General features: G+C 61.0%; 94 protein-coding genes, 4 pseudogenes and 1 riboswitch (2 of these 99 cut by a window edge). Of the genes and pseudogenes, 35 read left to right on the forward strand and 63 right to left on the reverse strand.

All coding sequences use genetic code 11. The features are described 5' to 3' along the window. The 4 genes in view from nadE to NKJ55_RS09525 are tightly spaced (at most 56 nt apart) and all read left to right on the forward strand, a layout consistent with a single transcriptional unit that may run on beyond the window. On the forward strand, window positions 1–396 hold the 3' end of the coding sequence (gene nadE, locus NKJ55_RS09510) for an NAD(+) synthase (RefSeq protein ID WP_352449782.1). Its footprint begins 588 nt before the window's first position; only the last 396 of its 984 coding nucleotides appear in the window; its start codon lies off the left edge, out of view; its stop codon occupies window positions 394–396. A gap of 3 nt (window positions 397–399) precedes the next feature. Next, a complete protein-coding gene (asnB, locus tag NKJ55_RS09515) occupies window positions 400–2,421 on the forward strand; it encodes an asparagine synthase (glutamine-hydrolyzing) (RefSeq protein WP_352449672.1) in 2,022 nt (673 codons plus the stop codon). Further along, window positions 2,418–3,974: a class I adenylate-forming enzyme family protein gene (locus tag NKJ55_RS09520; protein WP_352449673.1), complete on the forward strand. Its 1,557-nt coding sequence runs from the start codon at window positions 2,418–2,420 to the stop codon at window positions 3,972–3,974. Before asnB (NKJ55_RS09515) ends, NKJ55_RS09520 begins: the two co-directional genes overlap by 4 nt. A 56-nt stretch (window positions 3,975–4,030) precedes the next feature. Next, a complete protein-coding gene (locus NKJ55_RS09525; RefSeq protein WP_023675628.1) occupies window positions 4,031–4,297 on the forward strand; it encodes an acyl carrier protein in 267 nt (88 codons plus the stop codon). Between the two features lie 100 nt (window positions 4,298–4,397). On the opposite strand, the gene NKJ55_RS09530 is transcribed toward NKJ55_RS09525, so the two are convergent. Then, a complete protein-coding gene (locus tag NKJ55_RS09530; protein ID WP_352449674.1) occupies window positions 4,398–5,090 on the reverse strand; it encodes a N5-glutamine methyltransferase family protein in 693 nt (230 codons plus the stop codon). Window positions 5,091–5,497: 407 nt separating this feature from the next. Between NKJ55_RS09530 and NKJ55_RS09535 the strand changes: the two genes are divergently transcribed. After that, complete coding sequence (locus NKJ55_RS09535; RefSeq protein WP_352449675.1) at window positions 5,498–7,249, forward strand: type I secretion system permease/ATPase; 1,752 nt, start codon at window positions 5,498–5,500, stop codon at window positions 7,247–7,249. A 242-nt stretch (window positions 7,250–7,491) separates the two neighbouring features. Beyond that, entirely contained in the window at window positions 7,492–8,790 is a 1,299-nt protein-coding gene (locus NKJ55_RS09540; RefSeq protein ID WP_352449676.1) for an HlyD family type I secretion periplasmic adaptor subunit, read from the forward strand. A gap of 24 nt (window positions 8,791–8,814) precedes the next feature. On the opposite strand, the gene NKJ55_RS09545 is transcribed toward NKJ55_RS09540, so the two are convergent. From NKJ55_RS09545 to NKJ55_RS09565, 5 genes are all read right to left on the reverse strand, one after another. Next, window positions 8,815–10,077 carry a polysaccharide biosynthesis/export family protein gene (locus tag NKJ55_RS09545; protein ID WP_352449677.1) on the reverse strand — a complete coding sequence of 421 codons (1,263 nt, stop codon included), beginning with the start codon at window positions 10,075–10,077 and terminating at the stop codon, window positions 8,815–8,817. Between the two features lie 81 nt (window positions 10,078–10,158). Further along, window positions 10,159–11,163, reverse strand: a complete 1,005-nt coding sequence (locus tag NKJ55_RS09550; RefSeq protein WP_023675622.1) for an SDR family NAD(P)-dependent oxidoreductase — start codon at window positions 11,161–11,163, stop codon at window positions 10,159–10,161. Window positions 11,164–11,237: 74 nt separating this feature from the next. Continuing rightward, window positions 11,238–11,912 (reverse strand): sugar transferase, encoded by a 675-nt coding sequence (locus NKJ55_RS09555; RefSeq protein WP_023675621.1) that lies wholly within the window; start codon window positions 11,910–11,912, stop codon window positions 11,238–11,240. Further along, window positions 11,909–13,045, reverse strand: a complete 1,137-nt coding sequence (locus NKJ55_RS09560; RefSeq protein ID WP_254819382.1) for a DegT/DnrJ/EryC1/StrS family aminotransferase — start codon at window positions 13,043–13,045, stop codon at window positions 11,909–11,911. The genes NKJ55_RS09555 and NKJ55_RS09560 overlap by 4 nt, the downstream gene beginning before the upstream one ends. A gap of 47 nt (window positions 13,046–13,092) precedes the next feature. Next, window positions 13,093–13,815: a nucleotidyltransferase family protein gene (locus tag NKJ55_RS09565; protein ID WP_023675619.1), complete on the reverse strand. Its 723-nt coding sequence runs from the start codon at window positions 13,813–13,815 to the stop codon at window positions 13,093–13,095. A gap of 511 nt (window positions 13,816–14,326) precedes the next feature. Here NKJ55_RS09565 and NKJ55_RS09570 point away from each other — a divergent pair. Continuing rightward, a complete protein-coding gene (locus NKJ55_RS09570) occupies window positions 14,327–15,004 on the forward strand; it encodes a LuxR C-terminal-related transcriptional regulator (RefSeq protein ID WP_023675618.1) in 678 nt (225 codons plus the stop codon). A 183-nt stretch (window positions 15,005–15,187) separates the two neighbouring features. Here NKJ55_RS09570 and NKJ55_RS09575 read toward each other — a convergent pair whose 3' ends face one another. Beyond that, the gene (locus tag NKJ55_RS09575) at window positions 15,188–16,927 is read right to left on the reverse strand and encodes a sensor histidine kinase (RefSeq protein ID WP_352449678.1); all 1,740 of its coding nucleotides are present in this window, start codon (window positions 16,925–16,927) and stop codon (window positions 15,188–15,190) included. Between the two features lie 286 nt (window positions 16,928–17,213). On the opposite strand from NKJ55_RS09575, the gene NKJ55_RS09580 reads away from it, so the two are divergent. After that, entirely contained in the window at window positions 17,214–17,921 is a 708-nt protein-coding gene (locus NKJ55_RS09580; RefSeq protein ID WP_352449679.1) for a helix-turn-helix transcriptional regulator, read from the forward strand. Window positions 17,922–18,165: 244 nt separating this feature from the next. After that, window positions 18,166–19,278 carry an NAD-dependent epimerase gene (locus tag NKJ55_RS09585; RefSeq protein ID WP_352449680.1) on the forward strand — a complete coding sequence of 371 codons (1,113 nt, stop codon included), beginning with the start codon at window positions 18,166–18,168 and terminating at the stop codon, window positions 19,276–19,278. A 149-nt stretch (window positions 19,279–19,427) separates the two neighbouring features. Here the strand turns inward: NKJ55_RS09585 and NKJ55_RS09590 are convergent, their stop codons facing one another. The 8 genes from NKJ55_RS09590 to NKJ55_RS09625 form a co-directional block, all read right to left on the reverse strand. Next, window positions 19,428–21,005: a lipopolysaccharide biosynthesis protein gene (locus NKJ55_RS09590; protein ID WP_023675614.1), complete on the reverse strand. Its 1,578-nt coding sequence runs from the start codon at window positions 21,003–21,005 to the stop codon at window positions 19,428–19,430. Beyond that, window positions 21,002–23,218: a GumC family protein gene (locus tag NKJ55_RS09595; protein ID WP_352449681.1), complete on the reverse strand. Its 2,217-nt coding sequence runs from the start codon at window positions 23,216–23,218 to the stop codon at window positions 21,002–21,004. The genes NKJ55_RS09590 and NKJ55_RS09595 overlap by 4 nt, the downstream gene beginning before the upstream one ends. 1 nt (window position 23,219) lies before the next feature. Next, window positions 23,220–25,217 carry an asparagine synthase (glutamine-hydrolyzing) gene (gene asnB / locus NKJ55_RS09600; RefSeq protein ID WP_352449682.1) on the reverse strand — a complete coding sequence of 666 codons (1,998 nt, stop codon included), beginning with the start codon at window positions 25,215–25,217 and terminating at the stop codon, window positions 23,220–23,222. Between the two features lie 4 nt (window positions 25,218–25,221). Next, on the reverse strand, window positions 25,222–26,478 hold the full coding sequence (locus NKJ55_RS09605) for an O-antigen ligase family protein (RefSeq protein ID WP_352449683.1): 1,257 nt from the start codon (window positions 26,476–26,478) through the stop codon (window positions 25,222–25,224). Next, window positions 26,475–27,698: a glycosyltransferase family 4 protein gene (locus NKJ55_RS09610; RefSeq protein WP_352449684.1), complete on the reverse strand. Its 1,224-nt coding sequence runs from the start codon at window positions 27,696–27,698 to the stop codon at window positions 26,475–26,477. The genes NKJ55_RS09605 and NKJ55_RS09610 overlap by 4 nt, the downstream gene beginning before the upstream one ends. 338 nt (window positions 27,699–28,036) lie before the next feature. Next, window positions 28,037–28,270 (reverse strand): Trm112 family protein, encoded by a 234-nt coding sequence (locus NKJ55_RS09615; protein ID WP_023675609.1) that lies wholly within the window; start codon window positions 28,268–28,270, stop codon window positions 28,037–28,039. Window positions 28,271–28,562: 292 nt separating this feature from the next. Beyond that, the gene (locus NKJ55_RS09620; RefSeq protein ID WP_352449685.1) at window positions 28,563–29,846 is read right to left on the reverse strand and encodes a hypothetical protein; all 1,284 of its coding nucleotides are present in this window, start codon (window positions 29,844–29,846) and stop codon (window positions 28,563–28,565) included. 88 nt (window positions 29,847–29,934) lie between these two features. Next, entirely contained in the window at window positions 29,935–30,645 is a 711-nt protein-coding gene (locus tag NKJ55_RS09625) for an AAA family ATPase (protein WP_352449686.1), read from the reverse strand. 425 nt (window positions 30,646–31,070) lie between these two features. Here NKJ55_RS09625 and NKJ55_RS09630 point away from each other — a divergent pair, with 425 nt between their 5' ends. The 3 genes from NKJ55_RS09630 to NKJ55_RS09640 all read left to right on the forward strand — a co-directional run bounded on the left by NKJ55_RS09630 (window position 31,071) and on the right by NKJ55_RS09640 (window position 35,716). Next, window positions 31,071–31,892 carry a class I SAM-dependent methyltransferase gene (locus NKJ55_RS09630; protein ID WP_352449687.1) on the forward strand — a complete coding sequence of 274 codons (822 nt, stop codon included), beginning with the start codon at window positions 31,071–31,073 and terminating at the stop codon, window positions 31,890–31,892. A 94-nt stretch (window positions 31,893–31,986) separates the two neighbouring features. Beyond that, the gene (locus NKJ55_RS09635) at window positions 31,987–33,096 is read left to right on the forward strand and encodes an acyltransferase family protein (protein WP_352449688.1); all 1,110 of its coding nucleotides are present in this window, start codon (window positions 31,987–31,989) and stop codon (window positions 33,094–33,096) included. Between the two features lie 664 nt (window positions 33,097–33,760). Then, window positions 33,761–35,716: a calcium-binding protein gene (locus tag NKJ55_RS09640; RefSeq protein WP_352449689.1), complete on the forward strand. Its 1,956-nt coding sequence runs from the start codon at window positions 33,761–33,763 to the stop codon at window positions 35,714–35,716. A gap of 204 nt (window positions 35,717–35,920) precedes the next feature. Here NKJ55_RS09640 and NKJ55_RS09645 read toward each other — a convergent pair whose 3' ends face one another. After that, on the reverse strand, window positions 35,921–36,859 hold the full coding sequence (locus NKJ55_RS09645; RefSeq protein WP_352449690.1) for an aldo/keto reductase: 939 nt from the start codon (window positions 36,857–36,859) through the stop codon (window positions 35,921–35,923). Window positions 36,860–36,869: 10 nt separating this feature from the next. After that, the gene (locus NKJ55_RS09650) at window positions 36,870–37,025 is read right to left on the reverse strand and encodes a YjiS-like domain-containing protein (RefSeq protein ID WP_156937304.1); all 156 of its coding nucleotides are present in this window, start codon (window positions 37,023–37,025) and stop codon (window positions 36,870–36,872) included. Window positions 37,026–37,260: 235 nt separating this feature from the next. On the opposite strand from NKJ55_RS09650, the gene NKJ55_RS09655 reads away from it, so the two are divergent. Continuing rightward, a complete protein-coding gene (locus NKJ55_RS09655) occupies window positions 37,261–38,130 on the forward strand; it encodes a LysR family transcriptional regulator (protein WP_352449691.1) in 870 nt (289 codons plus the stop codon). Window positions 38,131–38,459: 329 nt separating this feature from the next. Here the strand turns inward: NKJ55_RS09655 and NKJ55_RS09660 are convergent, their stop codons facing one another. The 7 genes from NKJ55_RS09660 to NKJ55_RS09690 all read right to left on the reverse strand — a co-directional run bounded on the left by NKJ55_RS09660 (window position 38,460) and on the right by NKJ55_RS09690 (window position 43,807). Then, window positions 38,460–39,101: an MBL fold metallo-hydrolase gene (locus NKJ55_RS09660; protein ID WP_352449692.1), complete on the reverse strand. Its 642-nt coding sequence runs from the start codon at window positions 39,099–39,101 to the stop codon at window positions 38,460–38,462. Window positions 39,102–39,286: 185 nt separating this feature from the next. Further along, on the reverse strand, window positions 39,287–39,478 hold the full coding sequence (locus tag NKJ55_RS09665; RefSeq protein WP_352449783.1) for a YdeI/OmpD-associated family protein: 192 nt from the start codon (window positions 39,476–39,478) through the stop codon (window positions 39,287–39,289). Window positions 39,479–39,541: 63 nt separating this feature from the next. After that, window positions 39,542–40,336, reverse strand: coding sequence for a helix-turn-helix domain-containing protein (locus NKJ55_RS09670; RefSeq protein ID WP_352449693.1), 795 nt, complete (start codon window positions 40,334–40,336; stop codon window positions 39,542–39,544). Between the two features lie 75 nt (window positions 40,337–40,411). After that, the gene (locus tag NKJ55_RS09675) at window positions 40,412–40,756 is read right to left on the reverse strand and encodes a hypothetical protein (protein ID WP_352449694.1); all 345 of its coding nucleotides are present in this window, start codon (window positions 40,754–40,756) and stop codon (window positions 40,412–40,414) included. Window positions 40,757–40,902: 146 nt separating this feature from the next. After that, complete coding sequence (locus NKJ55_RS09680) at window positions 40,903–41,673, reverse strand: type 1 glutamine amidotransferase domain-containing protein (RefSeq protein ID WP_352449695.1); 771 nt, start codon at window positions 41,671–41,673, stop codon at window positions 40,903–40,905. Continuing rightward, the gene (locus NKJ55_RS09685) at window positions 41,670–43,169 is read right to left on the reverse strand and encodes an aldehyde dehydrogenase family protein (RefSeq protein WP_352449696.1); all 1,500 of its coding nucleotides are present in this window, start codon (window positions 43,167–43,169) and stop codon (window positions 41,670–41,672) included. Before NKJ55_RS09685 ends, NKJ55_RS09680 begins: the two co-directional genes overlap by 4 nt. Continuing rightward, window positions 43,166–43,807 (reverse strand): NADPH-dependent F420 reductase, encoded by a 642-nt coding sequence (locus tag NKJ55_RS09690; protein WP_352449697.1) that lies wholly within the window; start codon window positions 43,805–43,807, stop codon window positions 43,166–43,168. Before NKJ55_RS09690 ends, NKJ55_RS09685 begins: the two co-directional genes overlap by 4 nt. 381 nt (window positions 43,808–44,188) lie before the next feature. After that, window positions 44,189–44,304: riboswitch (guanidine-I (ykkC/yxkD leader) on the forward strand. Between the two features lie 102 nt (window positions 44,305–44,406). Here NKJ55_RS09690 and NKJ55_RS09695 point away from each other — a divergent pair. From NKJ55_RS09695 to NKJ55_RS09725, 7 genes are all read left to right on the forward strand, one after another. Then, complete coding sequence (locus NKJ55_RS09695) at window positions 44,407–45,471, forward strand: putative urea ABC transporter substrate-binding protein (protein WP_352449698.1); 1,065 nt, start codon at window positions 44,407–44,409, stop codon at window positions 45,469–45,471. Window positions 45,472–45,509: 38 nt separating this feature from the next. Beyond that, a complete protein-coding gene (locus tag NKJ55_RS09700) occupies window positions 45,510–46,388 on the forward strand; it encodes an ABC transporter permease (protein WP_352449784.1) in 879 nt (292 codons plus the stop codon). Next, window positions 46,385–47,194, forward strand: coding sequence for an ATP-binding cassette domain-containing protein (locus NKJ55_RS09705; protein WP_352449699.1), 810 nt, complete (start codon window positions 46,385–46,387; stop codon window positions 47,192–47,194). Before NKJ55_RS09700 ends, NKJ55_RS09705 begins: the two co-directional genes overlap by 4 nt. A gap of 10 nt (window positions 47,195–47,204) precedes the next feature. After that, complete coding sequence (locus NKJ55_RS09710; RefSeq protein WP_352449700.1) at window positions 47,205–48,413, forward strand: agmatinase family protein; 1,209 nt, start codon at window positions 47,205–47,207, stop codon at window positions 48,411–48,413. Window positions 48,414–48,415: 2 nt separating this feature from the next. Then, window positions 48,416–48,955, forward strand: coding sequence for a hypothetical protein (locus NKJ55_RS09715; protein WP_352449701.1), 540 nt, complete (start codon window positions 48,416–48,418; stop codon window positions 48,953–48,955). 47 nt (window positions 48,956–49,002) lie between these two features. Further along, window positions 49,003–49,596: a HupE/UreJ family protein gene (locus NKJ55_RS09720; protein WP_352449702.1), complete on the forward strand. Its 594-nt coding sequence runs from the start codon at window positions 49,003–49,005 to the stop codon at window positions 49,594–49,596. A 338-nt stretch (window positions 49,597–49,934) separates the two neighbouring features. Then, on the forward strand, window positions 49,935–50,057 hold the full coding sequence (locus NKJ55_RS09725) for a hypothetical protein (protein ID WP_352449789.1): 123 nt from the start codon (window positions 49,935–49,937) through the stop codon (window positions 50,055–50,057). Between the two features lie 412 nt (window positions 50,058–50,469). Here the strand turns inward: NKJ55_RS09725 and msuE are convergent, their stop codons facing one another. From msuE to NKJ55_RS09755, 6 genes are all read right to left on the reverse strand, one after another. Further along, window positions 50,470–51,060 (reverse strand): FMN reductase, encoded by a 591-nt coding sequence (gene msuE, locus NKJ55_RS09730; RefSeq protein ID WP_352449703.1) that lies wholly within the window; start codon window positions 51,058–51,060, stop codon window positions 50,470–50,472. 72 nt (window positions 51,061–51,132) lie between these two features. Continuing rightward, entirely contained in the window at window positions 51,133–52,188 is a 1,056-nt protein-coding gene (locus NKJ55_RS09735) for an aldo/keto reductase (protein WP_352449704.1), read from the reverse strand. Window positions 52,189–52,208: 20 nt separating this feature from the next. After that, window positions 52,209–53,156, reverse strand: coding sequence for an ABC transporter ATP-binding protein (locus tag NKJ55_RS09740; protein ID WP_352449705.1), 948 nt, complete (start codon window positions 53,154–53,156; stop codon window positions 52,209–52,211). Continuing rightward, entirely contained in the window at window positions 53,134–54,132 is a 999-nt protein-coding gene (locus tag NKJ55_RS09745) for an ABC transporter ATP-binding protein (RefSeq protein WP_352449706.1), read from the reverse strand. Before NKJ55_RS09745 ends, NKJ55_RS09740 begins: the two co-directional genes overlap by 23 nt. A 2-nt stretch (window positions 54,133–54,134) precedes the next feature. Next, window positions 54,135–55,133: an ABC transporter permease gene (locus NKJ55_RS09750; protein ID WP_352449707.1), complete on the reverse strand. Its 999-nt coding sequence runs from the start codon at window positions 55,131–55,133 to the stop codon at window positions 54,135–54,137. Then, on the reverse strand, window positions 55,133–56,119 hold the full coding sequence (locus NKJ55_RS09755; RefSeq protein WP_352449708.1) for an ABC transporter permease: 987 nt from the start codon (window positions 56,117–56,119) through the stop codon (window positions 55,133–55,135). The genes NKJ55_RS09750 and NKJ55_RS09755 overlap by 1 nt, the downstream gene beginning before the upstream one ends. Before the next feature lie 314 nt (window positions 56,120–56,433). Between NKJ55_RS09755 and NKJ55_RS09760 the strand changes: the two genes are divergently transcribed. Genes NKJ55_RS09760 through NKJ55_RS09780 form a run of 5 tightly spaced genes read left to right on the forward strand, consistent with a single transcriptional unit; the run spans window position 56,434 to window position 62,840 of the window. After that, complete coding sequence (locus NKJ55_RS09760) at window positions 56,434–58,044, forward strand: ABC transporter substrate-binding protein (RefSeq protein WP_352449709.1); 1,611 nt, start codon at window positions 56,434–56,436, stop codon at window positions 58,042–58,044. A gap of 60 nt (window positions 58,045–58,104) precedes the next feature. Further along, the gene (locus tag NKJ55_RS09765; RefSeq protein ID WP_352449710.1) at window positions 58,105–59,289 is read left to right on the forward strand and encodes an LLM class flavin-dependent oxidoreductase; all 1,185 of its coding nucleotides are present in this window, start codon (window positions 58,105–58,107) and stop codon (window positions 59,287–59,289) included. A gap of 9 nt (window positions 59,290–59,298) precedes the next feature. Further along, window positions 59,299–60,336, forward strand: coding sequence for an ABC transporter substrate-binding protein (locus tag NKJ55_RS09770; protein WP_352449711.1), 1,038 nt, complete (start codon window positions 59,299–59,301; stop codon window positions 60,334–60,336). A gap of 18 nt (window positions 60,337–60,354) precedes the next feature. Continuing rightward, window positions 60,355–61,572, forward strand: coding sequence for an acyl-CoA dehydrogenase family protein (locus NKJ55_RS09775; protein WP_352449785.1), 1,218 nt, complete (start codon window positions 60,355–60,357; stop codon window positions 61,570–61,572). A gap of 5 nt (window positions 61,573–61,577) precedes the next feature. Beyond that, window positions 61,578–62,840, forward strand: coding sequence for an FAD-dependent oxidoreductase (locus NKJ55_RS09780; RefSeq protein WP_352449712.1), 1,263 nt, complete (start codon window positions 61,578–61,580; stop codon window positions 62,838–62,840). A 36-nt stretch (window positions 62,841–62,876) separates the two neighbouring features. Here the strand turns inward: NKJ55_RS09780 and NKJ55_RS09785 are convergent, their stop codons facing one another. Continuing rightward, window positions 62,877–63,968: a rhodanese-like domain-containing protein gene (locus tag NKJ55_RS09785; protein ID WP_352449713.1), complete on the reverse strand. Its 1,092-nt coding sequence runs from the start codon at window positions 63,966–63,968 to the stop codon at window positions 62,877–62,879. Further along, on the reverse strand, window positions 63,965–65,326 hold the full coding sequence (locus tag NKJ55_RS09790) for an LLM class flavin-dependent oxidoreductase (RefSeq protein WP_502901474.1): 1,362 nt from the start codon (window positions 65,324–65,326) through the stop codon (window positions 63,965–63,967). The genes NKJ55_RS09785 and NKJ55_RS09790 overlap by 4 nt, the downstream gene beginning before the upstream one ends. Before the next feature lie 181 nt (window positions 65,327–65,507). Here NKJ55_RS09790 and NKJ55_RS09795 point away from each other — a divergent pair, with 181 nt between their 5' ends. Next, the gene (locus NKJ55_RS09795; protein ID WP_352449715.1) at window positions 65,508–66,947 is read left to right on the forward strand and encodes an FAD/NAD(P)-binding protein; all 1,440 of its coding nucleotides are present in this window, start codon (window positions 65,508–65,510) and stop codon (window positions 66,945–66,947) included. Between the two features lie 80 nt (window positions 66,948–67,027). On the opposite strand, the gene NKJ55_RS09800 is transcribed toward NKJ55_RS09795, so the two are convergent. Both NKJ55_RS09800 and NKJ55_RS09805 read right to left on the reverse strand, forming a co-directional pair. After that, complete coding sequence (locus tag NKJ55_RS09800; RefSeq protein WP_352449716.1) at window positions 67,028–68,623, reverse strand: ABC transporter substrate-binding protein; 1,596 nt, start codon at window positions 68,621–68,623, stop codon at window positions 67,028–67,030. A 97-nt stretch (window positions 68,624–68,720) separates the two neighbouring features. Beyond that, window positions 68,721–70,316, reverse strand: a complete 1,596-nt coding sequence (locus tag NKJ55_RS09805; RefSeq protein WP_352449717.1) for an ABC transporter substrate-binding protein — start codon at window positions 70,314–70,316, stop codon at window positions 68,721–68,723. Between the two features lie 352 nt (window positions 70,317–70,668). On the opposite strand from NKJ55_RS09805, the gene gcvA reads away from it, so the two are divergent. Further along, a complete protein-coding gene (gene gcvA, locus NKJ55_RS09810) occupies window positions 70,669–71,679 on the forward strand; it encodes a transcriptional regulator GcvA (RefSeq protein WP_352449718.1) in 1,011 nt (336 codons plus the stop codon). 31 nt (window positions 71,680–71,710) lie between these two features. Here the strand turns inward: gcvA and NKJ55_RS09815 are convergent, their stop codons facing one another. From NKJ55_RS09815 to NKJ55_RS09875, 13 genes and pseudogenes are all read right to left on the reverse strand, one after another. Next, window positions 71,711–72,571 carry an NADPH-dependent oxidoreductase gene (locus NKJ55_RS09815; RefSeq protein WP_352449719.1) on the reverse strand — a complete coding sequence of 287 codons (861 nt, stop codon included), beginning with the start codon at window positions 72,569–72,571 and terminating at the stop codon, window positions 71,711–71,713. A 50-nt stretch (window positions 72,572–72,621) separates the two neighbouring features. Further along, entirely contained in the window at window positions 72,622–73,716 is a 1,095-nt protein-coding gene (locus NKJ55_RS09820) for an LLM class flavin-dependent oxidoreductase (protein ID WP_352449720.1), read from the reverse strand. A gap of 74 nt (window positions 73,717–73,790) precedes the next feature. After that, complete coding sequence (locus tag NKJ55_RS09825) at window positions 73,791–75,146, reverse strand: LLM class flavin-dependent oxidoreductase (protein WP_352449721.1); 1,356 nt, start codon at window positions 75,144–75,146, stop codon at window positions 73,791–73,793. Continuing rightward, a complete protein-coding gene (locus tag NKJ55_RS09830) occupies window positions 75,143–76,324 on the reverse strand; it encodes an acyl-CoA dehydrogenase family protein (protein ID WP_352449722.1) in 1,182 nt (393 codons plus the stop codon). The genes NKJ55_RS09825 and NKJ55_RS09830 overlap by 4 nt, the downstream gene beginning before the upstream one ends. A gap of 4 nt (window positions 76,325–76,328) precedes the next feature. Then, window positions 76,329–76,669: pseudogene (locus NKJ55_RS09835) on the reverse strand (DUF3088 domain-containing protein). 7 nt (window positions 76,670–76,676) lie between these two features. Further along, entirely contained in the window at window positions 76,677–78,032 is a 1,356-nt protein-coding gene (locus tag NKJ55_RS09840) for an LLM class flavin-dependent oxidoreductase (RefSeq protein ID WP_352449723.1), read from the reverse strand. A gap of 15 nt (window positions 78,033–78,047) precedes the next feature. Continuing rightward, the gene (locus NKJ55_RS09845; RefSeq protein ID WP_352449724.1) at window positions 78,048–79,223 is read right to left on the reverse strand and encodes an acyl-CoA dehydrogenase family protein; all 1,176 of its coding nucleotides are present in this window, start codon (window positions 79,221–79,223) and stop codon (window positions 78,048–78,050) included. A 24-nt stretch (window positions 79,224–79,247) separates the two neighbouring features. Continuing rightward, window positions 79,248–80,687, reverse strand: coding sequence for an NAD(P)-binding domain-containing protein (locus NKJ55_RS09850; RefSeq protein WP_352449725.1), 1,440 nt, complete (start codon window positions 80,685–80,687; stop codon window positions 79,248–79,250). Between the two features lie 1,161 nt (window positions 80,688–81,848). Further along, window positions 81,849–84,050, reverse strand: a complete 2,202-nt coding sequence (locus NKJ55_RS09855; protein ID WP_352449726.1) for a xanthine dehydrogenase family protein molybdopterin-binding subunit — start codon at window positions 84,048–84,050, stop codon at window positions 81,849–81,851. Between the two features lie 3 nt (window positions 84,051–84,053). Further along, window positions 84,054–84,512, reverse strand: a complete 459-nt coding sequence (locus NKJ55_RS09860) for a (2Fe-2S)-binding protein (protein ID WP_352449727.1) — start codon at window positions 84,510–84,512, stop codon at window positions 84,054–84,056. Window positions 84,513–84,749: 237 nt separating this feature from the next. After that, window positions 84,750–85,076: pseudogene (locus NKJ55_RS09865) on the reverse strand (DUF4917 family protein); the annotation flags it as partial. Window positions 85,077–85,712: 636 nt separating this feature from the next. Next, on the reverse strand, window positions 85,713–87,128 hold the full coding sequence (locus NKJ55_RS09870; protein ID WP_352449728.1) for a mannose-1-phosphate guanylyltransferase/mannose-6-phosphate isomerase: 1,416 nt from the start codon (window positions 87,126–87,128) through the stop codon (window positions 85,713–85,715). Between the two features lie 242 nt (window positions 87,129–87,370). Continuing rightward, window positions 87,371–88,360: a nodulation protein NodZ gene (locus NKJ55_RS09875; RefSeq protein WP_352449729.1), complete on the reverse strand. Its 990-nt coding sequence runs from the start codon at window positions 88,358–88,360 to the stop codon at window positions 87,371–87,373. 795 nt (window positions 88,361–89,155) lie between these two features. Here NKJ55_RS09875 and NKJ55_RS09880 point away from each other — a divergent pair. The 3 genes and pseudogenes from NKJ55_RS09880 (at window position 89,156) to gmd (ending at window position 91,515) form a co-directional block, all read left to right on the forward strand. After that, window positions 89,156–89,284, forward strand: coding sequence for a hypothetical protein (locus NKJ55_RS09880; protein ID WP_352449730.1), 129 nt, complete (start codon window positions 89,156–89,158; stop codon window positions 89,282–89,284). A gap of 712 nt (window positions 89,285–89,996) precedes the next feature. Further along, window positions 89,997–90,313, forward strand: a pseudogene (locus tag NKJ55_RS09885) (nodulation factor ABC transporter ATP-binding protein NodI); the annotation flags it as partial. A 131-nt stretch (window positions 90,314–90,444) separates the two neighbouring features. Then, window positions 90,445–91,515, forward strand: a complete 1,071-nt coding sequence (gene gmd / locus NKJ55_RS09890; protein ID WP_023718702.1) for a GDP-mannose 4,6-dehydratase — start codon at window positions 90,445–90,447, stop codon at window positions 91,513–91,515. Window positions 91,516–91,639: 124 nt separating this feature from the next. On the opposite strand, the pseudogene NKJ55_RS09895 reads toward gmd, so the two are convergent. Beyond that, a pseudogene (locus NKJ55_RS09895) lies at window positions 91,640–91,918 on the reverse strand (integrase core domain-containing protein); the annotation flags it as partial. Between the two features lie 924 nt (window positions 91,919–92,842). Between NKJ55_RS09895 and NKJ55_RS09900 the strand changes: the two are divergent. From NKJ55_RS09900 to NKJ55_RS09920, 5 genes are all read left to right on the forward strand, one after another. Continuing rightward, window positions 92,843–93,115, forward strand: a complete 273-nt coding sequence (locus NKJ55_RS09900; protein WP_023680062.1) for a hypothetical protein — start codon at window positions 92,843–92,845, stop codon at window positions 93,113–93,115. Window positions 93,116–93,238: 123 nt separating this feature from the next. After that, complete coding sequence (locus NKJ55_RS09905) at window positions 93,239–93,937, forward strand: thermonuclease family protein (protein ID WP_352449731.1); 699 nt, start codon at window positions 93,239–93,241, stop codon at window positions 93,935–93,937. 930 nt (window positions 93,938–94,867) lie between these two features. After that, on the forward strand, window positions 94,868–95,983 hold the full coding sequence (locus NKJ55_RS09910) for an ABC-three component system protein (RefSeq protein WP_352449732.1): 1,116 nt from the start codon (window positions 94,868–94,870) through the stop codon (window positions 95,981–95,983). Between the two features lies 1 nt (window position 95,984). Continuing rightward, window positions 95,985–96,470 (forward strand): three component ABC system middle component, encoded by a 486-nt coding sequence (locus tag NKJ55_RS09915; protein ID WP_352449733.1) that lies wholly within the window; start codon window positions 95,985–95,987, stop codon window positions 96,468–96,470. After that, complete coding sequence (locus NKJ55_RS09920) at window positions 96,470–98,407, forward strand: DUF3732 domain-containing protein (protein WP_352449734.1); 1,938 nt, start codon at window positions 96,470–96,472, stop codon at window positions 98,405–98,407. Before NKJ55_RS09915 ends, NKJ55_RS09920 begins: the two co-directional genes overlap by 1 nt. A 426-nt stretch (window positions 98,408–98,833) precedes the next feature. On the opposite strand, the gene NKJ55_RS09925 is transcribed toward NKJ55_RS09920, so the two are convergent. The 15 genes from NKJ55_RS09925 to NKJ55_RS09995 form a co-directional block, all read right to left on the reverse strand. Then, on the reverse strand, window positions 98,834–100,540 hold the full coding sequence (locus NKJ55_RS09925; protein WP_352449735.1) for a patatin-like phospholipase domain-containing protein: 1,707 nt from the start codon (window positions 100,538–100,540) through the stop codon (window positions 98,834–98,836). Between the two features lie 12 nt (window positions 100,541–100,552). Then, window positions 100,553–101,524: an HNH endonuclease family protein gene (locus NKJ55_RS09930; protein WP_352449736.1), complete on the reverse strand. Its 972-nt coding sequence runs from the start codon at window positions 101,522–101,524 to the stop codon at window positions 100,553–100,555. Further along, complete coding sequence (locus NKJ55_RS09935) at window positions 101,524–103,554, reverse strand: AAA family ATPase (protein WP_352449737.1); 2,031 nt, start codon at window positions 103,552–103,554, stop codon at window positions 101,524–101,526. The genes NKJ55_RS09930 and NKJ55_RS09935 overlap by 1 nt, the downstream gene beginning before the upstream one ends. A 798-nt stretch (window positions 103,555–104,352) precedes the next feature. Next, a complete protein-coding gene (locus NKJ55_RS09940) occupies window positions 104,353–104,625 on the reverse strand; it encodes a DUF2274 domain-containing protein (protein ID WP_352449738.1) in 273 nt (90 codons plus the stop codon). Window positions 104,626–104,636: 11 nt separating this feature from the next. After that, window positions 104,637–105,854, reverse strand: a complete 1,218-nt coding sequence (locus NKJ55_RS09945; protein ID WP_352449739.1) for a TraB/TrbI/VirB10 family type IV secretion system protein — start codon at window positions 105,852–105,854, stop codon at window positions 104,637–104,639. Between the two features lie 11 nt (window positions 105,855–105,865). After that, entirely contained in the window at window positions 105,866–106,894 is a 1,029-nt protein-coding gene (gene trbG / locus NKJ55_RS09950) for a P-type conjugative transfer protein TrbG (protein ID WP_352449740.1), read from the reverse strand. Then, the gene (trbF, locus tag NKJ55_RS09955) at window positions 106,884–107,615 is read right to left on the reverse strand and encodes a conjugal transfer protein TrbF (RefSeq protein WP_352449741.1); all 732 of its coding nucleotides are present in this window, start codon (window positions 107,613–107,615) and stop codon (window positions 106,884–106,886) included. The genes trbG and trbF overlap by 11 nt, the downstream gene beginning before the upstream one ends. After that, complete coding sequence (gene trbL / locus NKJ55_RS09960; protein ID WP_352449742.1) at window positions 107,616–108,938, reverse strand: P-type conjugative transfer protein TrbL; 1,323 nt, start codon at window positions 108,936–108,938, stop codon at window positions 107,616–107,618. Window positions 108,939–108,974: 36 nt separating this feature from the next. Continuing rightward, window positions 108,975–109,700, reverse strand: a complete 726-nt coding sequence (gene trbJ, locus NKJ55_RS09965) for a P-type conjugative transfer protein TrbJ (RefSeq protein WP_023718720.1) — start codon at window positions 109,698–109,700, stop codon at window positions 108,975–108,977. Next, a complete protein-coding gene (trbE, locus tag NKJ55_RS09970; RefSeq protein ID WP_352449743.1) occupies window positions 109,697–112,147 on the reverse strand; it encodes a conjugal transfer protein TrbE in 2,451 nt (816 codons plus the stop codon). Before trbE ends, trbJ begins: the two co-directional genes overlap by 4 nt. Next, window positions 112,141–112,413, reverse strand: a complete 273-nt coding sequence (locus tag NKJ55_RS09975; RefSeq protein ID WP_023718722.1) for a VirB3 family type IV secretion system protein — start codon at window positions 112,411–112,413, stop codon at window positions 112,141–112,143. The genes trbE and NKJ55_RS09975 overlap by 7 nt, the downstream gene beginning before the upstream one ends. After that, window positions 112,413–112,721 carry a TrbC/VirB2 family type IV secretion system protein gene (locus tag NKJ55_RS09980; RefSeq protein ID WP_023680310.1) on the reverse strand — a complete coding sequence of 103 codons (309 nt, stop codon included), beginning with the start codon at window positions 112,719–112,721 and terminating at the stop codon, window positions 112,413–112,415. The genes NKJ55_RS09975 and NKJ55_RS09980 overlap by 1 nt, the downstream gene beginning before the upstream one ends. A gap of 11 nt (window positions 112,722–112,732) precedes the next feature. Further along, entirely contained in the window at window positions 112,733–113,701 is a 969-nt protein-coding gene (gene trbB, locus NKJ55_RS09985; RefSeq protein WP_352449744.1) for a P-type conjugative transfer ATPase TrbB, read from the reverse strand. After that, window positions 113,698–114,111: a CopG family transcriptional regulator gene (locus tag NKJ55_RS09990; protein ID WP_352449745.1), complete on the reverse strand. Its 414-nt coding sequence runs from the start codon at window positions 114,109–114,111 to the stop codon at window positions 113,698–113,700. The genes trbB and NKJ55_RS09990 overlap by 4 nt, the downstream gene beginning before the upstream one ends. A gap of 120 nt (window positions 114,112–114,231) precedes the next feature. Next, on the reverse strand, window positions 114,232–115,343 hold the 3' portion of the coding sequence (locus NKJ55_RS09995; protein WP_352449746.1) for a conjugal transfer protein TraG. The gene runs 916 nt beyond the window's last position; only the last 1,112 of its 2,028 coding nucleotides appear in the window; its start codon lies off the right edge, out of view; the stop codon is at window positions 114,232–114,234.

Consider the following 115,343-nt stretch of genomic DNA (forward strand, 5'->3'; position numbering starts at 1 on the left):
ACGCCGAACCGCCTGGAGTACGACCAGGGCTTCTTCGTCAAGCAGGGCGACGGAATTGCCGACCTGATGCCAATCGTCCACCTCTACAAGACCCAGGTCTACCAGTTGGCCGAATATCTTGGGGTGGAGGAAGAGGTCCGGCGCAGACCGCCCACCACAGACACCTTCTCGATGGCGCAGAGTCAGGAGGAGTTCTACTTCGCGCTTCCTTATTATCTGATGGATCTGTGCCTCTACGGCTTGAACCATGGGATCGCCGACGAAGACGTCGCTGAGGCAACCGGCCTCACCGTGATGCAGGTCCAGAAGGTTTTCAAGGATATCGACAGCAAGCGGCGCGCCGCACGTTATCTTCACGCGCGGCCGTTGGTGTCCTCTTCAATGGGCGAGGGCTAGGCGATGTGCGGCATCGCCGGAATTGTGTCGCTGAGCGCCGCAGCGGCGCCCCCTTCCCGGGATGCGCTGATACGCATGGCGGGCGCGCTGGCGCATCGCGGCCCGGACGAGCGCGGCCTTTACCGGGACAGACGTGCAGGATTGGCGCATGCCCGCCTGTCCGTCATCGATCTCGCAAGCGGCCAGCAGCCACTCGCCGGCGCGGGCGACACAATGTGGATCGTCTTCAACGGCGAAATCTTCAATTACGTCGAGCTGCGACAAGATCTGGTCGCGCTCGGTTATCGCTTCCGCACACGCAGCGACACCGAGGTCATCGTCCATGCCTATCATGCCTGGGGCGAGGCCGCCTTCGAGCGAATGAATGGGCAGTGGGCCGCCGCCATCTGGGACTCCGTGGCAGGTCGTCTCGTCTTGTCTCGGGATCGGTTCGGCATCTGCCCGCTGCACTTTTGCGAGCATGGCGGGCGGCTTTACTTCGCCAGCGAGGTGAAGGCCATTTTCGCGGCCGATGCGGATATACCCCGCGCCTTCGATCCAGCCGGCATCGATCAGACTTTCACACTCTGGACTGTCGCGCCGCCACAAGGCGTGTTTGGAGGAGTAAGCGAACTCACGCCGGGGCATGTCCGCATTTATGACAGCGGCGTCGTCCGGGAGCGGGCTTTTTGGAAGCCTGACTATCCAGAGGTTGACGGACCCGGCGATGATGAATTCACCGGCTCGCTTGATGACGCGGTGGAGGAAGTGCGCAGCGCCCTGGAAGCCGCGACGGCGCTCAGGATAGTACGCGCCGACGTGCCGGTCGGCTGCTATTTGTCCGGCGGGCTCGACAGCTCGCTGGTCGCCACGCTGGGGAGACGCTTCGCGGGCGAGCGCTTCCAGACTTTCTCGCTGCGTTTTGCCGACGCCGAGTATGATGAGACGCATTTCCAGCGCCTGGTTGCCGGCGTGGCCGGCAGTGACCATCATGAGGTGGTTGTTTCGCGCAGCGATATCGCTGGCATCTTCCCTGAGGTGACCTACCACACCGAGCGGCCAATCCTCAGGACCGCGCCGGCGCCGCTGTTCCTGCTCTCGAGACTGGTGCGCCAGCACGGCATCAAGGTCGTGCTGACCGGCGAAGGGGCCGACGAAATGTTCGCCGGCTACGATTTGTTCCGCGAGGGCAAGGTCCGCCGCTTCTGGGGACGCCAGCCCGCCTCGACGCGACGCTCGCGGCTGCTGGAGCGCCTCTATCCCTATCTCAGCCGCTCGCCGGTGCAGCAGCAGGCGATGGCACGCCAGTTCTTCGGTCGCGACATCCACGCCTGTGACGCGCCTGGTTTTGCGCATGGCACGCGCTGGCGTACCACAAGCGCCATCAAGCGGCTGTTTTCGGCAGACATGCGCGCTCAAACGGAGCGCCGCAACGCCGTGTCCGAGCTGCTTGCCCGCCTGCCGCCGGAGTTTTCGCGATGGGGCTCTCTTGCGCAGGACCAGTACATAGAGATTCAGACGCTGATGTCGGGATACCTGCTTTCCTCACAAGGGGACAGGATGCTGATGGCTCATTCCGTCGAGGGGCGCTTCCCGTTCCTCGATCATGAACTCGTGAGACTCGCGAATTCGCTTCCGGCCGCCTACAAGCTGCGCGTGCTCGATGAAAAGCATGTGCTGAAGCGCGTGGCGCAGCCGATCGTGCCGTCGGAAATCGTCACCCGCAAGAAGCAGCCTTACCGGGCCCCCAACGCGCTCTGCTTTGTCGCAGATGGCGCTCCGGCCTACATTCGCGAAGCACTTTCGGAGGCGGCGCTGCGCGAAGCGAACGTCTTCGATCCCAAGTCGGTTACCCGGCTCCTGAGCAAGTGCCAGGCCAGCGCCGGCGACGGCGACCTGTCCAACTCCGACAATATGGCGCTGGTCGGGGTGCTGTCGACGCAGCTTCTTCATCGGCAATTTATCGCGAGCCGTCCAAGTGGGGCTCGCACGCTCAAGCTCAGCATCGATATCGACCGCGAACACCGCGCAGAGGTGCTCGCATGATGCATGGCGCCGTACCGCTCCTGCACGACTTTCTCACCCACTCTGCCAGCCGGCTCGGCGAGAAGGTGGCCCTGGTGTGCGGCAATCAACGTGTCACCTATGGCGATCTCGATATGCGTTCGAACGCCATAGCGCACCATTTGACCGATGCCGGAATTGCGCGTGGCGATCGCGTGGTGGTCTTCGCCGACAACACTGTCGAGGCCGTCGTTGCGTTCTGGGCGGTGCTCAAGGCCAACGCCGTGGTGTGCATCGTCAATCCGCTCACCAAAAGCGACAAGCTTGATTATCTGCTCAACGATTGCCGCCCGACGGCACTGATCACCGACAAACACCTGCACTCGATTTTCAGGGAGCCGGCGCGGAATTGCCCATCGTTGCGCCGCATGATCGTCTCCGGGCCGATCGAACCCAGCGACCTGCAAGAATTGCCGCATGCTGTGCGCTGGGACGCCGCGGTCGCGGCAGCCCGCAGCATGCCGCCCGCGCGCCGCTGCATCGACATCGATCTCGCTGCGATCATTTATACGTCCGGCTCGACGGGCGAGCCCAAGGGCGTGATGCTGACGCATCGAAACATGATCGCCGCGTGCGCCTCGATTTCCTCATACCTGGCGCTTGCCGAAGACGAGGTGATCCTCAATGTCCTGCCGCTCGCCTTCGACTACGGTCTTTACCAGATGATCATGGCATTCGGCGCGGGCGCCCGGCTGGTGCTTGAGCGCTCGTTCGCCTTCCCGGCGCAGATCCTTGGGCTGATCAAGCAAGAAAGGGTGACGGGTTTTCCCGGCGTACCGACCATCTTCGCCGCACTCGGGGAGCTCAGGTCTCTCAGGGATCAGGATTTTTCGAGTATTCGCTACGTCACGAACACTGCGGCCGCCCTGCCGCTCAAGCACATTCTCCTGCTGCAGGAGCTGTTTTCTGGCGCCCGCATCTATTCGATGTACGGCCTTACCGAATGCAAGCGCTGTACCTACCTGCCGCCGGAGGATCTGGAGCGAAAGCCGTCGAGCGTCGGGATCGCCATCCCCAATACGGAAATGTGGATTGTCGACGAGCATGACAGGCGGGTCGGCCCCGGCGTCGTTGGTCAGCTCGTCATCCGCGGAGCGACGGTGATGAAGGGCTATTGGGGCAAGCCGGAGGCGACAGCCAGGAAGCTCAAGCCCGGCCCGCTGCCGGGTGAGCAGGTCCTATACACCGGCGACTACTGCCGGATGGACGCCGAGGGCTACCTCTACTTCGTCGGTCGCGGCGACGAGATCATAAAATCGCGCGGAGAGAAGATAGCGCCGAAGGAAGTGGAAAACGTGTTGATGAACATTGCGGGCGTGCGGGAAGCCGCGGTCATCGGCGTTCCGGACGAGCTGCTCGGGCAAGCAGTGAAGGCATTTGTCGTAATGGAGCAGGGAAGCATGATCGGTGAAAAACAGTTGCAGAAAGAGTGCCAGAGACGGCTGGAAAACTTCATGGTTCCGAAGTCCATCGTCATCGTACCCAGTCTGCCGATGACCGACACGGGCAAGCTCAAAAAAACGGCCCTGTCATGAGTCGGTACCAGGGCGAAGTTGATCAGCATTCATCTTTTGTACCGGAGGCGAAATCAATGTTATCTACCAAGGATAGAACCGATACCTGCAGCGAACAAATTCGCGCTTTCCTGGCTTCGAATTTCTATATAGCCGATCCCGAGAGCCTGGAGAGCGACACCTCGCTCCTCGACCAGGGCATCGTGGACTCGACGGGTGTGCTCGAGGTTATCGGCTTCATCGAGGAGACCTTCGGCATCACGGTCGAAGACAGCGAGCTGCTGCCGGAGAATCTCGATTCCATCGAGGGAATTGCGCAATACGTCATGCGCAAGAGAAACTGACGCAAGAGAAACTGATTCCCGAAATCTCGCGCAACTCTGTTTTCAACTTCCCGGCCGTTTCTAGCCGCGACAGCGCGTCTACCTGCCGCGGCTGCGATGCTTACGCCTGCGCCCTCGTATGTCCCACAACCACCCTGCCCTCACCGGCCTGGTTGGTGACTGCCCGGATACTCTCATAGGCCTTGGAACGCTCGAGCAAACTCATGACCTGCCGGTCCTGGCCAAGCCCCACCTCGAAAAGCAGGATGCCTCCGCGCCGCAAATAGCGCGGCGCCTCCTTGAGCACCCGCATGTGGATGCTCAGGCCGTAGGGGCCGGCTGCGAATGCTTCACGCGGCTCGAGCTCGACCAGATGCGAACGGTCGCCCTCGAGCCGTTTTTCCGAAATGTAGGGCGGGTTGCAAACGATCACGTCGATCGTGCCGTCGAGCTCCAACCCTGAGAAGGCGCTGAACAAGTCGCCCTGAAGCACCGTTACCCGGTCCTCGATTTCAAGATGGGTGACGTTGCGGCGCGCGACCTCCACGCATCCGTCGGTAAGATCGCTTGCCCACACGCGCGCGGTGGGAGCGTGGTGCGCGATGGCGCACGCCAGATTGCCCGCCCCACAGCACATGTCGACAACGCGAGGCACCGGCAGGTTCAGTTGGCTCAGGACATCGAGAGCGGCCTTGCCAAGCAGTTCCGTTTCCGGCCGAGGAACAAGCGCACCGGGCGAGACCAGCAACTGCAATCCCATGAAGGTGCTGCGCCCCCTGCCGTAGGCATCGGCAACATTGATCTCTTCGCTCACGACACTCGCCTCCCCGATTTAGCCGGCGTTGGTGGCCGACAATTGCGTACCGATGAAGTGTATCTCAAAACCGTTTAACTCTCGATCGACAAAATCAAAACCGATCCCTCCCCAGACGCTTTGAAGCCTTGATGCTACAAAGATGACCATAAGCTTCTGCGCCGTGTCATGATTAGGAATATCTCCTTACTCGACCCGGTTATCCCCAGCCTAGCGAGCCGGTTGCCGAATTCTCAGCCTGGCGTCACGATTTTGCTACATTTTAATCAAAGAAGGCACGTATGTAAGCAATTCGTAATGTTTCCAGCAGCGGGGCGGGGCTGCTGCTTCCCGGAAGGTTAAAGTTTGTCCCTCATCGAAAGAATCGACGAGATTGCGCGGCAATTTCGCGTCAACGAGCGCACATCATGAAGTCGACCAAAGGGCGCTCGCTCGATCTCCGCTCCGCAATGTTCGGCTGTGTGCACGGCCTCGTCGGCGTAGGCGTTTTCTCGGCATTGATAAATATCCTCGCCTTGACCGGCTCCGTCTACATGCTCCAGGTCTATGACCGCGTGCTGCCTTCGCAGAGCGTGCCGACTCTTGTCGGATTTACAGTCGGGATGCTGGGACTTTACGCGGCCTATGGGCTCCTCGATTTTGTGAGGCTTCGCCTGTTGGTCCGCATCGGCAGCCGCCTGCATAGAAATCTGCAGCAAAAAGCGTTCGCAGCCTCGCTTTCCCTGCCCCTCGTCGCCGGGCCGGATGCGAACCGGGTACACCCGCTTCGTGATCTGGACCAGCTACGTGGCTTTCTTTCCGGGCTCGGGCCGACAGTCTTATTCGACGCTCCCTGGATACCATTTTATATGGTGGTCATCTATCTGCTGCACCCCGCGCTTGGCGTGCTGGCAACGCTCGGCGCATGTGCCGTTGTGTTTTTGACGGTGGTTGCCGAGATCATCGGCCGCAAACCTGCGGCTCGTGCATCTGAGACACTCGTAGCGCAGCGGCTTCTGGCCGACTCCGGCCGCCGCAACGCAGAGGTTGTTCAGGCGATGGGCCTTTCCGCCCCGCTTAGCCGGCGCTGGAACGAGGTCAGTCATCTTTATCTGAAGAACCAGGAACGGCTCTCCGACGTCGTCGGCGCAGCAAGCTCACTGTCGAAGACGCTCCGAATGGCCCTGCAATCATGTGTGCTAGGGCTTGGTGCCTACCTTGTGATCGGCGGCGAGGCCTCGCCTGGCGTGATCATTGCATCGTCCATATTGCTGGGCCGCTCGCTGGCGCCGGTCGATGTGGCGATCGCAAACTGGAGAGGGTTTCTGGCAACCCGCAAAAGCTATACCGAGCTGTCGGCAGCCCTGGATGCTTTTGATAGCCAGCAAGAGCCAATGGAACTGCCCGGCCCGAAGGCTGAGCTTGCGGTCGAGGAATTGACCGTCGCGCCACCAAGCCTGCAGAAGCCCACCATCTTCAATGTAAGCTTCCACTTGGCGAGAGGCGCAGGGTTGGCGGTCGTCGGCCCGAGCGGCTCCGGCAAGACCACGCTCGTGCGCGCTTTGGTCGGGGCATGGAAGCCGCTTCGTGGCACGGTAAGACTGGACGGCGCCTCGCTCGATCAGTGGAATTCAGAACTGCTCGGCATTCATATTGGCTACCTTCCGCAGGACGTTGAGCTGTTCGACGGGACGATCGCCGACAACATTTCGAGGTTCGGCGGCAAGCGCGACGCAAAAGGCGTGCTGGCAGCTGCCAAGGCTGCGGGCGTGGACAAGATGATCATGCGTCTTCCGCAGGGTTTTCAAACACGCATCGGAGAAGGCGGCGCGGCCCTTTCGGCTGGGCAGAGGCAGCTCGTCGGGCTTGCCAGGGCACTTTACGGCGATCCATTCCTCGTCGTTCTTGACGAACCAAATTCCAATCTGGATGCAGACGGTGATGCTGCTTTGGCCGGCGCAATCCTGGCAGTGCGTCAGCGCGGCGGTATCGTGATCGTCGTTGCGCATCGCCCCTCCGCTCTCGTCAACATCGATCAGGTACTCGTCCTGTCGAACGGGATGCTCCATTCGTTCGGCTCGCGCGAAGACGTTCTGGCAAATGTGATCCGGCCCTTCCCGCGCCCGGACAAGACAAACATTGTCGTTCCGCTGCAGCACGGTGCAAGCGGGCATGCGTGAGGTATTGCTTAGTGTCTAACGTGACCATGTCGTCATATGCTGCGGTTGGCGGCGAAGGCCAGCCGACCGGGGAGAAGCCGGAGCCGGATGGGATTCGAGCCAATCTACCCTGGGATACTCTGGTCCGGAGCCTAGCAGCACATTGTCGTTCCGCCGCACAAAGGTGCAGCCGGGCATATGCGAGGTATCGCTCTGCTGTTGCCGTGTCGTCATACGTCGCAGCCGATGGCGAAAGCCGTTCGTTGGAGACGAAGCCAGAGCCGGATGGCATCCGGGCCAATCTGCTCTTGGGCCTGGCAACCAGCTTGCTGTTGATCTTTGGCGGAGGGCTCTGGTTGGGATTGACCAAGATTGCCGGCGCGGTGATTGCGCCCGCAACCGTGGTGGTCGAAAGCAACATTAAAAAGGTCCAGCATCAAACCGGCGGCACCATCGGCGGAATCTTCGCGCAGGACGGCGATCATGTGAAGGCCGGCGATGTGTTGGTCAGGCTGGACAACACATTGACCCGAGCAAACCTGCAGATAATCACCGAGGACCTCAATCGCGCCACCATTCGTCTGGCCCGACTGGAGGCCGAGCGCCAGGGTCTGCCGGAAATGCAGATCCCGCCCGACCTTCGCGCTCAAATGGGCGACCCGCAAGTGGTGGCACTTGTCAGTGGCGAGCGTGCCTTGTTTGAAAGCCGTGCTGCGGCGCTGGCTGGCCAGAAGGCACAATTACAAAGCCGCGCGAAGCAGCTGGAACGTCAGATCGATGGCCTCAAATCGCAGCAGTCTGCAACGGACGAGTCTCTGGATCTGCTGACCAAGAACCTTGCGGATGTCGAATCTCTCTACGCAAAGAAGTTGGTGTCCAAGGAGAGGTTGAGCAATGTCAGCCTGGACAAGACCCGGGCTCGCGGCGAATCGGGACGCCTTGTCGCAGCGATAGCAGAGGTACAAGCTCACATCAGTGAAACGGACCTGCAGGTGCTTCAGCTCGACGAACAAATGCGGAGCGACGTGACCAACGAACTTCGCGAAACGGAAGCCAAGCAGACCGAGCTCAGTGAGCGCAAGGTGGTGGCCGAAGACGAACTCAGCAGGACAGACATTCGTGCCCCGCAATCGGGCACAGTACAAGAATCCTCGGTCCATACCGTAGGAGGCGTGATTGGCGCAGGAGAGGTGCTCATGATGATTGTGCCCGATTCCGACAACCTTGTCGTCGACGCTTCCATTCCTCCGTCGCGTATCGATGAGATTCATCCCGGACAGCAGGTGTCGATCCGCTTTCCAGCGTTCGACGCCGGCACCACACCTGCTTGCGAAGGCTCGGTCAAGCGCGTCTCAGCGGATCTGATCAAGGATCAGCAACGCCAGCTTTCCTTTTTTTCGGCGCGCATCGACGTCGAGAATGAAGCGACGTGCCTGACAGGAGAGAAAATACTCAAACCGGGGATGCCCGCCGAAGTCCACATAAGAACCGACGAGCGCAGTGTCTGGTCCTACTTGATGAAGCCCCTTACCGACCAGTTTTCCAGGGCCTTCAGGCAGTAAAGCGGTTGCGAAACGCGGCCCGATCTATCGGGTCGCCGCATTTTCGAGAGCGCTGCTGAATCTGACCTCGATCGTGTCTCCCGGCATGACCTCGGTGTCTTCTTGGGCAAGCTGTTTTCGCCATTCTTCGCCGACCTTGCGAATGATCGTGACCTCGGCCTGGACCTTCTCGCCGGCAACCGGCAACGGCAGTGCGGCAGCTCCCGTGGGCTGCAACTTTTGGCTGGCGGCGCGAAGCCTTGCGCTGACGTCGGCAAGGCGCACGTTGGTATCCTTCAACTCGATCAGCAGACCCATCCGCCTTTGGTTGTCATTGCGTTCGTGCTGTCTGGCAAAATCGTCCTGCTGACGTCGTGCTCTCATAAGCTCAACCGACGTTTCGAGTGCCCGGCTGGAAGAGAGAACCAAAGCGCGCCGAACGTCGGCGAGCCGGTTGTTGGTGAGATTTCCGGACTCAAACGCTTTCCTTACGCGCGCCAGATCGTCTTCGTCCGCCTTCACCCCATCCGCTTCGGCCTGCTCGCGTTTGAGCAAGGTCTCGGTTTGTGCGGCGGCATCCTTGCCGCTTTTATCCAGAAAGCCCTGCTCTTGCTGGAAGTTGTCCAACGAGAGCTTCAGCCCTTCCGCTTCAGCCTGCGCGATCGCCGACGCAAAACTTGCCGGCAAGGGAGATCCTTGTGGTGGCTGCATGTCGAAAGTCGGTTTGTCCTGAAGTTCGGCGCGGATGCGGGCGCTATGAAAATAATCTCTCGTATATTCCCCCCAAAGCGACTCGTAATCGCGCCGCAGATCCACCGGATCTGGGCCAACCTGGTTTGCCCGGGACCGCAAAAGGCTGAAACCGCCTGACACGGCAATCGCCTGCCGCACGGTCATCAGCGGGCGGTAGGCCTGCTGTCCGGGAGTGAGCACGTCGCCGGTCACATAGATCGGCCTGTACTCCGCAACCACGGCGGTCACGTCTGTCGGCTTGATGACGATCATTTGCTCCCGCCCATCAGGCAGACGCTGGTGGAATATCTTGGTCGGCAAGATCGTCTGCATGCGCGTTTGCAGTTCAGCCGGAGTTAAGCCGCCCACCGAAACCATACCGACTTCGGGAAGCGCGATCGTGCCGTCCATCTGGACCACCGCACGTTGCGTTCGCTCCGGGATGGAGGCAATTCCAATCTCGACGGTGTCGCCGGCAGAAAGTCGATAGGCGACCCGCGGTTCCGCTGCAGCAGCCATATCCATGGCAGCCAGCATGCCGAGCACGACAATAAGGATTCGATCAACGAGGACCATGGGCGACAATCTCCTTCTGGCTCGAATCCGGCGATACCGCGGCCGCAATCAACAGCGGAGCCAATCCTCCCGGGCGAAAGCTCATGTCATGTAACCCATTTCGTGTCGCACCCGGCCTTCGCTGAGGCGCCCTTGCCACCATCCGATGGTCCGCTCCAAGCCTTCGCGCAGGCTGGTCTGGGCACGCCATCCGGTCTTGCTTTCGAGGAGCGAAGAATCGGCCAGCAAGGCACGCACCTCGGAATTCTGCGGCCGCAGGCGGCGCTCGTCGCGGTGAATTGGTTTCTTGCAGCCACTCAACTCGATCACCAGATCCAATATGTCCGAGATCGTCACAGCGCGCTGGCTTCCGGCGTTGTAGGCATGGCCAAATTCGAGCTCGGCCGAACCTGCGGTCAAAAACGCCGCCGCGGTGTCTTCCACGAAAGTAAGATCGCGGATTGGGCTTGTGTCTCCCACCATGATCGCCGGGCATTTTTTGTCGAGAGCCTGGCGTATAATGGTCGGTACGATGGCCCGCTCACTCTGGCGCGGGCCGTACGTATTGAAGGGCCGCATGATGACCACGGGGATGTCGAACGATCTGGCGTAAGACTCCGCCATCATGTCCGCGCCGATCTTGGATGCCGAATATGGTGACTGCCCCTGCAACGGGTGGGATTCGCTGATAGGCATTGTCAGCGCGGTGCCGTAAACCTCGCTTGTCGAAGTGTGCACTACACGCTCCGTCTCCCATTGGCGCGCCGCTTCGAGAACGTTGACCGTGCCCAGGATGTTGGTCTCCACATAGGATTGGGCAGCGGCATACGAATACGGAATAGCTATCAGTGCGGCGAGATGAAACACGACCGCCTGGCCACGCACGATCCGGTTAAGGAACGCGCTGTCGCGAACATCGCCGCGGACGAGATTCAACTGGCGTCGTATGGTGTCGGGCAAATCGTCCAGCCAGCCGTGGCTGTCGAAGGAATTGTAGAGTGCCAGCGCGGTGACGTCGGCGCCGCTGCGGACGAGTGCTTCGGTGAGATGAGAACCGATGAACCCGTCGGCACCCGTAACCAGAACTTTCCTGCCCTTGTATGCCATGACCCAAGCGTTCCCCCTATGACGTGAGGCACTGACTTTGCAAATCCACGAGAGCGCGGATGTCCCACCTGCTCTCAAGGTCCAATCGGCGGCGGCGAAACCACGCCAAGCACCGCCAGCAAGCCGCGCACCATCCACACAACATCGGAGCCGATCGTGCGCTGCGGATAATAGGAAAGGTCGAGCCTGGCTTTGGCAGGAAACAGAACCTGGCGATAGAACAGTAGCGGGTCCACCGATCGCGGATAGAAACGGGCTTCATGCCGGAAGAGAACCTGGGCTGGACCCAGCAAGCCTGGCTTGTATTGTAAAACGTCTTCGAAGCCCCCGCGAAAACAATCGGCGAAGGCAAGGCTCTCCGGGCGTGGCCCGATGATTGCCATCTCGCCTCTGAAGACGTTCCAAAGCTGTGGCAGTTCGTCGAACTTGGTGACGGCGAGGAACCGTCCTATCGGCGTCATGCGGCTATCATCGGCCATGGTCAGAGCCAAGCCACCGGGGTCGCATTGCACGCTGAACTTGCGGAACTTGTACATGCGGAATGGGCGAGCACCGGCCCCGACGCGGGTCTGTGTGAAGAAGATGGGCCGCCCGCCTTCCAGCAGCAGCGCCACGGCAATCAGCAGCATCAGCGGGGCGAAGACGATCGCCGCGGCTGCAGCAATGACGAGATCGATTGCTCGTCTCGCAGACCCATGGGCGGCGCTCGAGACGTTAGACCGGTGAATGGCTAGGTCCAGGGCATTCATGCGGCTGTTCCTGTCTGAGCGCAATTATTGACCGCCGCGGCAAGAGCGACGACTACCGATTCGACCAATGGCGCGGTGATCTGCGGATGCAGCGGTACAGTCAGTTCGCGCTGCGCGAAATCTTCAGTGCGCGGTAAGTGAGTACCGGGAATGAGCTCACGATAGAGCGTCATCTGGTGCACCGGCGGGTAGTGGATAGTGGTTTGTATCCCTTGCCCGCGCAGTGCGTCGATGACGTCTTGCCTGTCGGCGTAACGTGGCAAAAGGATAGGCATGATGTGGTAGGCCGACGTCCGCGGCTCGTGGAACGGGATGGTCACGGCCGGGCAATGCTTCGCTATGAGACGTCGATACAGCATGACCAGGATACGCCTGATCTCATTCCACTCCTGCAGATTTTGCAGCTGGACCAGTCCGATCGCAGCCCGCAATTCATCCATGCGATAGTTGAATCCGAGCATGGTGACATCATACTGAGGGGTGCGGCTGTTCAGTCTTTGACGTGTCCCGGTGGTCATCCCGTGTCCACGCGCCTGGCGGATTGTCTCGAGCAGACCGGCATCCCTGGCGATCACAGCCCCGCCTTCCGCCGTGGTCATGTTCTTGTTGCCGTAGAAGCTGAAGGCGGCCGCGGCACCAAATGTCCCCACCTCCTTCAAGCCCGGCGCATGCGCCGCGTCCTCGACGATGTGCAGCCCCCGGGCACGGGCGAACCTCTGCCATTGTTCCCGATCGGCGAGGTAGCCGGCGAAATGAACGAGAATGATTGCCTTGGTGCGGGCCGTGCATTTCGCTTCGGCTTCCACGATCGACATCAGCGGCACGTCGGCTGACTCGATGTCGACGAAAACCGGCGTCGCACCGACATAGAGGACCGCATTTGCGGTCGCCACGAACGTCAAGGATGGCACCAGCACCTCGTCGCCCGGTCCGATGCCAAGTGCGTGCAAAATGAGATGAAGCGCTGCGGTGCAAGAACTGACCGCGACGCAATCCTCCGCATCATGAACGTCGGCAAAAGCTTGTTCGAAGGCTCGTACCTGCTCCCCCATGGTCAGCCAGCCGCTGTCGATGACCTTGGTCAAAGCAGTCTTCTCCGGCACACCCAAGATCGGGGCACTGACCAAGAGCATCACAACCTCCTAGACTGATAACTGTGGGAACCGGGCTCGTGACTTCATCATGCAGCCGTCGCAGTGACCTCGATCGAGGCCGACTGGTCTTCCCAGGAAATGGTCTGTGCGTTCTGAAAATCGTCGACGCGCCCGATATCGAGCCAGAGACCCTCATGTTTGTACACGTGCACGGTTGTGCCGTTCTGCATCATCTGCAGCATCAGGTCGTCGAACCCAAAGGGTATGCCGGATGGGATAAACTGCAGAACATCCGGGTTCATGCAGTAAATTCCCATGCTGACCAGATGCGAAAGCGTCGGCTTCTCGCGAAAGACCTGCACGGTATTGTCGACTTCGTCGATGACGCCGAAATCCATCTTGATCAGGCGACAGGCTGTTGCGATCGTCACTGGATCGGTGTGCTTACGGTGCGCTGCTACAAATCGACTGAGGCTTAGATCCGTGAGGACATCGCCATTGAGAACGATGAATGGCTCCGTCAGTTCATCCCTGATCAAAGACAGTGGCCCGATGGTGCCAAGCGGCTCCATCTCCTGCGTATATCGAATTTTCAGGTTCCACTGCGAGCCATCTCCACACACGGTGCGGATCAAGTGGCCGAGATACCCGGTTGTAATATAAACTTCCTGAATGCCGTTGCGTCGCAACCATTTCAGAAGCATCTCGAGAACCGGCCGTGCGCCGATCGGCATGAGCGGCTTCGGCAAGACCGAAGTGAAGGGGCGGAGGCGTGTTCCCATTCCTCCACATTGAATAACCGCTTTCATCCTGGTCCTCCCTTGTTCATTCGGCCTGAACGCTATCGTCACGGGCCGGCTATCCTGCCCTGGTCAGCACCCGGGAAACGCGTTCTTGTCCCCTCAGAAGAACCGGTGAGATTTCCCGTAGAAGACCGGTGAGATTTCTCCACTGTCCCCTGATCCGGACATTGCATCTGGATGGTATGTGGCCGTCAGGGTGGATGTCGTCGTGCATTCGAATGGTAACAATTCAGCCGTTTTGCTGTTCTATATCTTTAGACCTATAGCACTGCTGAACGGCCGGCCGGTCTGTCAGCTGTCCAAAAGGTCAGAACGTATGTTCGACGACGTTCGGCGGGTTTCGCTCACAAGGGGCAAAAAAAGAGGAGCGTTTCCCGTCATTTAAGATTATATTAGAAATCTGGCGTTTGCGGTGTTGGGGGTGCCGCAGCGTCGGCTGGATGAATCGACGAGTGGATGGCCACGACTTTCAGGCCATTACCGTTCAATCCATTCAGATTGGCGTTGGGGTAGTTCAATGTATCGAATCGTCATCGCCGACGATCACGGCTTGTATCGTCGCGGCTTGCGATTGGCACTGACCGCAGGCATTCCAGGTGTGGAGATCTTTGAAGCGTCTTGTTTCGACGCGGTGCTCAGTTTGCTGGCAGAGCAGTCGTTCGTGGATCTTGCGATCCTGGATCTGAATATGCCGGGCCTGTTCAATCAAGAAGTGCTCGGCGGGATCCTGTCTGCCTATCCGGACACGCGATTTGCGATCGTTTCCGGAAACGATTCACGCTCGGAAATACTCACGGCTCTGTCGATCGGGCTTCACGGCTACATCGTAAAATCGCAGACGGACGAAGAGGTTGTTTTGGCCGTCAATGAAATCCTCTCCGGCCGCATCTATGTTCCTGCACTTCTGTCACGCCCGGGAGCGACGCAAACAACCCACGCGCATACCCATTCCGACGACAAAGGCCCACAGAGGCGTACCGCTGGCGTCAACCTTGGCAGGCTGACTTCGAGGCAAAAGGAAGTCCTCAAGCTGATGGCGGAAGGCTATTCAAACAAGGAAATTGCGCGCGATCTGGAAATCGCAGAGGCGACCACGAAAATCCACGCTGCTGCGGTTCTGCGTGAATTGGGGGTACGCAATCGGACCGAGGCTGCCGTTATGCTGAAGACTTGGCTTTCGAGACATGCCAGCTAGAGCGCCGCGCGTCCTTTTGGACGTGCAAACGGCGTCCCAAGACTCCTCATGCATTTTACTGCATATCCCAAAGCCGCGGCGCAGCTTTGGGCCGACGACATTCTTGGAAGGAACCCTGCGCATCTCAAAGGCCGCTCAGCGCGACCCGCCTTTAGATATCTGCTTTCCGATTGGAGCACTGCACTAAAATCCGATTTCCTTGCGTGACAGCCGCAGCGAATACCGCAACCCTTGGTCCGATATTTCCAGCCTGGGAGAGTGACCGACAAGCGGCGCTCCATCCACTCCGATTATCATGGAACCGAAGCCATGACGGACTACGCTTGAGGTCCTACGCCGCCCCGATTCCACCCACTCGAACACGATATCGCTGCCTGTTTCTTCAGGTGCGAACGTCCAGCTTACGTCGATCCGGCCTTTTGGATCGGCAAGCGCTCCGTATTTCATGGAATTGGTGGCAAGCTCGTGAACGATCATTGCAAAACTCTCGGCGGCGCCTCCCGACATCGCCACGGAAGGACCGCTGACCGATATCGCACGTGTTCCAATATATGGGTGCAATTCTTGCGCAACGAGATCGTTTATCGCCCCCGATACGCTGCCGTTGCGTGAAAGAAGCAGATGGGTTGCCTCGAGCGCGCGTATCCGGTCGATCAGCATTTCCTTGTATTTGGCGACGTTGTTTCCGGGAACATCGACCATTTTCACGAGCGCCGTGATCACCGCGAAAACGTTGCCGAATCTGTGACGCTGTTCGAGCATGATGCGCTCCCGCTTCTTTGCCGCGGCGCGCAGCAGCGTGGTTTGTCGTCTCTCGCTCAGGTCGGCAGCCACTCCAAGCCGCTGTCCACCATCATCATGTCTTTCCTCCCTTCCGCGCAGCGCAACCCAGCGGATATGTCCGTCCGGTCGGCGGACGCGTATCTCAACATCGTAATTCGTGACCGAGGGCGCGGCCTTTCTCGATGCCGCCAGCTTTGGCCAGTCCGCCGGATGAACGACAGCTGATAGCTCCTCCAAACTGCGGCTATTGGCCTGGGCCAGGCCGAGAATGTCCCAGAACGTGTCCGAGCCCGTGACTATTCCGTCTTTAAGGTCTATGCGCCACGTGGCCAAGCGTCCAGCAGACAGAGCGAGGTCCAGCCATTCCTTCTGGGCCCGAAGCGCTTCGTGAACAGCGCGTCGTTCCGAAATATCGTCGACCACCACGAAGATGCTCTCCGAGAGGCCACCCTCGGGCACGGACGAAGAAAGCGTTAGCCTGGCCCAGAATGCCGTACCGTCCTTTCGTGACAGACGCACCTCCGAAACGAACGAAGAAATGTCATTGCCCAACCTCGCCAGCAATTGCGCCAAGGTATCCCGGTCGTTCGGATGGGCGAGCGTATCGAGCTGCAATTGGGCAAGCTCCTCCTCCTTGTACCCGGTCATCTCACAAAGGCGTCTGTTGGACTGCAGCAACTCACCTTTCTTGTTGGTGTTCGCGAATCCCATGGCAGCACGTTCGAAGGCCCAACGATAGCGGCTTTCGGTCGCCTCGACGGCAGCGAGCCTGGCCTCCGCGACTTCCAGCAACTCACGCAAGTCCTGCCGCAGACGATGGAAGGTCATGGCAATCACGCCACCCGAAACCAGAAGCAGGATTGCGCGTGCCCAATCTCCACTTGAAATCTGATCGTGTCCTCGTGCCCACAGCCCGACAGCCACCATCAGAATGGTCGCAGCGAGCGCCGGTACACGGTCTTCGAGATAGGCGATAATAATAATAGCCGGAATAAATTCCAGAAAACTGGCGCCTTGCCCAATATAGGCTGACGATTTTATTTCAAATATCAGTGTGGCAGCTAACACCGATGCAGAGGCAATATGAGTTAGCAATCTGCCCGACGGGTTCGAATTCGACCTGCGCGACTGCGAGCTCATGGACACAGACTACAACCTTCTGACTAGCCCGTCGAGACTAGAGCAAAAAACGTACAGCTTAGTACCACTGCCGGATTGCCATACCGCTATCATAGCGCGCATTTTATCGGACGCAGCGGGGCCTAAGAGCTGCCTTAGAACTGTCGGATCATATTAAGTTTTCAAGGTGGTGATGAACGTATTATCCGTCAGCGCATAGAAGACTAGAATCCAGCTACACATAGAAGACTACATGAATCCCGAATATTTATTTCGGGCGTGTGAAACTTTGGGTTAGGGGTAGAAAATGAATCTGATCGATAGACAGGTCGATGCTTCGAGCAATCGGTACATTGTTACGAGGACCAAGTATGATTTTGAAGCGCGGAATACGCGGCCCTCTTCTGGTCACCTTCCCGATCGCGCATCGGATCCATTGGACGCAAGGTTCGGCGAACCAAAAGGCCGCAGTCTGGAATCCATAACCGGCGTGCTTGATCGCATTGGCTGTGGCTATCTCGTGCTGAATCGCGAAAGAAAAGTAGTCGAGTGGAACGCAGCCGCCCAAACCACGCTTGAGCGCCAGGGCGAAGCGGCCGACACGGCGAGCGGACTTACGGCCGCCCTAAGGCGGCTGATCGCGAATGTTCCGGGCCAATTCCTGCCGGGCTCGTTGTCTTGGGTGGTGATCCGCAGCAGGGGCGACCGACCGGTGATACTGAACGAGAACGGCGTTATCGCTCCCGACGGAACGAGCATTGTGGCGCTGCTGGATCGCGACAACAGGTCGGGGCCAAATCCTCGGACGCTGCAAAGAATGTTTGGCTTGACGAGCGCAGAAACGCACCTCGCCTTGCGCTTAGCCCAGGGCGACGCACCTTTGGAGATCGCTCGCAGCTGGCGTCTCAGCCGCACCACGATCCGTTCCCAGCTTGCCTCGCTGTTCGCCAAGACCGAAACAAAACGCCAGGCGGAACTGGTGGCTCTTCTTGGCCGTATTTCGGTCCTGCCGTAAGGCCGGCCACTTAGATCCAATCGCCGGACGTCGGCATCCGCCCGGGATTCAAACTACGCAAGTTGGCGTGTCATGACTTGGCAGGTCGTGCACCGCATTGCGCACTCCACTAGGTTCGATGCGCCAGCGTAAATATCGAAAGCCGCAATCCCGGACCGGCTATTCGGTACTGTCGAACGGATTCGAAAGGCGACAAGTGGACAACGATCTATGCAGCGATTCTGTCCTTGCCGCAGCGGAGAAGATGGAAATCGCTCGATCCCGTTCGGACCGCGCGGTGAAGAAACTTGCACGGACAGGACCGATCGTCGTCACCGGCGCCGCGGGCTTCATTGGTTTTCACGTGGCCTCACGGCTTTTGCGTCTTGGTGTCAAAGTCGTGGGCGTCGACAATTTCACGCCCTATTACGATCTGCGGCTCAAGGAAGCGCGGTTTGCACGCCTCTGTAGCGAGGCGAAATTCACGCCGGTACGAATGGATCTGGCGGATGCCGCGCGCGTTCAGTTGCTGTTTTCAAACGTTCGCCCCTCACATCTTGTCCATCTCGCGGCTCAGGCCGGCGTGCGTCATTCACTTGTTGACCCGCACGCCTATGTGCAATCGAATATAGTGGCGTTTCTCAACGTCCTTGAGGGCTGCCGGCATCATGGCGTCAGTCATCTCGTCTACGCCTCTTCGAGCTCCGTCTACGGCTTGAATCGAACCATACCGTTTTCCGAAAACCACGGCGCCGATCATCCCGTCAGCTTCTACGCCGCCACCAAGCGTTCGAATGAATTCATGGCGCATTCATACAGCCATTTGTTCGGCTTGCCCGTGACCGGACTGCGCTTCTTCACCGTTTATGGCCCTTGGGGCAGGCCCGACATGGCCGTCTACTTGTTCACGCGCGCGATCGTCGAGAGCAAACCAATTGAAGTAGCCAATGCCGGCCGCGTGTGGCGAGATTTCACCTATATCGACGATATCGCTGAGGGCGTGGTTCGAGCACTTGCTACACCGCCGCAGCCAGATCCGAATTGGGACCCTTGCACCGCCGACCCTGCCACAAGTTCCGCGCCGTATCGCGTCTACAATATCGGCAACGACCGGCCCGAGGAGATCAACCGGCTGATTTCGATCATCGAGACCGCACTTGGCAGCCGGGCAGTTCGCGTGGATGTGCCGTTGCCGCCTGGCGACGTTCTGGAGACGCGTGCCGACGTCAGCGATCTTCGCCAGGCCGTCGGCTTCGCCCCGGCAACACCGCTAGAGGACGGAGTGCGACGCTTTGTCGAATGGTACCGGGACTTTCATGGAACGGATGCCGCGGCCAGCATACGGCAACAGACGTTGGTGAATGAGGCCACCGTGTAGGCCGCGGGCCCTGTCGGGCGATGATCTGCCACTCGGCGCGTAACGCGTCGGCCACAAAGCCGCTCTCGCCAGTCTCTATCCGACACAACCCTGGACTCGAAATTCCTGAACGCTGATGCCGTCGCGTATCGGGGCGCGACGGTCTCAAATCAGCGCAGGAACCAATGTCGCCGCTGGCCTTCGACTGCGTGCGTTCTGAACGATGTTAGCGCAAAGATCAGCCCAGGGATAATTTTCAGCCGTTTGCTGATGTAGATCGACATCGCCACATTCCAAATCGCCAACGCAAGCGCGAGGCCCACTGCGGCGCCCGGCGCGCCGTAGAGCGCAATTCCTGTGGCACAGCCTATGATACTGGCCGCAGCGCCGACGATCATGGTTGCGGCTGCCGCCCATTCGTTTCCGGTCATCATCAAGAGGAGCATCTGGGGTCCGCACAGCGCGACAAAGACATATCCGAGAATGAGTATCCGCGCGACGGGTGCCGCGGTACTGAAATCCCCGCCGAACCAGCTCAACAGAGGTTCAATAATCGCAAGCATCGGGATGGCCATCGTTAGAGCCCCACCAGAGGAAAGTAGGGCGGCCCGTGAAAACAGCTGCTGCAGAGCCAGCCGATCGCCTCGGGCATGAAGGGCAGCCGCTGTCGGCGCAAACATCGTAGAGACGGCAACCAGGGAAAGGCTCACAAGCAAGGCGACGTTCAATCCCAATGCGAAAATGCCTGCTTCGCGAATGTGATGCGTCCAGCCCAGCACCATGACTCCGGCCCGGCTGATGAAAACATCGAGCCCAGCCATGAGCATCATTGGCGGAACCGCGGACCACCATTCCCGCGACTCGTCGCCTGGCTGAACCTGCCGCAAGCCAGGCGGCTGAAATTTTGTCGCCATGACGAACACCAGGCCGACCGTGATGGCTGAACTTGCCAGCACCGCCTGCATCACCAAGGGTGCGTTGGGGGTCCATGATCCGGATAAGCCCGCCATTCCCAGCAACGTCAACAAGAGGCCGTCGCGCACTATGCGTTCCGGCAGGAGGGCCGAGACACCGCCGCCGAAAGCACGAACAAGTGTTGCGCCCAAAGCGTAGGCGGTGACCAAAGGCACTGCTGCCATGCCTAGCAGCTGGCTGATTTGAAGCTCCTTGTGAGAAGGATCTGAAAAGAAAAAGATCAAGGCGGCGCCAACGATGCCGAATAGTGTCGCCGCCGCCAGCGACCTCTGCAGAGCAAACCTGATTACGCCGTGTACCAGGTCAAGCCGCCCTTTGGCACTGTAGGCGGAGACGAAACGCAACAAGGATACATGGAAACCAAGCGTTGCAAGATAGGCAAGCACCGAGGTCCAGGCCAGAACATAGGAGTAGATGCCATAGCTGGTGGAGCCAACGATGCGCGCAATCAATAACTGCGCCAAGCTGGTCAAGCCCGCACCCCCGATATAGACCAAAAGAGCGAAGATGCTGGCATAGCCGAGACCCCGGCCCGTGTCCTCCTTGTGCGGCAAAACCATATTCGTTGGAGCAACGGAGGCCGCAGGGAAGCGGGCGAGCTTCGGATCGCTGAAATCGTCGATGTCTTTTGCGCCGGCGTCGCGCATTTCATCGCCTTGATCGCCTTTGGCCGCGGACCCTGCTCCGGACTGCGAGATCGTCGATATTATCTTCCGCTCGACAGGTCGAATGCCGTGGCGGTCGTTACGCGGAATCCCGCATGTGACATTCATGATGTTCTCTCGAGCAAGAGATCCGCGCTGTCCCCAAACCGGTAGCCGGCGTGTTTCCTAAGATTGACCTGCGTGAGAACGCTGCCTACGGGGACCTGAGCCGTCTCGTCCTCCGTCAGCAACTGCAGAACACCACGCGCGATGCTGCGACGCGTCCTGGCCCAGCGAACAGCGAAAAGAACCGCGTCAGCCCAGCCCGTCAGTAGCCTGGCCTCAGGTCCTCCAAGCCCCAGCGGTCCATTTATGATGACGATGCTGTACATCGAGCGCAGCTCATCTGTGACCAGGGACCCGTCGATCATGGACAGTTGCGGCAGCAGATCCTCTGATGGTGCGAGTGCCATGAAGTCGATTCCAATTTCAGGCATTCCCGTGACCGCGTCGTGCAGCGGACAACGGTCGCTCATATAGTCTCCAAAGGATTTATGTGGCTTGAACGCACCGAATTCGTTCAGAAACTCGTTCGTGAGGCGGGCGCCCGTGCCGTCAAGATCGAGAAAAAGCACTCGTCCCCCAAGTCGGGTAGCTGCCAAGGCGAGGCTCCATGCGAGCTCGGTCTTGCCATCATGCCGGACGCTGGACGTGACGAGGATGACGTGCGACGCACGGCCTCTCGCTTTGTTGAGAGCCACGGTGACAAGGAGAGAAGTGACGGCTCGGCTGTAGCTGCAGTTTTGCTGGCCGAGAACCAGCTGCTGTAGTCGTTTCGCGTGTATCGTGGGCGCTTCCGGTATCAGCCCCAGGCACGGAACCCCGAGCGCGGCTTCAGCTTCGGCCCCGCCGCGCAAGGTCTGATTGAGACGGCTGCGGACCAAGACGAAGACCCCGCCAATGAGGCCAAACACGATCATGCCGGGCGGAATAAGAAAGATGGGCGGCAGGGTTTTTGGATTCGTTGGCGGCCATGCCGCTGAAAGGATCGAGACCCCGGGCAAGGGAGTTGCGATGCGCTGCACCAGATCCTGTTGTTGGGTGAGAAGCTGGTTGTATCGCTGCGTCAGGATGCTGACCTGCGGCTCGAGCGCACGCAAGCCGGAAAGCCGGCCGGCTGTGTCGGCCACCACCGCATCGAGCACATTCTTACGGCCCTCCAGAGCAGCGATCTGGGCACGGTAGATGTTCCCCTCCGCCGCAATGCGAGCAGTGCCTTGTTCGATCTCGCCGTTGATCGCAGTGCTAAGGCCCGCATCCGCATTGTCGTTGGCTTGGCGGGCCGCCATGTCGGCCAATACCGGAGACCCGATCGCTTCGGCGAGCGCCGCCACCGATGCTCCTTCCTCTCGCAAAGCCTCGATGTGCTGAAGGCGAGATTCCGTCGCTGAGAGATCCGCTTTCGACAAGGATATCTGCTGACTAAGTTCGGCTGTCTCCTTGGCAGCGTTATCCGCCGCACCTTGATCGACCGCGCCATGGCTCAGTCGATACTTTTCCAGGCGGTCGGTCGCTTTCGCCAGGTCGCTTTGTACGACCGGCAGGCTGGCGACGATCGAGGCGAGTTCCAGCCTGTCTGACGCCCTGCGCTTCTGTGCGAGATCGTCGATGTATACTTGGACGAACGTATTGGCCACCAGGGCGGCTCGCGCCGGATCGTCGTCGGTGAAGCCGACGGTGATCACCCTTGATCTCAGTTCCTGTCCAACCCTCATGCCCTTCCGCAATGCCTTGAGTTCGGCTGCATCGGCCGCCTCCGGCCCGCCCTGCGGCCAAATCCTTTCTAGCAGACCAGCTGCAAAGGTGCGTATGTTCTGCAGGTTGCCGCCTACCGGGGCGGCGCGGGAATTTCCGACATCACCTTGCTCAGCAATGTTGCCGATCTTTGTCTCGCGTAGGGCTGCCACCAGGCGACGCAGATGCCCCTGCGAAGAGAGCATGGTTAAGTGGTCATCAATGCTCGCATCCAGCATCTCCTGAGCGGAATCCGCACCTCCGGGAGCCGCGTTCCTGCCAGGAGCATCGACAATCACCTGTGCGGTCGCCTCGAACAGGACAGGACGCACAAAACCCGCAAGCCCAGCCAACACTCCGCCCAAAATCACCATTGCAAGCAGGAACCATTTTCTCCTCGCGATGGTAATGAGGAGTTGATGGAAGGGGGTCTGCGCGTCGACCTGTTCGCGCAGGAATGGCCTCATGCGCGGATTGATCTCGCGCGTCGGCACGTGCATTTCAGTGGCGTGCGGAAGGTGAATTCGGCTGACTATGGAACCTTCCATCTCATACTCCTGTCAGTTCGAGCGCTGTGGACATGCCCGTTGCCGGCCCGGCGGACCGCCCGGCCTCGTTGCGCCAGGCCTGGAACATCAACGCGGGCCACAAATCGCGAGAATGATCCTGTCTTCCGTCAAGATGGTCGCGCCAGCAGGTTTCGACCTTCGCAAAGTCGAAGATCCCATCTCCGGAGAGGCGTATATCGGCGACTAGATCGCTGGCCCAGATGCGCAACGGGCCGCTCAGCCAGACTGCTATGGGAACATCGAAACCCTGCTTCGGCCGGTCGATCAGCCGTTGCGGAACATAGCGGCTAAGCAGCTGACGAAGAAGCCACTTGCCTTTGCCATTGCGGACCTTCGCATGTGCCGGCAGCCGCCAGGCGAATTCGACAACCCGATGGTCGAGAAGCGGGCACCGGCCTTCGAGGCTATTGGCCATGCTGGCGCGGTCCAACTTCACCAATATATCGTCGGGCAGGTAACCGGCCATGTCGTCGTACAAGAGACGGGACAGCAGGCCATCAAGCCGGGGGGACCCTTGAATTGATGTGGGCGGCGTGTGGAGTGCGAGGCTCCCGGTCGATGCTCCGGTCAGCCGTCGATGCAATTCGTCCTCATCTGGCGCAGCGAGCAGCCGAGCGAGGCGATGCAGCCGGTCGCTCCGCAGCGCGTGCCGTCCACTCGCCGAAAGCGGCAGCTTGCCGACGAAATCGTGACGCGCTGCACGGGCCAGCAAGCCGACCCCTGCAGCAAGCGCGTGACGCAGCGGCGACGGCAGCGCATGCTGTCGTTTCAACCGCGCAGCCATGAAATGACGGGCGTAACCGGCGAAGCATTCATCGCCACCGTCGCCTGATAGGGCCACCGTAACGTGCTGGCGAGCGAGCCGCGCCACGAGCAAAGTCGGTATCTGCGATTCATCGGCGAACGGCTCATCCCAGATCCGCGGCAGTTCCGGAATGACTTCACGCGCAGCGGCTGCTGAAAGGTGGAGTTCAGTATGATCGGTGCCCAGGTGCCGCGCGACCTCCGCCGCGTGGGGAGCCTCATCAAACCCGCCTTCTCCGAAAGCGATCGTGAATGTGCGCACCGGTTTTGGCGATTGGGCCTGCATCAGCGCCACAACCGTGGAGCTGTCGAGGCCACCAGACAGAAAGGCACCCAGCGGCACATCGGCTATCATGCGTTCCCGGACGGCAAGTCGAAGCAGGTCGTCGAGTCCATCGGTCAGTTCTTCGTCGGTACCGGCGATTAGATTCTGTCGACCGTTCGCGGCGACTTCAGGCAGCGACCACCAGTGTCGGGCGCGTTGCGAAAGGGATGCGGCGCTGCGCGCCTCGGCAAAATCCGCCGCTGTCACAGACAGGACCGAGCCCGGAGGTAGCTTGAACACGCCTCGCCAGATGCAACAGTTACCCGGTACCCATCCCTTCGAAAGCATTGTCGCGGCCGCGTCGAGATCGAGCTCCTGACAGAAACCTGGAAAACGATGGATTGCCTTCAACTCGGAGGCAAAAACGAGCGCATCGCGCGTTGCAGCAACATAGAGCGGCTTCTTGCCCATTCGGTCGCGGGCGAGATGGAGGGTCCTGGTCTTTAGATCCCACAATCCAAATGCGAACATGCCAGCGAGGCGGGTGAGTGCGGTGTCGAGACCCCAGCTCTCGATTGCGCACAGCATCACTTCGGTATCGCTGGCGCCACGGAACCGATGGCCAGCGTCTTCAAGCTCGCGGCGCAGATCGCGGAAATTGTAGATCTCGCCGTTGAAGGTAATGGCATATCGGCCACTTGCCGAATGCATCGGCTGGCGTCCTGCTTCCGATAGGTCGACTATAGCCAAACGCCTGTGGCCGAAGGCAATGCCGGCTTCGCGATTGATCCAGAAGCCTTCGCCATCAGGCCCACGATGACGAAGGGCCGTCGTCATCTGGCCAATCGCCCTGAGCGGCTTGATATTGGCGGCATCGGGTGCAAGGAGAATTCCGGTAATCCCACACATGCCATCACCTCAGGTCGCTAGAGGTTGCCGAAATCGTTCGCGGCGTTCCGGCAACAAGGCAAATGGTAAGCGCAAACCACACGATTGGATGGCGGATGATCAGATGTGGCATTCCGAAGATGACGATCGACACCACCAGCACGAACAGGGCATCGAGCTTCGCACGCCATGCGCATAAAGCCGCCGCGCCGACAATCCAGGCCAGGGCCAGGACCGCAACCAAACCACCTTGAGTGTACAGATCGAGAATCGTGTTGTGAGCCTCGAAAGGCCGGGGCAGAAATTGGCTGTAGGAAATGGGCGGGCGCTCCAGATGCGGGCCAGGACCAAGGCCCAGGGATCCTGACGTTAGGCCCTTGCCCAATGCATCTCCCCAGAGATGGATTCGAAGTGCAGCGGTTTCGGCGGTCGCTTCGCCGCCCTTGTCTTTGGTAAGACTCAAGGCGAACTGTTCGACGCTGCCCACCTCCGTGACGATGTAAGGCGTCATCGACATGGCCAACGGAAGGAAGCCAATCATCAGCAGGAGGGTAACTTGCCGGGACAGGCTGACCTTGCCGTCACCGGCTGCGAGCCATGTCCGAACCCGCAGCCCAAGAAATATCAGGCCGACCAGGACCGTCGTGTAAAGATAGGTATCACTCTTCGTCAGCCTTCCGACATAGATGGTCAGGATAAGGCTGCTGAGCCCGGCCAACCTCGCCCACGGCTTGCTTGTAGTCGTCGCAAGATGCAAGGCGAGCGGACCAAGGAGTGCGCAATAGAGCGCGAGCTGGTTGGGGTTCTCGGACCAGCCTCGGAAGCGATCCCAGTACCAGGGATCGACGCCGGATTGGTGGATCCAACCCCATCCAAGTGCCAGCTGAACAATAAAGCATGCATTCGCAATAGCGACCACCCACCAGGCAGCACTGCGCAGACGGCGATCCGCGTCGGGCTCCGCGGCGGCCAGACAGGTGACGCAGATCAGCAGCAGGTAGGCTACCATATCGTGCATCACCACCGACAGATACAGTACCGTGGTCAGGTAGCCAACGATGGTGCCAATACCCAGAGCGAGCGTGATGATCAGCCAGAAGCCCGCAACACGGATCAGGGCGGGCCTGACTACCAAGTGACCGCCGGCGAGCACCCGCCCGATCGACAGCATGATCCAAAGCGCGAGAAACAATTCGCCATAGCCGTAGGGCAAGCCCGGAACTGAGAGCTGCGCCGCATACGACATGGCCACGCCGCAGGCCAGGATCGCGTCCCGGATCATCGGCGCGCTCCACCCGATCCGCGGTTTGCAGCAGGCTCTTCAAGCAACACCGGCGATGCCGGTCGAGCCAAGCCGCCCTGGGATTTGGCACTAAGGACATTGTCGTAGAGATCGCAATATTGCTCGACCACCCAGGGCAGCGAGAACTGCGTCCGGACGAGCTCGACAGAGCGAGCGCCCATGGTCCGTCCTTTCCGGCGGTCGGACAGGACCTCTATAATTCGAGAGGCAAGGCCGTTCGCATCGTGCGGGGGAACGAGATGGCCGTTCCATCCGTCCTCGACCACCTCATTGCAACCAGGCATCATCGAGGCGACGATAGGCAATCCCGCGAGCCCTGCCTCCAGCAGGACGCGCGGAATCCCTTCTCGGTATTGTGTTGGAAAGGCGAACAGATCGGCCATGTCAAGAAGGGCAGGAACGTCGCGTCGTGGACCCAAGGCGATGACATGCGGCACATGTCGATCGATCTCAGCCTTGTCCACTGCAAATGGGCCCTCGGATTCCAATGGGCCGACAAGCACGAAACGGGCATTAGGCCTTTCCGACAGGATGCGAGGGACTGCCTTGAGGAGTGTCGGGATGCCTTTCTGGCGCGTTAGCCGGCCGACAAAAATTACGATCTCGGCGGATTGGAGCCCAAGCTCTTCGCGCATTTTCATCGCCGACGGGGCAAGATGCCTTGCCATGGCGAACGCATCGACGTCGATTCCAGAACTGCGGATCACTCGTCCGCTGCCGCGTCCGATCAGTCGGTAGCGTTCAAAGAATGCCTGATCGTCCCGATTCTGGAACACCGTAGCCGCCGTCCATAACGACGAAAGCCATTGCAGTCCGCAAAAGATTGGGCGCAGGGCAAGGGCGCGCGGTTCCAGGGACGAGAACGTCCAGCCCAGACCGTTGATAGTGCGGACGACTGGAACGCTTCCGCGCACCGCAATTGGCGTCACCAGGTTGGGCTTGGTGTCGAAGCTTTGGATAATGTCCGGCCGGAGTTCCGCCATCAGCTTTCGAATGGTTCTGATGGCGGCCCATTCTCCGCTGCTGCTGGAAAATCGGTCGAAACCGTAGCTGCGATGCGGAATGCCATGCCGCAGGAATGCGGCTTCACCGCCGCTCGACACCGCAGTAACACGGAATCCCTTCTCTCGCAGCGACATCAAGAACGGAATTCGCAGGGCATGATCCTCGCCTCCGACACACACCAGATGCGGATTCATCCTGCGTCTCCTGACCGTTCGCTGTAGCCCGATCGCGCGAAGTGGCCGGCCCTTGAATTTGCTTTCATGGTGTTGGTTTCGCTACCCATCTCGCCCAGGTCACGGTAGGGGCAGGTCTTGTCACTGTCCTCGTCTGTTTAAATGACGCAAACCCCTGTCCCGGCAGCGGGCCGCCGTACCCAGCCGGTTCAGGTCGCCGCGCCTTGCATCAAAGAGGTCGGCACTGCCCGGGTGCCGAGCGCAGAGTGGTCCGCAGACAAACGGCTCGCGCTCCGCGGCACACTTTCCTGTCATTGCTGGCTGTCGTCGGAAAGCCGCCTACTTTAGCGCGGCTCCCATCATCGTCTGGATGCGCGAAGTTTGACCACGCGGGAGGTGATCGTCCGTGCCTCCGAGGCTAGCAGGATTGGAATGCCGTCGCGAACCGGATAGGCCAGTCCTGCGCTCTTCGAAACGAGTTCATCGCGATCCGAATCCCAGGCAAGTGAGCCCTTGGTCATTGGGCATACCAACCATTCTAACAACTCAGGGTTGAAAGAGGCATTCTCTTCGGCTCGCTTATCCGTATCCATCTGCTGTTCCTTTCTCGGCGGTGACATCAACAGTGTGCTCCGGCGCGAGCGCCCTTGGCGATACAAGCCGTCACCCGACGTCATCGCTGTAATTCGTAGGATTCCGGCAAGGCTCATAAGCCTTGCAAACTGCACAATCACGCTAGGTGCAGGCTTGGCCACTGTCGTCGTCCGTTTGAATGAATCGACATCGAACGGAGCCGTATGGCGGCGAAGTTGAACGTGAGGCGTTAAAAGCGTGAATGGAGCAAGCACGATCGGCGATATCGCCATAGGCGACCGGAAGGTTTCGTTATTGAAGACCGCTCGCGGCTAATGCTCTCGAGCCGGTGTCTGATCCTTCCGGCCAGTCAATACGGGCGACGAAATCGTAAACCGGCCCGCCGGGTACTCCCCAATTGCTTGACCAGATCACCTGTGAACCGTCCGGGGACGGCGAGGCGTGGGTCTCACTCCAGTAGTCGAATGGAACGTTCTTCGTCTGCACAATGCGCCGGACCTCTCCGCTGCCGTCGATGCGCAACGCGATGACTTCCCGCGCATACGGCGCCCAAGCCGGATATTTCGATACTTCGTCCGGATTGCCCGAATAGGTAAGGAACACCCAACCGGGCCTGTCCAGCGACCTGAGCGATGCATGCTGTGCTTCACCATATCTCATGAGCGAGGTGACTTTCCCATCTGACAGCCTTCGCTTGATCACCTGGTATATGTCTGGATCGGACTTACTGATCCCCACATAGATTTCGCTGCCGTCGGCATCGACGGTCATGTCGCCATGGCCAGGCCGATGATGCTCAGTCCATTTCTGGCGCAGAACGCCGTCAACAGAAAAGATGAACGTCTGTTCAGTGTCGTCTTTCAGGTTCTGAATGCATAAGATGTTGACGCCCAGCGGCGAGATTGAGCAGGCGCCGTTGGCTCCGACAAGCTGTGCGAGATCGATTTCCGGAAATTTCCGCCGCTGTCTGAGATCGTAGGCAAAGACGACCGCTTTGCCGTCCCGGCGAACCGCGCGTACGGCAATACGGCTGCCATCACGGCTTGGATTACCTTTGTATGGCCCGAACTGGAGATTGCTACTGTCAGCCGAAACAAACAGGACCTCCTCATGATTGGTGCGTGGCGCCCAGGTCGAGATTTTCCGACCACCGACGCAGATCATCAGGTCGGGATCGTGAGGATGCCATTCGCATTCGGTCGATCGATCACGGCGAAAAAGCGGGGCGTAGGTGCGCCCATCCAGGAAGCATAAGCCGCCGCAGCCGTTGCTGATGACAAGAAGGCTCTGATCCGAATTCCAGGCCTGGGCGCTCGAATAGCGGTGGCTGCAATATTTGCTCCCGCATGCGATGCCGGCGCCGAGGATTCCGGGTTTGGTTATTCGGGTGAAAGTTGTGCCAAATGCCGCATCCTTCGCGGCGTGCAGGTAATCCGGCAGGTCCATGGCTACCGGCGCGACGAACTTTGTCGATGCGACGTCCTCTCCACTCACCGCCCCGTGGATAACTATGGATATCGCGCTGACAGCAGCTAACGTCAACGCCAAGGCAGTCTGGTAGCGAGAAAAGCGCATGTCATGTCAACTCGCGCGGTTCCTTTTCAATAATTCGATTTTCCATATTATTGGATATCTCTTGTCGACGCTTCAAAACCGCATCTCTCTAAGCTTCAACTCTTTTAAATTTCGCCCGCGTCGCGCCGAACTTGTCGACTACTCCACGCGCTATCATTTCTGTGGCGGCTGTGAGCCCGTTCGAATCTAAACTTTCGACGCAAGTTGTTGGCACGGGAAACGATCCAAGTTGTTCCCCAATGAGATTAACGTGGTCAATATGATCAAGACTGCTCTGCAGATCGACTTCGAGGAACTTCTGAATGATACCGAGGTTACGCCGGCGTTCCTTCAGACGGACCTCTAGAATTTCCCTTGGCGCCTGCAATCGGACAAGCAGATCCGGTTTGGGTAGAAGCTCGAGCGCGCGCGACACCCTTTCACGATCCGTTATGCCGCTGAACAAAACCAGTGAACATACGAATTGCACCATACCCTGGTCAAAAATTGAGATCGTGTCATTGGACGCTATTGCCGCGCGCCAAGCTTGAAGAAGAGCTTCAAGATGCCAGTTCAGGCGAGCCGCCCACAGCTCATTCTTGGGTGGAAGAATCTTAAGCACTTCTGCACCGAGAGAACGCTGTCCGATCCACTTTGAATGCAAGCCGGAGACCAGTTTGAAGGCGGCCCTTCTAACCGGATGTCGGCGGTCACCGGTCTGCAAAACAACACAGTAGCCCTGAGCTCGCAAAACGTGCACCAGCTCGGACGCTAACGTCGTCTTACCAGCACCGGACGGCCCAAATAGCTCCAAGATCATCTTTCAATCCAGACTGAGGGAAGCCTACTGGCAGTGACGTCATGTCCATTTGCTGAAGCGAACGCCCATCTCTTCCTGGGATGTCTAGCCGACGAGCCAGGAATCCGCGCCATCCGTATGAATGACGGTGTGGTCACGTTAGGATATCGACGGACGCCAAAATCGTGAACGGAAGGAGTGCGTTTCGGTCACTATCCTTCCGGATTGCCTACCGTCCGTTTACCGTTCCGTCTCCGAAAGGGGTGTGCAGTAGCCCTATTCCCCAGCACACTTCCGCGAGGGCGCGGCAGTCATGAGTTCGGCATGTCTCATCCGTTCGAGGGATGCGAGACACCCAGCCTTCTGGAAACCTTCTCTGTGATGGACGCAGCCAACTGGCCGTTTATCCCCTCTATCGCCAATAGGGCAGCTTGGTCGGCTATCCAATGAACGTGTCGGACAAAAATCTTCGATCTCATCTGCAGGAGAAATCGTATGAAAGCAGGCATATGAGCGAGAACCTCGAGCCACATCAGACGGCAGCGGCAAATACGGCTATACCTGCCAATTACAACGCCAAGGTCGCGGCAGTCGCGGCCTATGAGCTCCCGACAAAACAGAGATATCAAGATCCGGGTTTTGCGAGCTGGTACCTGAACGGCTATGCAGGCCGGTTGAAGCTGTCCACCGTTGCGTCATACGTCATTGCGCGACGGGAGCAACGCTGCGTCGCCAAGGCGCTGGAGAGGTGCAGCCCGCCTCCATCTCAGGTGCTCGATATCCCATGCGGAACCGGGAAGCTGGCCGGCGTGCTGGGCCAGCATAATTGTCGGGTGCTGGCTGCAGACATTTCAATGGAAATGATGGCCTTGGCTAAATCAGCATATGAAGGTCAATCCGGATTTCGGGGATTCATCCGATGTGACGTGACGCAGCTGCCGTTCGCCGACGAAAGCTTTGACACGGTGGTCTGCCTTCGCCTCATTCACCTTATCCCGCCACATCTCAGGCGCGACATTATCATTGAGCTCGCGCGCGTTGCCAGCCGTCGCCTGATCGTATCCTACGGCCTTGGCACCCGCCTCCAGAGAATACGGCTAAGGCTGCGGAAGATGATCACCGGAAGGATGTCGGCGCCTCATCCCGTCAATCTCACCGTTGCACGACAGGATTTCGCGGCGGCGGGGCTCAAGCTGGTACGCTCTTTTAGCGTCCTGCGGTTCCTGTCCTGCGAGCAGCTGTTCGTACTTGAGAAGGTAAAGGCTTGACCTGCCGCCGGTTTGCAGTCTTCGCGTTAGCACTGGTATTGCGGATCAGGCCGCTGATGGGTGTCAAAAGCTGAAACGGCTGTGGGAGGTAGCTGTGGAACCGGCAGGCAAGGCCATTCCGGCGCGCATGGCATCACTCGACCTGCTGCGCCTGGCTGCAGCCCTCGCGGTCGTGCTCTTTCACTATCTTTTTGGCGGCGCGATCGCGGGCAATCTCGACGTGGAATATCCTGCCGCAGCACCTTACGCCATCTACGGCTATCTCGGCGTCAATCTGTTTTTCCTGATCAGCGGTTTCGTCATCGCGTGGTCGGCCGAAGGTCGAACCTGGCAGGAATTCGCGGTCGCCCGCTTCGCCCGGCTTTATCCCGGATTCCTCGTCTGCATGACCGCGACGTTTGTTGTTCTCGTCGTCGCCAAAGATCAGCGTTTTCCGACCGATGTTCCAACCTATGTAGCCAATCTTTCCATGTTCGCCCGCCTCTTCGGCAGGCCGTCCATGGATGGCGTCTACTGGTCGATCATGCTCGAGATCCTGTTTTACGGCTGGGTTGCAGTGCTGATCTTTGCCGGCGCCTTTCAGCGCTGGAAAATACCCATCGCGGCCATCTGGCTCGCAATTTCGGCGACCAACGAGTTCTTCTTTGGGAACCCGGTGATACGCATTCTCTTCATTACAAACTATGCGCCTTTGTTTGCCGCGGGCATCCTCGCGGAAGACATCGTTGCAAGGGGCCGTTCACCGGCTGCGTTCCTGTTTCTTGCCGTCGCGTTCCTGGTGTCTTGCCAGACCGCAATGTTCTCTCATAACTGGATGCAGGAGCACTTTGGCGCAGCCATTTCGTATCCTGCTCTCTTCACCGCCAACATGGTGGTCTACGGAGTCTTCGCTGGCGCGATATTGCTCCGCTCCGTGATTGCTCCATCCAAGGCTATCATGATGCTCGGAGGGTTGACTTATCCGCTGTATCTTTTGCACCAGTATATCGGCTACATTTCGCTTAACGCGCTGGCGCCTCATGTCGGCAAGAACGCCGCATTCTTCGTCGTGTTGGCCGGGGTCCTCCTTGCCTCTTTTATCGTCTGGCGCTTCATCGAGACGCCGGTACGCAAGCCGCTCGTCCGCGCCCTGGTGTCTGGGATATATCGCTTTGCACCAGCCTCGCGGCCAATCCGGCAAACCTCTTCCGCGCGAACGTCATGATCAGGAGCTTTCGGCGGATGCCGCAGAAGATGTTTGAGTCCAACCGCCGCCTCGCGGAAAAGGCAACTGGGTAGCCCCACGACGCCTGCGCAAGCGAATACATGATCTGTGGGTCAATCCGCAGGCGAGCAGCAGGCCGGCGATCAGGCGAGACAGCACCGGGGTTCCTTCCAAGCCGCCGATGTTGCACGGCACCGCTGTTGCGGCAATGCCGGCTGCGAGGCGCATTCGCATTTCGGAGAGGCGCCGTCTAGATCGGCAGCTTCGTCGATTGCGTCACATTTTGTTCTTGCTTTGTGCCGGCAGCTATGCTAGTAATTTGGCTACGGTGCAGATTCGCACTGACGACCCGCCGGTAGGCGGGTTTTGTTTTTGGTCTGGTTTTCAGATTTCCCGGCCGTCCTGCGTCGGACGGCTTCTCGACCGCGCCATTCGAGCCAAGCTCCACACGGTCGGATCAAGTCAGCCGAGTCTTATCCCGAATAGAACCATCCTTGGCTGGTCGTCGATACCGTTGCGGAAACGAGTTCGAAGGGAGCGCCCCTCCAACGCTCAATCCTACTTCAAACCTCAATATTTCTGTCAGAGGGTGTCGGTATGTGATTTGGCGCTAATATACGCCGTCTGTAAGTAGGCACGGTCGAAACAGAAAAAGGAATATTGGATGACAACTCTGCATTACACGTCAGGTGGATCGGGCACGGAAATTGCGCAAGCCGGATTCAATCTGGCCGACGTTTCATCTGTTGACCAACTCAATGCGCTGCCGGACGGTATGAAGGGCTTGGTCTACCTCAACGAAACCGACGGAGCGACGTCGTCCTTTATCGACAAGATCACGCCTTTCATCGGCAATCCGAAGCTGTTCGGATTCTTCCTGGTCGACGAGCCGGATCCCACCGGCCAATGGGGCACCTACGCCTCCGCCGCGAATCTGAAGGCAGAATCCGACTGGATTCACGCCAATGTGCCGGACGCCAAGACCTACATCACGATGATGAGCTTGGGGACGTCCGCGAATCCGGATTTTTCGAACACGTACAATCCCGCCAATACCGGTATCGATTACTACGGCGTGGATGTCTATCCTGTCCGCACGGATGGCGCGGTCGACTATAACATGATCGACAAATTCGTCGCTGCCGCTCAGGCATCGGGCATCCCGACGAGCAAGATCATTCCAGGCTACCAGACGTTTGGCGGTGGCGACTATAACACCGACATGGGTGGCAAATATGTCGTGCCCACCGCCGCCCAGATGGAAACCATGATGGACCACTGGGCCAAGCTGGTTCCGTCACCCGCCTTCGAGTACGCGTACGCCTGGGGTTCACAGCGAGGCGACACCGCGCTTGAGAGCTCCCCGGAACTGCAGGCCGTTTTCCGGCAACACAATCTCAGCACCGCCGGGACTGCTCCTTCCGAAGCTGCGGCCACCGATCCCATTTCTACGGCGACGGTCCCTTCCGAGGCCACCACCGGCGATAGCACCTCGACTGTCACCGCTCCTTCTGAAGCCACCTCCAGCGGCGGCACCTCGACCGCCACAGCCCCGGCCGAAGCCACCTCCAGCGGCGGCACCTCGACCGCCACCGCCCCTTCTGAAGCCACCTCCAGCGGCAGCACCTCGACCGCCACAGCCCCGGCCGAGACGATCACCGGCGGCAGCACCTCGACTGCCACCGCCCCTTCCGAAGCCACCACCGGCGATAGCAATCATGGCAAGACCACGCTTTCGCATCTCCTCGCCGGCAACGGCGGTTCGACTACTACCGCCGCCTCCGGCGCTACCGCCAGCGATGGCAGTCATGGCAAGACCGCGCTATCGCACCTCCTCGCCAGCGACGGCAGTTCGACTACTACCGCCGCCTCCGGCGCTACCGCCAGCGATGGCAGTCATGGCAAGACCGCGCTGTCGCCCCTCCTCGCCAGCGACGGCAGTTCGACTGATACCGCCGCCTCTGGCGCTATCACCAGCGATGGCAGCCATAGCAAGACCGCGCTTTCTCACCTCCTCGCCAGCGACGGCAGTTCGACTGCTACCGCCGCGTCCGGTACCACCACCAGCGATGGCAGTCATGACAAGACCGCGCTTTCTCACCTCCTCGCCAGCGATGGCAGTTCGACTGACACCACCCACGATAATGCCGGCGACAAGGTAAGCGAGGGCAGCAGCGTTGACCGTATATTGGCCTCGTTGAGCCATTCTCTTTCGGCCGGCTCGGAACTTCTCCCGACCAACGATCCATCCGACAAGACGGCAACCAGCCTGATCCGCCACGGATTCGCGCAAACCGTCCAGCCCGATGAAAGTGTGGGCGCCCAGGCAAAAAACGGCGCCGCCGCCGAGATCATGTCTGGCCACGGAGGCAACGATGCCTTCTACTTCAGCAAGCTTCAGGACAAGCTCCACCTCGATCAAGCCGCTCTTACCGAGCTTAAGTCGGGCGGGCTTTCATTGCATACTTCCCCTGCTGGTACGGCCACGGATGATGGTTCCCACCACATCATCTTTGACAGCTCAACCGGGTCGCTCTCTCTCGACAGCGACGCGGTCGGCGGCGCAACTCAAGCGCAGCTCGCTACCCATCTCCCGTTGCAGCATCACTCTTTGATCTGAAAACCGGAGCGGCGGACCTTCAACTCGAGCGTGTCCGCCGCTCCGTCCGTGTTCAATTGCGCCACGGAAGCTTGACTAAGAAAAATGCGATATCGGCAGACATCAGAGAGATCGAAGTTGGTCGCATTATCGCCAATGCGAATTCCGGATTCACCACACCCTACGCAGTCTCGGCAATTTTCAGCACTGCGTCGATCTCGGCCATCACCGTTGCCGGCAGCGGCCCTTTCTCCAGCGCACCGAGATTGTCCTCGACCTGCTCGGGCCGCGTGAAGCGGGAACCGGCAAGGCGATTGCCGACTTGGCGAGTATCCAGCCGAGCGCGCCTTGCGCAAACGTGCGTCCGCCCGAGCTGAGCAGGTCGCGGATTGCCGAGAGCCTTGACAGATAATGCGGGTTGGCGGCGCCATCCCTGAAAAACACCATCCATTCGGCATTCCCGCCGCGCACATCGTTGGTGGGCAGCCGCATGGCCGGCGTGTATTTGCCGGTGAGCAGCCCCATTGCCAGCGGCACCCGGCTGAACGAGACGAGGTTCTCGCGCGCCGCAACGGCCATCAGCTCGTTCGCCGGGGTAAACACATTGAAGTCGTTCTCTACGGCGACGAACCCCTCGCGCGGCGCGTAGGCGGCAAGCCGTTCGCGGTGATCGGTGCTCCAGCCGAAGCCGCCGATCTTGCCCTCCTGGCGCAACAGGCCGAGCGTATCGAACACCTCGCCGGCGCGCTCGATCGGATACTCGTTGATATGTAGCAGCACGACGTCGATACAATCCCGCTGCAGGCGCTGCCGCGAATTGTCGATCGATGTCCGGATTGCCGCGGCAGAGGCATCCTCGGGTGCGATCTTACGCGTTTCGGGATCGCCGAAATAGCCGACCTTGGTGACGATGACGGCTTCGTCCTTACCCCTCAACGCCCGCCCGAGGATCAGTTCGGCATTGCCGGCGCCGTAGGCGGCAGCCGTGTCGAACACCCGCGCGCCGATCTCATAAGCCATCGCCAGCGCGGCTTGCGACCTGATATCGTCGACCTCGCCATAGATTGTCGCCGTGTCACGCCAACGCGCGGGGCCACCTGCCGCCCAGGTGCCGATGCCGATGCGCGGTACCGAGCGGCCATCCCAAAGCATCATCATCTGCATGCCCGGCTCCTCAACGACGCAAGCTGGCGTGGCGGGCACGCTCGCGGATCTCTTCGCGAGAAATGCCGGCGTCCGCCAGTGTGCTGTCCCGGGCCTGCCTCAAACTCGCAAGCGTCTGGCGATAGGCAATCCAGCGGGCGAAACGGTATCGAAGTTCATCCAACATGATCGTCTCCTTTGGTACGCAGAATGCCTGCGCGCCTGGGTTGGTCGGAAGCGCAAAACCTCTGCGCCAATCGCATGCGCGATCGAAAGGGTTCAGTTCGCTTCTTGGCCAGCCGAGGCGCTTGTCCCTGTCCCGCCAGGCAGGATTGTCCAACGCCTCCAATGCCTGCATACTTGCGCACGATGCCCGCTTTGCGCTACAGCCACGGTCGCAAGGAGTTTTTCATTTCTGCAAAATGGATATCGGCTGGGACGATCTGAGGTTGTTTCTCGACGTTGCGCGGCTGGGTGGCTTGAGCGCAGCGACGGGAACCACGCGCCTCAGCGCAGCCACCCTTGGACGACGCGTCACCGCGCTCGAAAAGCAGATCGGCGAACCGCTGTTCGTGCGCCAGCAGACCGGCTACCGGCTGACCCCGGTCGGCGAGGAACTGCTGCGGCGCGCCGAAGACGTCGAGGCGGCAATGCAGTCGCTGACCCGCTGGCGCGAGGGAAACCTGCCCGACCGCATTGTCCGCGTCTCGGCCGGGCCATGGACCTCGGCCTTCGTTTCCGCCCATATCGGCGATATCTGGACGGTCGATGACGGCATAAGGGTAGAGCTTGTCACCACCACCGACCGGGTTGACATCGGCCGCCGTGCCGCCGACATCGGCATCCGCAGCGAGCGCCCGACCGAGCAGTGGCTGGCCGGCCGTCAGAGCGGCAAGGTCGCCCACGCCATTTATTCCGGACGTCACCTGATCAACGGCATCGCCGCCGGATTGTTCGTCGGCGTCACCGGCGAAGGCGCAAACATTGCCTCGGCGCGCTGGCTGCAAGCCCATCACGGCGACCGCATCGCCGTACGCGGCAACAACACCCATTCGGTGCGCGAACTGGTGGCCGCCGGCGCCGGCCTTTCGGTCTTTCCGTGCTTCGTCGGTGACGGCGATCCGCGGCTGGTTCGCGTTGCTCAGCCTATCCCCGAACTTGAAACCGACCAATGGATCGTCACCCATCACGAGGAACGTCACTCCCCGCCGGTACGGAAAGTCGCCGACCGGATTGCCGCCTTGATGCGGGGGCACCAGCCGCTGTTTCGCGGCGAGACGCCGATCCGGTAAGCCTCAGGCAGATCGGCCGCCAGTGGATCAAGAATCAGATATTTTGGTGGGCCGGACGATGGTACCGCCGCCGTTGAGGACGCCGGAGTGCGGCGCGCTGCTCGTCGAGATCCTTGCCTTGGGCGAAGAGAGCGGTATAAACCGACCAGCACAGGGCCGCCTATCCGGTCACTCGTCCTCCTGCCGGCTCATAGCCGTATGCTTCGCCCTTACGCACCACGCGACCGATGCCCGGCCAGCCAAGGTGCGCGCCGGCGATCCACGTCCCCGCCTCGGCCGCGTCACTGAAAACCTTTAGGCGGGTTGCGCGCGCGGTCAGCTGATCGTCGTCATAGCCCCAACTGAACGCGGGATTGCCGAACTGCAAGGCCGGCACATGAACGATGTCCCCGAAGAATAGGAAACGGTCCTCGTCCGTGTCGAACGTGGTAGCCAGTATGACCGGCAGCATGACCGGGCAAGGCGACCGCCCTCAATCGCTCACCCACCTGGTCGCCATTCTGGACAGGCTTCAGCAGGGGCCGGAACTGCGCAAGGTGCGCGTAAACGAAAAAGCTCCCCACAGCCGCCTCGGAAATTACGATCGCCTTCAAGTTTGGAAAGAGCACTCGGCCGTCGGGGGTCAAAAGTCCGTGCACATGATCCTGATGGGCGTGGGTGAGCGCCAAGACCGTGATCGAAGCCGGGTCGATCTTGGCTTCCGCCATGGCCTGCTCAAGACGCCCCACTGTCGGGGCCCAGCCCCCTCCTCCGCTGTCGATCAGAACGCCGTCAACGCCTGGACCTGCCAGCGCGAAGCAATTGACAGACAGGCGAAGCGCCCCTGCCAACGCAGCTTGCGGCACCGGATTATCCTGCGGGTCCCGCAGAAGGTCCGCCGGCATCTCGATGTAACCGTCCGAGAGCGACCAGACGCGCCACCTTCCTGACGTGCTGCCGAGCACGTTATTGGTTTGCGATGTCACGATCATATGGCCACCTGCCGCAAACGAAAATGGAGGATAGGTTCGATTGTCACTATTTGGCTCTCTGCATCCTCTGCGCAAAAACGTGGGGAAATCGATGAAGATCAATGCGGAAAGCACCCGATCTCGATAGGCCACGGATCGGAAGATGATCGTTGACGGATCTGCTAGCTTCGCGGCGATGCCAGCTCTTATTGCATTCCCATGTAGATTCCTCCCTTCGTAAGCTCGTCAATCATCTGATTTATGCGCTTTCGGCGTGTTTCCGGGTGACGGGCGCGCTCGATCCAATGCAAGTAATCATTGCGCTGATAGGGAGGCCGTTGCTCGAAAGCAGTTATCAGATTTGCGGCCTCGAGCGCTGCACGCAAACTGTCGGGCATCTTAGCCAACGGACGTTTCAGCAACTCACATCTCCGCCATTCGATGCTGGAATAGATCACAAGTCAGCCGTCGCGCCTGCGAGACCGCAGCCGGCCTGGCGACAGCCCTTTCAATCGGGTCACGACGCGATTCATATGGGCCTGGTGAGTGAAACCCGCGTGCTGAGCAATCTCGGCCAGCGGCAGATCGCTATTTTCCAAAAGCTCGACCGCGCGATCAACGCGGCGGCGTAAAATGAATTGATGTGCCGGCAATTGCGTCGCCTCGCGAAAGGCGGCGGTGAAGGCGCGTCGTGGTATTCCCGCGATTCCGGCAAGATGGTCGATCGACACCCCCTTTTCCAGATCGCCGTCAATCGTAGCGAGGACCCGGTCGAACCGCTGCGAGGTTAGGACCGGAGACTTCTGCTGCCGCTGGCGTGCATGCCCGAGACGGAGCAGGTTCGCGAAAACCAGGCCCAGCGCCCATTCGCGGACGATCGGGTTGGCTGGCGAGTCGCCTTCGAGGCGTCGGCACAACTCGGCCACCAGCGAATCGCGTATCGGTCGATCGGTCAGGATGACCAGGTCCTCGGGGGTCCCGCCTGCCGATACCAGGAGCCTTGACGCCAGCGCGGAGTCAACGGTGATCATCGTCAGCTCTCGCGGCTCCTCGATCTTGAACCGCGTGGCACGCTCGGGAAGACTGAGCAGCAGGTCGCCGGGGCGGGTGAAAACGCGCCGCAGCCCGCGGCCAAGATCGATCTCTGCATAGGATGAACCGCTGCGAATCACTCGCAGCTGAACGACTCCGGCCGGCGCGTGGCGATAGTCGCCGGCAGGAAAGAACAACCTCTTTGCACTTGCCGCGGTCACCATCGTTGTACCGGGCGTCCGGACGCAAGTTCCTCCAGGACTTCGATGATCGATCGCCGCATCCTCGATCCTTGATGCCTACACTTTTGCCCGTTTGACTGGTCCACCAGGCGCATCATTTGCCAGGGCAGTCAGTTCACCAATCCGGGGCACAAAGATGTTGTGCAGTGTCTGGGTCATAATGCTCATTTCACGCTGAACTTGCAGTTCCTGTGCGGCGGGAAACAATGTGTCCTGCAAGAAGAGCTCCAGGCCTGCCTTGTCGTCCCATATCTCGATGATGCGATAACCATCGTCTGTGGCATGCGCGATGTGCTGGTAGATGCCGCCAGCGGGCCGCCTCTCCACGCCGATCCGATCGAGGATGCGGCTATAATCTTCGGCCGTCAGGCCGGCAATATCAAGTGTCGTCACTACGGCCATGGTTCATCCCCGCTGCTGATAGTGGTTGTTTGAGGTGGAGTTCTTGGACGGACCCCGGATCCTACTGGGCCGATGTCGTTTGGCATCGCCCGCCCTGACGGCGAGTTTGTCTCCCGAACTTCACCGACAGGAGCGGTCTTTGATCCTCAGCCACCGAGCGCCTCGATGACAAGACGGGCGGTCGCCGCTCCGGAGAAGTTCTGCTGGCCGGTGATCAAATTGCCGTCGCGCACGGCAAAATCGCGCCACAGCCCGGCCTGAATATAGTTCGCGCCGAGCGCACGCATCTCATCCTCGATCCGCCATGGCATCAGATGCGTACCGTGCGGCAGCGCGCCCATCTCCCAGACGGCATTGTCGGCGAAGTCCTCCTCGACATTGGCGAACCCCGTAACAGTGCGCCCTTTGGCCAGCAGCTCGCCGGTTGAGAGGCGCGCGTAGCGCAGCAGCGCGACGCCATGACACAAGGCGGCCGCGACCTTGCCGGCCGCGAAAAAGTTGACGAACAGCCGCTGCAGCTCAGTTGCGCCTTCGAAGGTGAACATCGGCGCCTGGCCGCCAGCGACGACGATCGCGTCGAACGCGTCGACCGACAGCTCTGCGATGGGCCGGGTCGTCTCCACCAGCGCCGCCAGTTTCGGCGTCGACAGGAAACCGAGCGAGATCAGATCCCTATCCGAATAGCCGGACGGATCGCGCGGGTCGCTCAACGCATCCGCCTCGCATTTGCCGCCCTCAGGCGAGAAGATCGCGACTTCGTATCCGCGCTCGGTGAAGGCGAGCCAGGGATGAGTTAACTCGCTCCACCAAAACCCGACCGGCCAGCCTGTGGTGGTTGACACAGCCGGGTTTGAAAGGACCATCGCGACGCGCTTTGGACGCAGCGGGTCGAGTGGGTTGGAATCGCGCACGCTCATCGGGCCATCTCGACTGGTTCGCCAAGATTCGCCCAAATCGTCTTGTATTGGGTGTAGCTTTCCCACGCCTCGCGGCCCTGCTCACGGCCATAGCCGCTCATCTTGAAACCTCCGAACGGCGCATTAGGATGGTACTTGTGCCAGCAGTTCAGCCAGACCGTGCCTGCCTTGATCCGGTCGGCGAGCCGCAAGGCGCGGCCGAGATCGCTGGTCTGGATGCCCGAGGCGAGCCCGTAGCTCGTATCGTTGGCGATCCGGATCGCGTCCTCCTCGCTGTCGAATGGAATCACTGGCAAGACAGGGCCGAAAATCTCTTCGCGCGATATCCTTAGGTCGTTGGGCGCATCGGCGAAGATGGTCGGCTCGATGAAGAGGCCCTTGCCGTTCACCTGGCGGGTGCCGCCGCCCGCGGCCAGTCGCGCGGTGCGCTTGCCCTCTTCGACATAGCTCAAGACCTTGTCATACTCGCCCCGCGATGCGATCGGCCCGATCATCGTCGCAGGGTCCAGCGGATCGCCGAGCGTCGCCGACGACGCCATGGCGCTCAGCTTCTCGACGACCTCGTCATAGCAGGCGTGTTCAACCAGCAGGCGCAATCCGGCGACGCAGACTTCGCCCTTGTTCCAGAAGATGCCCCGGAAGGCTGCCTGCATCGCGGCATCGATATCGGCATCGGCGAAAACGATATTGGGACTCTTGCCGCCGAGCTCCATGGTCAGGTGTTTCATCGTCCCGACACCGTTACGCATGATGCCCTGGCCGACGGTGGTCGACCCGGTAAAGGCGATCTTGTCGACGCGGGCATCGTTGACCAGCGCGTCGCCGATGGTGCCGCCCGGGCCGGTTACGAGATTGTAAACGCCTGGCGGCACGCCCGCGTCGAGGATCACTTGCGCCAAGGCGAGGGCCGTCAGGGGCGTGTCGGTCGCAGGCTTGTGAACGACCGTGTTACCCGCCGCGAGTGCCGGCGCGATTTTCGAACAGGACAGCGCGAGGGGAAAATTGAACGGGGTGATCGCAGCGACCACGCCGAGCGGCTCGCGCCGCGTCAGGATCCTGATATTTGGTTCGTAGCTGGTGCGGTAGGCGCCGTCCATCGCGCTCATGGCGAGCCCGCCATGAAAGCGGAACAGTCCTGAGCAGTGCGGCATGATGATATCGCGGAAATCGCGATAGGGCATACCCATATCCATCGCCTCGCGCACCGCGAAATCCTCGGCCCGCTCGTCCATTAGATCGGCGATGCGAAACAGGATTTTAGCGCGCTCCTCATGATGCATCCGCGCCCAGGGTCCTTGCTCGAAAGCCCGCTGCGCGGCCGCGACGGCATCGCTCGTGTCGGTGACGTCCGCCTTCGCAATATCGGTGATCGCCGCGTCCGTGGTCGGATCAAAAGTCGTCGAAGTCTCGCCGCTGACGGCATCGCGCCATTGGCCATCGATCAGCAGACGTCCTACTGGAATCGCCTTGCGCCGCGCGGGTAGATAATCAGTCATGAACCGGTTCCGTCCTGTCGAATGAGATTGAAGGAAATTGTCGGCCCCATCCCGCGCCGATAGGCGAGCTGGACCAATAGCAGCATCATCGGCTCGATCAGGCGCGAGGCCGTGAGATCGCCGACATCGACCGGCATTGTCGGCAGATCGGCGAGAAGCCGGCAAACCGCCGCCTTGGCATCTGCGTCATTGCCGGCGACATAGCTCGTCACCGGATCGCCGTTGAGACGCGGATCATCCCTGTCAAGCAATTCGGCAAAGGTCGGAATGCACTTGACGACAAGGGCGCCCCGCGCGCGCCTCTGAACCTCCTCGCCTACAGACGTAGTAGTGCCTAGCAGCATCGTGGAAAGGTCAGGCGCGACTGCATTGGTATTGTCCCAGACGATCTTGCCCGACAAATCGCCAAGCGCGTCCATCGCCAGCTCGAGAGCCGGCCATGGCGTCGCCAGGGCAATTACGTCGGCCCATCTCGCTACTTCGTCAGGGGCACCGAAGCCAACACGGAGGGTTGCCGCAATTGCGCGCAACTTGCCTTCGTCACGACTGAAGCTGAGGCGAATTTCGTGCCCGGCGAGGCCAAGACATTTCGCCAAGGCCTTCCCGAGCGAGCCTGGTCCGATGATCGCAACTTTCACAACTGCCTCCGGACACGCGATCGGGCTTGCCTAGCATCATTGCGGTCGCGCTTATTTCACGAATTGCCCTTGCACGATCGGGCGCACTCGTCACCTGGGTCGGCGCCAATTGGCATCCGGATCCGCCGCGCGCTCACGCCCTTCCCGAACGTGTCCCTATTGGGCATGTATGTGTGGGCGACCATAGAGCAGGGTGCGATCAGCGGAGGTCCCCAGGGCACAAGCCTGCTCATATTGGTTGACGCTAGATTTTCCTTGCCTAATCCGTCGGCGTTGCGATGACTTTTGTGGCATCAGCATAACGCGATTGCCTGCAAATCCGGGGAAAGGCCGCCTCAGGACGGCTTTCCGGACTGGCACGCCCCTTGCTTCGTTATTCACGTGCAGAGCGTCTAGGGTTCCGGCCGTGTCGATCACGGTGCTGGTCCAAGAGACGCGACCGCTTGAGATGCATTGAGGCATCTGGCGGAACACGGCGGGCCAAAATCCCGGGAGAACCCTGCACGGGTTTGCTGGCGCGAACCTCTCCCGGATGCGCGCTCCGTGAACCCCCCAAACAGACGTTCGGACGCAATCCGGATCGCAAACAGGGGTATGTAATGCTTCGCAAACTGGCCACAATCATCCTAGCCGCATCACTCAGCCTCCCCTTCATCTCAGCCGCGCAAGCGGCGCCCAAGAAAGACTTCAAGATTTGCTGGTCGATCTATGTCGGCTGGATGCCGTGGGGCTATCTTTCCGACAGCGGCATCATGAAGAAGTGGGCCGACAAATACGGCATCAATGTCGAGATCACCCGCATCAACGACTATGTCGAGAGCATCAACCAGTACACGGCCGGCGGCTTTGACGGCTGTTCGATGACCAACATGGATGCGCTTTCGATCCCGGCCGGCGGCGGTGTCGACACGACGGCCTTGATCGTCGGCGATTTCTCCAACGGCAACGACGCGGTCATCCTCAAGAACAAGACCGCGCTCAAGGATATTGCCGGCCAGAAGGTCAATCTCGTCGAGCTCTCCGTCTCACATTACCTACTTGCGCGCGCGCTGGAGACGGTGGGGTTGGCCGAAAAGGACATTACGGTGGTGAACACCTCCGATGCCGACATGGTCGCTGCCTACGGCACCAGTGACGTCACCTCCGTCGTCACCTGGAATCCGCTGGTCTCGGAAATCGCTGCCATGCCGGGCGCCCACAAGGTATTCGATTCGACTGAGATCCCCGGCGAGATCATCGACATGATGGTCGTCAACACCGCGACGCTGAAGGACAATCCGGCCTTGGGCAAGGCGCTTGTCGGTGCATGGTATGAAGCCATGGCGCTGATGACGTCGGGCACGCCCGAAGGCAAGGCGGCCAAGGAAGAGATGGCCAAGGCGTCGGGGACGGATCTTGCCGGTTTCGACGCTCAGCTTGCATCAACGGCGATGTTCTTCGAGCCGGCCAAGGCGGTCGCATTCACCAACGGCGCCGAACTGCCGAAGACCATGGATCTGGTGCGCAACTTCCTGTTCAGCCACGGCATTCTTGGTACCAACGCGCCGAGCGTCGACGTGATCGGCATGAGCTTCTCCGACGGCTCGACGCTGGGCGATGTCAACAACGTCAAGCTGCGCTTCGATCCGGCCTTTATGGCAGAGGCGGCGGGCGGAACGCTCTGACGCGGGAGCGCGACATGCTAGCCAGAGGAACCGGCATCATGCAGGCCGCAGCAGGCCCCGAAGTCGCGCGCCTGCAACTTAGCAGGCCGAAAGGGCGGCTTCGCATCATCAACGCGACGGTCTCCCGCGGCGGAGCGTTGCTGCTTGGGACGCTTCCGTTTGCCGCCGTGGCGATTGCCTATCTCTTCGCTTCGTCGCAAAGGCTGGCGGTCAATCCCAGCGACAAGCTGCTGCCCTCCCCTGCACAGATGTGGTCGGCCTTTTCAGACCTGGCGACAGTGCCGGACAAGCGCTCCGGCGACCTGATCCTGTGGGCCGACACCTATGCCAGCCTGATCAGACTGTTCGCCGGAGTCGGCATGGCCACGCTGGTGGCGCTCAGCCTTGGCGTCGCCATAGGTTTCATCCCGCGCGTCAGGGCCTTTCTACTGCCCTTGGTCACAGTTGTCTGCGTCATCCCGCCACTGGCGCTGCTGCCGATCCTGTTCATTGCGCTCGGCCTCGGCGAAACGGCCAAGATCACCTTGATCGCTCTCGGCGTCACACCGGTCATGGTGCGCGACATCGCCAACCGGGTGATGGAATTGCCGCCGGAGCTCGTCGCCAAGGCACAGACGCTCGGCGGCAACAGCTGGACCATGGTGCTCAGGCTGGTGCTGCCACAGGTCATGCCGCGCCTCATCACTTGCGTACGGCTGGCGCTTGGGCCGGCCTGGCTGTTCCTGATCGCGGCAGAAGCCATCGCCTCCACCGAGGGGCTCGGCTACCGCATCTTCCTCGTTCGTCGCTACCTATCGATGGACGTCATCCTGCCTTACGTCGCCTGGATCACGCTGCTTGCGGTAATGACCGACTGGCTGCTCGTGCGGCTCTCTCACATCATCTCGCCTTGGGCGCATCCGGTGCGGACCAGATGAGCCGGATCCTCGTCCATAGGCTGGAGAAGAGCTACGGCGACGCCCGCGTGCTGGAACGGGTCAACGTCTCCGCCGAAGCGGGTGAATTCCTGTCGCTGGTTGGCGCCAGCGGTTGTGGAAAATCGACGTTCCTGCGCATCCTGCTTGGCCAGGAACAGCAAAGTGGCGGCGTGGTCATCGTCGGCGACCAGCCGATCGTGCCGGAACCGACGCCGCAGCGCGGCATCGTCTTCCAGCGCTATTCCGTGTTTCCGCATCTGACCGCGCTCCAGAACTTGCTGCTGGTCGAGGACTTCCGTTCGGGCGGACCGTTCGGCCGCGTCTTCGGCGCCAGGCGCAAAAGCGCCAGGCAAGAAGCCGAAACCATGCTGGAACGGGTCGGGCTTGGCCATGCGCGCGACCTCTATCCGGCCACGCTTTCTGGCGGCATGCAGCAGCGGCTGGCGATCGCGCAGACCTTGCTCGGCCGGCCGCAGATCCTGCTTCTCGACGAGCCGTTCGGCGCACTCGATCCCGGTATTCGCATCGAGATGCATGAGCTGCTCACCGAGCTCTGGACCGAGCACGGCATGACCGTGGTCATGGTCACCCACGATATCGGCGAGGCATTCAAGCTCGGCACCCGCGTGCTGGTCTTCGACAAGGTGCGCCACGACCCCCAGTTCCCGTCCGCCTATGGCGCGACGATCACCTACGATCTGAAGCTCGACCGCAAGCACCGGGCTTCCGCACGAGACGTGGCCGAAGTGGCCGCGATGGTCGGGACGACCCGACTGGATAGCGCAATCGCGACGACGGCGTCGTGAAGGAGGTTTCATGCACAGAGATAGTCCAGAACGCCGGCATCGTCGCGCCGGGCTCACCGACCACCAGCCACGCCAACGCTTCCACCATCCGAACTTCGAGATCCGCGACATGCAGGGCTGGAAGTCGATCGAGGCGGAAGGAAAGCTGCCCGAGGATGGCTGGCGCAAGGAACAGAAATGGGCACTCGACATGGGCCTGCCCGGATCGGATTCGATCATCGACAAGTCGATCCCGACATTCGCGCGAGGCGAGTTGCCGCATTTCGCCGGCATCAACACCTTCCTCAAGGCGCCCTATGTCGAAAACGTCCGCGATGTCGGCAGATATGACGCTGCCGTCATGGGCATTCCTTTCGACAGCGGCACCACTTACCGGCCCGGAACCCGCTTCGGGCCGCAAGGCATGCGCCGCATCTCGGCGCTCTACACGCCTTACAATTATGAGCTCGGTGTCGACCTGCGCGAGCAGATGACGCTTTGCGACGCCGGCGACGTCTTCACCATCCCCGCCAATCTCGAAAAGAGCTTCGACCAGATCACCAAGGGCGTCAGCCATGTCGCCTCTTCCGGGGCGCTGCCGATCATGCTCGGCGGCGACCATTCGATAGGATTTCCGTGCGTGCGCGGCATCGCCGACGTGACCTCCAAGCGAATCGGCATCATCCATTTCGACCGCCACATCGACATCCAGGAAAAGGATCTCGACGAACGTATGCACACGACGCCCTGGTATTGGGCGACCAACCTGCCGAACGTCTCGGCCAGCAATCTGGTGCAGCTCGGTATCGGCGGCTGGCAGGTGCCGCGCTACGGCGTCGCCGAGGCGCGGAAGCGCGGCACCAACGTGCTGACGATTTCCGATATCGAACAGATGGGGCTGGAGAAGGCGGCGGAGATCGCGCTCGAACTCGCATGGAAGGGCACCGACGCCGTATACATCTCCTTCGATGTCGACAGCATCGATTGCGGTTTCGTGCCTGGTACTGGCTGGCCGGAGCCCGGTGGCTTCCTGCCGCGCGAGGCACTGAAGCTGCTCGGGCTAGTGTCGGCGCCCGGCATCTGCGGACTGGAAGTGGTCGAGGTGTCGCCGCCCTACGACACGTCAGACATCACGGCGCTGTTTGGCGTGCGGGTTGTCGTCGAGGCGCTCGGCTCGATGGTCGCGCACGGCAATCTCGGCAAGCACAAATCCATCATCGACAAGCCGACGAGCTTTTGACCATGCCCGATGATCATCACCACCACAGCCATGACCATGGCGACGGTCACCATCACGGGCCGAACGGTCATCATCACCATCCCCACCCCGTCGGCCACAACGGGCCGGCCGGCAAGCCGTTGCAATGGCAGACACCGCATCTACCGCACGACCATGCGCCCGAACCCGCCGACGCGCCGGCGACGGATCTCGATCTCGTCGAGATCGCGTTTCTCGAAGGGTTTTCGCGGGCGCCCGACCCCTCCAGTTTCCTGCGCCTCGCCGGAATTCCCTTCGTCGGCGAAACCGCCGACGGCATGCGGCTGCATCTCCTGCGCGTCGAGACGCAGGACATGGTCGATGTCGGCGCCGTCATGCCGATGATCGGCGGCGCTGGCGTCACCTATCACCCGCTGCCCGCGAAACTGACGTCGCGCCGGCGCCGCCTGGCCTTCGTCTACCATGACGGCAAGGCACAAACGCCCCTTGACTTCGGCGAGGCGCGACTTCTGGCCGACAGGTCCGGCGCCGCACAATTCACCATGCCAGGGGCCGGACAATGAGCACCGGCCTTGAACCGATCGCACCCCTATCAAACAGGTCCAGAACCATGAACAGAACGCTTTCATTCTTCGGCAGACTCGCCCTGGCAGCCGCCACAACCCTCATCCCCTCATTGGCCTTCGCCCATAGCGGCGGATTTCATGCCCACGGGTTTGTAGACGGCCTTCAGCACCCGCTGACCGGTATGGACCACCTGCTTGCCATGATGGCTGTCGGCATCATTGCCGCTCGCGCCGGCGGCAAGGGGATCATCATCGTGCCGTCGTGCTTTGTCTCGGCGATGCTCGCTGGCGCCCTGCTCGGTATCGCCGGCATCGGCCTGCCCTCACTGGAAACCGGCATAACGCTATCGCTGGTGGTCTTCGGCGCCATGATGGCGCTTGCCAAGCCGCTTCCGCTCGCTGTGGCCGCCTCGCTGACTGCTCTCTTCGCCCTCTTCCACGGCAATGCCCATGGCCTCGAAATTCCCGAGACGGCCAGCGGCATCGCTTATGCGGTCGGCTTCGTGGTCGCTACTTCGGCTCTTCACGCGACCGGCGCGTTAGCCGCCCTAACACTTCGGCGCTGGCCGCGAGCCATCCGCACGGCAGGGGTCGGCACGTCGTTGGTCGGCGTGGCGCTGGCGGCACAGATCATCTGAACCGCAGCCCATTCATCTGCGATGAACAGGAGGCGAAGGCGTGATCAACCGGCTAACCGTTTGGCAGCGCATCCGAAACGTGCTGTACCAGATCCTGAAGACCCGGTCTGAGCGACTCTGATCTCATCCGGAGATTGAGGCTAGCAGCTTGCCGTACGCCGCGCGCGCGTACGGAGCGGTCCGCCGTGGGTCGCGATTAACTTCCTAGCTGCAGCCGGACGGGCTTGCCTGACGTCGCCGGCCTGTTCCCAGCTACGCCAAATGATCGCCGTCGTGAACTCCGCGCCGGCGAGCGTGACTTGGACGGCACCGCTGCTGGCGGCCTCCCGGGCGAGGTCATGAAGAACTGGCGTGTCAAAGCGCCGAACACATTCGATCGCGAATTCGGCTTCTCACGCATGGGCTACGAGATCGCCGCAGGGTGGGGTGCGGCGATGGCCGATGTAGCATCCAGACAGTAGTTCGAGGTTGATTGCGACGGGGCTATGCGCGGATTTCCATTCCAAACACCCTGCCGGCGTCGTTCAAGCACTTGATAAACGATCCTGACACTCCACCGGCGGTTGGCAACACATCTGCGGCCTCCGGAGGCCCACCATAAGTCAATAAAATCAAACGCTATGGACGGCGGTTCGCCAGTTATTACTTGGCTACCCGAACCAAAACACACCCCTAAGTCATTGATAAATAATAACAATGGTGGGCCCGGAGGATGCATCAAAAGCTTGATTTCATTGACTTTTTCGTGGGCCAAAATCAGAAATCTTCCCGTATCGTTCCGTATGGTTCCGTCGCCGATGTCGGCCAAAACACCGAACGTTCTGCTTATTTGGCCGTCCAAGGCATCCGGCACCTGCTCGAACCCGATATCCGTCAGGCCGAAGCCGCCCGGACCGGTTGGCTCTTCGGCTGGCGCGGTGAAAGCAGGGCAACGAATTGATCCACGGCCTGCCCGGCCCGCGCCAGAACCAGCGAATCTACGAGCTTGCCGTCGGCAAAGTCGCTGTCACTGCCATAGACGGCGCTCGGCACCGTCAGGGCGGAGTAAAAGCCAAACAGCGGGCGAAGCTGATGTTCGACTACCAGCGCGTGGCGCTGGCCACCACCCGTCGCGCCGATCAGGACCGGCCGGTCGACGAGCGCCAGTGGATCGATGAGGTCGAACAGATGCTTGAACAGGCCAGCATAGGAGCCGTTGTAGACCGGCGTCGTGACGATCAGCGCGTCGGCCTGTTCGACCGCGTTTACCACATTCAGCGCCTCCGGCGTCAATTCCTTTCGAGTAAACGCAGCACCCAGACCACGGCCGGCATCGACAAGATCGAGGAAATTTACTGTGACAGACAATCTTTCGCGCAGCGCCTCGCCGAGATGATGCGCCAGCGTCCGCGACTTCGACGGCCTGTGGGTGTTGCCCGAAAGCACGACGATGTTCTGGCGCAGCCGTTCGACGTGGAAATTCATGGGCTCTCTCATCTGTCCAAAGCAATTGGAAACGGGGGCGGGGCGCCGGCCCCGCCATTTCGTCGGCGACCGTCAGGCGGCGCGCAGAGGCCGTGTCAGCGGGATCGGCGCGGCCGGCTCCGAACGCGGCACGCGGCCTTCGACCGGATGGCTCGGATCATTGAACCCATGCGTTGAGGCATGGCCGGCGGTGACGAGGCGGTCGACAAAGGCCTCGTCCTCGGCGCTCAGCCTGAAGTCCAGCGCCTTCGCATAGCTGTCCCACTGTTCCTCGGTGCGCGGGCCGGCGATCGCCGCCGTGATCAGCCGGTTGTTCAACACCCAGGCCAGCGCGAAATCGGCGGCCGAGACGCCGCGTGACTTTGCGTGCGCCGCGATCTGCCTGGCGATCTCAATCGATTCCGGGCGCCACTCGGTCTCGGCGATGCGCTTGTCGCCACGGCCGGCCCGCGTGTCGGCGGCAGGCGCCTGGTTCGGCTCGTATTTGCCGGTCAGCACGCCGCGCGCCAGCGGGCTGTAGGAGACGACGCCAAGACCGTAATAGGCGGCCGCCGGCAGCTGTTCGGCCTCGGCGGTGCGGTTGACGATGTTGTAGAGCGGCTGGCTGGCCACCGGCCGGTCGATGCCGAGTTCATCGGCCAGATGCGCGACTTCGGCGATGCGCCAGCCACGAAAGTTGGAGACGCCGAAATAGCGCAGCTTGCCCTGGCGGATCAGGTCGGCGATCACCCGCACCGGCTCTTCCAGCGGCGCATCGAAGACGGCGCGGTGGAAGTAGAACAGGTCGATATAGTCTGTTCCCAGGCGCCGCAGGCTGTTCTCGACCGTCTGGATCACCCATTTGCGCGAATGGCCGCCGAGATTAGCCCCCTTGTCATGCGAGTTGACGAACTTAGTCGCCACGACCCAATGATCGCGCGTCGCCTTGATGCCGCGACCGACGACTTCCTCGGACTTGCCGTTGTGGTAGACGTCGGCGGTGTCAATGAAGTTGATGCCTTGCTCGCGCGCCTTGTCGATGATGCGATGCGCGACCGTCTCCTCGGTCGGCCCGCCGAACATCATCGTGCCCAGGCTGAGCGGCGAAACCTTCAGGGCGCTGCGGCCAAGATAGCGGTAATCGGACATTTTTCTGCTCCGTTGAACTTTCAATTGAGGGTTGGTTCGGCGTAGTGGCAGGCGACGTGGTGTCCGGGCGAGATCGCCCGGAATGCCGGCTCCTGCGAACGGCATAGATCCGTCGCCAGCGGGCAGCGCGTGTGAAAGCGGCAACCGTTCGGGATGTTCTGCGGGCTCGGCAGATCGCCATGGATCGGCGCGGCCTGGCGGCGCCGCGACGGGTCCGGCACGGCATCCATCAGCGCGCGCGTGTAGGGATGCTGGGGCGAGGTCCACAGCGTCGAATTGTCGGCGCTTTCGACGATGCGGCCGAGATACATGACCAGCACCCGGTCGGCGAAATAGCGGACGACTGATAGATCGTGCGAAATGAAGAGATAGGACAGGCCGAGCTGACGTTTCATGTCGACCAACAGGTTCAGAATCTGCGCCTGGATCGAAAGGTCGAGCGCCGATACCGGCTCGTCGCATACAACCAGTTCCGGATTGAGGATCAGCGCCCGGGCGATGCCGATGCGCTGGCGTTGCCCGCCGGAAAATTCATGCGGGTAGCGGCCAAGCGAATCCCTCGGCAGACCGACACGCTCGATGATGTCCTCGACGATGGTGCGCCGCTCGGCCGTGTTGCCGATGCCATGGACCTTCAGTGGTGCTGTCAGGATGTCGCCGATCGTGTGGCGCGGATTAAGCGATGCGAACGGATCCTGGAAGATCATCTGAATATTACGGCGCGCCGCCTTCAGCCGGCGCGCGTCGAGAACGGTGATGTCGGTGCCGTTGAACTCGATCCTGCCGCTAGTCGGGTCGACCAGCCGCATGATGGTCTTGCCTAGCGTCGATTTTCCGCAACCGCTTTCGCCGACGAGACCAACCGTCTCGCCGCGTCCGACTTCGAGGGATACGCCATCGACGGCACGCAGCGTGCCGCCCTGGGCGTGGAAATGGGTGGAAAGGTCAGAGACCGAGAGCAGCGCCATGCGCAACCTCCGGAATGAAGCTGTAGGGGCAGGCGACTAGACGATCCTCGCTCACCTCGACGAGGGCGGGCACGAAATGGGCGCAGCTGTCGCGCGCCACCGTGCAGCGCGGGCGGAACGGGCAGCCCTTCTCGACGGCGGCCGAGACGATGCTGCCGGGAATCTCGGTCAGCCTGGCGTCGCGGTAGTGGAGATTGGTCTTCAGCCTTGGCGAAGCGGCCAGCAGGCCGCGCGTATAGGGGTGAAGAGGTGTTCTGAACAGTGCGTCCGGCAGCGCCTGTTCAACCTTGCGGCCGGCATACATGACGACGACCTTGTCGGCCCATTGTGCGACGACACCAAGATCATGGGTGATGAGCACGACAGCCATCGACAGTTCGCGGCGTAGCGTATCGAGCAGGTCGAGCACCTGCGCCTGGATGGTCACGTCGAGCGCCGTCGTCGGTTCGTCGGCAATCAGCAGGCGCGGTCGGCAGGCAACGGCGATGGCAATCATGACGCGCTGGCGCATGCCGCCGGAAAGCTGGTGCGGATAGTCGTCGATGCGCCGCTGCGGATCGGGAATGCGAACCAGATTGAGAAGTTCGATGGCACGGTTCCGCGCTGCCTTGCCGCGTATGCCTTCGTGCAGCGTCAGCACCTCGGTGATCTGCCGGCCGATGGTCAGCACCGGATTGAGCGACGTCATCGGCTCCTGGAAGATCATGGCGATCTCGCGTCCGCGCAGGTTCCGCATAGCCTTCTGGTCGAGACCGAGCAGGTCCTTGCCGGCGAATTCGATCCGGCCATTGGGTATTTTCGCCGAGCGCGGGAGAAGCTGCATCAGGGCGAGCGCGGTCAGCGACTTGCCGGAGCCTGATTCACCAACGATCGCCAGCGTCTCGCCCTCACCGACCTCGAAGCTCAGCCGGCTGACCGGCTCAGTGTTCGGGAAGCGAACCGTCAGATTGTCGATCCTGAGCAAAGGAGCCGCCATCTCTATCGCTCCTGTGAGAAGCGCGGGTTGAGCGCGTCGTTGAGGCCGTCACCGATCAGGTTCAGCGCCAGCACGGTAAAGACGATCGCCAGTCCCGGAAGCGCTGTCAGATACCAAGCGGTGCGGATCAATTCCCTGCCCGCTCCGATCATCGAGCCCCAGCTGACGACGTTGGGATCGCCGAGGCCCATGAAGGACAGTGCCGATTCCATCAGGATCGCGGTCGCCACCATCACCGACGAGGTCACGATCAACGGCGGCAGCGCATTGGGCAGGATCTCGCGGAAGATAATGCGGGCATGGCCGCAGCCGAGGCTGCGGGCGGCCATGACGAAATCCTTCTCGCGGATGGCCCGGAATTCGGCGCGGGTCAACCGCGCCACCGTCGGCCAGGTGATGACGGCGATCGCCACTGTCACGACAGGCGCGGTCGGCTGCGCGATCGCCACCATGACGACCAGAAGCACGAAGCTCGGTATGGTCTGAAAGATCTCGATCAGGCGCACCAGCAGGTCGTCGATCCAGCCGCCAAAGTAGCCGGCGGCGGCGCCGACCAGGATGCCGAAGCTGAGGCCGAGCGCGGTCGCCACCAGGCCGACGAACAGCGAAATCCGCGCGCCATGCAGAATGCCGGAAAGCACATCGCGGCCCATGGAGTCCGTGCCCAGTGGGAAGGCTGGGTTCTGGCCCGGCCACAGGAAGGGCCGGGCCACCATCGATAGCGGATCGGCCGGATAGAGGACTGGTGCGAGCAGTGCGGCCAGCACGACCAACGACAGGAACACCACGCCGAACATGGCATTGGGATTGCGCAGGAAGACCTTCAGCGCACGCCCGCCAGCGGCTATCGGCACCGATGCTGCCGAAGCGGAGCGTGCGTCGGGCGCGTGGAGATTGCTCCAGCTCTTTGCCTCGGGCTCAGGCGGTGCCGCAGGCCCGCGAGCATCGGCATGGAGACGGCGGGAACGGGCATCGCCCGCGGCGAAATCGGTGGAAGCCATCAGCGTACTCCGATACGGGGATCGAGCCAGGCGTGCAGAAGATCGACGGTCGCGTTGGCGATGATGACCAGCAGCGACGACAACAGAAGGATGCCGAGCAGCACGGTGAAATCGCGGCCCATGACCGCTTCGAAGGCGAGACGCCCGAGGCCGGGCCAGGAATAGACGGTCTCGACAACCACGGCGCCGCCGAGCATGCCGCCAACATGCATGCCGGCCATGGTGGTAATGGGGATCAGCGCGTTGCGCAGGACATGGCGAATGGTGATGATGGCCGGCGGCAGGCCCTTGGCTGCGGCGGTGCGCACGTAGTCCTGCGACTGGACCTCCAGCATCGCCGCTCGTGTCAGCCGCGCATAGATCGCCACGTAGAACAGCGCCAGCGACAGTGCCGGCAGGATCATGTAGCGCGCCCTGTCCCAGAGCCCGGCAAGGCCGGTCAGGTTGCTGCCGATGGTTCCCGAGCCGCCGCTCGGCAGCCAGCCGAGCTTGACCGAAAACAGCACGATCAGCATCAAGCCGATCCAGAAACCCGGGATTGAATAGAACAGCAGCGAAATAACGGAGAGCACACGATCCGGCAGGCGCCCGGCAAACACCGCCATCACCGATCCAAGGGCGAGGCCGAGCACAATGGCGACGGCCAGAGCCACCGCCATCAGCACCAGCGTGCCGGGCAGCCGCTGGCCGATCAGGTCGGCGACCGGCATGCCGTAGCGCGGCGAAAAGCCGAGGCTGAAATGCGCCAGATTGTAGAGATAGTTGAACAGCTGGACGAGAAGCGGATTGTCGAGCCCGAAGCGCTGGCGAAGCGCCGCCATCGTTTCGACAGTGGCCGAGCCAGCCTCGCCGGCCATGACATCGGCGGCGTCGCCGGGCGCGAGCTGCAGCAGGAAGAAATTCAGGATGACGATGCCCAGAACGGTCGGCACCGCCTGGATGGCGGTGCGCCGGAAGGTTCTGCCAATGCGCGTCAGGGTCGACATCGTTTTCGCTATCCCGGCTGTGGCTGACGATGCGGGTTTGCTGTTTCCCGGAAAGTTCCGCGCTTTTTAGTTGACAAGATTTATAGACATTGTCAAACCTGATTTAAGAAATTTTATCCTGCAATTGGCTTCATTGCAGAATAGAATTTTATTTCATACTACAAACTTAGCTGTTTGAAGCATGAAATCTTAAGCGCGGGAGCAGGTCGGCCAAATCTTTTCGCAAACGGACCCGCTCTTGGAACAACGGATTTTTAACCTGGTGGCCGACGATCGGTCGATCGGGTCCGGCAGCAAAAAAGGACCAGGACGCGATGTCTCATTTCCTCAGTCCGAACCGCCGCAGGTTCCTCGGCATCTCGGCAGCCGCGCTCGGAGCGACCCTATTGCCTGCATCGCGCAGCGCCTACGCCGCCGAGCCGAAACAGGGTGGAACGGCGACGCTGGTGCTCTCGGCTGAGCCGCCTGTGCTGACGACCATCGCCCACACGGCATTCAATTCGGTCTACGTCTCGGCAAAGACCACCGAAGGCCTGCTGACCTATGATTTCGATCTCACGCCGCGCCCATCCCTGGCCAGACAATGGTCAGTCAGTGACGATGGGCTGCAATACACCTTCAAGCTGCGCGAAGGCGTGAAGTGGCATGATGGCCAGCCGTTCACCGCCGCCGACGTCGCCTATTCGATCACCACGATCAGAGAGGTTCATCCGCGCGGCCGCAACACCTTCCTCAACCTTGTAGACATCCAGACGCCGGATCCGCTGACCGTGACGCTGGTCCTGTCGAGGCCGGCGCCTTACCTGATCACGGCCTTGGCCGCGGCCGAAACGCCGATCGTGCCGAAGCACCTCTATGACGGCACAAAGGCAGCCGAAAATCCGGTCAACGTCGCTCCGGTCGGCACCGGCCCGTTCGTCTTCAAGGAATGGGTGCGCGGCAGCCACATCGTTTACGAACGCAATCCTGACTACTGGGACGCACCGCGCCCCTATCTCGACCGGTTGATCGTGCGCTTCATCGCGGACGCTTCGGCGCGCGCGCTGGCGCTGGAGACAGGCGAGATCGATCTGGCGCCGGCAACGCCGATTCCGTACAGCGATTTGCAGCGTTTTGAGACGCTGCCGCATATCGGCTTCGAGGAACAGGGCTACCAATATTCAAATGGCATCAGCCGGGTCGAGTTCAACCTGGAGAAATCCTATTTCCAGGATGTTCGCGTCCGCCGTGCCTTCGCCCATGTCATCGACCGCAACGTCATCCGCGAGACGATCAACTATGGCTATGGCGAAACCATTCCAGGCCCGATCAACCCCAATCTGAAGAAGTGGTTCATCGCCGACCTGAAGACCTATCCGGTCGACACGGCCGCCGCCGATAAACTGCTCGATGAAGCAGGCTTGCCGCGCGACGCCAACGGTACCCGGCTCAAGCTTGTCCACGACTATGTCCCGAGCGGCGAAACCTACAAGCGCGGCGCCGACTACATCAAGCAGGCATTGGCCGCGGTCGGGATCGAGGTCACCGTGCGCAGCCAGGATTTCGCCACCTACACCAAGCGCATCTACACCGACCGCGACTTCGACTTCACCTTCAACGGCATGAGCAATCTGTTCGACCCGACGGTAGGCGTACAGCGCCTCTACTGGTCTAAGAATTTCAAACCCGGCGTGCCGTTCTCCAACGGTTCGAAATACAGCAATGCCAAGGTCGACGAACTTCTTGAAGCGGCCGCCGTCGAGGTCGACCACGAAAAGCGCTTCGAGCAATGGGCCGCGATCCAGCAGATTGTGGTCGAGGACCTGCCCGATATCGGCATCGTCAGCCAACCGGAAATCACCCTCTACAACAGGCGCATAGCCGGTCACACGGTGGGCGCCGAGGGCAATGCCGGCTCCCTCGCAACCGCCCATATCGTCGCCTGAGCCCTGACCCGTGCGCGGTCCTTCGCGCGGGTTCCCTTCCTCCACCCGAGAAAGTTCGCCATGACGCTCGCCCACAAGCCTGGTTCCATCGTCGGCACGCCCTTCTTCAAGGCGCCGACCGACTATCCGGACAGCCCGCTGTCGAAAGCGCTTCAGCAGCCGGTGCTAATCGGGCTGTTCCTGCCGATCCAGGCAGGTGGCTGGACCAACTCGACGCTGCCGCGCTCGACCGACTGGCGCTTCGACTACAATCGCGATCTGACGTTGAAGGCCGAGGAGCTTGGCTTCGACCTCGTCTTCGCGCTCAGCCAGTGGCTGCCCAAGGGCGGTTATGGCGGTGTCTTCAACGGCCAGGCGCTGGACAGTTTCGTGTCCGTGGCGGCGATGGCCGCGATTACCAAGAAGATCATGCTGATTTCGACCATGCATGTTCTCTACGGTCCCTGGCATCCGCTGCATCTGGCGAAATTCGGCGCCACGCTCGACCACATCTCCGGCGGCCGCTGGGGCATCAACGTGGTCACCGGCCATCGCGCCGTCGAACATGAAATGTTCGGCTGGAACCGTATCGAGCACGACCGCCGCTATGAACTCGCCGCCGAGTTCGTCGAAGTGCTACAGCGACTGTGGCAGGACGACGAGAATTTCTCATTCTCCGGAGAATCGAGCTGGAAGCTCAATGGCGGCTTCGTCACACCGAAGCCGAATTACGGCCGGCCGATCCTGGTCAACGCCACTGGCTCCGATGCCGGCATTTCCTTTGCCGGCCGCTATTCCGACATCGTCTTCGTCACCAGCCCGGCCGGCTCCGACATCGCCAGCGCGCTGGAAGCGCTGCCGGCGCATACGAAGAAGGTGAAGGACGCAGCCCTCGGCGTCGGCCGCAAGGTGCGCACGCTGCTCAACCCGCTGGTCATCAGCAGGCCGACCGAGAAGGAAGCCTGGGCGGTCGCCGATGAGATCGTCGCCCATGCCGACAGCCGCACGCCGAAAGGCTTCCAGACTTTCAACAGCGATGCCCAGGCCTGGAAAGGACGCGAGGGCCGCGACGATCCCTACGCCAAGGTCGGCGGCAACATCTATCTCATCGGCACGCCCGAACAGATCGTCGACCAGTTCGTCAAGCTCAAGGACGCCGGCATTGACGGCCTGCAGCTGTCCTTTTTCGATTTCAAGCCTGACCTCGAATTCTTCGGCGAGAACATCCTGCCGCTGATGAAGCAGGCTGGCCTGCGCAACACCTGAGGAGCAATCATGACCGCGACTGCGATCTCCGAAATCTGGTACACACGCTGCCCGGTGCCGACGCCTGTCGGGCTCGCCGCACAGCTCGGGCTTCTCGACGAGACCTTTCGCAAGGAGGGGATCGAATTGAAGTCGATCATCGATTCGGCCAATCGCGACATCCGCCAGAGCCATTTCAACCACACGCTCGACTGGTCGTTCCGCCACGGCGGCAACGTGCCGCCGATCCGCGCGCGGTCCGAAGGGCGCAAGACGCGTCTCGTCGGCATCACTTGGACCGACGAATTCCAGGCAATCATCGCCCTGCCCGGTTGCGGCATCAGGACAACCCAGGACCTGAAAGGCCGCCGCTTCGGCATCGCCCGGCGCCCCGAGGGAATCGTCGACTTCATGCGAGCGACGGCGTTGAAGGGACTGGTCTCGGCGCTCTCGCTCGAGGGCCTTGGCTATGGCGACGTCGAGATCGTCGACATAGCGCTGGCCGACAGCGTGCTCGACAGCCAGGAAGGACCGTCGCTGTTCGGCCTCAAGCGCAAGCAGGCCTATGGTGAGGAAGCCGCAGCCCTGATCCGGGGCGAGGTCGACGCCATCTATGTCAAAGGCACGGCCGGCATCAATGTCGCCAATCTGATCGGCGCCATCCAGGTCGTGGAATTCGGCTTCCACCCCGACCCGAACATCCGCATCAATTCCGGTTCGCCGCGCGTGCTGACCGTCGATGAACTGCTGGCGGAACAACGCCCCGATCTGGTCGCGCGACTGATCGAGACCATCCTGCGCGCCAGTGCCTGGGCCGAGGCGCATCCGGAAGAGACGCAGCGCTTTGTTGCCCGCGAAGCCGGGGCCACCGAGGAACAGGTGCTGGCCGCCAATGGTCCGGATGTCCATAAGCATCTCGGCCTCGGACTGCAGCCTGAGCTCGTCGCAGCGGTTTCCCACTATAAGAGTTTCCTGCGCGACTGGGGCTTCCTCGCCGGCGATTTCGACGTCGAGCACTGGGTCGATCGCCGGCCGCTCGATCTGGTGAACATTCGCGCCGCCGCCTGAGAGAAAGCCAACGTCATGATGTCGACAATTGCCGAGTTTCCGCAACTCCTCGAGAAAGTGGCCGGCCTTGCCGACGACTTCGCGCTGACCGCCGCGCATCACGACGCGACCGGGGAATTCCCATTCGCCAATTTCGACCGGCTTCACCAGGCGGGGCTGCTTGGCCTGGTCACGGCGCGCGAACATGGCGGCTTCGGTGGCGGGCTGACGGAAGCACAGGCGGTGATCGCCGAGATTGGCCGTGGCGAGCCGTCGACGGCGCTGGTGCTAGCCATGCACTACAACAGCCAGTATGCGATGCGGAAATCCGGAAAATGGCCGCGCCATCTGGTTCAGCGGATTGTCGAGGCTGGCCGTCTTGGCCCTGCTTTGATCAACGCCGCGCAAGCCGAGCCGCGGATTGGCTCGCCCGCCCATGGCAAGCCGCCCGAAACCATTGCCCGGCGCGACGGCAACGTCTGGCGGATATCCGGCCACAAAAACTACGTCACCGGCATTCCTATTCTGAAATGGGTGAACTTGCTGGCGCTGACCGACGAGCCGCAGCCGCGTCTGGCTTCATTCCTGGTGCCGACCGACGCGCCCGGATTGCGCGTCGAAAAGACATGGAACGCCACCGGCATGCGGGCCACCGCCAGCGACGATGTCATTCTCGACAATGTCGCGATCCCTGCAGAAGACATCACCGAGGCGCAGCCGGCGTCCGAGCCGCTGAGGCGCGAGGAAGGCGCGACAGCGTTCTTCTTCTCGCTGATCGGCGCGGTCTATCACGGTGCCGCCCGTGCTGCCCGTGACCGGCTGGTCTCCTTTGTCAGCACGCACGCGCCGGCAAGTCTTGGTGCGCCGCTGTCGACCGTGCCGCACATCCAGTCAGGGCTGGGCGACATAGAGGTTCGGCTTGCGAGCAGCGCGCGGCTGCTGCGTTCGCTCGCCGAAGATGTCGACGCCGGCCGGCCTGTGGGCACCGACGGCATGACGGTCAGGCATGTCGTCATCGACAATGCCGTTGCCGTCACCTCGCTGGCGCTGGAGCTTGCCGGCAATCCAGGCCTTAACAGAGATTTCCAGCTTGAGCGCCACCACCGTGATGCGCTGACCGCCCGTTCCCACGCACCGCAGAACCACATGATCCGCACGATCGCCGCCAAGGCGACGCTCAGCCGCCATACCGCCCGACAGCTGGCCGAGACACCGGCTATTGCCGCTGGCAAGCCCAAGCTCGCCGCGGTCGGTTGAGCGCCATGACAACAGAACATGTCGAAGTCGCCATCATCGGCGGAGGCCCCGGCGGCCTGACACTGGCGCAAGGCCTGAAGAAGAACAGCATCAGTGTCGCGGTCTTCGAGAAGGACCGCGCCCGCACCGACTATGTCCAGGGTTTTCGTCTGCGCATCCGCCAGCGCGGCATCGATTCGCTGATCGCCAATTTACCGCCGGAACTCTACGACGCTTTTGTCGCCACGCTCGGCCAGGCGCCGGATCGCAACATCCTGCTGGACGAGAATTTCAAGATCCTGGGCGAGGATGCCTGGGGCGGCGGCAACGCGCCGGGCGAGGCCGACGACACGCATATCGAAAAATCGGTAAGCCGTATCACGCTGCGCCAGGTGCTGCTCTCTGGCCTCGACGGCATCATGCGCTATGGCAAGGTCTTTTCACGCTACGACGAGCAGCCGGATGGTTCGGTCGTCGCGCATTTCGAGGACGGTTCGGCAATCCATGCCGATGTGCTGGTCGGAGCCGACGGCGCCCGCTCGCGCGTGCGCCAGCAGCTGGTGCCGCATGCCAGGAGCTTCGATACAGGCGTCAGGCGCCTAGCCGGCAAGATGACGCTGCATGCGGCAGCCCTTCACCAGATCTCGCCGCTGCTACTCGACTACAATGCCGGCGTCAGGCCAACCGAAGGTCATGGGCTTATGGTCACCAGCCACAGGGTCAATGTCGACGCATTACGAAAGCATGGACTGATCAGGCTGGGCGACGCCACCCACAAGGATTTTTCCGGTTTCCATTTCAACAACACCACCAGCTATGTCTGGTGGAACACGGCTTACGAAAAGGACGAACTTGCCACGGACGACGCGCTGGCAAAGCTCTCCGGTTCAGAACTGATTGACCTGCTGATCTCGAAGATCGCCCACTGGCACCCGGAAATCCTCAACCTCATCCGCTACACCGACCCATCGACGGTGGCGCTGCTTCATGTCCACAGCTCCGAACCTGTCGATCCCTGGCCGACGAAACCGGTGACGCTGCTTGGCGATGCCATCCACGCCATGACCTATTTTCGCGCGCTTGGCGGCAACACCGCGATCTACGACGCCGGGCTGCTGGTGCCAGAGCTGGTGGCCGCCAAACGCGGCGACAAGCCGCTTCTCCAGGCGCTGTCGGAGTATGAGGCCAAGATGCTGGAGCACGGCGCCAAAGCCGTGCGGTCTTCGCTGACGGCGATGCAGAAGAACGTGCTGGCGGGCCGTCGCCGCCAATCGGAAGCCGCCGAATAGTGGCCCCCGAAAAAATCGCCTGACAGTGCTCCTGCCCTACGCCGCTTCCACCAGGCTGGCCGACTGGAAGTCATACAAGAGGATCGCGATCTCGAAGCCGCGCCGCTGCAGCCAATGCGCCGTCGTCGCCGCGCGGACACCGAGCAGATCGTCGATCAGCACGACGCGGGCGCCGCGCACGGCGATGGTGCGATAGGCGACAGCGAGCAACTGCCCGCCCTCAGACGCGATCGACCCCGGAATATGCGCTTCGGCGAACTCGTCGGGCGTGCGCACGTCAAGCAGGTAGGTCGTCCGCTTTTCGTCCTTCGCCCAGTTCGCGGCCGTGGCCGCATTGATGCGGGGAAAGCTGTCGCCTTCGGCAAGCTTTGCGATGTGCTCCCCGGCGAAACGCTTGGCATCCTCGCTTGCCGGACCATAGATTGCGGTCTTGCCGGTTTCGAGTGCAAGACCGGCCTCGCGCCATGCCTTGGTGCCGTCGTGCAGATAGGCGACCCGGTTGGGCACGCCGGCATCGATCAGTGTCTGCGCCCCGATGATGGCGCGCGGCAGGCCGGCGCAGGAGACGACAACCTGCGTCTCCGGTGACGGCACCAGGTCGGCGAAGCGCAGCACCAGCTCGGCGCCCGGCACGCTGATGGCGCCCGGCACATGGTCCTTTTCGAACTCCGCCACCGTGCGGCTGTCGAGCACCACCACCTCGGCGCCTGGGCCTGTGAGCACCGCGAGCTCTTCAACGCTGACGACCGGGGTCCCCTTCTCGTCGCGGATCGCCAGCGAAAAATCGACGCCCGGCGTATCGAAGGTCGGCAGGTCTTCAACGCCGCTTTGCGTCCATTCCGGAATTCCACCGTTCAGCGAAAACAGCTGGGTACGGCCATACCCCACCAGTCGTTCGACAAGTTGCTCGGCAACGCCGCTGCCGTCGTCCGCCAGCACGGTGCGCACCGATTTGCGCGGGATGAAGCGGTCGATCTCGGCCTCGACCTGAGCCGCGGGCAGGTTGGTGGCGAACAGCGGCGATGCGTATCCGACAGTCGCGCTGTCGCGAATGTCTAGCACCGCCAGTTCTTCGCCATCCGCCAGCCATTGGCGAAACATTTTCGAATCGATCGTCCTGTCGCTCATGATGCTTTCCTCTCTTGCTGTTCAGCGGCGCCACGGATCGGACGCGCAAGGCCGAGGTTCTCGCGCAACGTCCCGCCTTCGTAAGCAGTCCGGAACAGACGCCGCCGCTGCAGCTCCGGAATGACGAGGTCGACAAAATCGGTGAGGCCCGTCGGCAGGATCGGCGGCATGACGTTGAAGCCGTCCGCCGCGCCACCGGCGAACCACTCCTCCATCATGTCGGCCACATCCTTTGGCGTGCCGACGATCTGGAAATGGCCGCGCGCGCCGGCAACGGCGAGATACAATTGCCGGATGGTCAGGTTCCGGTTCGCAGCTAATTCGGAAACGACTTTCAGGCGGCTCTTCACAGAATCGGAACTGCCGAGTTCGGGCAACGGCCCATCGAGTGGGTGGCTGGAAAGATCGATGCCGCCGAGCAGTCCGGAAACCAGGGCGACGCCGACCACCGGATCGACCAGCCGCTGGATCGCGTCGAACTTGTCCTCGGCTTCCGCGCGCGTCGGCGCGACGACCGGGAAGACGCCGGGCATGATCTTCAAAGAATCGGCAGAGCGACCAAAGGAGCCCAACCGGCCTTTCAGCTCGCTGTAAAAACCTCGGGCCGATTCGATGGTCGGATGGGCGGTGAAAACCACCTCCGCCGTCCGCGCCGCCAGCTGCTGGCCGGCATCGGAAGAGCCGGCCTGAACGATGACGGGATGGCCCTGCGGCGGGCGGGCGACGTTGAGCGGCCCTTTGACGCGGAAATGCCGGCCGGCATGGTTCGGGGCGTGGATGCCATGCCTGTCGATGGCGATCCCCGAAACCTTGTCGGCGACGAAGGCATCGTCGTCCCAGCTGTCCCACAGCTTCTTCGCGACGGCGACGAATTCCTCGGCGCGGTCGTAGCGGTCGGCATGAACGGGATGCTGGTCGCGGCTGAAATTCGCCGCCGCCGGCGCATCGGCCGAAGTGACGACGTTCCAGCCCGTTCTGCCGCCGCTCAGATGGTCGATCGAGGCGAACAGCCGCGCCAGATGGAACGGCTCCCAATAGGTGGTCGAGGCGGTGGCGACGAGCCCAATCCTCTGCGTCACGGTCGAGAGCGCCGACAAAAGCGTCAGCGGCTCGAAATGCACGACATGGCCGGTGCGCTCGAAGGTCTCGATCGGCTGCTCGCCATTGCGCGCGCTGAGGCTGTCGGCCAGGAACACCATGTCGAACAGGCCACGCTCGGCAGTGCGCGCGGCGTCCGCATAGTGCTGAAAGCTCAGGCCCGGATTGGCAGGCACATCGGGATGGCGCCAGGCAGCGACATGATGGCCCGGTCCGCGAACAAAGGCTCCAAGCCCTATCTTTCGATTTTCAGTCATCAGCGGTTCTCGGGCTGGTCGCAAAGGGCGTTCCTATCTATCGCTTGCCAAACCCGCTGAGTGAAAGAATGCCTTTCGCCAGCTGGCAATTATTGTTTTTTGACATCGGGTTACGGGAAAGCACGATGATCGTTGCCGGGGCGATGGGCTAGAGCCACGACCACCGGCGTCGCAAAGGTTCTTGATGCTTCATACCCCTTCCTCCCCGCTACGCTCGATCCCTCGTTCAATCATCATCGTTGGCGGCGGCTTTGCCGGCGCGGTTACCGCGATCAAGCTGCTCGACCGTTCAACTGAGCCGCTGGCAATCACCATCATCGAGCGCCGGGCCGAGCTCGGTCGCGGCGTTGCCTATAGCACCGTCGATCCACAACACCTCGTCAACGGCGCGGCGCGCATCTTCTCGCTGCATCCGGACGATCCCGATCACCTCGTTCGCTGGCTTATGGCGAATGGGCCGGAGCACGGCTGGACACCGCCCGAGGATGTCCCGGACTCAAGCCCGCCGCGCTGGCTGTTCGGCAGCTATGTCCAGTCGGAACTGACGAGAGCGATCAAAGACGCGGACGGGCGTTCCTGGCTGCGCCATATCAACGCATCGGCTATCGACATGCAGACGGGTCCGTCCGGTGTCTGCGTCGGCACCAGCGATGGCCAGCAACTGCTGGCCGATGAGGCCGTGCTCGCAACCGGGGTGTTCCAGAGCGAGCCGTCCACCACGGAAGCAGCCATCGTCAGCGATCCCCGTTATGTCGCCAATCCCTGGGATTCGGCGGCGCTCGATCGGCTCGCCGGCAGCAAGGAACTGCTGCTGATCGGCTCCAGCCTCAGCATGGTCGACGTCGTCGCCAGCATGGAAGCGCGCGGCTTCAAAGGTAGCTATCGCGTCGTGTCGCGGCGCGGACAGATCGTCGAGCCGAGGCGCAACGCGGAAGCGTGGCGCGATTTCCTCGCGGGGCGGCCGCTGCCGAAAACCACCAGGGCGCTTCTCGCACTGGTCAAGGCCGAACGCCGGGCAATCGAAACCACCGGCCTGGACTGGCAAGGGCTGCCACTGACGATCCGGCCGTGGATCCTGGCCTTGTGGCGAGGCGCCACCGACAGGGAGCGCTTGAAGTTCGCACGCCATCTGCGCGCCTTCTGGGATGTCACCGCGCACCGGGCGGCGCCACCGAGCTTTGAGCGCGTGGCACTGGCGCGAAGCCAAGGCCGTTGGACGGGTGGGGCGGGACGGGTGCTGGCACTCCATCCGCAGGCAAATGGCATCGTCGCTGAAATCCGCTGGCGCGACACCGGCGCGGTCGAACGGCTGCGCTTCGACGGTGTCGTCAACTGCCGCGGCCATCAGGAGCATGACTGGCGGCGGATCGCCGATCCATTCGTCCGCAGCCTGCTTGAGAACGGCATCGTCAGGCCGAATGCGACCGGCTTCGGCATCGACGCGACGCATGGCGGCCAAGTGATTGCCGGTAACGGCAAGACCCATGGCAATCTGTTCGCCATCGGCCATCCGCTGCGCGGCGTCGCCTGGGAATCGAGCTCAATCGGCGAACAACTGGCGCAGGCCATAGCCCTTGCCGGCCTTCTGGTCGGCGCCAGCCCAAGGCTGCGTGCTTTGGCCTGAAGTTGCCGGCTTTGCGAAATGGAAGAAACGAAAAGGGCCGCAGCTCGACGCGGCCCTTCTCTCATGATTGCCCGGCAGATTTAGGCGTTCGGGTCGAGATAGGCGTCGGCGAAATTCGCTGACAGGCCTTCGGCGCCAGGCGCGTAGTTCTTGACGGTTTTGCGGGCGATAATGATGGTCGGTGGCGCGATCAGATTGATGATCGGCAACTCGTCGGCGATGATCTCCTGGAACTTGAAGAAGAGCTGCTTGCGCTTGGCCTCGTCGAGCTCGACCGATGCGGCTTCCAACAACCGGTCAACCTCCGGGTTCTCATAGTGCGCGCCGTTGGAGAACGGCAGCCCTTTCTTGATGTTCTTCGACCAGTAGAGCCGCTGCGCGCCGGCGCTCGGATCGAAGATGTTGCCGCAGGATTCCGTCGACAGGTCCCATGTGCGGTCGGTGTAGATGGTCTTGACATAGGTGCCGAAGTCGAATTTTTCGATCTCGGCATCGATGCCGATCTTGGCTAATGCCTGCTTGAGGAAGTCGGCATAGCCCCACGGGTTGTAGGGATTGTTGGTGAGCCTGAGCTTGAAGCGTACGCCGTCAGCCCCACGCTTGAAACCGGCCTCGTCGAGCAGTTTTTCCGAGAGCGCCGTATCGAACGTCGCGGCCTTCACATCGGGATCGAAATACTTCTTGTTGACGACGCTGATCGGCGTCGGCGAGACTTGGCCATAACCGTAAAACACGATTGCATTGATCGCGTCGAGGTCGATCGCGTGCGCGATTGCCTGACGGACCTTCTTCTGCTTCAGGATCGGGTTTTCGAGGTTGATGATCAGTTGGTGCAGCGGGCCGCTATAGGCGAAGACCGTGCTGTCGACGACGAATTGCGGCAGCGCCTTGAAACGCTCCAGATCGGCGAAGGCCACCGGGTTCGGTCCGATGTCGACCTCGCCCGTTTCGAGCGCCGCGGCGCGCGCGCCCGGATCGGTGATGAAGCGGAAAATGATCCGGTCGAGATAGGGTTTAGGCGCATCCCAATAGGTCGGATTCTTTTCGACGAGGATGTGGCTGCCCTTTACCCATTCCTTCAGCACAAACGGCCCGCTGCCGATGATCTGCTCGAAGGACGGATCGTCGGCCGGCTTCAGCTTCTCGTAAATATGTTTGGGCACGATAGGCGATTCCGTCGCGGCCAGCCCCGAAATCAGCGCGGCGGACGGCTTCGACAACTTGATCTTCACGATATGCGGGTCCGACGTGTCAATATCGGTGACGTTCTGGAAGGTGATGCGCCCGCGCGGATGCGCTTCGCGCAGCCGGGAGATCGAAAAGGCCACGTCCTCGGAGGTCAAATCATGGCCATCGCTGAACTTCACCCCCTGGCGCAGCTTGAAGACGTATTCGAGCCCGTCGTCGCTGATCGACCATTCGGTGGCCAGTTGCGGTCGCGGATTGAGATCGTAGTCGTAGGCGAGCAGGCCGTCGAAAATCTTCGGACCGATGGTGGCCGGTCCGCCGGCGCTGGTGTTGATGGAAACGATCTGGTTCGGCTCGGGATAGTAGACGAAATTGAGCGTGCCGCCGGCCACGGGCTTTGCGTCTTCGGCGAATACTCCAGCGGGGAGCGCGGTACTCGCGCCGGCCAGCAGCAGGAACTGATTGAACAGGCGTCGGTTGATGGTCATGGTCGGTACTCCGCGTTTGCGCGATTTATCTTTCATGGAGAAAAGTCGGGATCGTCGTTTTCACGCGCCGGTCCCAACCAGAGGGCTTGCAGAACGCTTAGGCGTTTGGCGCGAGCCATATCTGCGCGAAGCTGTTGTTGATCCCCTGAGCGCCGGGCGCAAAATCCCGGACCTTCTTGTTGGCGACGATCTGGGCGCCGGCGGCGACCAGATCGACCGACACCACGTCGTCATGGATGATGTGCTGGAATTTGTACCAGAGCTCGCGCCGCTTGGTCTCGTCGGGCTCGATTGCCGCGGCTTCGAGGATCTGGTCGACCTCGGCGTTTGCATAGTGGCTAGCGTTGGAGAAGACGAGGCCGATCTTGAAGTTCTTCGACCAGTAGGCGCGCTGGACGCCGAGCGTCGGATCGAAGGTGTTCGACAGCGACTCGACGACCAGGTCCCAGGCGCGGTCGGTGTAGACGGTCTTCAGGAACGTCGACAGGTCAAGCTTCAGGATCTCGGCATCGATGCCGACCGTCGCCAACGACTGCTTGATGAAATCGGCATAGGACGCCGGCAGGAACGCGTTGTAGGCAAGCCGGAGCTTGAAGCGCGTCCCATCGGCGCCACGCGGATAGCCGGCGTCGTCGAGCAGCTTCTCCGCCAGTTTGGGGTCGGGCTCGCGCGCCTTGATGCTGGGGTCATACCATTTGGGCAGCGCCGTGCTGATCGGGCTCGGCGACACCTGCGCATAACCGTAGAGCGCGATGTCGACCAGCTTCTGCAGGTCGATTGCGTGGGCGATGGCAAGGCGCACATCGCGCTTGGTCAGGATTTCGTTCTCGTAGTTGAAGAACAATTGCTGCTGTGGGCCGGAATAGGCGTAGGTGTTGGTGTCGACGACCAGAGCGGGGTTTGCCTTCAGCCGTTCGATGTCGGCCAGCGGCACGGGATTGGCGCCGATATCGATCTCGCCGGTTTCAAGAGCCGCCGAACGCGCGGCCGGGTCGAGGATGACGTGCAGGACAATGCGGTCGAGGTAGGGCCGAGGCGCGTCCCAATAGTCCGGATTGCGGTCGAAGATCAGATGGCTGCCGGGCACCCATTCCTTGAGAATGAAGGGACCGGTGCCGATCGTCTGTTCGAGCTTCGGCTGTTCCGCCGGCTTGAACGTTTCGTAGACGTGCTTCGGCACAATCGGTGATTCCGAGCTGCTCAGTGCCGTGATCAGATAGGGCGCCGGCTTTGAAAGCACGATGATTGCGGTGTGCGGATCGGGCGTCTCGACCGCGGTCACGTTTTGGTAGGTGATGCGGCCGCGCGGATGCGCCTCCTTCAGCCGGAAGATGGTGAAGGCAACGTCTTCCGACGTGAAGTCCTTGCCGTCATGCCATTTGACGCCCTCGCGCAGCTTGAAAGTGTAGCGCAGGCCGTCATCGCTGATCGACCACTCCGTCGCCAGCAGCGGTTTCGGGTTGAGGTTGTAATCGAAATCGAGCAGGCCCTCGTTCACTTTTGGACCGATCGCCTGACCAGTCCCCGAGGAGGTGTTGATGGCAATCAATGACGTGGGATCGGGATAGTAGGCCCAGTTGAGCGTACCGCCCTGAACCGGCGTGCCTTCGGCGGCGAAGGAAACCCCGGGCAATGCGAAGCTCGCACCGCCAAGCAACAGCAGCTGGTTGAAATGACGACGATTGACAGACATGGTCTTGAGCTCCGGAAAACGGCTTCGATGACATCCGGCGGCCGAACGCATTCCGGCGCCTCAGCGTGATGATCCCTGCCACGCCGCAAAACCGGAAGAATGATTTTCTATCATCTGCGGAAAGCGCCGCTTTGCGCGATCGTTTCATTCCAGGAACCGGCCCAGGATCCAGCGAAGCCGGTCGCCGACAAATCAGCGCTCCGATCTTATTCTACAAGAATAGTAGACATTACGATTTTTTAGATTTCCGTTCCCGCTGCCGCGACGCTGCGGCAAACGAAATTTTCCACCGGGCACTTTGGCGCAAAGCCCGCCCTCGTCGCGCTCGGCCTGAACGTGTTGAATGCGCTCCATGGTCGATCTCAATCGCGCAAAATCAAGGAGGCTGCGGCCGACGCTGGCGAGGCTTCCGCCGCTGACGTCGCTTCGCGCTTTTGTCGCAACCGCCCGCCACCTGAGCTTTACGCGGGCGGCCGAAGAACTCCATGTGACGCCTGCCGCCATCGGCCAGCAGATCCGCCTGCTCGAGGATCACCTCGGTCAACCGCTGTTCCATCGCAACCGCGGCGAGCTTCTGCTGACGTCGGCCGGCCAGGCGCTGATGCCCGGCCTCACCGAGGCTTTCGACGTCGTTGTCGAGTCGGTCGCGCGGATTTCCGGCGACGAGGAGGATGCGCCGATCAAAGTGTCGGTCGCGCCCTCCTTCGCCAGCAAATGGCTGATCCCGCGCCTCGACGCACTGCGCGACGCGGTACCCGGCCTAGAAGTGCTGGTCGACGCATCAACCAGGCTTGCCGACTTTGCCAGCGAAGACGTCGACTGTGTCATCCGCTACGGGTCGGGCGCCTATAGCGGCCTGCTGACGGAACGGCTGTTTTCGGAAGCGGTGCTGCCCGTCTGCAGCCCGGAATTTGCTCGCATGCACGGTCTCTATCGCGGGCCGGAGGGGCTGCGTGACGCACCGATCCTGCATGAGGACGGTCCGGAACGCGATCCAAGCTGCCCTGACTGGAAGGGCTGGCTGAGATCCAACGGCCTGTCCGGCCGCTTTGTCGAGGGCGGTATACGGCTTAGCCAATCGTCACTGGTGCTCGACGCGGCTGTGGCCGGCAAGGGCATCGGTCTCGGCAAATTCCGGCTGGCCGAGCCTGACCTTGCCGCGGGGCGGCTGGTCAGTCCGTTCGGCTCGCCGCAGCCGGTCGAGTTTTCCTATTATTTTGCGACGACGCCGCACAAGGCGAAGCTGGAGACGGTCGAGCGCTTTCATGGCTGGCTGAAGGCCGAGGCGCGCCAGCTCGGCGCTCTCGACTTCCCACCGCCGGCGGCGCTTCCGGCGCGCATCGCCATTATCGCGGCCGAATAGCCTCGCCGCGGTCTCGCGAGCAGGCGCGCGCCTATTTGAGCTTGAAGCCCAGGGCCTTCAGCACTTCGCCCAGGCGATCACGGCCTTTCAGCGCTGCTTTGCTGCCGATGCGGTTCGAAACCAACTCTGTCCAGTCCACCACAGGCATCGCCTGCTCCTGCTGGAATAAACGAAGCCTCTGGTTGTAGGCTGCAAGATCGTCCGGATCGGGCTCTGATCGATAGCGCTCGCGGTGCAGCACCACAGCCTGCGGCAGTCTGGGTTTGATGTCAGTCGCAGCCAGGAGATCGGGATAGCCGACGGTCAGGCCGAACACCGCAACGGTTTCCGGCGGGAGGCCGAGTTCGCGCGCCACCTCCTGCGGATGATTGCGCATCGCGCCGATGTAGCAGGAGCCGAGCCCGAGCGCATCGGTCGCCACCACGGCGTTCTGTGCGGCAAGTGCGGCGTCGATCACGGCCAGCAGAAAACTCTCCTGATAGTCTAGCCCCTCGCCCACCCGGCCTTTTGCCTCGGCAATGGCACGCAGCCGCGAGAGGTCGGCCAGCCAGACCAGCAGCAGCGGCGCCTGCTCGATATGGCGATTGATCGCCGCCAGTCCGGCAAGCCGCGCCTTGCGCGCCGGATCCTCGACTGCGATGACGCTCCACGCCTGGAGATTGGAAGAAGTCGGCGCCGACTGGGCGGCGGCGACGATCAGTTCCAGCGTCCCTTCGGGCAGAGGCTTGGCGAGATAATTGCGGACCGAGCGATGCGAAAGGATCGCCTCGAGGGCTTCGTTCCAGTTTCCGGTATGCGTATGTTGCGGCGCCCGGTAACGCCGCCGCAGCGCCGCTTCACCACGCAGGTCGGCGTCGGAAGGGCGGATGCTGAATGCGGCCGGCTGTGACATCGTCTTCCCTACTGGCAATCTGGCTTATTCGGTGTTCTGACGACCCCAGGTCATTCAAGAAGCGCGGCTTCTGCCCCATTGCGCAATAGCGGAAGCAACTGATCGCCCTGCCGCTTGATCTCGTAAAGATACGGCGTGTCCGAGAGCACGAAATGCTTGATGCCCAGATCCCGGTATCTGCCGAGCGAGCGGGCGACGTCGGCGGCCGAGCCGACCAGCCAGGTGGTGCCAGCGCCGCCGCCGCCATATTTGCCCGGCGCAGTATAGAGATTGTCGTCCAGCACCTCGCCGCGCGCGTGCAGATCGAGCAGACGCTGCTGGCCCACCGCTACCGCCCGACCGTGATCGTTCCAGCCGGCTCCCTGGCCCTTGGCCATCTCGTCGACCTTCGCTTCTGCGTCCGCCCAGGCCTGCCCAGCGGTGTCGCGGACCAGCGTGGTGACCCGCAACCCGAACTCCAGAGGCGGGAGGTCTCGGTCGAGTTCCCTGCTCAAGGCTTTGAGCCGCTCGATCCGCTCCCGGACGCCGTCGAGCGGCTCGCCCCAGAAGAGCTGGACATCCGCCTCGCTGGCCGACACCCGCTCCGCCGCCTCCGACGCGCCGCCGAAGTAGAGCTTGGGATGGCGACGATCGCCACGGACATGGATGCGGGGCATCACGGTAGAGCCAGTGACCTGGAAGTGCTCGCCCGCAAAGGTCACGTTCTCTTCAGTCCAAAGTCTGCGAACCAGGCGCATGAACTCTCTGGTACGGGCATAGCGATGTATCTGGTCACCTTCGCTGTCGCCATACGCAGCGAGGTTGTCCTTGCCTGACACTATGTTGATACGCACGCGACCGGCGGTCAGCTGGTCGAGCGTGGCTACGGCGGATGCGAAGTGCGCCGGCCGCCAGTATCCCGGGCGGATCGCGATGAGCGGCTCGAAGGAGGTGGTCCGCGCAGCGAGCGAGGCCGCGACGGTAAAAGTGTCGGGCCGACCCCAGCCGGTACCGATCAGCGCGCCCTTCCAGCCGTGTTCCTCAAGCGCCTTCGCGTGGCTGGTCAGCGTCTCCAGGCTGTTGTGGTTCTCGACGGCCGGCTCGCCGCGGTGACCGGGAGCGACCTGGTTCGGGATGTACCAAAGAAACTCGGTGTCAGCGCTCATTGTCGGGCCTGTATTTTGGCCGGGCATGGAGGTCAATGGCAGGACCTTCCGCTCCGTTGTATTTTTATGATCATTCAAAGGGCTGCCCCTAGCAGCCCTGGCGCCTTGCGCGGCTGCGGTGCAAAGCGGCTTTCGGGCCTGATGAGGCCGAGGTGGTCGCGCAGCGTGCGCCCTTCATATTCGCTGCGGAACAGGCCACGCCGGCGCAGGATCGGCACCACCGTGTCGACAAAGACCTCCAGTCCGGTCGGCAGGACGTCCGGCATCAGGTTGAAACCGTCGGCGGCGCCAGCGACAAACCATCTTTCGATGTCGTCGGCGATCTGCTCGGGCGTGCCGACGATGGTGCGGTGGCCGGTGCTGCCGTTCAGCGCCCGGATCAGCTGGCGAACGGTGAAATCATTGCTGCGCGCGAGCGCGAGCGTGGCCTTGAAGAAGGTGTGGCCGCCATTGGGGGGCAGTTGAATCCCTTCTGGCAGCTTCTCGTCGAGCTTCAGCCGCTCGCGATCGATGCCGAGCACGCCGGACAGCCGCCCAAGGCTGTAGTCGAGCGGAATGCGATCCCACAGCTCTTCTTGCCGCCGCTCCGCTTCCGCCTCTGTGCTGCCGATGATGGTGGCTAGGCCGGCGAGGTTGAGCGGCACGCCGCCGGTGCGGCCATAGGCGACGGCACGCGCCTTAAGTTCCCGCGCATAGCCGAGCGCTTCCTCGAAAGATTGCGATGCGGAAAACACGGCTTCGGCGTGGCGGGCGGCGAGGTCCTTGCCGTCATCGGACCCGCCGGCCTGGACGACTACCGGATGCCCTTGCGGAGAGCGCGGCACATTGTGCGGCCCATACACCGAAAAATGCGCGCCCTTGTGCTCGATGGCATGAACCTTGGCGGCATCGACGAAGCGCCCGCTGGCGACGTCGCCGATAAAGGCATCGTCCTCCCAGCTGTCCCACAATGCCTTGACGATGTCAGCGAATTCCGCCGCCCGCTCGTAACGCCGGCCATGATCGATCGCACCCGTCAGGCCGAAATTGCGGGCCGAGGCCGGGTCGGCCGTGGTCACGATGTTCCAGCCGATACGCCCGCCGCTGACATGGTCGAGCGTCGCGAAACGACGGGCGATGTTGTAGGGTTCGTTGAAGCTGGTCGATACCGTGGCGATCAGGCCGATGCGCTCGGTCGCGGCGGCTACCGTTGCCAGCACAATCGTCGGCTCCAGAGATGTGATCGGCCGATAGTCAATGCGGTCCGAGATTGCTGCCTGGTCGGCAAGGAATACGGCGTCGAGCGTTGCGCGCTCTGCGATCTTCGCCACCTGCACATAGTGGTCGACGGTGAAGGCGGCATAGGGGTCGACGCCGTCCATCCGCCATGCCGCCGGCGAGAAGCCGGCATGCAGGATGTTGACGTTGAGATGGAGCTGCCGGCCGCTCATCGAAAGACGCCGGGCTCGGGATAAGCGCCGGTCAGATACCAGGTGCCGACGGTGCGGGTCTTATATTCGGCAGGGTTGTGCAAGGTGTGAATGCGTGCGTTGCGCCAGAAGCGGTCGAAGCCGTATTTGCGCACTGCGGAGCGGGCACCCATCACCTCGAATATCTCGGTCGTGACTTCGAGCGCGACATCGCCTGCCAGCACATTGGCCGCGGCGACGGCAACCGCCGCCTCACCCCGTTCTTGCTCGGTCAGCGCCTTGCCGCGCGCGATCGCATGATCGATCGCCGTCGCCGCGCGATCGGCCAGCGCCGTCGCCGCCCGCGTCTTGACCCAGAGCTCGCCATACTGCCGCTTGATCCATGGATCGTCGATATGGCGCTCGACGCCGGAATACATCCACGGCCGCGAACTGTTGAGCGTATAATCTCGCGCCGCCAGCAGCGCGCCCTGGGCCGTGCCGACAAAGACATTGAGCAACACGCTCTGCTGCTGCAGCGGGCCGATGGTGCGGATTGGCAACGACGCGTCGACCCAACCGCGCACCAACTCGCTGTCGTGGATCCTGACGTCCTTGTAGGCGACCTTGCCGCTGCCGGTCTGCGTCTGGCCGATGCCGTCCCAGTCGTCGAGAGCGGTGATGCCTTCGCGGTTCGCGGGGATCGCCGCGAATTTCCTCTCGCCGCTGACCTCGTCTTCCCACGAGGTCGAAAGATAGTCGGCGACATGAGAGCCGGAGGCGAAGGGTTTGAAGCCGTTGACGATCGTCCACTCGCCATCTTTGCGGCCGAACAGCGTTTTGGAAAAACTGTTGCCGGTGTTGCCCCAGAACCAGTCGCCGGCAGCCGAACGCCGTAGCAGATCGGCTGAGCGCGGTTCGTCCGAATTGAGCCTGGCGGCGATCAGTGCGCTGAAATGGTAACCGTAAATATGGCCGATCGAGCCGTCGACCTTGGCGAACTCGCGGCCGATCTTCAGCGCTGTCGAATAGGGTTCGCCGGCGCCGCCGAACTCCTTGGGAATAAGGATGGTGAGCAGGCCGCTTTGCTTGAGCAGACGGATCTGTTCGACGGGCCTGCCGCCAAGCTGGTCGCGCTCGACCGCATCGCGGGCAAAGATGTCGCGCAGCTCGACCGCCCTGGCGATCCATGGATTGGAGATGTCGGGATCGAAGGTCATCGTCTCACTCATGCAGATGCGGGAAGCCGTGGCGCTCGGCAAGCAGTGCAAGAATGCGCCTGGTGTCATCGGCGAAGACCTTGCCCTTGGCCGTCGGCAAGTCGACGAGCGGATCGCTGCCGATGATCAGCACAGGCAGCGACTGGTGCCTTCGCCGAGCGCGTCGATCACCTTGCCTCTCGGCCTCGAAAACGGCACGCGCTCAACGTCGAGTCTGGCGGCGAGATCGGGAAAGGCTGCGAGCAATCCCTCAACCTGGTTGCAATAGGGGCAGACGAACGTCTGGCCCGGCTGCTTTGGGTCGGCGAAACCCGGCTGGATGAGAAAGAGCGTGTCGCGCGCCATTGCCGGCCTACTCCGCAGCCGCCGCGGCATGCCGCGAAAAGCGGTTTGCCGGCCGCTTCAGGCCGAGATTGTCGCGCAAGGTGCTGCCCTCATACTCATCGCGGAACAGGCCACGGCGGCGCAGTTCCGGCACCACCAGTTCGATGAAATCCTTCAGGCCGCCAGGCATGATCGGCGCCATGATGTTGAAGCCGTCGGCGCCGTAATTCTCGAACCGCTCTTCCATGGTGTCGGCGATCCGTTGCGGCGTGCCGACCACCTGCCAGTGGCCGCGGGCGCCTGCGATGCGCAGATAGAGCTGCCGGATCGTCAGTTTCTCGCGCCGCGCCAGATCGATCACCAGCGCTTGCCGGCTCTTGCCGGCATTGGTCTCCGGCAATTCAGGCACGGGCCCATCGAGCGGGTAAGAGCTGAGGTCGAAGCCGCCGGCCAGCGCCGAGACCAAACCGAGGCCGACTTCCGGCTGGATGAGGTCCTGCAGCTGTTCGAACTTCTCCTGCGCCTCGGCTTCGGTGCGGCCGACGACCGGGAAGATGCCAGGCAGGACCTTCAGATCATCCTCCGAGCGGCCGTATTTGCCGAGCCTGCCCTTGACGTCTGCGTAGAAGGCGGTTGCTTCGTCGAGCGTGATCTGAGCGGCGAAGATCGCTTCCGCCGTGCGCGCCGCCAGCTCTTTGCCCGGATCCGACGCCCCGGCCTGGACCACGACCGGATGACCTTGCGGCGTTCGCGGCGTGTTCAGCGGACCACGCACCTTGAAGTGCTGGCCCTTGTGGTTCAGCACGTGAAGCTTGTCCTTGTCGAAATAGCGCCCGATTGCTCTGTCGCGCGGGAAGGCGTCATCTTCCCAGCTGTCCCACAGACCGAGCACGACATCGGCGAATTCCTCGGCGCGGTCGTAGCGCTCGCCATGCTGGATATGCGTCTCGTGACCGAAATTGAACGCTGCCTCCGGATCGGACGAAGTGACCAGATTCCAGCCGGCCCGCCCGCCGCTCAGATGGTCGAGCGACGCGAACTGGCGGGCCAGATTGTAGGGATCGGAAAAACTGGTCGACGCCGTGGCGATGAGGCCGATGTTCCTGGTCACAGCCGACAGTGCCGACAGCAGCGTGATCGGCTCGAACGGATAGACGCCGCTATGCGCCTTGCGGCTGGCGGCCTCCAGATCCTTCAGCCGCGCCGCCACGCCGTCGGCAAAGAAGATGGTGTCGAACTTGGCTGCTTCCGCCAGCCGGGCAAGTTCGACATAGTCGCCGAGGCTGGTCCCCTCGCCTGCCGCCGGATGGCGCCAGGCCGCGACATGATGGCCGGTGAAAAGAAGAAACGCTCCGAGCTTTAGCTTGTCCTTGCGCCTGGCCATTTTTTTCGCGCCTCCTCAGCGGTACAGTCCGCCGGCCGGGAATTCCCCGGTCAGCAACCAGGTGCCGATCGTGCGCTTCTTGTATTCGGCGGGGTTGTGCAGCGTGTGCGTGCGCACGTTGCGCCAGAACCTGTCGTAGCCGTTGGCCTTGGTGGCCGAACGGGCGCCCATCACCTCGAAAACCTCGCTCGACGCATCGAGGCCGATTTGTCCGGCGTAGACATTGGCGGTGGCGAGATCGATCGCCGTCTGCCCGCGCCGCTCCAGGGTCAACGCCTCGCCCTGGCCATAGGCGGCATCGAGGCTGCGTGCTGCTATATCGGCCAGTTCGGCCGCGGCGAGCGTGCGGATATAGAGGTCGCCATATTTGCGTTGCACGAACGGATCGTCGGTATGTTTCTCATAGCCGGAATAGACCCAGGGGCGCGATTGCGAGACCGTATAGTCGCGGCCTTCGCTCAGCGCTCCTTGCGCGCTGCCGACGAACAGGTTGAGCAGGACCGCCTGCTGGAACAGTGACGTCAGCGTCTGGAACGGCGTCAGCGGCACCGCTGGCGAGCCGATCAGTTCGTCGTCGCCGACATGCACGTCCTTGAACGTCACCTTGCCGCTGCCGGTCTGCCGCTGGCCGACACCATCCCAGTCATCCTCGATGACGATGCCCTCACGGTCAGCCGGGATTGCGGCTGCCAGCCGGTCCTGACCGTCCTCCCAGGCAACCTGGATGTAGTCTGCGATGTGCGACCCGGAAGAGAACGGCCTGAAGCCGCTAAGGATCCAGCCCGTGCCGTTGCGCCTGGCCGTCGACGTCTTCGACATGGCGTTGCCGGAATTGCCCCAGACCCAGTTCTCCCTTGCCGAGCGTGTCAGCAGCCGGTCCTTCTGCGCCTCCGTGCCACGGAACAGCACGCCATTGAGCGGCAGATGATGGTATCCGTAGAGATGGGCGAGCGAGCCGTCGGTGCGGGCGAATTCGCGCACGACGCGCAGCACCGACAGCCAGGGTGCGCCCTTGCCGCCATAGCGCTTGGGAATCTGCGCCGACGGCAGGCCGCTTTCCTTCAGCAGGCGGATTTGCTCGACCGGCCGCCCGCCGGCCTTGTCGCGCGCCACGGCATCCCGATCGAAGATATCGCGCAGTTCGACCGCCGTGGCGACGAACGGGTCGGAAAGGTCAGGGCTGAAGGTCATCGGCGTTTGTCCATGGAAATGCGTCTATTCCGCCGCGATGGTCCGCGCCGGCCGCCAGACGGAAGCGGCATAGGCGTCTTCGCCGAACTCGGCCGGATGGCTCCCAGTTATGCGACTCTCATGGCTGTCGAGATCGGCGAGGAAGAGATCGCGGCTGATGCGCGCGACAACGGCCGGCACATCGCGCCTGATCGACGGCACATCGCCGATCGGCAGGCCGAAACTGACAAAGCCGCCGGGATTGAAGACATGGATATTCCTCAGGAATGGCGCCTCCCCCGGCGCCTTCTCGAGAAATTCATGGCCGAGGCCGAGATAAGGATGGGCGCCGAAAAATTCATCCAGCTCTGCTTCCGGCGGCGCGTACTGGTCGCGCCATAGCCGGATGGTGGCGGCGAAATCGGCGAACTCAGGCTTGCGCGTCGGGTCGGCGAAATAGCCGGTGCCGGCGACGACGAAGTCGAACGCAAACGTCTCGCCTGCGATATCGGTGACGACCTTGCCGTCTTCGACATCCGCATTTGTCCAGGGGGCACCGAGATGGAGATGAAAATTCTGGTGCCGCACCGCCCGCTCCACCGCATCGAGCGGTGGCGTCGAACCGGCCTCGCGGAAGCGCAGCGCCTGGCGCCAGCGCACCGCATCGGGCAGCAGCGGATAATTGTCATAGGCGCCGGGATAGCCGCGCACGCGGTTGATCGGCACACTGGCAATGCTGGTGCGTCTGGCGAACAGACGCACCGATTTCGCGCCGGCCTCAAGGGCAGCTCCGGCCGCATCGAATGCCGAAGCCGCCGACCCGACGACAGCGATTGCCTTGCCGTTGAGCGAGGCAAAATCGATTGCCGCAGAACTGTGTGCGACAAAGCCCTGCGGCAAGGCGGCAAGTACCGGCGGTATCACTGGACCGCCGCTGCCGCCAAAGCCATTGGCCAGAATGATCTTGCGCGCCGTTTCGATCGAGGGCCTGCCGTCGGCTTCGAGGTGGAGGCGAAAATGCCCGCCAGCCGGCTCGATGCGAATGAGACGTGTGCCGTAACGAATGCCGATGCCGAGAAAGTCGCGATACCATTTCAGGTAACTCGCCCAATCCGTCCGCGCGATGCGGTCGAAACCGGCATAGGCTTCCACACCATGGCGGGCTTCATACCATGACTGAAAGCTCAGGCCTGGCAGACCGAGTTCCGGTCCCGGCAAGCCCTTTGGCGTTCGCAGCCGGTTCATCCGTGCATGAGCGAGCCAGATGCCAGCCTTGCTTTCATCCGGTGCCGCGTCGACGACAGTGACCTTGCCAATGCCGGCACGCCTCAACGCGAAGGCAAAGGTCGCCCCCGTCTGCCCACCGCCAACGATGAAGACATTGTGGTCGATGCCTTCCCGGTCCGGCACCCAGTTCTGCGGATCGGGGCCGATCAGCCGGAGCGTTTCCCGGGCGTGGTGATCTGGATCGGTCGGTAAGGCCATTTCGGTCCCGGCTGAAGTTCAAGCGTCGCGCCAAACTCCGCCCCAGTCGGCAAACAGTCCAGAAATGTCTGCTTTGATTGCCCGGTAGTTTTTTTCACTTGCATCCGATTTCACAATCGGGAGCGCCATCGGGCAAATGGAGATCGGAGCTTCCAGGAGATGCGATACTACCCGGCCAGCGGATGACCGGGCCGCAGCCGCGGTCTACGGACCGCCGCGGCCGGTGCAATTGGTGCCGGTATTCCGCTCGCGACTGGAGCGGCGATTGGCGAAGGGTCATGAACCTGCAAGCGGATGGATCCACGCTTTGCTCCGCACAAGGGCATTTTGAGACTACGGCCGAGTTCAGAACCCGCCTAATTGCACGTCGTTGCCGCCGATTGCCGTACGCATCGCTGAAGGGTCTTTTGAAGCCGGGAGTGTTGAGCTACCTGTGACGGGTGCCATCAACGAGACGGAGAAAATCGACGAACGGGCCCAAAATCATTTCGCTAAAAGTCACGGATTTACCCGACAGCGCTCAATTCAAACCCGAAGAATTAAGCGTAACATATTGATATGTAATAATATGGTGGGCCCGGAGGGTATTCAGAAAGCCATAAAAATCAATTGGTAAGAGATCAGTGGGACTTCAGAGCATTCAAATCTTTTCCAATGTTTTTCAATGTTGTTGTCCCACTCAGAAGTGCCTCAGTCCACCAAGCCGACGCACTGAACGCCTCACTCGGAAGGGAGGTTTGCGCAAGGTGAAAGGAAGATCGCGTCGGTGTGCAGCCTTCCTGAGAAAGGTCGCGGTAGAGCCAACTGCTGACGCTCAGCGCGAAGACATCAATGTCCTGTTATGGGGCCGTCAGAGGACCGGCCGCTTCTCGCGCCCAGAAAGCGATAGCAGACATGCAATAGGTGGTACAAAAGTCTCTAGCGTGACCCTTTCGAGACATTTGCGTGCGGCATTTGCGTCTCGAAAGCGGTTCTCAGTGCTACCAGCACCAACGACCGTCTGCGGTCGTTCAGAACACGGGTTACCGTCTCTAAACCGGATATTGGACCGGGCAGCCGCCGGAAATTGATCGAATGGAGGTGATCGCCTGTCAGGAGGCGTTCAAAAACGACCTACGACCGCGATCTTCATCGCGGCCGTTTTCATGGTGTCATTCCCGGCTATGCTGACAAGTTCTTTATGATCGGCAGCTTGCGGATCGTCTTGCCCGTCGCCGCCCGTAGCGCGTTGGCGACGGCCGGGCCGATCGGCGGCACACCGGGCTCGCCAACGCCCGTGGGCGGCTCGTCGGACGGCACAATGTGCACCTCGACGCGCGGCATCTGCTCGATCCTGAGCGGCGTATAGGTGTCGTAGTTCTCTTGGTCTATGACACCGCCCGTCAGGGTCAGCTCCTCCTGGAGGATCGCGCCTAGCCCGAAGCCGATACCGCCCTCCATCTGAGCGCGGATCTGGTCAGGATTTATCGCGGTGCCGCAATCTACCGCGCAGACGACGCGGTCGACTTTGAAATCATTTGCATCGTTGAAGGTGATCTCCACCACCTCGGCGACATAGGTCGAGAGGCTTTCATGCAGGGCCACGCCGCGGAAACGGCCTTCCGGCAGAGGCTTGTCCCAGCCTGCCTTCTCAGCAGCCAATTTCAGCACGCCGGCATGCCGTGGATGGTGACCGAGCATCGACAAGCGGAAATCGACCGGATCACGGTTCGCAGCGGCGGCGAGCTCATCGATCAGGGTTTCCATTGCGTAAGCGGTGTGGGTGGAGCCTACCGAACGCCACCACAGCACTGGGATGTTCACGTCCGTCGTGGTCAGCTCGACCTTCAGGTTCGGGATCGCATAGGGCAGGTTGGTGGCGCCCTCCACGGAGGTCGGATCGATGCCGTTCTCGATCATCGCCGCAAAGGGCGAACCGCCCGCGATCGATTGGCCCACGATGTGGTCATGGAGAGCGACGACATTGCCTTCCTTGTCGAGCCCCGCCTTGACTGCGTGCACATAGACCGGCCGGTACCGCCCACCCCGCATGTCGTTCTCGCGGGTCCACTGCACCTTCACTGGCTTGCCGGGTCCCAGTGCACGCGCTGTGGAAACAGCTTCGATAATGAGATCTGCGTCCGAGACCGCTCGGCGGCCGAAGCTGCCGCCGGTCTTCATCACGTGCAGCCTCACCTTGTCCGGCGTGGTGCCGCCTACTTGAGCGGCAGCCGCCTGATAAAGGTCGGGCATCTGGTGTCCGCCCCAGACGTCGATGGTGCCGTCTTCGTTGATTCGGGCGGCCGCGTTGAGTGGCTCGATCGAAGCATGGACAAGATAGGGGAATTCGTAGTGCCCTTGGATGACTTTCTCAGCACTGGCCAACGCTGCGGGAGTGTTACCGTCGTCGCGCGCGGTGGCCGCGCCCGGATCGTCTGCTGCCTTAGTGTATTCGGCCATGATCTCGGCCGTGCCGCGCCTTTCGGCCTTCTCTTCGTTCCAGGTCACCTCCACGAGATCGCGGCCCTTGAGCGCCGTCCACATGTCCCTGCCGACCACGGCAATGCCGCGCGGCGTCTGGACGACATCGACAATGCCGTCGAGTGCCTTGGCCTTGGAGGCGTCGCAGCTCTCGATCTCAGCGCCGAATTTCGGCGGATGGATCATAACGGCCGTATTGAGTCCATCCATCTTGAGGTCGATCGTGTAGGTCTGCGCGCCATTGGTCTTGCCGGCGGAATCGTAGCGCTTGAGGCTGTCCGATCCGATCTGGGCCCACTTGTCGCGCGGCTTTAGCGGCACGTCGTCGGGAACCGGCATTCCCGCTGCGGCTTCAGCCAGGTCACCGAAGCGCGCCTGCATCCCTGAGGCGTGCGACACGACCCCGGAAGCGACTGTGATCTCGCCGGCTGGCACGTCCCACCGCTGCGCCGCGGCCGCCACCAGCATGGCCCGTGCGGCAGCACCCGCCTTGCGGTAGCGCTCCCACGACGAGCTCATCGACGTGGAGCCACCGGTTCCCTGCGCGGCCCCTCCCCAGGCGAGATTGCCGTAGAGCGCGGTATTGCCATATCCGCCGACCACGTGGACCTGCGCCCAGGCGCCGTCGAGCTCTTCCATAACCAGGGTGGCGATGCCGAAATAGGAGCCTTGTCCCATCTCGAACTGCGACGAGTGGACGACGATTCGGTTCTCCGGTGTGATCTCGACATAGGTCTGGAAGGGGTTCGCCTGGACCGTTGCAGGCGTCGTTTGTGCGTTGGTGGGCGCGGCCATCATTAGCCGGTAGCCCACGGCGAGGCCCGCGGTGGTGACGGCCGTGCCGAGGAGGAACTGGCGGCGCGTAGGCCCCACGGCATTATGCTTCGGGAGAAACTGCAACATGCCTCAAGTCTCCAGCCGGTTGGCGGTCTCGTGGATGGCCGCGCGGATGCGATGATAGGTGGCGCAGCGGCAGAGATTGCCGCTCATCGCCGAATCAATATCATCGTCCGTCGGCTTCGGCGTCTCTGTCAGGAGGGCCACGGCCGACATGATCTGGCCAGACTGGCAATAGCCGCATTGAGGTACGTCGAACTCGGCCCACACGGCCTGGACCGTTTCGCCGATCTTGCCCGACACGCCCTCAATGGTGGTGATCGAGGCTCCTTCGATGTCGCCGACTGCGGTCTGGCACGAGCGCGTCGGCATGCCGTTAACGTGAACCGTGCAAGCGCCGCACTGGGCAAGGCCGCAACCGAATTTCGTTCCTGTGAGTCCGATGCCGTCACGGATCGCCCAGAGCAGCGGCATCTCTGGATCGATGTCGAGTGTTCGCGCCTCGCCATTGAGGGTAAAAGCGACCATGGTTTGCTCTCCTTGTCCTGAGCTGGCTATCTCGTTGCGCCTCCGCCCGGCTAGGAACCGGATTCTTATTGCTGAGGCATAGCGACCACAGACTAGGATCGCGCAGCTCGAGCAACAAGCCGCTAGCTGGCAATCGCGAGATCGTGAAGTGGCTCGTGTCGAAAGGCTGGAGGCAACTGAATGTCATTTTTGGGCCGACCGGCCGGTCAGTTTCCGGCTCGATGACCTGGTTGGCAGTCATTCCGCTTCTAAGCCGAAACCCCAGACATGAACTGTAGCAGCATCATAAAAGACGACATCAAGCGGCGATTTTTCGTTGCGCTGCACCGCTAGCTCGTTCGCGTGGTTCATGATCCGCTGGTTATCCGCGGATGCTGGTTCACCATAGATGCCAACACAGAGCTTGCGAAACTTGCCACGCGCTATGCGGTTAAGGATGTGGTCGTCATTCGTAGCGAGCGAATGGCCGAAAATGAAGAAGCAATGGCTGGCGGTCTTCACATTCGCGGTGAACTGCTTGAAGCCTTGGTACAGGTAGGCATTGTGACGGATCTTCGCCTTCTTCTGGGCGCTGGTGGGCTGATGAAGGGCGGCTTAGGGTCATGATTTCCGGTTCATCGCGCTGCAATGACCCATGAGTCACAGACGCTGCATTTCGCGCTAGACCGCAGCTGCGGTATTCTCGATCATACGCTCAGCCATCCTATTCGCACCTCGTTGCCGCCGTTCGCCGCACCTATCGATCGGAGGCCTTCCAGCCTCGCGATAGCCGCGCTATGTGGCTGCACACGACGAACAGGAGCAAGATTGGACACATAGAAGCCAGCACAAGATCGCCCTCCCCCTGTCCTTGCTCGTTTTCAACGAAAACAATCAAACTGAGTGCTGCGGGAATAGCGAGCTCGATTTGGCCCACTTCAGAGCGAAGTCGGCCATAAGCCATTGATACAATTTTGGTGGGCCCTGAGGGTGCTTGGAAAGTCAGAAATATCAAAGGCTATTCGACAGTGGGACTGTGTTGCGTTACTATGCTCTCCGGTCTTTTCCGGTTGATTTGTCCCACCCTGATGCCGATTGCGGTCATTGCCGCTGCCTTGGTCAATTCCCGATTCTACAAGCATCCGGTCCTGAGTGGGCAGACGGCCTTCCTAGTGGTAATTAGTCAGCGACACGTTGACCGTTCTCGTCATGCGGGTGAATCTACGTTCGACCATATACGTCGTCGAAGCGAACGATATCATCCTCGCCGAGATAATCGCCGCTCTGCACTTCAATGATCACCAGGTCAATTCTGCCTGGGTTCTCCAGCCGATGCTTATGGCCGCAGGGGATGTAGGCTGATTGGTTTGTCGCCAGGAACAACTCCTGCTCGCCATTGACGATTTTCGCGGAGCCGCTGACCACGACCCAGTGCTCCGAACGATGATAGTGCATCTGCAGGCTCAGCCGCCGACCGGGCTTCACCTCGATGCGTTTGATCTTGAAGCGCTCGCCTTCCTCAAGAACCGTGTAGGTACCCCACGGCCGGTGTACCGTGCTATGGACCAGGTGAGCTTCATGTCCTGAAGCCTTGAGGCCCTCGAACAGCTTCTTGACGTCCTGAACGCGGTCGCGGGATGCGACAAGCAAAGCGTCCGGGGAATCGACGATCACCAGATCGCTGACACCGACCGTGCCGATGACGCGCTTGTCGGAGCTCACATAGCTGCCGGTCGTGTCGACCATATGCACATCGCCGCGTATCCTGTTCCCGCTTTCGTCGGGGGCGATCAAATCGGCCATTGCGTTCCAGGATCCGATGTCGTTCCAATCCATGTCGCAGGCAACCACGGCAAGTTTGTTCGTCTTCTCCATGACAGCGTGGTCGAGCGAGATTCGCGGGGCGGAGCCGAAATGCTCAGGCGCGAGTTCGATTTTGGCAAAGCCTTCGCCTTGACTGAAGCGCCCGTTCTCGTAGCTGTCGGAGACGGCCTGGATCACCGCGGGGCAATGCGATGCCATCTCGTCGAGCATGGTTTGTGCGCTAAAGCAGAAAATGCCGGCGTTCCAGAAGAAGCGCTTGGACGCGACATAGGCTTTGGCTGTGTCCAGATCCGGTTTTTCAACGAAACGGACGACTTTCTCACCATCCGCTTCGATATAGCCGAATGCCGTGTCCGGTCTGGTTGGGGTGATGCCCAATGTGGCGATCCGCCCGAGCTTCGCATGTTCGATGGCCCGGCACATGACGTCTAAAAATGCAGGCAGGTTGCCAACCATGTGATCGGCTGGGAAGACGCATAGAATCGCGTCAGGGCCTTGCGTTGCCTTGGCATGGATGGCGGCTGCCGCAACGGCTGCGGCCGTATCCCGGCCTTCAGGCTCGAGCAGAAAGGTGCGTGGCAGGACCACGGAATCTAGTTCGTCGAACTCGTCCTTGGTAAGGAAGAGGTGTTCCCCAGATGTCACGGCGACGAGTTCCACTACGCCCTTTATCGAACCGACGCGCAGCACAGTGTGCTGAATGAGAGAATGTCCATCTGCTACTTTAAGGAAAGGTTTGGGGTGCGATTGCCTCGAAGCGGGCCATAGCCGCGATCCGGCTCCACCGCTGATGATGACGGGAACCACTTTCATTAAACAACCTCGATTTCGTCTCTGGAGTGATTGCCCGCGCCCTTTCGAGCGTTAGCGTCACGATCGCCGTCGCTCTGGCTTGGTCTGCGGCCTCCGAGTAACAGCGAAGTTCTGGCGCGTTGCCGAACGGCCTCAGATGACGACGCTATCGGTATCGTACGACGCTTCCATGGCTGCGATGAGAAATGGACATTCAACTATGCCTGTTGGTTGCATCCGCCGAATTGTGCAGGTGGCGGGTCTTAACTGAGACCAGAGATTCTTTGGCTGTCCTCTATCAAAATCAAACGACTTGGCTCCTTCAGATCGAACTCAATTACCCGTGGTACGAAAAGGCGTGCATATCGTGTAAAGGCGCTCGTCGGAGGAAACCGAATTACAGTATCGCAGCGCCCGAGAAGATACATCTCAACGAGGGCGGAAATTGCGCCGTCCATCCCAAGTGCTGCAGTGTGTAAGGGGCCGTCTTGATCGGATCGGAAATGCTTGGGGACGGTGAGAAGATCGGGAAACTTGGCCGACAGATGATCCAGGATTTGCGCGCTGTCCGTGCACAAGAACAGCCGCACAGGCTTGGGGTGCGGTAACGCTTTAGCCTTATCAACCGCAGTGCACACTTGTCGAACGGCGAACTCCGGATCGGCCCAGTAGGGCGCATGGTCCATGATGTCTTCACCGTTACCATGTCGAACATGAACCCCGATGATGCTGTGCCCCTCAAAACATTCTTGGTATATGGCATCTATGCGTGTTTGAATTTCAGACCGAGGCTTGACACTCTGGAAGACCTGCCGCTCGGCATCCTCATCGCAGCGCCACATCAAGCAAGCGTCACACACTACTGTATTCGCTTCGACATCGTGTTCGGCCTGAAAGAGCTCGCCCAACTCGTCGCGCTCTTGGAAAATCTGCTCATCTGGGCGGTAAAGGCAGTCGATCGCTGGCCTATTCCACCATTCCGGGAAGAATGGACCCGGGAAGGAAAAGTCGTTGATCCGGTCGTCGCAAATAGCCGGTACGCCAGCGATGTCATTGATCGGTTGGAAGAACACCGTAAAGGCATTTGTGAAGGGTTGGTCGAGATAGCAGGACCCGCGCCAGTCGACGGCTAGCGTTCGTCCCGACCGCTGAGCGTAGCGCCAAGCGGCCGCCAGCGACCACAGACAATCACCGAACCCCGTACGCCTCTGAGAGACGACGAACCTGCGCTTTACCAATCCACTGACCTGCATTTTCGGAAATCTCGTTTCAGAGACGAGGTTGCATCTGGCTTGGGATCTCTTAATCGATACTAGTCGACCGTTACGCCGGGCGATTTGGTAGAGGCTGCGCGTGGGGCAGAAGAGCTCCTCAGCACTGCCTATCCTTATCTCTGTGACGCTCGCAAATCTTGACGCCGGGTACGCTCGCTTCCGGTTTAAATTCAGCGTTCTCTAATGCGCCCGGCGACATGTGTAAAATTGATTGCGTGAATGTGGCCCATCCATGTGATGGATACTAAGGCGTTCCTTGACCATGAGCCTCTGCTGACGTGGGGCCGCGCTTTGCTAAGCGAAACAACCGGTCGAGACAGTCCACAAAGTCCCTTTTTCAAGTCCAATTCTTAACTGCCTCAACGTAACATGTCATTTGCGGGCGTTTCCTGAAGGACGGATGTGCAGGACCCGCCAGCCGTGAATGTCAGGCGCAGGCCATCCACGTCATTTATGGCCATCATGGCGTCTGGTCCCATCGAAAGATGCGACACGGCGCCCTCTGACGCTTTCAAGTGCGCCAACATGGCGCAATTCCTGCCGGATAGCTTTCGAGCCGGCTGGACTGAGCGACTGGCACGCGATGCTGTGCGACGATGTCCGGGAGAGGAATTTTGGCGTCTGCAGCCATGTGGAGGATCGTTCCGACGGTTCTGCGGGTTCTCGGTGTCAGAGCGGACACCTGTGCGAACCCGCTCTCGTCCGTTTTCGACAGGCCCTTGAGGTTCATGACCCTGTTGTTCGCCGAGATCACCCGCCAGTTCAGCGATCCAGGTGAAGATCGGCACGCCTGTCGATGCGGCGATCATCGCCTCGGCCAGCGAAGATGATGAAGAGGGCCATTGGGTCAAGTACAAGCGCCGACCAGCGTTTCATTGCTTCAAAGCCCATTTCGGTGCCTAGGCCGATACGGCCCTTGTCGAGGAGATCGCCGTCACGGCGCCCACACCGAGGACGGCAACGCCGTTCCTGATGCTCTGCCCGACAATCCCGGCGAAGTGTTTGCCGACAGCGCCTACCGAGGCAATCATCTCGGCGACGCGGTGCGCGCCAAGGGTGGAAGGCCGCGCATCGTCGCAACCGCTATGTGGGGGCGCGACGAGGCCGAGAGCTTGACGCCTGGAACCAACCGATCCACAGAATTTGTACTCGGATCGAGAAGATCTTCGGCACCTGTAGCCGGATGCGATGGCGAGGGCTGGCAAAGGCGGCCGTTCAAATTCGCCGCACTGCGATCGCCTCCAGTATGAATCCCAGTTTGATGGTCGCCTCGTCCCGCCCATCGTTGAAGCCCAGCCACCGTTTTCGGGCTAGCGCGCCCGAAATTCTTTGGAGGTCAATACGTAATGCCTACCCGGCTTTTCCCCGCCGTCTCAGATTGCGGTTCGCCCAAAGCCCCCGACTGCCACGAACTTTGTCTTCGCGCGGAGCGAAACCTCGCGCCCACGACTTTGTGCCGCCGATGTGCCGCGCTGCCCTGTCAAACAATCCATTTTATGGATGCACCTCATCCAAACAATCGATTTCACTGATCAAAACAATTTCCATTAGAAGACGCTGAAGCAGGCAAAGATTACTTGGTCAGCGCAAAAGAGGGATGGTGGAGTTCTAGTGTGGCTTGGACCCACATGCTCGCCATTTTATCTGGGAACGGCTACGTGCCCTGCTGGCGCAGGGCAATACGATTCTAGTGGCCACCAACTTCGTGGAAGAAGCGGAGCGGCTATGCAACCGACTGTGCGTGCTTGAGAACGGATGTAGAATCCCAGAAGGGCGTCCTAACTCGCTGATTGATGAGCAAATCGGGTGCGACGTGATTGAAATCTATGTCGCTCACCCCGTGAGCTGAGTTCGGCACTCAGGCCGCATGTGCGACTTAGGCAGGTTAGCGGCGAGACTCTGTTTTGCTATGCCTCCAAGCAGGAGCAGGTGTGCTCGCTGGCTGACACTGTCAATGACGAGCTCCGCGCCACATCTGTCGAAATCCTACCATAGGGTATGAGGCGGGCCGCCGGTGTGGCGAGCCAGATTCGAAACTTCAACTACCATAGAGCAGGAAGAAAATGGGCGAGAACAGGAAAGTTGCTCTGGTTACGGGCATAACGGGACAGGATGGTGCCTATCTCACGCGTCTTCTGCTGGAAAAAGGCTACGTCGTTCATGGGATTAAGCGACGTTCCTCTTCCTTCAACACGGGTCGCATCGAAGACATCTACCAAGACCCGCACGATCCCGATCCGCGCCTAATTTTGCATTACGGTGACCTCACTGATGCGACTAATCTCATCCGAGTAGTTCAGGAATCCCAGCCAGACGAGATTTACAACTTGGCCGCTCAGAGCCATGTCCAGGTGTCGTTCGAAACGCCGGAATACACAGCAAACGCCGACGGTATCGGAACATTGCGACTTCTTGAGGCGATCCGCCTCCTCGGTCTGAAGGACAAGACCCGCTTCTATCAGGCCTCGACTTCAGAGCTCTACGGCCTCGTGCAATCCGTACCGCAGAACGAAACAACGCCCTTTTATCCGCGCAGCCCTTACGCCGCCGCCAAGCTCTACGCCTACTGGATCGTGGTCAACTATCGCGAGGCCTATGGTATCCATGCTTCCAACGGCATTCTCTTCAATCATGAAAGCCCACTGCGCGGCGAAACTTTTGTGACGCGCAAGATCACCCGCGCCGCCGCTGCTATCTACCTCGGCAAGCAGGACAAGCTTTATCTCGGCAATCTCGATGCTCAACGCGATTGGGGCCATGCGCGTGAGTACGTGCGTGGTATGTGGATGATGATGCAGCAGGATCAACCGGATGATTACGTGCTGGCGACGGGCAAGACGACCCCTGTCCGCCAATTCGTCGAATGGGTTTTCGAAGATGTCGGCGTCGAGCTCGAATGGCGTGGTGAGGGAGTCGACGAAAAGGGCTATGATGTCGAGACCGGCAGATGCCTAGTCCAGGTAGACCCACGCTACTTCCGCCCCACGGAAGTCGATCTTCTCCTGGGCGATGCCACCAAGGCGAAGGAGAAGCTCGGCTGGGTGCATGAGACATCCGTGCGCGAGCTCGCCGCGGAAATGGTGCGGGAAGACCTCAAGGTCATGCAGACATCGGTAATCATGAAGGAAGCATAATGTGCGATCTGAAGGGAAAAGCCGTGTGGGTCGCGGGCCACAAGCATGGTGGGCAGCGCTGTTGTAGGCCGCCTCGCGTCTGAAGACTGCAAAGTTATGGCCGCCCTGACGTTTCCCCCAAATTTTATCCAGTCGTGAGTTCGTTTCCGGGGGTGGATTTGCCCTGATGGCCGGTGGACGCGACGGGTGCTGGCGCGGAGCGTTTCACGTTGCGCAGCGCGAGCGACCGTCGCGGGTTGAAGGTCGATGCACATTCGTTGGGTGTCTGCCATCCGATGTGCGAGTGCGGACGCGCGCCGTTGTAATCGGCGCGCCATACATTGAGCCTCGCGCGGGCCTGGGCCAGGGACGTGAACCGCGTCTCGTTGAGGAGTTCATCGCGAAGGGGGCCGTTGAAGCTCTCGCGTTAGGGTCCTAGCCAACCTCCGACTGTGAACTCGCGGAAGCGATTTACGGCAAGCGCACACAGCAGCTCGTCCACGGCGTTCGTACATGAAGTTTGGAAACTTATAATACTGGTACACACCTCCATGGGGGAACATTATCTCCAATATCTCAGCGATTGCCGGATAGCTATCTGCCTTCACCTACCTCGGCCTAGAGTGCAGAATCTTGGCCGAATGAACTCGGCGCTCTTGCTGCACACCAATGGTCCGTCCCGCGCGAAGTGCGATCATACCGCCGCAGCTTACCTTCAAATCCGGCACTGGCGAGGATCTAGATCCAAGCCGACGGCGCCGGGCATCAAATAAAAAGCCGCCGACCGAAGCCAGCGGGCTTGATTGGGATGGCCCGCGCGGACGGTCAAGACTGCGCCGGCCGACCATGGCGGAGGGACCACCTTGGTCAACGGCACGGCCCGATGACGGCGTGCCGATGTACCACAACATGCGGCGAGATAGAGCCTTCCGGCGTCGCGGAAAAAAAGCCCGCCGGTTTTGAGCCAGCGGGCAAGTTCTGGAGTGGCTGAGATCAACCCAGCATCAGTCAACGACCGGCGGAAGGGTTGGTTGCAGTGGATGCCAGCTAGCCGCAGCATGCTGTGAATCGTAGCAAAGTGAAAAACAAAACTCTGGACTTCTAGGTCGGACTCGCCCCAATATTTGTTTGGGGGATTCACATGAAAATTGGAGCACTCATCGCAAGTGCAGCCCTGTGCGTCAGCGGCTGCTCTACGAGCGCTGTCGTGTCGGACAGCGATCTCACGGCAATGAATACGGTTGCGCTATGTCACGTTCTCGCCAGCAGCACGGACGAACAGTATCGTAGCAGGGTAGCGGCCCTTCTAGTGCGCAGGGGCGCAACAGCAGAGAAGTGCACCAGGCTTGTGCAAACCGACAATGCTGTCGCGACAGGCATAGCGATCGCGGCTGTCGGCGGCGCAGCTGTGGGTGTCGCTGCCAACAACGGCTATGGAGGCGGAACATATTACCGGCCACCGCCACCACAAACCTATGGCGTCGCGTGGGACCAATTCTATGGCCAGAACTACAGCGTTATCTGGCGCTGCCGCGACCGGTCCACCGGGCGGTTCCTTGACGATTACTATTGCGCCGGCCTGCCCATGGTCGACAGCGCATGGCCGGGCTGGTCGGCGTAGCGGATGAGCAGGCCATACCGCAAATATCGATCCAATCGGTGGCAGAGACCCACCGGTGCCAAGCTGTGGCGGCGCCAACTTGCGAGCGTGCCGGCAATGCTCGGTCTTACGGCAGCGGCGGCGGTGGCCGCCTTCCTGGCGCCGTCGGGCGCGCAACGTAGCGACGATGCATCAAAGGCCAGCCCACGAAGGGCGGCGCCCGCCTCGCTTACCGGTGTCGCTTCCGTCATTGACGGCGATACGATCGAAATCCACGGCCAGCGCGTCCGCTTCAACGGCATCGACGCGCCAGAGAGCCGGCAGCTGTGCCGCGATGCGAATGGCGCCGAGTATCCTTGCGGCCGGCGATCGGCCGAAGCGCTGGACACTTTCCTGGCCGCGTCGAGGCCGCTCGAATGCACATTCGCGACGTGGGACCGCTACCACCGCTTTGTCGGCGATTGTCGGCGCGCCGACGGCGCGGGCGTGGCCGCCTGGATGGTCAAGCACGGCCAGGCGCTGGATTGGCCTCACTACAGCCAGGGCGCCTATGGGGGGCAGCAGGCGCAAGCCCAAGCCTCAAAGATCGGCCTGTGGGCCGGGACGTTTCAGGCACCCTGGGAATGGCGCGCTGCGCACGCCGACGGCGCGGCGCCGTCGAGTCGCCCGCTGGGCATCATCAGCCGTAAGCTGGTCGCGCAGAGCGGCTATTCTTGCGAGCCGCGGAGAACGTGCAAGCAGATCGGTTCCTGCGACGAAGCCAACTGGTACCTGCAAAACTGCTCATGGGGCGGAAAACTCGATCGCGACAAGGATGGGATCCCATGCGAAACACTCTGCTAGCTGAAATGTAACGGAGTAAGCGCGCTACGGCCTGTTCGGCTTTCCGCTTACACCGATCCAACGAAGACCATGCATGGGCGACGCGGTCTGCTAACCCCATTTTTTGACGAGGTATTCTATATCTGAAGGGCAGAAAAAGTTATTGCGACAATAGAGAGACAATAGAGAGAAGACGCCTTAACTAAGACGTTCAAAACCGTTAAGTGTATGCTGGCAGGCGATCAAGGCGTGATGTTGCCCTGTCGGGGGGGCGAGTAAAATGCAGACTGTGATGAGTCAAAAGCTGGCAAGCTATGGCCAGTGGACCTACCGTGGTGCCTGGGCCCTAGAGATTGCGGCCGCAGCGATTGGTCTTACGACAGGTGTAGCATTAGGCGTACAAGCGTTTTCTGCAAGCGAGTCTGTCACTGCAATGGATTTGACGCTCGCCAGTGCACCCTTTCTCATGGTGGCAATCGCGGAGCTCACCAAGATACCGATAGCTACCCACCGCCAAGACCTTGGATCGGACCTAAGTGTTCGTCCGTTGTCGGAATCCAGCTAATTTGGCCCTGTGTTCCTGAAGATTTTACCAAAAGCGCCTTCAGGGAGGAGGTGCCCATCTTGCGGATGAGAAATCAGTGGCCTGTCAATGTAATGTATTTCGCGGGTGGCGCAGCCGGTTGTCGGAGCACCTTTTGCTGCGCAATTCAAATAGGATTGAAACCACCTGTTTTTCCTATGGGAAACACTCCAGAAATATCGGCTTGAAATTGCAATTGCCGCGAGAGATCGCCAAGCTGATGACAAGGTCGATTCGACTTGGGTGGCAGGTAGCGATTGTCTGGGATAGAGAGTTTTTCTGCAGCAGACTCCTTGGTGGGATATGTCTACCAATGTGAGTATGCGCTATTTCGAGCCCTGGATACGGATGATCCCGCGGAAGGCTTCATGGTGGAAACCTTCGACGACGTGGTCGTCGGAGGGAAGGACGAGGCGTTTGAGCTTTTGCAGCTGAAACACCACGACCCCGCCAAGGCAAAGGCCTTCACCGACAAAAGTGCGGATTTGTGGAAAACGATCCGCATCTGGTCCTCTCTCGTCAGGGACGACGCTGTCGATCCAAGCAAAACCGCGTTCTTTTTGCTCACCACTGCCCAGCCCTCGTCCTCTGCGATGCTTGTGGATTATCTAGCGCCCAAGGGAATCACGGGAGGAACGAGGCACGCAAAGGCTGCTAAAGGCCTTCTCATGCAGATCGCGAAGGAGATAGAGGCCGGAACGACGGGTAGCATGAAGAAGAACGTCGAGCCTTTCTTGGCATTACCAGAAGCCGCCCGCGACGTGCTGATTGGAAACATGACCATAGTGCCGGGAGTGGCGGTTATCGAGAGCCTTCGCCAGAAGATCGTCAAGCGATTAAGCCTGACGGGTGCTACGACCGGAAATCTGGAGCGCTTGGCGCAGTCGCTGGTTGGCTGGTGGTACTGGGTTTTGATCGAGCGCCTCAGAACGAAAGAGAAAGTGCCGATCAGTAAAGAGCTGCTCCAAGAGAAAATTACGGATTTGGTTTCCCAGTATGTCGTGTCGAGCTTGCCTATATTCGAAGACATCACGGACCCGAACGCCGACCAAAAGGCTCGCCTGTTGCAGAGGCTGTTCGTTCGGCAATTGATGGCTATCGGGCACGCTCCGGACAAGACGGCGGTCGCCGGGGCGCTACTTGATGTCTACAAGGCTGATGGGCACATAAAGCGCTGGATTGAGAGCCTGCGGCTGCAGCCAAAGGAATTACAAGAGTTCAAGGATCAGCTTTACGGTCACTGGGCAGCGAAATTCGGTGCGATCGAACCTGACGCAGACGCTTGCCTTGGCCGGGACGGCGTAGAATTTGAGCTAGAAAAGCTCGGCCGAACCGCTCTAAGCGGCTCACTCTCGGGAAGTCAGGCAAAGCTCAAGGACGTCGAGCTCGATTATCTACGGCGCGGCGTCTTACACCTCATGGCGAACGAACCAGTGATCGGTTGGCACCCTCACTGGACCGCGAAATTCAAGCCGGACGAATAATATGGCGTTTGCTCCCTGGAACGATCGGCAGACAGATTTCGCCAACTATTTTAATCCGGGCTATCTCGGCGTCCTCGTGTATAGCATGGCCAAAGGCTATAGCGTTACTAATGGGGGCATGTCGCTGGCCCTTGCGTTTCCCGGCATCGCCATAGCCTTGCATCCCGATATCCGGAATGCCCTTCCCCGCACTATCGCTACCCGATTTTCGAAGTGGCTGAGGGATCACCCAGAACTTCGAACCGACCTGATCTCATCTACGCAGTCCCTTGTTCCGCAGGTCAAGGAGGCCGTTTTGACGTCGCTCCGCTCGAACTGGGTCTCGACTGAGAACGGCCGCCTGATTGCGGCCACCAAGGGGCCTCCGATCTTGAAGTCGGACAAAACCCTTGATGACGACCAGAAGGCGGCCGCATTTGTCGGGAAGTGGTTCGCGAAGGTAGGAGACGACAGAGAAATCTACCAACAGGTAGGAGTAAAACCATAATGCAAATCCAGAGCGTGGTCCTTTACTCCCTTGACGGCAGGATCAACGAAATCTCGTTCGACCTAGGTCGCGTGAACATCCTCGCTGGCCCAAGCGGTCGGGGAAAGTCTGCAATGCTAAGCGTCGTCGATTACTGTCTTGGAGCATCGCGTTTCGAGATCCCGGCAGGTGTGATCTCGAATGCCGTGTCATGGTTCGCCTTGAAACTGGATTTTGGTGCGGAAAGGTTATTCGTGGCCCGCCGTAGCGTCCCCGTAGGGAGGACGGCGAGCAATGAGTTCTTCGTGCGGCCAAACCCGGACCACGAAACGCCGCCTATGAGTGATTTGAAGCCGAATGCTCGTCGGGATGATCTTGTAGAAAAGATCGGATCGCTTCTAGGCGTGGGAGTCACACTTCTTCCTCGGGCCGACGGCACGGCTGACCGACAAAAGCTTACCTTCCGGTCAGGTCTTATCTACAGCTTCCAAAAGCAGAATGAGATCGCCAACCCGGACCTGTATTTCCATCGTCAAAGCGAACTCGCTCAGACGATAAGAGATACGTTGCCATACTACCTCGGGGCAATCTCCCCTGCCATCATCGAAAAGCAAGCCGAACTCCGCAATAAGCGGAAGAGACTGCGAGAGGTCGAGCGTGCGCTTGAACGCGGCGTATCGATCGCCGCCAATCGTGACACGGAACTCGTATCAATTGTGGCGGAAAGCACCCGGCTGGGTTTGATTGCGACATCCGACATCCCAGCTAGGAGGTCGACGGCACAGATACTCGAGAGAGTTTCTTCGGCCCTCCAAACCACTCTGTTCGCCGGTAGCCAATTAGCGGACGGTCAGGACGTTGACGTCCTCAAGCAGATGAATACTGAGCTACTGAATAAGACTCGTGAAAGGTCAGATCTCAAAAAAGAGATTGACGCTCTGGAGCGTTTTGAGAACGACCAAAACGTCGTCGATAGCGCGCTCAACGAGCAGCGGCGACGTTTGACGGCGTTGCATCTCCTCGCAGATGACCACGATTCCAAGCAATGCCCGGTTTGCGAAAGCTGGCTAGAGGGTGTCACGCCGGCTGTAGCGGATATGAAGCAATCTTTGGAAACGCTTGCCGTCGAACTTGCGATGGTGAATTCGGACAAGATCGATGTCCGGGAACAACTCTCAAAGCACCGTGCCGCCGTTACCAATCTCACGTCGGAAATCGCTTCGCTTAGGCGCGAGGTTCAACGCTTGAAGGTCGAGGAAGACTCCATCAAGTCGCTATTGGAGCAGAAACACGAGGTTGCCCGGCTTTCTGGCATGATCGACATGTTCCGCAGGCTCATATCGGTCGACGACGACGAGACACGTGTCGCGATGGAACTTGAGAGGGCCTCCTTGGTCACGGACATCGAAGAACTCGAATCAGAGACTAACCTGTCAGATGTACGTGCGAAGACCGCGACCTTCCTCGGCGGTATCGGGCAGCAGATCACCCGCTGGGCTCGCGAGCAACGTCTCGAATACGCGAACGGTTTTCTGACATTTGATCTCCGCGGGCCGAGGCTTGTCAGCGAGACTGCAGACGAGACGATTCCGTTTTCGCGCTTTGGCAGCGGACGGAACTGGGTCTGGTATCACTTGCTCGGCCATCTGGCTCTCCACGAATGGTTTGCCTCGAACAAGCGGCCCGTACCTAACTTTTTGATCCTCGATCAGCCGTCACAGGTCTATTTCCCTTCAGCTAACGGGGAGACAGAGGACAATGACTGGATGGAGGTCCGCAAAATCTACGAGTGGCTTTTCGACGTCGTCGAAAAACTTGATGGCCAGATGCAGATTATCGTCACCGACCACGCGAAATTCGAGAACGACTCGCGTTTCACAGACCACCTCAAGCACGACTGGTGGGAGGGAGGATCCCTGGTGCCCCAAGATTGGTTGAAACAAAACCTGCAGTCCTGATGAACCCCCGACGTCATGGTCGCCACGTAAGTCGATGACAGTCATAGTGGTGGGCCCGCCTGCCATCAACTTTGTTTGGCGCGACATCGCTCTGCCACGAGAAGAATATTCCGATCATCGTCTCACCAATATCGCCTTCAACAACCAGCGAAATGCCGTATCAACCGGCCGGGAGGCATTTTGTCGATTGTGAGGTTTTCCCTGCCCCCCTTTCGTCACGAGATCATGCTTTTTTTCGCCGCATTCTGCCGGATGCGATGCCAATAAATTTTGGACCGCTGCACCTCTAAATAAGTATCCCCCGGCACATGGCGGTTCGATATGATGAAGATAGACACCGCACGGGGATCGATGAGTTTGAAACAACCGCGACGTCTTGACCTTTGTCGATCAGACATCTTCGCGGTCCGGCTGCGATTGTCGCGGTCAATAGTCCATCCGGGCAACAGAGCGGATCCGGCTGCGGCTCTTCGGCATATGATCGTCGAAGCTTTCCAGACGCTGTTGCTTCTGAAACGCTTTTCCAAGAGCGGCGATCGCCTCCGCTCGTTCTCGCAAGATCTGCCGTTCGCTTACCGAGAGATCCTTGTAGGATGACGGTTCGTAGCTGGTTGCGATCTCTGCGTATCCAAGCGAGCCCGGTTCGGGTTCTTCTGCGTAGGCATCGGCGAATTGGCGCAGCATCTCGTCGAGCGCGCGGACTTCGACTAGATACCGACGCCACTTGTGCTCGTTGAGTTCGAAATCGTTTGTGATGAGGTCGCCGGCACGTTCGCCGAAGCCGGTGAGCTGGTCTATGCGGGCGGGTGGCATATCCAGGTTGAGGCCGCCCTCCTCCGGTTTGAGGTCGACCGTCACGATCCGTTCGCGATAGCCGGCGAGGATCGACTGGAGGGAATCCTGCCAGTCCTTGGCGCTGTCAAACAGGGCGAACACGAAGGCGATCAGGCCGGAAAAGCCTTGCGTTGGCAGGAGTTGCCCCTGTCCCGCCTTTGTCGGAAGAAATACGCGGGTTTCCCCGGTGCTTTCCGGCTTCTCCCGCCGGCGGTCATATTCGCCGAGAGAGATGCCAAAGGTCGGGCGCGACGGCAGGAAGCGGTCGAAGAAATGTACCGGAAAATTTGACGACAGCCCTCCGTCGGAGAACATGCAGCGCACCAACCTGTCCTGTTCGGGGACGCCGACCAGCGTATAGTCGATCCTGTAGAGCGGCACCGCCGAGATCAGTGCCGGGAAGCTGAGGCTCATACGTGCGAGGACCACTAGCGGAAGATTGTCGATCTTGAACGGATAGAGGTCGCTTGACCCCTCCTTTGGCGTCGTCAGCATCGCGTCGACGACGCGAGCAGGAAAAAGCGAACGGAACTCCCGCTCGGAAAAGAGATGAAGGTTATTCTCCATCGGCAGCACGTAGGGGCGATGCGAGGTGATATCGGTGGTTACCGTTTGCACCTTGATCTGGCGGGATTGAAGATCCTTGACCCCAAGCGGTGCCCCGGTGGCCGAACGCCCGGCGACGAGATCTATCGTGTCGGCTAGCCACTCCGTCAGGGCGGGATGGCCGGCCATCATATAAGGTTGGGTCATTCCGTTGCAGAGGCCGTAATCGGCCTGCGGGAGCCTGCGGGCGACATCGCGGGCGGCGACCAAAGCCGCTGTGGCGGCCGGCAGAAGAAGGAGCAGAAACAGGAACAGCAAGACAATGAGCAGCGCCGCTGGCAGGGAATGCCAGGTGAACGGGATCATGATGGCGATTATGATCGCAGGGATGGCACCAAAAAGGGCTGGCACCGGGTAGCCCTTCAAAAGCGCGAAGACCGTGCCCGCGATACTTTTCGACATCGCCGCCAGCACTAGATTGAAGACCGGGCGAAGCTCCTGGCGAGGCTGGAATTTCTCCAAGAGCGTCGCTGACAGCTGCTTTGGGAGCGCCTCGATCTTTTCAAATCCGCCTTCGGCGCGACCGAATTCGGCGGCGGCAGTGACCACCGCGGCAATCGCGCCGGCCGACGTACCGCCGATATTGCGGAAGCGGTACTTGCGCGAAAGTTTCACGACGGCCTTCGGGTAGACAACCCCACTTGTGATCCCGCCCTTCATGACGAGGTCGCAGCTCAGTTCAGGCGCGCTCATGTCCCATCTACCTCAATTGATTTTAAGCGTGTCCGACCAGGCCTTCACGAGGCTCGAATAGGGTTGGCCCGGCTCCGCCATCGTGCGGATTTCGTCGAGGATTTGGTTGACCAGCAGGTCGAGCCGCGCGCCCATGGTCTTGGTCTGCTGATCAAGGCTGGCAAGCAGCGTCTCCGAAATCTTGCCGATCTCGTCGATCAACCGGCTCAGGAAATCTAGCTTGCGCAGGACCCGTGTTCTCTCCTGAACCAATCCGAGCCGGTTCAGGCCGTAGACATGGATCGATGTCAGGCCACGCCTGGAAGGGACGTTGTCCTTGAAGGTCGGAAGGACGAGGCCGAGAGGGTCGCCACGGTCAATGTGAAACACCAAGTGCTCTTCCGGAACGTCAACGCAGGGGTTGATCAGGTCAGGCTGCTCGTCGATACCGGGAAAGTCCGCCGTCGCCCTGGCTGCACCGGCGATCGGAAACAAATCCTGCTTGCCAAGCGATGCCTTGACACCTTGCATTTCAGGAGCCGCCAGCAGTTGCGCGAGACTCTCGGGGAATCTCGGCAAGTCCTGCCAGCGCCGCCGATTGCAATCGATGCAACTTGGCAGCAGGTTGTCCCACACCATGGCAAGCCACCAGTAGCCGGGATGATTGGCAACTCGGGCGATGCGTCCCTTTGGCCGGTAATGTTCGACATCGACCGGCGCTTGGTTGGCATACCGGCTTTCGCAATAAGCGCATTTGCCGAAGAACAGCTTGTCGAGCGCGTATTTGACTGCTTCGTCGGAATAGGCGCTGAAACTGAACGTCTTGTCCTTCTTTTTCCTGGTTTTCGCACCTGGAGCCGCAGCGCCGGCGGCCGCTGTCACAGCTTGTGCCTTTGCCTGCGCCGCGAAGAAGATCTTCGCCTTTGCCAGTTCCTTGCCGCCGCGGCTTTTCTCACCGACAAGAACAGCCGGCGCCGAAACCAGGGTCCGATCGACGCGCCGCATCAGATGCCCTCCAGGACGGCCAGGATCCGCCTCTTCGTTTCATCGCGCAGGACCTCGCGTGGCCGGCCGGCAAGGTTGCGCCGGTTGACGAGGTAGTCGGCAACGGCCTCCTGCACGAGGCGGGCAGCCTCGCTCATGCCGACCGGAAGGGCATCCACTACCTGCCTGCGGATCGCGTCCATCGCAGTTCTGACGTCCTGGTCCGGCGCACTCCCGTCCTTTCTTGCGAGATAGTCGCCAAGCCTTGCGAGGCTTGCCTCGATCTCGGGGTCGTCGGTGGAAAACAGGCTGAACAGGTCCGAGGTTAGGAGCTGCTCGATGGTCAGCGCCGACACCTTCGGCAACTGGGTGAGGCTGTCGACCATGAGCGGGATCTGGCCGCTGCCTAGCTGCCTGGCGACCTTGCTCAACACCACCACTTCACCGTCGCGCATTCCCCTGAGGCACAACGGATCATGCGTCGTGACGATGAAGGTCATCGACGGCAATGCAGTGCGCAGGCCCTTCATGATGTGGATCTTCCAGCGCGGATGGAGATGGGCCTCGACCTCGTCGATCAGCACGATCCCTTCCGCCGAGGTCAGCGTTGTGAAGTTCGGATTGATGTCGCGATCCATGAGCCATCGCAGGATGTCGCAGGACAATGCGAGAATGGTACGGAAGCCCGACGAGACGTTTGAGAGCGGGGTCCTGCTCTTCTTGCCGGACGCATCAATCTGCATCTCAACGAAGCATCGCCTCTTGGCCTCGTCTCGATGGATGACTTCGATCTCTTCGGCCGCCCCGAAGATCACTCCCAAGGCCTGGACGACGGCCCGGTACTCGGTCGGCGGCAACCCGAGAAGCCAGTGCTCCGGATTGCTGAGCAGGCTGTCGGTATGGAACAGGCTGAGCACCGGTCGTGACGGTTTCCAGTCATGCAGGTCGCGCACATAATGACGGTAGGCGCCGTAGCCGAAGACCAAGGGCAATCGGTTCTCGCCGATTTGAGAATAGCCCTTGACACCGACCGTGAGTGTCGAGACCTGTCCATTGTCGAACTGAAGGCGAACCTTGGCCGATCGCCTTTGCGGCAGGTCCTCGGCACCCATGAAGCTGGGGTTGAGCCTTAGGCTACCCGGTTCTTCCACCAGGTCGGGGCGCGCGTCGGTGCCGATGAGGGCAAGCGCGATCGCCTCTAGGATGGAGCTCTTGCCAGCAGCGTTTTCGCCAAGGATCAACAATGCCTGCGCCATGCGTTCGGTCGAGTCTGGTGCAGCAGGCAGTTTGATCGACAGCGTCTCAATGGCCTTGAAGTTCGTCAGCCGGATTTCCTTGAGGCGGGGGGGTGCTCCCGCTATGTCGTCTTCCTCGACGATATTCGCAGAAGCGGCAATCCGCACAATTTCCGCGTCGCTGGCATCGACCTGGCGCCTGAGTATCCGCCAGAGGCCTACGAATTCATTGGTGTCGTTCGGCCCATCACCTTCAAGTTTTGCATAATCGTCGAAGGCCTGCTTTCGTCTGGTTCTCAATCGCGTCCGATTGAGCCGGAAATGCTTGATGGTTTCCTCGCCCTGTGGACTTGCAGCTTCCATCGATCCGTCTTTCCGCGGGACGAGATGGCGGGCAATGTCGTCGGCACAGGGATCGACCAGGAGCGGTGCCTCGTTGAGGACCATGTCCGGCCACGTCCCGTCGCCTTTCTCGACAAACCGGGCATATTCTTCCGGCGTCGGGATAGGCGTCCTCTGTCCGTCGACCGGGAAGTAATTGGTTCGTTTCGGCCTGCAGTCCCCGCAGCTCGGATAGAGATTGATCCAGGCATCCGACAGCCAGCCGTAGTAGAGATGGGCATCGCGTGCCCGCCCGTCCTCCTCGCTGCCGATCGTTGGCTCGGCATCGTTCATCGGCCTGAAGCGGTGCAGGAACATGCTTTTCGAAGCCTGTTCGCAGAACGCGCACTTTCCCAGGAACATGTGCGAGAGATCGCGCATGATCTCCCGTGACTCGAGCTGCATGATCGGAACGCGGGTCTGTTCGCGTTTCATCGGATCCAACTGAAGATACCGGAGAAAGGATTGACGTCTCTCCGTAGCGAGCGAGCCCCCCAAGGCCGCTGGCGGACTTGGTGCCCGCGCGACGTTTCGCATGATCTACTCCAAGTGATTCGGTGTCGGCACGTCAGGCTTCATTTTAGGCTAAAAGACGATTCCTCGGCGGGCAGCGTTTTCTACCTTTTAGAGCCAAGGCTGATCATGTGAATATCGCGAGAAACTTGCAACCATAAAGTTTCTTCGAAGAATAACTTCTCGCCTGCTGCGGCTCATAGCTGTGACTTGCCTCATCTAGTCGGGAGAGAGCAGCGGAGCCGCGAGGTTATCGGCCCAACGCCCCGCCCGTCGAAGCCCAGTAAGTTGCAATATCAATGATCTACCTAGGCCTGATCGGCATCACGATCACGCCACAAGCTCACGTGTCGTGTCTGCGGCATCATGTCTGCTTTCAGTGGATATTGTTGAAAAAGTCCGCGTCGCGGTCGCCCGTGGCACTTTCGTAGCATGGCGTTCCGCAGAGACCCCAAAATTGAATCCTGATTCCATGCAATGCGCCGGGGTGGAACTGGATTCTAATATCGATGGCGATTTGCGGTGCGCCGGACTTTTTCAACACTATCAGTGCACGTCTGACGTCGACGGGGTGACCGACATGAGGCGCAGAGCCGGCATTGGTTCGGGGCAGATCAGCTCGACTATTGTGCCCTATGTTTCGGCTTGCCGCCGGCAAGTTGCTTCAATGCATTCGCCCGCCTAGAAAGGCGCCCCCTCGGACTCACTGGTCGCTGTGACTTATTCGGACCCTGAAATTGGCTGCCGCCGCGATTTCTCTGACTTGTCGACGACAGGGAGCCCTTCCTTTCTGGCCTTGGCAAACGCTCGATCGCTCTCCAGGAACTCCGCCAGCATGAACGGGATCAGTTCCGCTACCGATTCGGACTCGCCATAGGTCTGACGATAAAGCGCCGCATAGTCCTGCAGTGCTTGGTTCAGGTCTGCACTTACGCTTATGGTGATCTTCGAAGGTGTCCGATCCGGAAGTTTGCCGAGTTTCAGATTGGTCATGATGACTCCAGTCAATTCGGGTACGGCCGTAGCACAAGATCCTTGTGCACGATGACGCGCAGTGGCCAACCAGGGCGGACGGTGATCGTGGGCTGAATATTGAGGTTCTTCTCGGTGATGCGCTGGCCAGCTTGACTGACGTTCTGCTGAGCGGATTCGCGGATTGCTTTGACCAGGTCGCTTTCGTCTTGCCCGAGGCTCAGCTCCGTGCCGACCCCCAGCAACGTGGCCAGCGCAACGCCTTTCATCAGCTGCCAGGTGTGGAAATCCACCTTGTCCTCAAGCCCGGCATAGCCGGCGGTGTCCGTCGCCGGCAGATTGTCGATTTCGATCGAAGAGCCGTCGGGCAGCAGTATCCGTTGCCAGACCAGCAGCGCGCGCCTTTGTCCAAAGGCAACAACGCTGTCATAGGTGCCAATCAGGCGAGAGCCTTGCGGAATGAGCAAGGAGCTGCCGGTGACTGTGTCGTGCACATTCTCGGTGACCTGTGCGACGACGAGGCCGGGCAAGTCGGAATTGATGCCAGTGATCAGGCTCGCTGCGATGACGCTGCCGGCCATCAGCTGATACGGCGAAGCCGGCGTCTGCAGTGCATGCAGATTGTAGATTCCACTTGTGTTCCGCTGGCTGACAAAATCGAGCTTGCGCTGTTGGTTGTTTTGGTCGCCCTCGGCCGGTGCTACGGAAGCTGAATCGCGTGCGGCATGGGATTGTGGAGCCGTTCCATCAAAGGGTGGACGCCCGCCCTGCCCGTTGCCGGCGGCATCCGCTTGCCGGGGTCGATTTTCGATCCGGAAGAAGACTTGCGATTCGCGCGCCCCGATCGCCTGCTGTGCAAGGCGCTGCTCCTCCGCCGAAACCTCCTGGCCCGGCGCGATGCCCAGCTGGCGTTGGTGCTCAAGGATGGGGCGGCCGAGGTCGCCGGGCAGCGGTGCTCCAAGCACCGGAGGCTTGGGCTTGATCCCGGAATAGTCCTTAGGCAGCCTTTCAATTGCCTCCGCGGTTGGCTTCCGCTCAGTGTTGTAAAGCTCTTCAGCCTGCTCCTTGATGCGCAGCGCCGGTCCCTGCAGCGCCATCATGGTGACGCCTAGAACGGTCCCGGAACCAACAGCAGCAATGGCGACAATAATGCCGCGCTTGAAGCGCACAGCGCGGCGAGGCGAGGCCCGCAGCTGCAGCTGTTCTGGATCGAGTTTCGGTGGAGCATCGGAGCGGGAAGTATCCGTCATGGGTCGTCCCCTCACCTGCTGGAACGCGAAAAGAGCGATATCCGCCGCGGCGCTTGCCTGCCGTCGGTCCTCGTGATGCGCACCACCTGCTGCTGCTTGGCGCCGAGGCGCAGTTCGGCCGCGGCGAAGAGGCGATCGACGATGTAATAGTTGCCCCGTATGCGGTAGTTGACGAGCTGGTTGTCCCCGTCAGCACCGACGATGAAGAGTGGCGGGGCCTCGCCCTGATCGATGCGGCCAGGAAATTCGATATAGACCTTGCTGCCATCGTCGAAGGCACGCGTCGGCCTCCAGGGTGGCGTATCGCCGGTGATTGCATAGCGGAAGTGGATCTTTTCGAGTGCGACATTTGAGGCCACCGGCATTGCCGCCTCGGCCTGCGAATTGCGCCGGCGTAGCGCGATGATCTGGTCCTCGCTGTAAGTCCAGGAGATGGCCGCCATGGCGGTCTTATCCGTGCTTTGAAGCTGCAGGTGATAGCTTCGCCGGTCCGTGGTGATCACCAGATTCGTGGCAAGTCCTGGCGCGAAGGGCTTCACCAGCACATGGGTGCGCTGGTCATCGCCGGAGCCACTGACGGTGTCGCCAATTACCCAGCGCACTGTATCGCCGGCCGACACGGATTGGAGTTTCTCGCCTGACTGCAGAGCGATATCGCTGACGCGCTCCGGTGCGGCATAGAGCTGGTAGAGCGCGCCTTCGGCAAAGGGGTAAACCTGCACCGCATTCACATAGCCATATTTGGTGGGTTGCTGCGTCGCCGCCTTGTTGGCATCGGCGACACGTTCTTCAGGCGAGCGCCTGTCTTCAGCAGCCTTGCCCGGCTCGGGCTGCAACTGGCCGGGCAGCGGCAGCGGTTTCGGCACTTCCACGACTTTGACGGGCTTCTCCGGCGCCTTCTCAATCGCGGCCGGCTTGAAGCCAGCATGGTCATAGGAAATCTGCGGCGGCGGCACCGGCTTCGAGGCACAGGCGGAGATGACCGCAGCCAACGCCGAGAGGATCAGCGCAGTGCGGAGTGACGAGAGTCTATTTATCATTGGCGGGCTCCTTTGGGGGAACGGAAGTCTGCGCGGCACTGTCGAGCTCGCGCGACCAGTCGATGGCATTGATGAAGACGCCGAGCGGGTTTTTGCGCAGCTGATCGGTATTGTTCGGCGGCCGGATCACAATGGTGAGGATCCCGGTCCAACGCGTTGTGCTGGCGAGGCTGCCGCGCTCAAAGACCTGCTCGGTCCATTTGACTTGAAAGGAGCTGTCGGACGCTCGAACCACGCTCGTCACCTGCACCGAGACGCTGCGCGTGCCGATCTTGCCGAACGGGTCATTGGCCTTAGCGTACTCATTGAGAAATAGGGCTGCACGGTCGGTGGCGAAGTCGTACGCCGCCAGCCAGTTCTGCCGCACCAGCACCGGATCGGTGGAGATGGAACGGACGTTCTGGATGAAATGGCCGAGATGCCAGGCAATCTGGGCATCGTCGGGCTCGTAGGTTTGGATTGCCGGCGCGACAGCCCGTGTCTCACCGAAGCGGTCGACCTCGACAACATAAGGCACAACGCGGCCCTGCATCGACTGCCACAAGAGTCCACCAGAGAGCCCGGTGGCCAGAGCGAGGCAGCCAAAGGCCATCAGGCGCCAGTTCCTTGCCTGCACGCGCGCAGTGCCGATGCGCTCGTCCCAAAGTTGGGCGGCCTTCTGGTATGGTGTGACGGGGTGGGGCGTCTTCCCGTAACGCTGAACAGGTCGCTTGAAGAGCATCTAGTCTTCCTTATCGTTGAGAGAGGGGTTGGCGCCGCTTCCACCCCGATCGCCATCGCGGACGGCCTGCGTGGCGGCGTGGCGATGGGCGCGCGCGGTCTGTTCGGAACGCAAGCGCCTCGCCCACGCCGGCGCGGCATTGGCACCTGACGCGGCAGGGTTTCCGGTCATTGATGCGGTCGGCGTGCCGCCCGTCGCGGTCCAGGCTGCATCGCGCCCGGCATCGGCGCTGCGCCGGAATGGTTCTGTTGCAGATCGCATTCCCCGCATCGCGGCGCCGCCAGCTGCGCCGGCAACGCCCTGCAGTCCAGCAGCTACGCCGGAGAGGCCGGACTCGGGCGATGTTGCACGCCCCATCTGCCAAGCTGTGGAAGCAGCCGATCCCATGGCCGTGCCGGCTCGAACGGCGGCGAGACCGCCGCCGGTTGCCATGCGCGGGCCGGCAAGCGCCGCACCTCCGGCAACGAGCGTTGATCCGGCGGCCGCCGCGGTGGTTCCGAGTGCGGCTCCCGCGCCAAGCTGCGGCGCGCCCGAGACAAGACCCGAGGCAATTCCCGGCCCGAAAATGCCGAGCCCAAGCAGCGCCAACGCGCCCAGTACCTGTGACATGGCCGCGGCCAAGTCCGGCTCCTTGCCTTGCAGCGCGGAAGCGAACTCGCCGAAGAGCGTGGAGCCGATGCCGACGATGACAGCAAGCACCATCACCTTAATGCCCGACGAGATCACATTGCCGAGCACGCGCTCGGCCAGAAATGCCGAGCGGTTCCAGAGCGCGAAGGGCACCAGAACAAAACCGGCCAATGTGGTGAGTTTGAACTCCAGGATGGTGATGAAGAGCTGAATTGAAAGAATGAAGAAGGCGATGAGGACCAGAAACCAGGCGAGAAGCAGCACGAAGATGGTCAGCGCGTTGCCAAAGATCTCGGGGAAGCCGACTAGCTGGCTCGCTTGATTGAGCAGCGGCCAGGCGCCCTCGAAGCCGGCCGCGGCAATGCGGCCTGGCCGCAGGAGACTGTCGGCGGACAGATTGCCGGCCGATGCGTTGATGCCGAGGCCGGCAAAGGAATGGTAGATGATGTCGGCGAGGTTCTTAAAATTGTTCAGGATGAAGGCGAAGGCGCCGACATAGAGCACTTTTCGGACAAGCCGGCCAAGAACATTGGGCTCGCCGCCGAACGCCCAGACCAGGCCTGCCAGCGTGATGTCGATGCCGATCAGGATGGTGGTGAGAAAGGCGAGGTCGCCCGAAAGCAGACCGAACCCGCTATCAATATAGCGGGTAAAAGTCTCCATGAAGCGATCAATGACGCCGAGGTCATTCATGTCGCCGCCTTCCTCGTTGTCTTGAAGAACTGCTGATCAGTTGCCGGGATAGGCCGTACCGGTGCCCAGGAAACGCTTCGTCGTCTCGCGGGCGGCTTCCTCGGACTGCGCCTTGCGGGCAGCATCTTCGGCTTCAGCCCGGAACTGGGTCGCGAGCAGCGTCTGAATCTGGATCTGCTGCTTGGTCGAAAGCGCGATCAGCTGATTGGTGGCCTGGCTTGCCTCAAGGGCACCTGCCGCGCCCTGACTGCGGTTGACGAGATCGGTAAGCAGGTCGCCGTCGGCCCGCACGTTCTCCACGATCTGCGACTGCGCGCTCATGGTTTGGCGGAACGCCTGCATGGCGTTTTGCCAGCGCTCGCGCGCGGCGCTCGCCACATCGCTGACCTTGATTGTGGCGTCGTAGCTTTCCGGATATTGCACACGCCACTGGTTCTGAAGCTTGTCGAGATCGAAGCTCAGGCCGCTGGCCTGGGTCATCAGGCCGTCGATCCGTTGGAGCGAGCCTGTGAGCTGGCCGACGGAAGAAAAATCCAAGCGCTGAAGATTCCGCGCCATGTTCTGCAGCATCGTCGCCTGGTTCTGAAGCGACTGGATCTGGTTGTTTATCTGCTCCAGGGAACGTGCCGCTGTCAGCACGTTCTGCGCATAATTCGACGGATCGAACACGATTAGGGCGTGGGCCGGCTGGACGTAGTCGGCCATCGGTTTTGCGATTAGGGAAACGGTGATCAGGCTGGTGAGAAGGCGGCGCCGCATCATGACGATTGCTCCTTGTCTGGTTGAGGGAATTGCTGGAGAAGCTCGGCAGCCCAATCGAGGCCGCGCGCACTCAGGAACCGGGAAGCAAAGCTGTCCTGCCCGTGCTCTGACAGGACGCTGTCGATCAAAGCTTGCGTGGCCGGATCAGAGGCGCCGCAGAGCGCAAGAGCGATCGGGCCGAGCCCGAGCTCGAAGAGGCGGTTGCCGCGGCGCGACTGCAGATAATACTGGCGCTTCGGTGTGGCACGGGCGACCAATTCGATCTGCCGCTCGTTCAGGCCGAAGTGCTCATAGGCTGCCCGCGCCTGCGGTTCCACGGCACGGTCATTGGGGAGAAAAATGCGCTGTGGGCAGCTCTCGATGATCGCCGGCGCGATGGAAGAGCCAGCGATGTCTGCAAGTGACTGCGTGGCGAAAATGACGGAGACGTTCTTCTTTCGCAGCACCTTCAGCCATTCGCGGATGCGGGCGGCAAAGAGCGGGTTGTCGAGATAGACCCAGGCCTCATCGAGCATGAGCAGTGTTGGCCGGCCGTCGAGCCGCTCCTCGAGGCGATGGAAGAGATAGGTGAGCACCGGCAGCACGGCGCCTTCCTGGTGCATCAGCTCTTCGGTCTCGAAACACTGCACATCCGACAAAGCCAGCCGATCTTCATCGGCATCGAGCAGCCGGCCGAAGGGACCGTCGAGCGTGTAGGGCATCAACGCGGCCTTGAGCCCATTGGACTGAAGCAGAACCGACAAGCCCGTCAGCGTGCGTTCCTGCACCGGCGCAGTGGCAAGGCTGATGAGGGCCGACCAGATCGCCTCCTTTACCTCCGGCGTAACGGTGACATTCTCATGGGCAACGAGGCCGGCGATCCATTCCGCCGCCCAGCTGCGAGTAGCCTGGTCGCCGATATTGCTCAGTGGCTGGAAGGCAAGCGCACCATCCGCGCCCAGGGCGTGGTGTTCTCCGCCCATGGCCAGTGTTGCCGCACGAGCCGAATTGCCCTTGTCGAAGACATAGACCTGCGCCCCGGCATAGCGTCGAAACTGCAGAGCGACTAGCGCAAGCAGAACCGACTTGCCGGCACCGGTCGGACCAACGACCAGCATGTGGCCGACATCGCCGACGTGGGTGGAAAGCCGAAACGGTGTCGACCCGTTGGTCTCTGCGAAGAGAAGCGGCGGGGATTCGGTCCCAGTCACGTTGGTGAGATGCTCGTTATCCACCGGACCGGCCCACGCCGACGACAGCGGCATGACATGGGCAAGATTCAGCGTGTGAACGAGCGGCTGGCGAACGTTAGCGTAGACATGACCGGGCAACGAGCCGAGCCACGCCTCGACCGCATTGATGCTTTCACGGATCGTGGTGAAGCCGAGCCCATTGACTATGCGCTCAACCGCTCGGAGCTTTTCCGCGGCGGTCTGCCGGTCCTGGTCCCATACCGTCACCGTTGTGGTGAGATAGCCGAAGCCGACGTGATCGCCGCCCAATGCCTGAAGGGCGGCATCCGCATCGAGCGCCTTGTTGTCGGCGTCACTATCGACGAGGGGGACGGGTTCGTTGGTCACGACCTCGCGCAGGATGGCTGCGATCGATTTGCGCTTGGCAAACCACTGACGGCGCAACCGGGTCAGTGTCTTTGTGGCTTCCGTCTTGTCGAGCGGGATGAAGCGCGTCATCCAGCGGTAGGCGAAATCCTGATGGTTGAGCGCGTCGAGGATCCCTGGCCGGGTGACGTTCGGGAAACCAAGGATGGTGAGGGTGCACAGATGCTGCTCACCCAGCATCGGCTCCAGGCCGCCGGTAAGCGGCGCGTCAACCAGAACACCGTCGAGATACATTGGCGTTTCCGGCATGGCGACCGGATGGCGGTAGGTCGAGATTGTGCCGTGCAGATAGGTTAGCGTCTCGGCATCATCGAGGGCGCGCACTTCCGGCATGAAGCCGGACAGCAAATCCAGGACGCGGTCGGTCTCGTCGCGAAACCACGCCAGCTCCTGGCGCCAGTCTCTAGCCCCTCCCGAGTGATGCGAGTCGACCAGTGCGCTTTCCGCCCGCGCCTGGCCATCTGGCGCCGGCATGAAGACCAAGGTCAGATGATAGCGACTCTCGAAGTGCGCGACCTTGCCCTCGAAGGCCGCGCGCCGTTCCTCATCGACCAGCCATGAGGCAGCATCGGGAAAAGCCGAGCTCGGATAGCCCAGCGCTTCAACGCGCTCGGCCTCGAAAAACAACCCCCATCCGGAGCCCAACCTTCGTAGCGCATTGTTGGCTCGCGCGCAGATGCCGACCAACTCGGCTTCGGTCGCGCTTTCAAGGTCGGGGCCACGGAACCGGAAGGTTCGCTGGAAGCTACTGTCTTTATTGAGCACGATGCCGGGCGCGACCAAAGCGGCCCAGGGCAGATGGTCGGCAAGCCGATCGGCTTTGCCGCGATACTCCGAAAGGTTCAGCATGCAAGCCACCCCTTCAGGCGAAGATGACGGACAAGCACGCTGGCGAAGTCCGGATCGCGGCGAGCGGCAAAGACCGCGAGGGTGTGGCCGGTGATCCAGAGCGCCAGTCCGGCGATCCACTGCTGCAGGCCAAGGCCTATTGCCGCGGCCACCGTGCCGTTGAGGATCGCCACCGCTCGCGGCGCGCCGCCCAGCAGGATCGTCTCAGTCAATGCCCTGTGAACGGGGACTTCGAAACCCTCGATATGCTGCTCTCCGGTGGCCATCAGACGAGTGCCCCGCCGCCGAAGGAGAAGAAGGAGAGAAAGAAGCTCGATGCCGCGAAGGCGATCGACAGGCCGAAGACAATCTGGATCAGCCGGCGAAAACCGCCTGCCGTGTCACCGAAAGCAAGGGTCAGGCCGGTGGTGATGATGATGATCACCGCGACGATCTTGGCGACCGGTCCCTGCACCGACTCAAGGATCTGCTGCAGCGGCTGTTCCCAAGGCATGCCGGAGCCCGCTGCGTGGGCCGGGACGGTGAGAAGAAACGCGAGCGCGGTGGACGAAAGGAAGCGAAGCTTCTTGAGCATGAGGTGACCTTTCAAAACTGCTGGAGTTGCGGAAGCGTGAGCGGGGTGACGGCGTAATCACCGCTGCTGTCGAGACCGGTGACCTCAGCGATCGCGTCAATGCGGCGCGAGGATCCGCGCCCAGCGATGAAGACGATCAGATCTACCGCATCAGCGATGAGGCGGCGGGGAACGGTGACGACGGCTTCCTGGGCGAGCTGCTCGATACGGTAGAGAGCGGAACGCGCCGAATTGGCGTGAACCGTCGCGATGCCGCCGGGATGCCCGGTGTTCCATGCCTTCAGCATGTCCAGGGCTTCCGCGCCCCTGACTTCGCCCACGATGATGCGGTCGGGTCTGAGCCGCAGGGTCGAGCGCACGAGATCGGCGAGCGTGACCGACCCCCGCCTCGTCCTCAAGGCAACGCAATCCTTCGCCGCGCATTGCAGTTCGCGCGTGTCCTCGATCAGGATCACCCGCTCGTCGCAATCGGCGACTTGTGCCAGCAGCGCATTGGCAAGTGTTGTCTTGCCCGACGACGTGCCGCCGGCGACCAGGATGTTGCGCCGCTCACGGACCGCCTTCTTCAGCGCATCGGCCTGCAGCGGCAGCATGACCCGGTCGGCGACATAGTCGGCCAACGTGTAGAGTTTCGCCGCAGGCGTTCGGATGGCGAAGCATGGCCCCAGCACGACAGGCGGCAGCAGACCCTCGAAGCGCTCGCCCGATGGCAATTCGGCGCTGACAATCGGATTGTCAGCATGCGCCTCGGCGCGCACGTGGGAGGCGACCAGGCGGATGATGCGTTCGGCCTCAGAAGGATGCATGTGCACGCCGGTGTCGACCCGGCCTTCACCCAACCGGTCGAGCCGCAGCGCACCGTCGGGATTGACCATCACCTCAATGACGGTCGGATCGGCAAGGGCTTCGGTGATCGCCGGACCCATGGCGGTGCGCAGCATGACGCGGCGGCGATGGTCGGCTTCCGGATGAGAACTCATCCTTCCCCTCCCCTGCGATCGTCGGTGCCAAGTGACCGTTTCCCGGAAGCGATTTGGCGGCCGACCTGTTCGACGAATTTGTCGAAGCGCTCCTGGGCAATCGCTTGCGTGGCCCTGTCCGGCACCGGCGTGTGAGCATGAAGCGTGATCGAAAAGCGGATGAAGAGCGCCAGGCTCTCCAGGATCATCTCGACATCGCGCCTGACATGTCCGAGGTCGCGGGAAAGACGGTCGAGCCTCTTGCCGTAGCGCTGGTCGAGTACATTCTCCCCACGCCGCTCGATAAAGGTCTCGACCGCGTGCGCCACAATGGCCGATTTGGTGGTCGATGGATTGCGGCTGAGGTTCTCCAGCTTCTCGCTCAACTCGGGTTCAAGCAAAAACTGGTGACGAATGCGGTGGGGCTTCATGCTGCTCGGTCCCTCTGACCGGCGCTGATGCACCGGCGACGGGAACGAGCATCGTCGAGATCCTCGAAATCGCTTACGGCCGTTATCTACGCTGAGATGCGCCCGCGTATGGCGCGCCGTTCAGAAGCCGGGCACGATGTCCTTGTCGTCGCCCATTCCCTCGTTGAGGCCGTACGCACGTGCGGCAGTGGAAATCCGATCCATGACGCGCTTGTCGGCGAGCGTCTCGCAGTCATCGTCTGCGGGCGTGAACAGATCGCCCTGATCAGGCTCCTGGACGACGAGGGTCCGTTCTTCGCGCAGGCCCGGATGGCGCTGCTGCTGGACACCTCCGTCTTCGATTGCCGCGCCGGCACTGTCGTCATCGCCAGCAAGACGCCGATCCACGCCGCGCACCTGTCCGCTCCAATCGTCCGGGCGCGACGTGGGCCGATCCGCGTAGGCACCGTCGCGCAGCACCGGCGAAGGCAGCACTCGCTCCGTGAAATTCGGATCCTGGTAATAACGCAACTTCTTGGCGCGAATCGGCGGCAATCCCGAAACCAGGATTAGTTCGTCAGCCTGCGGCAACTGCATCACCTCACCCGGCGTCAGCAGGGGGCGAGCGGTCTCTTGGCGGCTTACCATGACGTGGGACAACCAGGGCGCCAACCGATGGCCGGCATAGTTACGCATCGATCTGAGTTCCGTCGCGGTACCGAGCGCGTCCGAGATGCGTTTGGCCGTGCGCTCGTCATTTGAGGAAAAGGCAATCCGCACATGGCAATTGTCGAGAATGGCGTTGTTCTCGCCATAGGCCTTGGAGATTTGGTTCAACGATTGCGCTATCAGATAAGCGCGGATGCCGTAGCCTGCCATGAAGGCGAGCGCAGTCTCGAAGAAGTCGAGCCGACCGAGCGCCGGAAATTCATCCAGCATCATCAGGAGCTGATGCTTGCGGCTCTTCTTTGGATCGCCCTCCAGGCGCTCGGTCAGCCGCCGGCCGATTTGATTGAGCACCAATCGCACCAGGGGCTTAGTGCGCGAGATATCCGACGGTGGCACGACCAGATACAGCGACATCGGTCGATCGGCATCCACAAGGTCGGCAATGCGCCAGTCGCAGGCCGATGTTGCCGCGGCCACCGTTGGATCACGATAGAGCCCGAGAAACGACATGGCGGTCGAGAGAACGCCTGAGCGCTCGTTCTCTGACTTGTTCAGCACCTCACGAGCCGCCGAGGCCACGACCG

This window comes from Mesorhizobium sp. M0106 (genome assembly GCF_040322715.1).
Lineage (GTDB): Bacteria > Pseudomonadota > Alphaproteobacteria > Rhizobiales > Rhizobiaceae > Mesorhizobium.

Excerpts from the sequence above, each read along its gene's own strand:
- asnB (WP_352449672.1), top strand. The coding sequence starts at position 400 with ATGTGCGGCATCGCCGGAATTGTGTCGCTGAGCGCCGCAGCGGCGCCC.
- NKJ55_RS09520 (WP_352449673.1), top strand. The coding sequence starts at position 2,418 with ATGATGCATGGCGCCGTACCGCTCCTGCACGACTTTCTCACCCACTCT.
- NKJ55_RS09525 (WP_023675628.1), top strand. The coding sequence starts at position 4,031 with ATGTTATCTACCAAGGATAGAACCGATACCTGCAGCGAACAAATTCGC.
- NKJ55_RS09535 (WP_352449675.1), top strand. The coding sequence starts at position 5,498 with ATGAAGTCGACCAAAGGGCGCTCGCTCGATCTCCGCTCCGCAATGTTC.
- NKJ55_RS09545 (WP_352449677.1), bottom strand. The coding sequence starts at position 10,077 with ATGGTCCTCGTTGATCGAATCCTTATTGTCGTGCTCGGCATGCTGGCT.
- NKJ55_RS09550 (WP_023675622.1), bottom strand. The coding sequence starts at position 11,163 with ATGGCATACAAGGGCAGGAAAGTTCTGGTTACGGGTGCCGACGGGTTC.
- NKJ55_RS09555 (WP_023675621.1), bottom strand. The coding sequence starts at position 11,912 with ATGAATGCCCTGGACCTAGCCATTCACCGGTCTAACGTCTCGAGCGCC.
- NKJ55_RS09560 (WP_254819382.1), bottom strand. The coding sequence starts at position 13,045 with ATGCTCTTGGTCAGTGCCCCGATCTTGGGTGTGCCGGAGAAGACTGCT.
- NKJ55_RS09565 (WP_023675619.1), bottom strand. The coding sequence starts at position 13,815 with ATGAAAGCGGTTATTCAATGTGGAGGAATGGGAACACGCCTCCGCCCC.
- NKJ55_RS09570 (WP_023675618.1), top strand. The coding sequence starts at position 14,327 with ATGTATCGAATCGTCATCGCCGACGATCACGGCTTGTATCGTCGCGGC.
- NKJ55_RS09575 (WP_352449678.1), bottom strand. The coding sequence starts at position 16,927 with ATGAGCTCGCAGTCGCGCAGGTCGAATTCGAACCCGTCGGGCAGATTG.
- NKJ55_RS09580 (WP_352449679.1), top strand. The coding sequence starts at position 17,214 with ATGAATCTGATCGATAGACAGGTCGATGCTTCGAGCAATCGGTACATT.
- NKJ55_RS09585 (WP_352449680.1), top strand. The coding sequence starts at position 18,166 with ATGGAAATCGCTCGATCCCGTTCGGACCGCGCGGTGAAGAAACTTGCA.
- NKJ55_RS09590 (WP_023675614.1), bottom strand. The coding sequence starts at position 21,005 with ATGAATGTCACATGCGGGATTCCGCGTAACGACCGCCACGGCATTCGA.
- NKJ55_RS09595 (WP_352449681.1), bottom strand. The coding sequence starts at position 23,218 with ATGGAAGGTTCCATAGTCAGCCGAATTCACCTTCCGCACGCCACTGAA.
- asnB (WP_352449682.1), bottom strand. The coding sequence starts at position 25,217 with ATGTGTGGGATTACCGGAATTCTCCTTGCACCCGATGCCGCCAATATC.
- NKJ55_RS09605 (WP_352449683.1), bottom strand. The coding sequence starts at position 26,478 with ATGATCCGGGACGCGATCCTGGCCTGCGGCGTGGCCATGTCGTATGCG.
- NKJ55_RS09610 (WP_352449684.1), bottom strand. The coding sequence starts at position 27,698 with ATGAATCCGCATCTGGTGTGTGTCGGAGGCGAGGATCATGCCCTGCGA.
- NKJ55_RS09615 (WP_023675609.1), bottom strand. The coding sequence starts at position 28,270 with ATGGATACGGATAAGCGAGCCGAAGAGAATGCCTCTTTCAACCCTGAG.
- NKJ55_RS09620 (WP_352449685.1), bottom strand. The coding sequence starts at position 29,846 with ATGCGCTTTTCTCGCTACCAGACTGCCTTGGCGTTGACGTTAGCTGCT.
- NKJ55_RS09625 (WP_352449686.1), bottom strand. The coding sequence starts at position 30,645 with ATGATCTTGGAGCTATTTGGGCCGTCCGGTGCTGGTAAGACGACGTTA.
- NKJ55_RS09630 (WP_352449687.1), top strand. The coding sequence starts at position 31,071 with ATGAACGTGTCGGACAAAAATCTTCGATCTCATCTGCAGGAGAAATCG.
- NKJ55_RS09640 (WP_352449689.1), top strand. The coding sequence starts at position 33,761 with ATGACAACTCTGCATTACACGTCAGGTGGATCGGGCACGGAAATTGCG.
- NKJ55_RS09645 (WP_352449690.1), bottom strand. The coding sequence starts at position 36,859 with ATGCAGATGATGATGCTTTGGGATGGCCGCTCGGTACCGCGCATCGGC.
- NKJ55_RS09650 (WP_156937304.1), bottom strand. The coding sequence starts at position 37,025 with ATGTTGGATGAACTTCGATACCGTTTCGCCCGCTGGATTGCCTATCGC.
- NKJ55_RS09655 (WP_352449691.1), top strand. The coding sequence starts at position 37,261 with ATGGATATCGGCTGGGACGATCTGAGGTTGTTTCTCGACGTTGCGCGG.
- NKJ55_RS09660 (WP_352449692.1), bottom strand. The coding sequence starts at position 39,101 with ATGATCGTGACATCGCAAACCAATAACGTGCTCGGCAGCACGTCAGGA.
- NKJ55_RS09665 (WP_352449783.1), bottom strand. The coding sequence starts at position 39,478 with ATGCCCGACAGTTTGCGTGCAGCGCTCGAGGCCGCAAATCTGATAACT.
- NKJ55_RS09670 (WP_352449693.1), bottom strand. The coding sequence starts at position 40,336 with ATGGTGACCGCGGCAAGTGCAAAGAGGTTGTTCTTTCCTGCCGGCGAC.
- NKJ55_RS09675 (WP_352449694.1), bottom strand. The coding sequence starts at position 40,756 with ATGGCCGTAGTGACGACACTTGATATTGCCGGCCTGACGGCCGAAGAT.
- NKJ55_RS09680 (WP_352449695.1), bottom strand. The coding sequence starts at position 41,673 with ATGAGCGTGCGCGATTCCAACCCACTCGACCCGCTGCGTCCAAAGCGC.
- NKJ55_RS09685 (WP_352449696.1), bottom strand. The coding sequence starts at position 43,169 with ATGACTGATTATCTACCCGCGCGGCGCAAGGCGATTCCAGTAGGACGT.
- NKJ55_RS09695 (WP_352449698.1), top strand. The coding sequence starts at position 44,407 with ATGCTTCGCAAACTGGCCACAATCATCCTAGCCGCATCACTCAGCCTC.
- NKJ55_RS09700 (WP_352449784.1), top strand. The coding sequence starts at position 45,510 with ATGCAGGCCGCAGCAGGCCCCGAAGTCGCGCGCCTGCAACTTAGCAGG.
- NKJ55_RS09705 (WP_352449699.1), top strand. The coding sequence starts at position 46,385 with ATGAGCCGGATCCTCGTCCATAGGCTGGAGAAGAGCTACGGCGACGCC.
- NKJ55_RS09710 (WP_352449700.1), top strand. The coding sequence starts at position 47,205 with ATGCACAGAGATAGTCCAGAACGCCGGCATCGTCGCGCCGGGCTCACC.
- NKJ55_RS09715 (WP_352449701.1), top strand. The coding sequence starts at position 48,416 with ATGCCCGATGATCATCACCACCACAGCCATGACCATGGCGACGGTCAC.
- NKJ55_RS09720 (WP_352449702.1), top strand. The coding sequence starts at position 49,003 with ATGAACAGAACGCTTTCATTCTTCGGCAGACTCGCCCTGGCAGCCGCC.
- NKJ55_RS09725 (WP_352449789.1), top strand. The coding sequence starts at position 49,935 with ATGAAGAACTGGCGTGTCAAAGCGCCGAACACATTCGATCGCGAATTC.
- msuE (WP_352449703.1), bottom strand. The coding sequence starts at position 51,060 with ATGAATTTCCACGTCGAACGGCTGCGCCAGAACATCGTCGTGCTTTCG.
- NKJ55_RS09735 (WP_352449704.1), bottom strand. The coding sequence starts at position 52,188 with ATGTCCGATTACCGCTATCTTGGCCGCAGCGCCCTGAAGGTTTCGCCG.
- NKJ55_RS09740 (WP_352449705.1), bottom strand. The coding sequence starts at position 53,156 with ATGGCGCTGCTCTCGGTCTCTGACCTTTCCACCCATTTCCACGCCCAG.
- NKJ55_RS09745 (WP_352449706.1), bottom strand. The coding sequence starts at position 54,132 with ATGGCGGCTCCTTTGCTCAGGATCGACAATCTGACGGTTCGCTTCCCG.
- NKJ55_RS09750 (WP_352449707.1), bottom strand. The coding sequence starts at position 55,133 with ATGGCTTCCACCGATTTCGCCGCGGGCGATGCCCGTTCCCGCCGTCTC.
- NKJ55_RS09755 (WP_352449708.1), bottom strand. The coding sequence starts at position 56,119 with ATGTCGACCCTGACGCGCATTGGCAGAACCTTCCGGCGCACCGCCATC.
- NKJ55_RS09760 (WP_352449709.1), top strand. The coding sequence starts at position 56,434 with ATGTCTCATTTCCTCAGTCCGAACCGCCGCAGGTTCCTCGGCATCTCG.
- NKJ55_RS09765 (WP_352449710.1), top strand. The coding sequence starts at position 58,105 with ATGACGCTCGCCCACAAGCCTGGTTCCATCGTCGGCACGCCCTTCTTC.
- NKJ55_RS09770 (WP_352449711.1), top strand. The coding sequence starts at position 59,299 with ATGACCGCGACTGCGATCTCCGAAATCTGGTACACACGCTGCCCGGTG.
- NKJ55_RS09775 (WP_352449785.1), top strand. The coding sequence starts at position 60,355 with ATGTCGACAATTGCCGAGTTTCCGCAACTCCTCGAGAAAGTGGCCGGC.
- NKJ55_RS09780 (WP_352449712.1), top strand. The coding sequence starts at position 61,578 with ATGACAACAGAACATGTCGAAGTCGCCATCATCGGCGGAGGCCCCGGC.
- NKJ55_RS09785 (WP_352449713.1), bottom strand. The coding sequence starts at position 63,968 with ATGAGCGACAGGACGATCGATTCGAAAATGTTTCGCCAATGGCTGGCG.
- NKJ55_RS09795 (WP_352449715.1), top strand. The coding sequence starts at position 65,508 with ATGCTTCATACCCCTTCCTCCCCGCTACGCTCGATCCCTCGTTCAATC.
- NKJ55_RS09800 (WP_352449716.1), bottom strand. The coding sequence starts at position 68,623 with ATGACCATCAACCGACGCCTGTTCAATCAGTTCCTGCTGCTGGCCGGC.
- NKJ55_RS09805 (WP_352449717.1), bottom strand. The coding sequence starts at position 70,316 with ATGTCTGTCAATCGTCGTCATTTCAACCAGCTGCTGTTGCTTGGCGGT.
- gcvA (WP_352449718.1), top strand. The coding sequence starts at position 70,669 with ATGGTCGATCTCAATCGCGCAAAATCAAGGAGGCTGCGGCCGACGCTG.
- NKJ55_RS09815 (WP_352449719.1), bottom strand. The coding sequence starts at position 72,571 with ATGTCACAGCCGGCCGCATTCAGCATCCGCCCTTCCGACGCCGACCTG.
- NKJ55_RS09820 (WP_352449720.1), bottom strand. The coding sequence starts at position 73,716 with ATGAGCGCTGACACCGAGTTTCTTTGGTACATCCCGAACCAGGTCGCT.
- NKJ55_RS09825 (WP_352449721.1), bottom strand. The coding sequence starts at position 75,146 with ATGAGCGGCCGGCAGCTCCATCTCAACGTCAACATCCTGCATGCCGGC.
- NKJ55_RS09830 (WP_352449722.1), bottom strand. The coding sequence starts at position 76,324 with ATGACCTTCGATCCCGACATCTCCAATCCATGGATCGCCAGGGCGGTC.
- NKJ55_RS09840 (WP_352449723.1), bottom strand. The coding sequence starts at position 78,032 with ATGGCCAGGCGCAAGGACAAGCTAAAGCTCGGAGCGTTTCTTCTTTTC.
- NKJ55_RS09845 (WP_352449724.1), bottom strand. The coding sequence starts at position 79,223 with ATGACCTTCAGCCCTGACCTTTCCGACCCGTTCGTCGCCACGGCGGTC.
- NKJ55_RS09850 (WP_352449725.1), bottom strand. The coding sequence starts at position 80,687 with ATGGCCTTACCGACCGATCCAGATCACCACGCCCGGGAAACGCTCCGG.
- NKJ55_RS09855 (WP_352449726.1), bottom strand. The coding sequence starts at position 84,050 with ATGTTGCAGTTTCTCCCGAAGCATAATGCCGTGGGGCCTACGCGCCGC.
- NKJ55_RS09860 (WP_352449727.1), bottom strand. The coding sequence starts at position 84,512 with ATGGTCGCTTTTACCCTCAATGGCGAGGCGCGAACACTCGACATCGAT.
- NKJ55_RS09870 (WP_352449728.1), bottom strand. The coding sequence starts at position 87,128 with ATGAAAGTGGTTCCCGTCATCATCAGCGGTGGAGCCGGATCGCGGCTA.
- NKJ55_RS09875 (WP_352449729.1), bottom strand. The coding sequence starts at position 88,360 with ATGCAGGTCAGTGGATTGGTAAAGCGCAGGTTCGTCGTCTCTCAGAGG.
- gmd (WP_023718702.1), top strand. The coding sequence starts at position 90,445 with ATGGGCGAGAACAGGAAAGTTGCTCTGGTTACGGGCATAACGGGACAG.
- NKJ55_RS09910 (WP_352449732.1), top strand. The coding sequence starts at position 94,868 with ATGGTGGAAACCTTCGACGACGTGGTCGTCGGAGGGAAGGACGAGGCG.
- NKJ55_RS09915 (WP_352449733.1), top strand. The coding sequence starts at position 95,985 with ATGGCGTTTGCTCCCTGGAACGATCGGCAGACAGATTTCGCCAACTAT.
- NKJ55_RS09920 (WP_352449734.1), top strand. The coding sequence starts at position 96,470 with ATGCAAATCCAGAGCGTGGTCCTTTACTCCCTTGACGGCAGGATCAAC.
- NKJ55_RS09925 (WP_352449735.1), bottom strand. The coding sequence starts at position 100,540 with ATGAGCGCGCCTGAACTGAGCTGCGACCTCGTCATGAAGGGCGGGATC.
- NKJ55_RS09930 (WP_352449736.1), bottom strand. The coding sequence starts at position 101,524 with ATGCGGCGCGTCGATCGGACCCTGGTTTCGGCGCCGGCTGTTCTTGTC.
- NKJ55_RS09935 (WP_352449737.1), bottom strand. The coding sequence starts at position 103,554 with ATGAAACGCGAACAGACCCGCGTTCCGATCATGCAGCTCGAGTCACGG.
- NKJ55_RS09940 (WP_352449738.1), bottom strand. The coding sequence starts at position 104,625 with ATGACCAATCTGAAACTCGGCAAACTTCCGGATCGGACACCTTCGAAG.
- NKJ55_RS09945 (WP_352449739.1), bottom strand. The coding sequence starts at position 105,854 with ATGACGGATACTTCCCGCTCCGATGCTCCACCGAAACTCGATCCAGAA.
- trbG (WP_352449740.1), bottom strand. The coding sequence starts at position 106,894 with ATGATAAATAGACTCTCGTCACTCCGCACTGCGCTGATCCTCTCGGCG.
- trbF (WP_352449741.1), bottom strand. The coding sequence starts at position 107,615 with ATGCTCTTCAAGCGACCTGTTCAGCGTTACGGGAAGACGCCCCACCCC.
- trbL (WP_352449742.1), bottom strand. The coding sequence starts at position 108,938 with ATGAATGACCTCGGCGTCATTGATCGCTTCATGGAGACTTTTACCCGC.
- trbJ (WP_023718720.1), bottom strand. The coding sequence starts at position 109,700 with ATGATGCGGCGCCGCCTTCTCACCAGCCTGATCACCGTTTCCCTAATC.
- trbE (WP_352449743.1), bottom strand. The coding sequence starts at position 112,147 with ATGCTGAACCTTTCGGAGTATCGCGGCAAAGCCGATCGGCTTGCCGAC.
- NKJ55_RS09975 (WP_023718722.1), bottom strand. The coding sequence starts at position 112,413 with ATGGCCACCGGAGAGCAGCATATCGAGGGTTTCGAAGTCCCCGTTCAC.
- NKJ55_RS09980 (WP_023680310.1), bottom strand. The coding sequence starts at position 112,721 with ATGCTCAAGAAGCTTCGCTTCCTTTCGTCCACCGCGCTCGCGTTTCTT.
- trbB (WP_352449744.1), bottom strand. The coding sequence starts at position 113,701 with ATGAGTTCTCATCCGGAAGCCGACCATCGCCGCCGCGTCATGCTGCGC.
- NKJ55_RS09990 (WP_352449745.1), bottom strand. The coding sequence starts at position 114,111 with ATGAAGCCCCACCGCATTCGTCACCAGTTTTTGCTTGAACCCGAGTTG.